The sequence below is a fragment of the Micromonospora sp. NPDC047793 genome (assembly GCF_040642635.1).
Taxonomy (GTDB): Bacteria; Actinomycetota; Actinomycetes; order Mycobacteriales; family Micromonosporaceae; genus Micromonospora.
Genome location: NZ_JBEYSG010000008.1, coordinates 170,807 through 284,442, shown reverse-complemented (window position 1 = coordinate 284,442; position 113,636 = coordinate 170,807). Strand labels below are relative to the sequence as shown.

The following is a 113,636-nucleotide window of genomic DNA, read 5'->3' as shown; positions in this document are numbered from 1 at the left end:
GTCGCATCGGCCGGCATCAGCTTATGCTCGCCCCTTGGACGCGGCGCAACCCATGTCCACGGGGGCATCACCAGCCAGGCAGTGCATTTCTAGAGATCCAAACAGGTAAATGCGGCTGCGATTCGGGCGGGACCGGGGAACGCCCCTCCGGTCGCACTACCGCACGCCTGGGAAACGCCGGCGACGGCGGTCGCCGGATCAGCACCGAGGAGGGCACGAAGGTGCGAGCACGGCAGCTCAGTCGCTGGACGGCCGGTCTGGTCGCGGTGGCGGCAGTCGGCACGACCACCGCCTGCGGTGGCGCTCAGGAAGCGACCACCGCGACAGCGTCCGAGCGACGCGGGACACCGACCGACGCGCAACGGGTGGCCGAGGAGAAGGCCGCCGAGAAGGCTGCGCTGGCGGCCTACACCGGCTATCTCACCGCCTCCCGTACGGCGAGCCGGCACAGCGACCCGCAGCACCCGGAGTTGACCCGCTTCCTCGGTGACCCGCTGCTGACCCGGGTCCGGCTGAGTCTGCGCAAGGCCCGCGACAACGATGCGGTCAGCGTCGGCACGATCCGCTCCGATCCGACGGTGATCTCGGTCAACCTGGACGCCGCACCACCCACCGTGGAGATTCAGGACTGCCTCGACGCGACCGGCTACCGGCTGGTCTACCGCTCCGACGGGAAGAAGACGGTGCCCGGGACCCGGGGCTCCCGGCACCTGGCCACCGCCACCGCGATGCGCTACCCCGACGGTCGCTGGCTGATCAGCGCCGGTGCCGCCCACCGGGACCAGCCGTGCTGACCGCGCGAGTCGGCAGGAGCCGCCGAACCCGGAAGTCCGTCGGGCTTACGCAGTCCCCTGGTCGGCTGGTCCGCCGCGCGCTGCTCGGCAGCGCCCTGGCCCTGCTGCTGACCACCGGGCCGGGGGTGCCGGCGCACGCCGACCCCGGTGCCGAGTGCCCGCCCGCCCAGCCGAACTGCAACGTCTGGGACGACGACCCCGGCACCCCCGGCAACGGTGGCAACAACGGCGGCGGCAACAACGGCGGCGGCAACAACGGCGGCGGCAACAACGGGGGCGGTGGCAGTGGCGTCTGCCAGTGGAACGGACGCACCATCCCCTGCTACGACGACGATCTGGGCTGGTTCAACAGCAACGACGGTTGCTACTACAAGCTCGCGGAGCCGCAGCCGGAGGCCGACGAGGGGTACCTGTGGTACACCCGCGCCTGCAACGGCGGTGACCTCGGCTCGGTGGAGACCGTCCAACTGCCGGAGGCGCCACCCGGCTTCGGGGCCCCGCCGGACCCGGAGGAGTTGGCCCGCCGGGCGTTCGCCTCGATCAGCCTCGTCGCTCCCCGGGCCAGGGTCGCCCCCCGTAAGAGCATCGGCCCCGGCCTGGTCGGCCTGCCGGTCTGGATGTGGGCGGAACGCGGCCCCAACCAGTTCGGCCCGCTGACCGCCTCCGCCTCGGACCGGGGCCTGACGGTGAACATCCGCGCCGAGGTCGACAGGGTCGTCTGGGACATGGGCAACGGCGTCGAGGTCACCTGCAAGGGCCCGGGTACCGCGTACGACCGGGGCGGCCGGCACGCCGGCCAGCAGTCCCCCGACTGCGGCTACCACAGCGGCTACCCGAGAGCCGACACGTACGAGGTGCAGGCGACGACGCACTGGAACGTCACGTGGCAAGGCGGCGACCGGAGCGGCACCATCCCCGGCGTCACCCGCACCACCGGTGTGGTCGAGATCCAGATCAACGAGCTTCAGGTGGTGACCCGATGAGCGTGGCGACCCGCAACGGCAACCCTTCGGTGGACGCGCCGGTCGCCCCACCCCGGGTGGTCCGGCAGCGCCGGGTACGCCCCGGCCTGCTCGGCCTGGCCGTCCTGCTGATCGCCCTCGGCGGGCTGGGTTCGGCCTTCGCGATCACCTCGGTCCGCGCCACGGGCAGTTACCTGGCCGTGGCGCAGACCGTCGAGGTGGGCAGCGTGATCGGCGCGGACGACCTGGTGGCCGTGCAGGTGGCCGGTGGACAGGGGCTCGACCCGGTGCCGTCCGGCCGGCTCGCCGAGGTGATCGGGATGCGGGCCGCCGTCTCGCTCGCCCCGGGGACGCTGCTGACCATGGCCCAGCTCACCGACGACCCGCTGCTCGGCCCCGGGCAGCAGCAGCTCGCCCTCGGGCTGCGCGCGGCCCAGGTCCCCGCGCCGAAGCTCCGTCCCGGCGATCAGGTCCTGCTGGTGAGCACCCCGAACAACGATGGCAACAGCAGCGGCGGCTCGTCGTCGAGCGCCACCCGGTTCACCGCCACCGTCACCGACGCGGTCAGCACCGAGGGCCGGGACGAGGTCGTGGTCTATCTGGCACTCGCCGTTCGGGACGTACCGGCGGTGGTGGCGCTGGCCGCCCAGGATCGGATCGCGGTCGTGCTGACCAAGGCGGCCTGAGCATGGCGATCATCGCGCTGGTCTCGGCCAAGGGCTCGCCGGGGGTGACCACCACCGCGTTGGCCTGCGCGTTGAGCTGGCATCGACGGCTGGTGCTGGCCGAGTGCGACCCGGCCGGCGGCTCGGTGCTCGCCGGCTACCTCGGCGGTGCGCTCGACGGCCCCCGGGGCATCGGCGAACTGGCCGTCGGTGAGCTGCGCGACGGCAGCCTGGAGTCGACGTTCTGGTCGCAACTCGTCGACCTGGACGCACCCCGACGCGAGCGGCTGCTGCTGCCCGGCGTCGTCGACCCGGCCCAGGCCGGCAGCGTCATCCCGCTCTGGCAGCGGTTCGCCGACTACTTCGGCGGGCTGGAGCACGGCGACCCGCCGTACGACGTGCTGGTCGACTGTGGACGGCTGCACGTGGTCGGCACCCCGTGGCCGCTGCTGCGTGCCGCGTCGGTGGTGCTGGTGGTGAGCCGGGCACAACTGCCCGACCTCTCCGGCACCCGCGCGATGCTCCAGACCATCGAACGGGACTTCGCCGAACACCGGGTGCAGCCCGGCACGCTCCGGCTGCTGCTGGTCGGGGGTGGCCACGGCAAGACCGAGGTCAGCAAGGCGTTGCACACACCGGTCATCGCCCGGTTGCCGCACGATCCGCGTACCGCCGAGGTGCTCAGCCTGGGCGGCACCGTCCGGGCGTCCCGGCCGCTGCTGCGCGCGGCCCGGGGCCTCGAGGTGCCGGTCGGCGCGCTGCTGGAGCGGCGACGGGCCCGGTTGGCGTGGCCGGTGCCCCAGGGGGTGCCGGATGCGATTTGAGCCGGTCTCGTCGGACCCCCGCCGGTTACCACCCGGCGCCACCTCGATCGCGCCCCCGCTGCCGCCGGTCAACGGGCGGCAGCATCCGCCGACGCCACCGCCCGTCGCGCCGACGGCACCCGAGCCACCGCCCCGGCCCCGGGTGGACTTCCAGGTCGTCCGCGAGTTGCGCCGGGAGCTGAGCGAGCGGCTCACCCGCTGGCAGCGCGGCCGGGAGTTCAGCGTCGACGAGGAGGACACCGAGCGGGCTCGGCTCGCGGTCGAACTGGTCGCCGAGTACGCCGACTCGGTGCGCCGGGCCGGTACGCCGATGGCCGCGGGCGAGGAGCGGCTGCTGCTCGACCAGGTCACCGCCGAGCTGGCCGGGCTCGGTCGGCTCCAGACGCTGCTCGTCGACGACAGCATCGAGGAGGTCCACATCCTCGGCTGCGACCAGGTACGCGTCACCCGGCACGGCGGCGGCGTGGACTGGACCGACCCGATCGCGGACAGCGACGACGAGCTGGTGGAGATCCTCCAGGCAGCCGCCCGCCGGGCCGGTGCCACCGAGCGGTCGCTCTCCACCTCGAAGCCCACCCTGGACCTTCAACTGCCCGACGGCAGCCGGTTGGCCGCCGTGTTCCTGGTCAGCCACCGCCCGTACGCGGTCATCCGCAAGCACAACACGCTCGACGTGACCCTGGACGACCTGGCCGGGGCGCGGGGTGACCTGGACGAGATGGTCGACCCGCTGCTGCGGGACTTCCTCCGCGCGTCCATGCGCGCCGGACTGAACATCATGGTCGCCGGGCTGGCCGGTGCCGGTAAGACCACGGTCATCCGAGCGCTGATGAGCGAGATCCCGCAGGACGAGCCGTACGTGCTGCTGGAGGAGAGCCGGGAGTTGCTACCGGCCCGGCGCGGTCAGCGGCACCGTGCGGTGATGAGCTTCGAGGCGCGGGAGGGGCACGGCGAACGCGGGCCGGACGGCCGCCCGGCGGGCGAGGTGAGCATCGCCGACCTGATCCCGGTCTCGCTCCGGATGGGTGTGCTGCGGATCATCGTCGGCGAGGTGCGGTCCCGGGAGATCGTGCCGATGCTCCAGGCGATGACCACCAGCCGGGGGTCGATGTGCACGATCCACGCGCGTACCCCCGCTGGGGTGAGCGAGCGGATCATCGAGTTGGCGCTGGCGCACGGCCGCGAGATGACCGTCGACCAGGCCCGCCGGATGGCCGGCAACGCCCTCGACCTCATCGTCTATGTCAACGTGGAGGACGAGACCGGGATCGGTGGCCGCAAGCACCGGTTCGTGTCGCACGTCGAGGAGGTGCTCGGCGTCGGCGAGAGCAGCCGCATCACCACCACCCAGGTGTTCGGACCGGGCCCGGACGGCCGGGCCGTCCCCCGGCACCTGCCGGAACGGGTCCGCGGCCAACTGCTGCGGGTGGGCTACGACGCCCGGCTGCTCAGCCGCTGGATCGAGGCCGGCCAGGGCGCGTGGCGACGCCCCAAGCAGACCCGACTCGGGCGGCGGTGACCCGTGCTCGACAACATCCAACTCATCGCGGTGGTCTCCGGGGCGGCCTGTGTGGCCGGGCTGGTGCTCACGGTCGTCGCGCTGGTCGGCACGCGTCGCCCGCCCGGCCCGGCACCCGGCGCGGGCCCGGGACTCAGCCGGCTGTGGCGTGGCTCCGGCACCACGCTGCGCGAACAGCAGACCCATCAGGCGTTGCTGATCGGCGCGGTGGTCGCGGGCGCGCTGGCCTTCCTGGTGACCGGGCTACCGGTGGTCGGGCTGCTGGTCGCCGTGGCGGTGCCCGGTACGCCGTGGCTCTTCTCGGTCGGCCGGGCGGAACGGCGGGCGATCGCGCGGATCGAGGCGGTCGGCGAGTGGACCCGCCGCCTCAAGGACGTCTCCTCCACCGGGCAGGGTCTCCAGCAGGCGATCATCGGCACCGTCGGCACCGCACCGGAGGAGATCCAGGAGGAGATACGCCTGCTCGCCGCCCGGCTCCAGGCCGGGTGGCTGGCCCGCTCCGCCCTGCTGGCGTTCGCCGACGACATCGGCGACCCGGTCTGCGACCAGGTGGTGGCGGCGCTCATCCTGCACCTCACCGACCGGGGCGAACGCCTCGGCGACGTCCTCGGCTCGATCGCCGCGGCGGCGTCCGCCGAGGTCGCCACCAGACGCGAGATCGAGGCCAAGCGCACCCAACCCCGGTTCGCGGTCCGCTTCCTGACCGGGATGACCCTGGCCACCATCGGGTACGGGCTACTCAACCGCGAATACGTGCAGCCGTACGACACGCCGTTCGGCCAGGTGGTGATGGCGGTGCTCGGCGCTGCCTTCGTCGGCCTGCTGGCCTGGGTGCGCTCGATGAGTCAGCCGCCCCGACCGGCCCGCTTCCTGCCCGCCCCCGATCCCCGGGAGGTGGTGGCGTGAACCTGCACCTCACCATCGCGGTGCTCAGCGGTGCCGTGGTCGGGCTGGGCGTGTACCTGATCGTGCGCGAGCTGGTGCCGGCGACCCCGGCGCTCGGTCCGGCGCTGCGCCGACTGCACCAGCCGCCGGGCGCGACCCGGCTCGGTCCGGCCGACCGCCGGCTGGACTGGCTGACCGGGCTGGCCCGCTGGCTGCGCCCGCCGCACCGGCAACTGGCCCTGCTCGACCGCACCCCCGAGCAGTACGCCCTCTCCATGCTGCTGTCCGCGTTGATCGGGCTCGCCGCACCGGCCCTGCTCGGCTTCACGCTGTTGGCCGTGGGCGTCTCGCTGCCGCTGACCGTACCGGTGCTGGGCAGCCTCGGTCTGGCAGTGCTCTGCGCGCTGGTCGCGCACCGGTCGATGATCGCCCGCGCGGAGGCGGCCCGGGACGAGTTCCGGCAGGCGGTCTGTACCTACCTGGATCTGGTCGCGTTGCAGCTCTCCGCCGCGCATGGCCCGGTGCAGTCGTTGGAGCGGGCCGCCGCCATCTGTGAGGGCTGGGTCTTCGACCGGATCTCCGAGGCACTGCGCATGGCCCAGATGCAGATGCACTCGCCCTGGGACGAACTCCGCGGCCTCTCCGACCGGATCGGCATCCCCGAGCTGGGCGACGTCGGCGCGATCATGCGCTCGTCCGGCAGCGAGGGCGCCCAGGTGCACGAGACCCTGCGCAGCCGCGCCGACTCGCTGCGCGACCAGATCCGCACCGACAACCTGGCCCGGGCCGAGGGGGTGACCAGCCGGCTCGACATTCCCGGCGCGCTGCTGGTCTTCGTCCTGCTCGGCTTCGCCATCTATCCCTTCCTCGCCCGCCTTTAGCACTCGACCTCAACCGAAGGAGCCCCCGATGTCCGTCCTCACCGAACTGAACGCCGCGCTGGGCGTGCGGCTGACCCACGTACAGACCGCGCTGCGGGCGCGGCTTGTGTACCTGCGGGGGGACCGTGGCGACAGCCCCGTACCGACCGCCGTGATCATCTTCGGCCTGGTGACGGTGGCGTTGGCGGTCACGGCAGCGGCCCTGACCGCCGCCAACAACTGGATGGGCCGCATCCCCGGGCCGCCGGCACCGTGACGATGCGCCGCCGCCGCTACGCCGGGTGCCGGATGGTCACGGCCATCCGGCACCCTCGGCTGCCCGGTGACGGCGAACGCGGCGGCAACCCGGTGGAGCTGGCGGTGGCGCTACCGGCGATCCTGATCCTGCTGTTCGGCTCGATCCAGGTGGCCGCCGTCTTTGTCGCCAGGTCCACCGCGCTCAACGCGGCACAGAGCGGAGTCAACGCACAGCGGCTTCACCAGGCTCCGGCCGGGGCCGGCGAGGAACGCGCCGCGCGCTTCCTCACCCAGGCCGGTGGCTGGCTGGTCGACTGGGACGAACCAGGGCCGAGCTGCGTCACCTCGGCCACCGACGTGACGTGCACGGTGACCGGCCGCTCTCTGTCGGTGGTGCCGGGAGTCAGCTTCTCCATCGAAGAGACCGCACACGGGACGGCGGAACGATGGACCGCACCATGAGCCGGGGCTCGGTCTCGATCGAGGTGGCCGTCCTGGCACCCGCGTTCCTGGCCATGATGGTGCTGGCCGGAGTCGCCGGGCGTACCGCGGTGGCCAGCGAGGCACTGGAGGCGGCGGCACACGACGCCGCCCGCGCGGCCTCCATCTCCCGCGACGCCCGCACCGCCCGCACCGAGGCCCTCGACGCGGTCCGCAGCCAGCTCGACTGGAGGGGGTTGGCCTGCTCCGGCGAGCCGCAGGTGACCTTCAGCGGATCGGTCGACGGACGGTCCACCACCTTCGGTCAAGCCTTCAGCAGCTCCGTCGGGCAGGACGCCACGGTCACCGTGCAGATCGCTTGTACCGTCTCCTACCAGGACATCAGGATCTCCGTCCTGAGGATGCCGAGCGGAAACCGGGTCACCGCCTCGTTCACCTCGCCGTTGGACCGTTACCGGAGCCGGGGATGACGGCCGGGCGCGGGGACGCCGGGCGGGTGAGCATCTTCCTCGCCGTGGCGATGATCGGCGTGCTCGGCATCATCGGCATGGCGTTCGACGGCGCCGGTCAGCTCCGCACACTGCAACGCGCCGAGAACCTGGCCGCCGAGGCGGCCCGGACCGGTGGCCAGGCCATCGACCGGGCGACCGCCATCGAGGGCGGCCCGAAGCGCATCGACCAGACCGAGGCCCGCGCGGCCGTCGCGGACTACCTCGCCGCCGCCGGGGCCACCGGCCACGACGTGACCTTCCCGGTGGTCGACGGCGAGACCGTCATCCGGGTACGGGTGTCCGTCACCTACCGCCGGGCGATGCTCGGCCTCTTCGGCTTCTCCAACACCGTCACCGTCTCCGGTGAGGCGACCGCGCGGGCGCTGACCGGGGCTCCCTAGGGAAGGAAGGTAGCCATGGCCGCATCGGGTGGCACCGCCGTACGGCGGGTCGGTCGGGTGCTGACCGGATTCGGCGCACTGGTGGTGCTGATCGGCCTGCTGGTCGGCGGTCCGATCGCGTTGTTGGCGTTCGCCGGCAACCCTCTGCCGGACCACGTGCCCACACTCGCGGAGATCGGCACCACGCTGACCAGCCGGGACGACGGGCAACTCTTCCTGCGGGCGTTGGCGATCGTCGGCTGGTTCGGCTGGGCCAGCTTCGCGCTGTCGGTGCTCGTGGAGTTGGGCGCGCAGTCGCTGCGCCGCCCGGCGCCCCGGCTGCCCGGGATGGGTCGGCAGCAGCGGGCGGCGGCGGCCCTGGTCGGCTCGGTCGCGTTGATCATCGCCGCCAGCCCGGCGGCCACGGCCGCCACCACGGCCTACACCGCCCCCGCCTACTCGGCGCCGGCGGCGGCCACCGCGACGCTCGCCGGGCCGCCCACGGCGTACGAGCCGGTGTCCTCGGGGACGGAACGCGCGACCGCCGACGCGCCGGTATACAAGGTGGCGAAGGGCGACTACCTCGGCAAGGTCGCCGACCGTTACCTGGACGACTTCGAGGACTACCGGGAGTTGGCCGCGCTCAACAAGCTGCGGGACCCGGACCGGATCCGCCCCGGCCAACTGATCACGCTGCCGGCGAATGCGGACGACCAGGGTGCCCGGCCGCACGCGACCGGCCGGCTGGTCGGTGCGCAGGCCCGTCCCGCTCCCGAGCAGTCGCGTCCGACGCCGTCGAAGCCGACGCCGTCGAAGCCGGATGTGGAGCAGCCGGAGTCCGCCGCGCCCACGCCGCCCTCTCCCGCCGCCACGCCGCAGGGACGGCCGGCACCGCACGACGAGGCACCGGAGGGGCATCCGCCGGTGGTGACGGTGGGCGCGGCACGGGCCGGTGAACCGGACCGGGTGAACCGTCCGCTCGCCATCTCGGCGGTGCTCGCCGTGGCCAGCATCGTGGGGGCCCAGATCGGCGCGGTGCTCGGCCTACGGCGTCGCCCGGTGCCGGTGGCCGCCACCCGGCAGCCGGTCCGGAGCGGTCCGCCCGCCGAGCTGCCGGTCGGCCGTCACCGCAAGGACTGACCGGGGCCGTCGCCTCACGGCAGCCGGGCCTCCACCCGGCCCGCGACCACCCGGGTCGGCAGGGTCTGCTGGTCGTTGCCGGACGGGCCGTGCACCACCTCGCCGCCGTTGAGGCGGAAGGTGCTGCCGTGCCACGGACACACCACGCAGGCGTGGCCGTCGATCTCGGTGACCTCGCCCTCGCCGAGCGGGCCGCTCTGGTGCGGGCAGCGTTCGAGCATCACCGTGACGTCGTCGCCATGCCGATAGAGGATCACCGAGACGTCGTCCACCTTGCGGGTCACCAGTTGCCGCTGCGGCAGCGTGGCCATCTCGGCGACCGAGTGCCAACCGTCGCTGATCAGGTGCAGGTCGGAGACGCTCACGTTGACCTGGGCACCCTGCTTGTACGCCAGGTGTCCCCCCAGGTACGCGCCGGCACCGGCGGCACCGAGCCCGAGCCAGCCGAGGGTCCGGCCGAGTTGGTGGCGGCCGGAGAACCGCGCGGCCACCGAGCCGGAGTAGAGGACCAGCGCGACGGTGTTCGAGGCGGCGTGCACCAGGCCGACCCGACGCTGGTCACGGGAGAGCGCGGCCCAGTCGTTGAGCCCGGCGACGGCCGCCGGCAACGCGCTCACCGTGCCGATGGTGGTGAGCGTGGTGGCGGCTCGATGCTGGCCCGGCAGCAGGTCCAGGATCGCCGCACTGACCCACGAGCCCACCGGCACCTGCACCATCGCCGGGTGCAGCGGATGACCCAGCCAGACACCGTGCAGCAGGTCCCGGACCCGCTGCCCGCGCAGGGTGCCCTGCACCGCTCGCTGCAACCGGTCACCGAACCGGTCCAGCCCGGACGCTTGCTCGATCTTCGTCAACAACGCTCGCACCCGTACCGACTTCCCGCCGTACGCGGTCGCAAACCGGTCGTCGGGGACGAACCGTCAGCGACCGTGTCACGCCGTCTCCGACGGACCCCCGCGATCATGGAGTTGTGGCGGACTCTTTGCCCTTCTTGTGGGCTATCGGGAGTGCCACAACTCCATGATCGACGTCAGGGCCGGCTATCGACGTGAGGGCGGAGTGTGGGTCAGTTGCGGTTGATGGTGAAGGTGGACGTGGTGTTGCGGATGTCCTGCCAGTTGTCGCTCAGCCGCAGGTTGGTGAAGGTGACCGAGCCGACTGCCGGGCCCTGACCCGCCTCGGGCATCTCGTTGACCCAGATCCCGAAGCCCGACTTGGCGTCGAAGGCGTCACCGCTGCGCCGGGCACCGCTGATCGACACGTTTGTGAAGACCGTGTCGGTGATCGGGTTCTCCGGTTGACTGCCGGTGTACTTGGTCTGGAACATGATGCCGGAGTAGGTCGGGTCGACGATGTCCACGTCGCTGACGCGGATGCCCCGGAACTCCTTGGACGCGGAGAACACCCAGATCGCCGGGAAGGTCTGCGCACCCCAGAAATGACCACCGGCCCGGACCAACGAGATGTTCTCGAAACGGGTCGGTGGGCTGGACCCGAATCCGACGAACGGATATCCGAAGTCCAGTGAACTGATGGTGATGCCCGAGTACGTCAGCATGTCCGCGATGTAGAGGTTGCGGAACACGTTGTCGTAGCCGCCGTACACGGCGATCCCGGCCGCCCGCCAGGTCAACGTGGCGGTCAGGTTCTCGAACACGTTGCCGTGGTTGCCGGTCGACGCGCCCTGGTCGGTCGCGGAGAAGAGCGCGAAGGCGTCGTCGCCGTTGGACCTGCCCTCCGAGTTGCTGACCAGGTTGTCGGTGCTGCCGTTGGTCAGGTTCACCGCGTCGGCGAAGGTGTTCCGGAAGCGGCTGTCGGTGATCTTCAGGCCGCTGACGCTCACCCCCCAGTACGCGCAGACCGTGTGCTCGACCCAGACGTTGTCCAGGGTGAGGTCGTCGACGTCCTTGAGTTCACCCCAGACCTTGCCGGGCCCGTCCTGCCGGACCGTGTAGTTGCCGAAGAACGCCAGGTGGGAGAAGGTCGACCCGCTGGCGCTCGGCTCCACCCGGAACCCGGCGTCGGTGTTCTGCTGCGACGACGGCGTCTGGAACCGGGTGAACCACATGCCGGCGCCGACCACCTTCACCGCCTTGCCGTACACCTGGAACTTCTGGGCGGTCTCGTACGTGCCGGCGGGCAGGTAGACACCGACCAGGTTGCCGGTGGTGTCCATCCGGACCGCGTCCAACGCGCTCTGCACGTCGGCGTGGCTGAACCCGTTCGGCACCCGGTACCGCGCCGGGTCCGGGTTCTCCCGGGGAGTCACCTGCTCCAGGTCGACGAAGTCGACGGCGTACGTGGTGGTGTTCGCCGGGTCCTTCTGCAACCGGATCCGGCTGCCGGCCGGGATGGTGGAGTTGAGCAGCACGTTCGCCTCGTCGTAGAGGTGCCGGGGCGGGCCCGCGCTCGGCGAGTCGCTCGGGCTGGCCTCGGCGCCGTACAGCCAGATGTGCTTCGAGGTGAGGCTGATCGGCTTGTGCAGCACCCCGTTGACATAGATGTTCAACGTCGAGGTGATCCCGCCTCCGTTCGGGGCGTCCGGGATGGAGAAGCGGGTGACCAGGGCGTTGGCCGGCGCCTTGGTGGTCCACTCGACGTACGCGCCGGTGGTGTTGAGGGTCACCGCCCGCCGGCCGGACGCCTCTCCGGCCAGGTCGCCGATGGTCCGGTTCGGCCCGATCACCTGGGCTCCGCCGCCGACCGAGCCCTCCTCGGCCTCGTAGTGGTCGTACGGCAGGTTGGCGCCGCGTCCCACGAACAGCGGACGTTCGCTGGTGTTGTTGGCCCGCTTCACCGGCAGTTCGTTGGCGTCGGCGGCGATCACCACCCGGACGGTGTACCGGCCGTTGGCCGCCGTCCAGGTGCCCAGGTCGACCGGGCTCGCCGTGACACCCGCGCCGATGCCGCCGCCCGTCGATCCGGTGAGCGTCCGCACCGCCGTGCCGGCGTCGTTCAGCACGGTCAGCGTGATGCCGTGCGACCCGCTCGCCGAGGCGACGGTGCCCTGGTTGCGCAGGGTCACCGAGAAGCGGACGGTGGCACCCGCGCCGGGTGTACCCGGTGACCAGGTGACCGCCGAGGCGACCAGGTCGGAGCTGGCCACCGGGCCGACCGTCAGCCGGGTCGGGTTCGTGTACGCGTTGTTGCCCTCGTTCTGCTCGATGATCGTGTTCGCCGGGTCGACCGTGGCGCTGAGCTGGTAACTGCCCGCGTTCCGGGCCGAGACGGTGGTCGAAACGCTCGTCGACGCACCGGCGGCGAGCGCGCCGACGGCCGCCTGGCCCACCTTCGTCCCGTCCAGGGCGAAGTCGACCGTGGTCGCGCCGGCGGCCAGGGTGCCCGCGTTGCGGACGGTGGCGGTCAGCGTGAGCTGATCGGTCTCCACCGGGTTGGCCGGGGCGGAGGTCACCGTGGTGACGGTGAGGTCCGGGTTCGGTGCCGGGGTGCCGATCACCTGGAGTTCGGCGACCTGCCCGTTCGACGACCCGGTGTTGGCGGTGAAGGAGAGTCGCACGTCGGCGGCGGTCGCCGAGACCGGGATGGTGACCGTGTTGCTGCCCGCCGGGCTGAACGAGTAGGTCGCCGAGCCGACCAGCGTGCTGAAGCCGGAGGCGGACTGCTCCCGGCCGAGCACCGAGAAGGTCTGGGTGCGCGGACCCCACGCCGGGTCCGGGTTCAGCTTCACCACGATCGCGCTGACGCTGGCGTTGGCGCCGAGCGCGACCGTCAACGTGCCCGGGTACGCGCCCGGCGCCCCCTCCCAGTAGGTGGTGACGTCGCCGTCGACGGCGTTGGCCGCGGCGAAGACGTGCACCATCGACGAGGCGGTGGCCGGCTTGCCGGCGGCCAGGTCGGTGCCGCCGGGCGTGCTGCCGGTACGGGTGACGGTGTTGCTGTTCGCGGAGACGTTGCCCGCCGCGTCCCTGGCCCGTACCACGTACGACACCGTGGCACTCGCCGGCTGCGTGTCCGAGAACGCCAACGTCGTACCCGACACACTCGCCCGCAACGCACCGTTGGCATACACGTCGTACCCGGTCACCCCGACGTTGTCCGTCGACGCCGACCACGTCAACCGCACCTGCCCACTGCCCGGCTCGGTGAACGCCAGGTTCGTCGGCGCGGTGGGTGCCTGGGTGTCGCCGGAACTGCCGGTACGGGTGACGGTGTTGCTGTTCGCCGAGACGTTGCCCGCCGCGTCCCTGGCCCGTACCACGTACGACACCGTGGCACTCGCCGGCTGCGTGTCCGAGAACGCCAACGTCGTACCCGACACACTCGCCCGCAACGCACCGTTGGCATACACGTCGTACCCGGTCACCCCGACGTTGTCCGTCGACGCCGACCACGTCAACCGCACCTGCCCACTGCCCGGCTCGGTGAACGCCAGGTTCGTCGGCGCGGACGGCGGCTGGGTGTCACCGGTGGCCGGGCCGTACACCTCGATCTCGGCCAGTTGCCCCGCCGACCAGCCGGTGTTCGCGGTGACCAGCAACCGGACGTAGCGGGTGGCGGCCGAGCCGACGGTGATGCTCACCGTGTTGCCGCTGGCCGGGTTGAAGGCGTACCCGGTGGAGGCGACCAGGGTGGTGAAGTTCGTACCGGTGGTGCTGCCCTGCACGGTCGCCGTCTGAGTGCGCGCGCCCCACCCGGCGGGCAGTTTGAGCACCAGCCGGTCGACGGTGACCGTGGCGCCCAGGTCCACCTGGATCCACTGCGGGAGGGCGTTGTTCGGGCTCTCCCAGTAGCTGCTCTGGTTGCCGTCGTTGGCGTTGCCGGCGACGTAGACGTCGGCGTGGCCGCTGGCGGACATGCTCCGACCGGCCGCCAGGTTGGCCGACGAGGCCACTGCGCCGTACACCTCCAACTCGGCGAGTTGCGCGGCGGACCAGCCGGTGTTCGCGGTGATCGCGATCCGCACGTACCGGGTGGTGGTGGCCGGGAAGTCGAGGGTGACCGTGTTGCCACCGGCCGGGCTGAAGGTGCGGCCGGCCGAACCGACGATCGTGGCGAAGGCGCTGCCGGTGGTGCTGCCCTGCACCGACAGCGTCTGGGTGCGGGACTCCCAGCCGGCCGGCAGTTTCAGTTTGACCTGGTCGACGGAGTGGGCGGAGCCCAGGTCGACCTGCACCCACTGCGGGAGGGCACCACCGCTCTCCCAGTAGGTGCCGGCGTTGCCGTCGGTGACGTTGGCCGCGACGAACGAGCCGTTGACGCTGCTGGCGGTGGCCGGACGGCCGGCGGCCAGGTTGGGCCCACCGGCTGCGGCGGCCGGCGGTGCGGGGGCCGCGGTGAGGACGAGGCCGACCGCGACGAGCACGGCGGACAGCCGGGTACGGAGTCTGGACATGGGGGATCGACACCTTCTTCCGGGGATGTGGAGAGGCGTTACCGGGTGGCGCTCTTACGGCGTGGGTGGGCCCCGCCTCGGCGTGCGGGGCCCACCCACGGGTCAGGTGGCGTGGACCTCGAACTCGGCGATCTGCGCCGCCGGCCAGCCGGTGTTGCCGGTGACGCTGAGCCGGACGAACCGGCGGTCACCGGTGGAGAGGCTGATCGACACGCTGTTGCCGGTGGCCGGGTCGAAGGTGCGGCCCGCCGAGGCGGCGAGCGTGGTCCAGGTGGTGCCGTCGGTGGAACCGAGCACCGACACCGTCTGGGTACGCGTCTGCCAGGCCGGTGACGGTGGCAGCCTGAGCACCACCCGACCCACCGGACGGGCGGTGCCGAGGTCGACGGTGAGCGTCTGCGGGAACGCGTTGTTGGCGCTCTCCCAGTACGTGCCCGCGTTGCCGTCCACCGCGTTACCCGCCGCGTACACGTCGACGTGGCTGGTCGCCACTACCGGCCGTCCCTGGGCCAGGTTGCCGGTCGGTGGCGCGGTGGTGGGCGGTGGGGTGGTCGGCGGCGGGGTGCTGCCGCCGTACACCTCGAACTCGGCGATCTGCGCCGCCGGCCAGCCGGTGTTGCCGGTGACGCTGAGCCGGACGAACCGGCGGTCACCGGAAGGCAGACCGATCGACACGTTGTTGCCGGTGGCCGGGTCGAAGACCCGTCCCGCCGAGGCGGCGAGCGTGGTCCACGAGCTGCCGTCGATCGAGCCCGACACCGACAGCGTCTGCGTCCGCCGCTCCCAGCCGGCCGGCAGCCTGAGCACGACCCGGTCGACGGCACGGGCCGCGCCGAGATCGACGGTGAGCGTCTGCGGGAACGCGGTGCCGCCGCTCTCCCAGTACGTGCCCGCGTTGCCGTCGACCGCGTTGCCCGCCTGGTAGGTCTGATTGTGGCTGGACGCGACGACCGGCCGTCCCTGGGCCAGGTTCCCGCCCGGCGGCGGCGTGGTCGGGGGCGGCGTGGTGGGAGGTGGGGTGGTCGGCGGCGGCGTGGTCGGCGGTGGGGTGGTCGGTGGCGGGCTCGTCGGGCCGCCGCCCCACTGCGGTTCCGGCCACGGACCGCAGTACGGGTTGGCGGTGTACCAGCCGGAGTTGCCGGCACCCTGGCTGATCTGGAAGCCGCTGCCCACACAGTTGTGGATCGGGTTGGGCTGGGCGATGCCGGTGGCCCGTACGTTGGTGAAGGAGACCTGGCTGGGCGCCTGCACCTGGAGCGCGTACGTGCCGGTGCCGTCGATGCGGACGTTGGTGAAGCTGATGCCGCTGCTGACGCCCTCGATCCAGTGCAGCGCCGCATACGAGCTGTCCAGGATGTCGGTGTCGCTGACCTGGATCGACGCGCCCTGGAGCGGCTCGTTCAACGCGGAGAACCAGATCGCGCCGACCCCGAACCGCCAGTTGTAGTCGGAGTTGCCGTTCCGGATCAGCGTGTTGCGCGCCACGGTGATCGTGCCGGCCACCGCGGTCGCACCCTGCACTCCGGTGTACCGGTTCGCCACGTGGATGCCACCACCGTTGGTGACTGAGTCGGCGGTGACGTTGTCGGTGATCCGGATGTCCCGACCGCCGTACGTGACCAGGTGGTTGGCGAGAACGGTCACGCCGATGGTGTTGCGGGTGAAGGAGTTGCCCACGTTCGGCACGGTGTCCGCCCACATCGCCAGCGCGTCGTCACCGGTGTTGCGGACGAACGTGTTGGTGACCGTCGAGTTGGTGACTCCCCAGTGGAAGTTCACCCCGTCGGCGGTCTGGTCCAGGATCCGGCTGTTGCGGAGGGTGAAGTTGTCCATCGGCCCGTCCATCCACGCGCCGACCTTGGTGTGCTGGAGCCACAGGTTGTCCACCACCGAGTCCGACATCGCCCCACCGATGGCGTTGACCTGGTCGTCGTCGACGCGTTCCCGGATGTCACCGATGATGGCGAAGTCGCGCAGCACCACGTTGCGGCTGGGCCCGCCCGCCTCGTGCGGCCGGATCTCGCCCCGGTATCCGCCGCCGGAGACGTACTTGCCGTAGACGCCGGCGGCCCGCTTCCGGTCGGTGGGGTGTCGGCCGCCGAGCACCGAGTGCCACGGCCCCGCCCCGCGCAGGGTCACCCCGTCGACCACCACGTGGTCCCAGAGCGTGAAGGTGCCCGGCGGGATCCAGACCGTACGCCCCTGGGCCTTCCCGGCGTCGACGGCGGCCTGGAAGCGGGCGGTGGAGTCGGTCGCGCCGGTCGGGTCGGCACCGAAGTCGGTGACCACGTCGAGCACGTTCGCCGGCTTGGTGATCGGCGCGGCGACCAGCTCGAAGTCGGCCAGGTCGATGGTGAACGTCGGGGACTGCGCGGTCGACGAGACCTGGAGCCTGATCTTCGTACCGGTCGGGTAGGTGGTGCCGAAGAGCGTCCGTGCCTCGTCGTAGAAGTGGTGCGGGTTGACGTCACCGGGGTTGTTGTTGAACGGGTAACCGCCGTAGTACCAGCCGTACTTCGAGGTCACCGGCACCGGCTTGACCAGGCTGCCGTTGGCCCGCAGGTCGATCGTGGCGTCCCGGCCGGTGCCGGCGGCGTTGTCGGGGAGGCTGTAGCGGAACGTCACCGCGTTCGCGGGTGCGGTGAGAGTGAACTCGACGTACTCCCCGACCGCGTCGAGGGTGACCGCCTCCCGGCCGCTGGCCTCCGACGGCAAGGTGCCGTAACGGCGGTCCGGGCCGATCCGGGTGCCGGTGTGCGCGGCGTACTCGGCCTCGTGCTCGACGAACGCGACGGTGGCGCCCCGACCGACGATGTCGAACGGGCTGAGCCCGGCGGCGCGTGCCGGGGTCGCGGTCCCGGCGAGGGTGACGACCGAGATCGAGGCGGCGGCGAGGGCGGTGCCGGTGAGGGCGGCCAGCGTGGTGCGGAGCCGGTGGCCGGGTGGATGGGGGTGGTGCGGGACGGTGTGGTCGGCCATGAGCGGCGCTCTCCCTTTCCTCAGGTGGCCAGGTCCCCCGTGGTGATGGTGCCGGTGCTGCCGTCACCTCCTCGTCGGTTCCGGACGCGCCCGGTGCCGGCGGCGGGACGGAGCCGCCGACACCGGGCGCGGAACTAGGCGGATTCGGGTGCGGTCCGCAGCCAGACGGCGGTGTCCGGCGGCAGCAGGTCGTCGTCGAGCGGCCCGCTGGCGAGCAGCCGACCGGTGTGCGGCGGTAGCGGTACCGCCACCGTGGAGAGGTTCACCGCGCAGGCGAAACCGGGGTCCCGCCGGAACGCCAGCACCCCGTCCGGGGCGGGCAGCCAGGCCATCGGCCCGTCGCCGAGCGCCGGTTCGGCGCGGCGGACGGCGATGGCGGCCCGGTACAGCTCCAACATCGACCGGTCGTCACCGGCCTGCGCGTCGGCGGTGCGGTCCTTCCAGTCGGCCGGTTGCGGCAGCCACGGCGTGGCCTGCGCACCGTCCGGACCGAAGCCGAACGGCGGCGACTCCCCCGACCACGGCAGGGGTACGCGGCACCCGTCCCGACCCGGGTCGATCCGCCCGGACCGCTCCCACATCGGGTCCTGGCGCAGCTCGTACGGGATGTCCTCGACCTCCCAGAGACCCAGTTCCTCGCCCTGGTAGACGTAGGCGGCACCCGGTAGCGACAGGGACAGCAGCGCGGCGGCGCGGGCCCGCCGGGTGCCCAGTTCCAGGTCGGTCGGGATGCCCTCGCGTTTGGCGGCGAAGCTGAACGTGGTGTCCGCCCGGCCGTACCGGGTGACGTGCCGGGTGACGTCGTGGTTGGAGAGGACCCAGGTGGCCGGCGCGCCGACCGGCGCGTGGGCGTGCAGCGTGCCGTCGATGCTCTCCCGCAGCGCGGCGGCGTCCCAGGCGCAGCCGAGGAAGTCGAAGTTGAAGGCCGCGTGCAGTTCGTCGGGCCGCAGGTAGGCGGCGAACCGCTGCCGGTCGGGCAGCCACACCTCCCCGATCAACGCCCGCTCCCCCGGGTACGCGTCCGCGATCCGTCGCCAGTCCCGGTATATCTCGTGCACCCCGTCGAGGTCGTGGAAGGGGTGCGGCCGGTCTGCCGTCACCTCGGGCAACGTGGCGTCCTTGACCAGCAGTCCGGCGGAGTCGATCCGGATGCCGTCCACTCCCCGGTCGAACCAGAAGCGCAGGACGTCCTCGAACTCGGCGCGGACCCGGGGGTGGTCCCAGTTGAAGTCCGGCTGCTCCGGAGCGAACAGGTGCAGGTACCAGTCACCGGGACGACCGTCCGGGTCTGTGGTCCGGGTCCAGGTGGGGCCGCCGAACTCGCCGACCCAGTCGGTGGGGCGCTGGTCACCGTCGGGGCCTCGTCCCGGGCGGAACCAGAACAGCTCCCGCTCGGGGGCGTCCGGCCCCCCGGCCAGCGCGGCCCGGAACCAGGGATGCGCGTCGGAGCAGTGGTTCGGCACCACGTCGACGATGGTCCGGATACCGACCGCGTGCGCCTCGGCGATCAACGCCTCCACCTCGCCCAGCGTGCCGAAGACCGGGTCGATGTCGCGGTAGTCGGCCACGTCGTAGCCGGCGTCGGCCATCGGCGAGGGATACCAGGGGCTGAACCAGATCGCGTCGACCCCGAGCGTGGCGAGGTAGCCCAGCCGGGAGCGGATGCCGGCCACGTCGCCGATGCCGTCACCGTTGCCGTCGGCGAAGCTCCGGGGGTACACCTGGTAGATCACCGCGCCTCGCCACCACGGACCGCTGTCTGCTGGGGACACGAGCACCTGCTTTCTGCGTTTGGGGGCTAGCCCTTGAGTCCGCCGGTGGTCAGGCCGGACATGATGTTCCGTTGGAAGATCAGGAAGATGACCACCGTCGGTATCGCGGCGATCACCGAGGCGGCGATCACCACGTTCATCGGCGTACCGCCGGCGAAGGCGTAGATGCCGACGCTGACCGTCCGGGTCTCCGGCGAGGGCATCACCAGCTTCGGCCAGAGGAAGTCCTTCCAGACCGCGGTCACCGCGAAGATCGAGACCACGCCGAGGATCGGGCGGGACATCGGCAGGACGATCGACCAGAGGGTGCGCAGCGGCGTCGCCCCGTCCATCAGGGCGGCCGACATCAGGTCCTCCGGGATCGAGTCGAAGAACCGCTTGAGCAGGAAGATGTTGAAGGCGTTGGCGACCAGCGGCAGCCAGATCGCGAACGGCGAGTCGAGCAGGCTGACGTTCAGGATCGGCAGGTCGATCACGGTCACGTACTGCGGGACGATCAGGACCATCGCCGGGATCATCAGCGTGGCCAGCATCAGGCCGAGGATCGCGGAGCCGAGCACCGGCCGCAGCTTCGACAGCGAGTACGCCGCGGCGGTGTCGAAGACGAGCTGGAACAGCACCGCGCCGGCCGCGTAGTAGAACGTGTTGAACAGCAGCTTGGCCAGGGCCAGGTGGTGCCACGCGTCGACGTAGTTGCGCCACTGCGGGTTCTGCGGGAACAGCGACGGCGGGGTCTGCGCGATCTCCTGACCGGACTTGAGCGCACCGGTGACCATCCAGTACAGCGGCCCGAGGAAGACCAGCGTGAAGCCGACGACCACGACGACGAGCAACGTCCAGTAGATCGCCCGGCCGGGGCCGCGCCGGAGCTGCGCCTGCGAGATGAGGGTACGGGTGCCGGAGTCCTGTGCCATGGCGTCGGTGTCCTAGTCCTGTTTCGCGGTCAGCCGCAGGTAGACGGCGGAGAAGCCGGCCAGCACGACGAGCATGATCACGCCGAGTGCGGCGGCACCGTTGAGGTCGTTCTGGAAGAACCCGTGCTGATAGATGAGGTACGCGACCGAGGTCGCCGAGTCCTCCGCGCCCGCGCCGTTGGCCAGGATCAGCGGCTCGATGAAGAGCTGCATGGTGGCGACGATCTGGAGCATCGCCAGCAGGGCGAGGATCAGCCGGGTCTGCGGGATGGTGACGTGCCGGATGCGTCGCCAGATCCCCGCGCCGTCGAGTTCGGCGGCCTCGTACAGCTCACCGGGGATGTTCTGCAGGGCGGCCAGATAGATCAGCACCGCGCTGCCCATGTTCATCCAGGTCGACGCGATGACCATGGCCGGCACGGTCATCTCCGGGGACTGCATCCACTGCGAGGTGGGCAGGCCCAGTCCCTTGAGGATCGCGTTGAACAGACCGGCGTCGCCGGGGTCGTACGCGTAGAACTTGAACAGGAACAGGGCCGAGGCGGGGGGCAGCATCACCGGCAGGTAGACCAGGATCCGCAGATATCCCCGGGCGTGCCGGAACTCGTTGAGCAGGATCGCCACGAAGAACGGCACCGCGTACCCGAGGACGAGCGCGAGACCGGTGAAGTAGAAGGTGTTCTGCCAGGCCGTGGCGAAGCTGGGGTCGTCGAGGATGCGCAGGTAGTTGTCCCAGCCGACCCAGGTGGTCTCGCCGCGCCGGGTGCGCTGGAAGCTCATCACCACGCCCCGGACCATCGGGTACCAGGAGAAGACCGCGAAGCAGAGCACCGCACCGATCAGGAACGCGTGCCCGGTGAGGTTGTCCCGGACCTTGCGGCCGAGGCTGGACCGAGGCGGCCCGGCCGGGGCCGGTGAGGGGGTTCGCCCCGGGGCTCGGGTGGCGGCCGGGGCAGCGGTGATCGCCAAGGCAACTCCTGGTGGGGTGGGACGACCTGGGTGGTACGGCGGTGGTGCGGGTGGGGGCCGGCGGGCCGGTCCCCACCCGTGCGGGTCAGCCCTGCGCGGCGAGGAGTTGGTTGACCTTCTCCTCGGCCGTCTTGAGCAGCGCGTCGATGTCGGCGTTGCGGTTGGTGAGCACCCCGGACATCGCGGCGTCCAGGACGGCGTAGATCGCCTGTGCGTTGCGCGGCTCGCCCTTGATCGGGACCGGGTTCGCCTCGAAGAGGGCGAAGTTCGCGGTGTCCACGTTCGCGTTCGCCTTCCGCAGGTCGAGTTCCTGCTTCTGGGCGTCGCTGCCGTTGCTGAACAGCAGCGGCTGCGGCAGACCGACCGGGTAGTTCTGCGGCTTGGCCCGGGCGTAGTCGAGCTGCCCCTTGCCCGGCGTCAGCTTCTGGTAAGCGATCCACTTGAGACCGGCTTCGACCTGCTCCGGGGTGAGGTCCTTCTTGAAGAAGTAACCCTCGCCGCCGCCGAGCGTGCCCGACGCCCTGCCGTCCTGGCCGGGCAGCGGTGCCATCGCCCAGTCCTCGAACTTGCCCTGGAACTGGCTGACGATCGCCTGGGTGGTGTCGGGTGCGCCGACGAACATGCCGACCTTGCCCGCACCGGCGTTGGTCAACAGGTCACCCCACTGGAGCAGCTGACGGTCGCCCATGCTGTCGTCGCCGTACCGCATGTCCTTGAGGTTCTGCAGGACCTGGCGGCCCTGCGGGCTGTTGAAGGCGGCCTTGCCGCCGTCCTCGGTCAGCACCTGGCCGCCCTGGGAGTAGAGCAACGCGGTGAAGTGCCAACCGCCGGTGTTGCCGGCGCTGTACTCGGCGTAGCCGGCGATCCCGCTGCCCAGCGCGGAGATCTTCCTGGCCGCCTCCCGGACCTCGCCCCATGTCTTCGGCGGGTTGTTCACGTCGAGCCCGGCCTGCTGGAACAGCACCTTGTTGTAGACCAGGCCCATCGAGTAGTTCTTCACCGGTACGGCGTAGAGCCTCCCCCCGTCGGTGAAGACCTCCTTGAGCGCCGGGTCGACGCTGTCCCAGGTCGGGACCGTCTCGGCGGTGGCGTACTCGGTGATGTCCATCGCCTGGCCGGAGTCGAGCACCTGCTGGAGATCGGTCATGTACCCGTAGAACACGTCGGTCACCGTGCCGCCGGCCAGGCGGGCGGTGAAGTCCGGCGGGTTGTTGCACTGCTCGCCGACGCTGACGCTCTTGACCACGATGTCGGGGTTCTGCCGCTGGAACTCGGCGACGTCCTCGTTCCAGTTCTGGAGCAGCTCCTTCTGCGCGCCGACCGGCTGGCAGTCGACGGTGATGGTGACCTTGCCGCTCGCGTCGTCGCTGGTGTCGCCGCTCTTGGTGGAGCACGCCGTGAGGCTGAGCCCGGCCACGAGCGCCAACGCCGCAGCCTTCCGGTACTGCGGTACGGACATCTGTCCATCCCTTCGGGAAAACGAAGTGTCGCCGTGAAGTTCGCTGAACCGCGGTGATCGCCACCGCCGCGATGCCTGCTGCTGATCGGTGTCCTGACCCCGTGTGACTGACCGGGGGCCGGGTGTGAGTGGAGTCACTGTAGCGAGGGCGACTCTTCTCAGCAAGGTTTCGATCTGATGATGAAATTTAGCGACACTATGCCGAGAGACAAAGACATGGGCCTCGCTCGGGATCACGACGAAGGCCGCCGACCGCGAGCAGCGGTCGGCGGCCTCTCGGGTCGCGCGGGATGGGGGTCAGCGAAGGGCAGGTGTCGGCCGGGACCGACGAACCGGGACGGCGGGCGGGATCAGCGGCCGGGCGCGGGCGCGGTCGACCCGCGCACCACCAGCTCCGGCTCGAAGAGCAGTTCGTCGGTGAACACGCCGCCACCCTCGATCTGGGTCACCAGCAGGTCCACGGCGGCCTGCCCCATGGTCTCGATCGGCTGGCGCACCGTGGTCAGCGGCGGGTCGGTGCAGGTCATGAACGCGGAGTCGTCGAAGCCGACCACCGAGACGTCACCCGGCACCGAGCGGCCGAGCCGACGGACCGCGCGGATCGCGCCCAGGGCCAGCACGTCGCTGGCACAGATCACCCCGGTCACGCCACGGTCGACCAGTTTGCTCGCGGCGACCCGGGCGCCCTCCATGGAGAAGCTGGACCGCGCGACGAACTCGGTGTCGTCGGCCCAGCCGGCGACCCGCCCCAGGGCGTCCAGCTTGCGTCGCGACGGCACGTGGTCCTCCGGGCCGAGCACCAGGCCGATCCGCTCGTGCCCGAGCGAGCGCAGGTGGCCGTACGCCTGCTCCACCGCCACCGCGTCGTCGGTGGAGACGCGGGGGAAGCCCAACTCGTCGACGCCGGCGTTGACCAGCACCACCGGCAGGCCCCGATCGGTCAGCCGGCGGTAGTGCTCGTGCGAGGCGTCGGCCAACGCGTACGAGCCACCGGCGAAGATGACCCCGGAGACCTGGTGGTCGAGGAGCATCTCCACGTACGCCGACTCGGAGACCCCGCCGATCGTCCGGGCACAGAGCGCGGGGGTGAACCCGCGTTGCGCCAACGAACCGGTGACCACCTCGGCGAGCGCCGGGAAGATCGGGTTCTGCAACTCGGGCAGCACCAGGCCCACCAGCCGGGCCCGTTCGCCACGCAGCTTGCTCGGGCGCTCGTAGCCGAGCACGTCCAGGGCGGTGAGCACCGCGGTCCGGGTCGCCTCGGCCACGCCACCGCGGCCGTTGAGCACCCGACTCACGGTGGCTTCGCTGACGCCCGCCTTGCGGGCCACCTCGGTCAACCGTTTCGTCACGGCCGCAATCCTACGTCCTGAGACTGCAAAAACAGAACAGCCACTTGTCGCGGACTGACGGGTGACGTCAGATCACGAACTCAGATCACGCAACGCCTCGGACACCGCACGGTGGAAGGTCGGGTACGCGTAGATCATGTGCCGGAGCTGCGCCACCGGCACCGCCGCGTGCACCGCCACCGCCAGACCGGAGAGGACCTCGCCGCCGGCCGGACCGGCCGAGGTGGCGCCGACCAGCACCCCCTGGTCGGCGTCGGCGACCACCTTGATGAACCCGGCCCCCTCGGTGCGGTGGATCCAGCCCCGGGTGGACGAGGCGAGTGGGGTGAAACCGACCTGCACGTTGACGCCGCGTTCCCGGGCCTGCTGCTCGGTGAGGCCGACCGCGCCGATCTCCGGGTCGGTGAAGGTCACCCGGGGCAGGGCCCGGTAGTCGGCGCGGGGCACCGACCCGGCCCCGCCGCTCGACCCGGTGGCCGCCAACGAGCCGGCCACGCCGACCGCGCCACCGACCACACTGGAGGTGCCACTCGGATCCGCGCCGCCGTCCGTCCGCCGCACGTGGTCGAGCAGGTCGGCGACCACGATGGACGCCTGGTACATGGCGATGTGGGTGAAGGCGCCCTCGCCGGTCACGTCGCCGACCGCCCAGATCCCGTCGGTCACGTGCAGCCGGTCGTCCACGGCCAGGTACCGCCGGCTCGCGTCGACACCCACCGTGTCCAGCCCCAACTCGTCGAGGTGGGCGCGGCGGCCGGTCACCACCAGCAGCCGTTCGGCGGTGAACTCCGCGCCGTCCGCGCCGTGCAGGGTGAACCCGTCCGGGCCGTGCGTGACCCGGGTCGCGCGTACCCCGGTGTGGATCTCGACCCCGTCGGCGCGCAGCGCGGCGGCGGCCACCTCGGACGCCTCCGGCTCCTCCACCGCGAGCACCCGGTCGAACGCCTCGACCACGGTGACGCGTACGCCGAAGCGGGCGAACACCTGGGACAACTCCAGGCCGATCGCCCCGCCGCCCAGCACCAGCACCGACTCGGGCAGCTCCTCGACCTCGACGGCCTCCCGGTTCGTCCAGTACGGCGTACCGGCCAACCCGTCGATCGGCGGCACCGACGGCGCGGTGCCGGTGCCCAGCACGATCCCGTGCCGGGCCTGGAAGACCTGGTCGCCGACGCGCACCCGCCCCGGTCCGTCGAGGCGGCCACTGCCCCGGACGAAGCGTCCGCCCTTGCCGGTGAACCGCTCCACGGCGGCCCGGTCGTCCCAGTCGTCGGTGGCCTCCTGGCGGATCCGTTGCGCCACCGGCGCCCAGTCCGGCCGGACCTCGGCGGTGCCGGCCAGCCCGTCGACCCGCCGCGCCTCGGCCAGCGCGTTCGCCGCCCGGATCATCATCTTGCTCGGGATGCAGCCCCAGTACGGGCACTCCCCACCCACCAGGTTCCGATCGATGCCGACCACGGTGAGACCGGCCTCGGCGAGTCGCCCGGCCACCTCCTCGCCGCCGACACCGAGCCCGAGCACGACCACGTCCACCACTTCCGGCTCCGCCATGCCGTCAGCATCGCGCACCGTCCGCCCGCCGACCACCCGGCCACGCGGACCGTCTCAGCGCAGCCAGACCGGATCGACCCCGCGCGCCGCCGTGGGCGGCGGGTAGTCCAGGCTCCGGCGGAGCGCCTCGGGCAGCCGCCACGGCTGGTGCACCGCCTTGCCGGACACCGCCGCCAGTTCCGGCACCCAGCGCCGCACGTACGCGCCCTCCGGGTCGTACCGTTCGGCCTGCCGGATCGGGTTGAACCCCCGGTACGGCCTGGTGTCGTTGCCGGTGCCGGCCACCCACTGCCAGTTGCCCGAGTTGTTGGCCACGTCCCCGTCGAGCAGCCACCGGAAGTAGAACGCCAGTCCGGCGCGCCAGTCCAGGCCGAGCGACTTGGTCAGGTAGCCGGCGGTGATCAGGCGGGCCCGGTTGTGCAGCCAGCCCTCCGCCCGCAACTGCCGCATCCCGGCGTCCACGATCGGTACGCCGGTGCGGCCCACCGTCCAGTCCGCGACCGCGCCGTCGTCGTACCGCCACTGCTCGGTGGCGCCACGCCGGTAGACCTTCCGGGAGATGTCCGGAAAGGCGGCGGTGACCTGGTAGTAGAAGTCCCGCCAACAGACCTGGCGGACGAAGGGCGACGCGGGGTCGCCGGCCCGGTTCGCCACGGTCAGCGGCGACACGCAGCCGAACCGCAGGTAGGGGCTGATCCGGGAGGTCGCGTCACCGGCCATGTCGTCGTGCCGGTCGCCGTACTCGGCCAGGTGCGGCATCCACCGGTCGAGGCGACTCCGCGCCTCCGTCTCGCCACCCACCGCCGCGTCCGGTGACTCGCCGTCGGGCAGCGCCGGCAGGCGGCCCACCGAAACCCCGCCCGGCAGCGACACCCGGGACGGCGCGGCCAGTTCGTCGCGCCACCGCTGCCCGCTCCAGGCCCGGTGGTACGGGCTGAACACCCGGTAGTGGTCGCCGCTGCTCGGCGTCGTGGCCCCCGGCTCCACCACCGTCAGACCCGGGAAGAAGCGCAGGTGCAACCGGTGCCGGTCGCACTCGGCGCGCAGCCGGTCGGCCCGCCGGGTGGCGTACCGGGAGACGTCGGCCGAGAGCGCCACCGCCTCGGCGCCCACCTCCCCGGCCAGCCGGACCGTCTCGGCCACCGGGTCGCCGTGCCGCAGCACCAGGTCGCCGCCGAGCCGCCGCAGCGCGTCGCGCAGGTCGGCGAGACTCTGGTGCAGGAAGCGGGTGCGGTTGGGCGACAGTCCGGCCAACGCCGGGTCCAGGACGTACAACGGCACCACCCGGTCGAAGGCGGCACAGGTCGTCGCCAGCGCAGGGTGGTCGTGCACCCGCAGGTCGCGGGTGAACAGCACGACGGCGGTACGCACGCTCACCGCAGCCGAGGCCCGGGCAGCTCGACCGGCGTGCCGGCCGGGGTGAGCAGGGCACGCGAGGCGACCGCCATCCGGCGTCGCCGGGGCACGGTGGCCCGCCGGACGAACACGTCGTAGTCCTGGGCGGCGACCTCGTCGAGGATCCCGCCGTACAGCGCGTACGCGGTGCGGATGCACGCCTGCGAGGCGGGGTCGAGCAGGAGCACTCCGGGTGCCGCGGCGGCGTAGTGGGTCTGGGCGCGATCCACCTCGTGCCGGATCAACTCGCGGACCGGTTCGGTGGCCCGTCCCGCCGCACGGCAGGCCAGCAGGTCCTCGTGGGTCAGGCCGAAGGCCGCCAGGTCCTCCTCCGGCAGGTACGTCCGCCCCCGGTCCAGGTCCTCGGCGACGTCCCGGACGAAGTTGGTGAGCTGGAACGCGAAGCCCAGTTGACGGGCCGGCTCCCGGGCCGCCGCCGGGGCGGAACTGCCCAGGATGGGCAGCATCATGGTGCCGATGACCGCCGCCGAGCCCTCCATGTAGTCCAGCAGGTGGGCGTAGGTGCGGTAGGAGGTCACGGTCAGGTCCATCGCCATGCTCTTGAGGAACGCGGCGAAGTCCTCCCGGTCCAGGTCGAACACGGCGATGGTGTGCAGCACCGCCGGGAGCAGCGGGTCGTCGACCTGCTCGCCGTGCAGTCCGGCGATGAACCGGCCGCCCCAGTCGTCCAGCCGGGCGGCACGCGCCGGCGGTGGCAGCTCCTCTGTCTGGTCGACGATCTCGTCCGCGTACCGAGTGAATCCATATAAGGCGTGCACATGACGCCGTTTCCATGCGGGTAGTAGCCGGGTGGCGAGATAGTAGGTACGCCCGTGGCGTTTGTGCAGCTCACGGCACCTCTCGTAGGCGGCACTGAGATCCGTCTCCACGAGCCCTCCTCGAAAATCGACGCACCAATCGACGCAACTTGAAACCTTAGGGTACGCTCAGCCGCATGGCCAGCGACCGACTTACCGGTAACCTGCTTCGCGTGGGGCCTGAGCAGCCGGTCGGGAACGACGATCCGATCCGGGCCGTTCTGGCCGCTTACACCCGGGATCTCGTCGCCGCCGTCGATGAGACCCTCACCGACTTCCTGAACGCCGAGGTCGACGCGCTTGCCGAAATCGACGCGGCGATGGGTGGTTTCGCCGCAACGGCACGTGACTACGTCCTCGTCGGCGGCAAGCGGGTCCGACCGACGTTCGCCTACTGGGGATGGCGCGGCGCGGTGGGCGGCGACGAACCGCTGGCCCCGGTGCTGCCCGCACTGGCCACCCTGGAACTGCTGCACACCTTCGCGCTGGTGCACGACGACGTGATGGACGCGTCCGCCACCCGTCGCGGCCGACCCACCGCACACATGGCGGTCGCCGCCCAGCACGCCGCCGCCGGCCGCAACGGCGACTCCGGCCGCTTCGGGGAGGCCGTCGCGGTGCTGATCGGCGACCTCTGCATGGTCTGGGCCGACCAGTTGCTCTCGCGCACCGTCCTGCCCCCGGACCGGCTGCTCGCGGTCCGCCGCGGGTACGACCGGATGCGGGTGGAGACGGTCGCCGGGCAGTACCTCGACATCCTCGGCGAGGCCGACCCGGCGAGCTGGTCGGTCGACCGGGCCCTGCGGGTGGCCCGCTACAAGACCGCCAGCTACACGGTCCAGCGTCCGCTGCTCTTCGGCGCCAGCCTGGCCGGCGTGACCGGCGACGGCCGCCTGACCGCGGCGTACACCGCCTACGGCCTCTGCGTCGGCGAGGCGTTCCAGCTCCGCGACGACCTGCTCGGCGTCTACGGCGACCCGGCCACCACCGGCAAGCCGGCCGGCGACGACCTGCGCACCGGCAAGCCGACCGCGCTGCTCGTGCTGGCGCGGGAGATGGCCACTCCGACGCAGTTGCGGGAACTGGACGGCACCGGCGACCCGGTCAGCACGCCCCAGGTCGCCCGGCTGGCTGAGGTGGTGGTGGACACCGGCGCGGTGGACCGGATCGAGCGGATGATCGACGAGCGGGTCGACCAGGCCCTGGCGGCGCTCGACACTGTCGCCGTGGACGAGACGGCACGGGTGGCGTTGGCCGGTCTCGCGACTGTGGCCACCCACCGGAGAGCATGATGGGGAGGTTCTCGGTGCGAACCGTGGACGGGCGTACGGATCAGGTCGTGGTCGTCGGAGCGGGCCTCGGTGGCCTGGCCTGCGCACTGCACCTGGCGGGCAGCGGGCGGCAGGTGACCCTGCTGGAACGTGAGCCGGTGCCGGGTGGACGGGCCGGACGGCTCAGCGTGGACGGCTACGAGTTCGACACCGGCCCCACCGTGCTCACCATGCCCGACCTGATCGCCGAGGCGCTCGGCGCGGTGGGCGAGGAGCTGTCCGACTGGGTCGACCTGATGCCGCTCGACCCGGCGTACCGCGCCTACTACCCGGACGGCTCCACGCTCGACGTGCTGACCGACACCGCCCGGATGGCGGCGGAGATCTCCCGGGTCTGCGGGCCCCGCGAGGCCGACGGCTACCTGCGGTTCGTCGACTTCGCACGGAACCTGTGGCGGTTGGAGCGGGCCGACTTCATCGAGCGCAACCTCGACGCCCCCACCGACCTGCTCACCGCCAACCTGCTCAAGCTGGTCGCCACCGGCGCCTTCCGGCGGCTCCAGACCAAGATCGACCAGTTCTTCCGCGACCCGCGTACCCGGCGCATCTTCTCCTTCCAGGCGATGTACGCCGGCCTCGCCCCGCACGACGCGCTGGCCATCTACGCGGTCATCGCGTACCTCGACTCGGTCGCCGGGGTCTTCTTCCCGCGCGGCGGCATCCACGCGGTCTCGCGCGGGCTGGCCGGCGCCGCCGAGAAGCACGGCGTCAAGATCCGGTACGGCACCACGGTGACCCGGGTGGAGACCGCCCACGGCCGGGCCACCGGCGTGCTGACCGCCGACGGCGAGTTCGTCCCCGCCGACGTGGTGGTCCTCAACCCCGACCTGCCGGTGGCCTACCGCGACCTGCTGCCGGCGACCCGGCAACGCCGCCTGACCTACTCGCCGTCCTGCGTCGTGCTGCACGTCGGCTCGACCCAGGGCTACCGGCGCATCGCGCACCACAACATCCACTTCGGGCGCTCCTGGAAGGGCACGTTCGACGAGGTCATCCGACGCGGTGAGCTGATGAGCGACCCGTCCCTGCTGGTCACCAACCCGAGCCGGACGGACCCGGCGGTCGCGCCTGCCGGACGGCACACCTACTACGTGCTCGCCCCGGTGCCGAACCTGGAGCGGGCACCCTTCGAGTGGCGCGGCGACCTCACCGCCCGCTACTCCGACCAGCTCGTCGCCACCCTTGAGGAACGCGGTTACGTCGGCTTCGGCGACGGCGTCGAGGTGCTCCGGGCGGTCACCCCGGCCGAGTGGGCGGAGCAGGGCATGGCCGCCGGCACGCCGTTCGCCGCCGCGCACACCCTGTTCCAGACCGGTCCGTTCCGCCCGTCGAACCTGCACCCGTCGCTGTCCAACGTGGTGTTCGTCGGCTCGGGCACGCAGCCCGGCGTCGGGGTTCCCATGGTGCTCATCTCGGGCAAGCTGGCCGCCGGTCGCATCACCGGCCGTGGCCGCTGAACGAAGGATGGCTCTGATGTCACTGTCGCGGGAAGCCCACCTGGTCGAGCTGGTCGACGATTCGGGCCGGCGGATCGGGTCGGCCACCGTGTCCGCCGCCCACCAGACCCCCGGTCAACTGCACCGTGCCTTCTCCGTGCTGCTCGTCTCGCCGGACGGCCGGATCCTCCTCCAGCGTCGGGCTGCGGCGAAGACACGGTTCCCGCTGCGCTGGGCCAACACGTGCTGTGGTCACCCGCAGCCCGGTGAGGACGTGGCCGAGTCCGCCAACCGCCGGCTACACGAGGAACTCGGCGTCGGCCCGGTGGTGCTGACCGAGGTCGGCGTGCACGTGTACCGCGCCGAGGACCCGTCCACGGGTCGGGTCGAAGTCGAGTACGACCACGTCCTGCGTGGCGAGTTCTCGCCGGACACACCACTGAGTCCCGAGCCTGCGGAGGTCGCCGAGCTGCGCTGGGTCGACCCTGCGGCACTGGCCGCCGAGCTCGACCGTGACCCCGACGCGTACGCGCCGTGGCTGGTCGGCGTGGTGGACCGTCTGCTCCACCCCTCGGCCCCGGCCGGCGACGGGCCGGAGCGGCCGGGTGGCCGATGAGGCACTGAGCGCGGGGGCGGTCGCCCGACGACTCGGCGTCGCGGTGACCACGCTGCGCACCTGGCACCAGCGCTACGGCCTCGGGCCCAGCGAGCACGTACCCGGACACCACCGCCGCTACACGACGGCCGACCTCGCCCGGCTGGAGGTCATGCGACGGCTCACCGGCGAGGGGCTCAGTCCGGCGGAGGCGGCGCGATGGGCCCGGCAGGCTCCCGCCACGGCGGCGGGTGGTGTCGCCCGGTCGAGGACCGCGCGGGACGGCGGAGGCAACACCATTCCGGTGGGCCGCGCCGGTCCGGCGGCGCGCGGCCTGGCGCGTGCCGCGATGCGGCTGGACGCGGTCGCGATCAACGAGGCGATCTCACGCAGCCTGGCCACCGAGGGTGTGATCGGCACCTGGGACAGGCTGCTGCGCCCGGTGCTCGCCGGCATCGGGCAACGGCACGCCGCGACAGACGTGTTGATCGAGGTGGAGCATCTGCTGTCGCGCTGTGTCTCGGCGGCGTTCGCCTTGGCGGCGGCCACCCGTCCCGTCCTCGGGCCGCCGCGCATCCTGCTGTCCTGCGCCGACGAGGAGCAGCACAGCCTGCCCCTGGAGGCGCTGGCCGCCGCGCTGGCCGAGGCCGGTGTCGCGCACCGGATGCTCGGCGCCCGGGTCCCGGTGAGGGCGCTGCTGGACGCGATCGACCGGACCGGACCGGCCGCCGTGGTGGTCTGGTCGCACACCCGGGCCACGGCCGATGCCACCCAGCTCAGCGCCTTGCTGACCGTTCCGCGTCGACCGCTGCTGGTCCTCGCGGCGGGACCGGGGTGGCGGGCCGAGAGCCTGCCGGCCGGGGTGGTCCGGCCGATCGACCTGACCGAAGCGGTCTCGCTCATCGTCGCCGTACGCGACTCGCTCGACCGTTCGGCCGCATCCTGAGAGAAATTTCGGGGCCTTTGCAGGCTTCCATAGGGGTTCACGGCATTAGGTCGGCACGGAAAGCGGTGGCGTCCTGACCCGGCGTTTGTCTACTCAAATCGGGTGAACTAGCGTCGGGCAGTCCGTCGAACCCGAACCCCTCTCGGGAGCGAACGATGCGTACCCGTGTCCTGCTCGCGTGTGTCACGAGCCTGGTCCTCCTGGTGACCGGCTGCGGCGGTGGCGGCGAGTCGCCCCAGGCGACCACCCCGTCCAGCCCTCCTCCGTCGGCCGCCCTGCCCCCGGAGCCCTCGCCGTCACCGACGCTGGCCCCGCCCAAGCCCCCACTGCGGGCCCTGCCGGCCAAGCTGCCGGCCGGGCTGGTCCGCACCACCGGGGCCGAGGGGGTGGCTCTCACCTTCGACGACGGACCCGATCCGACCTGGACGCCCAAGGTGCTCGACCGCCTGAAGAAGGCGGGCGTCACCGCCACCTTCTGTGTGGTCGGCGCCCAGGTCCGCAAGCATCCCGACCTGCTCCGGCGGATCGTCCGGGAGGGGCACCAGCTCTGCAACCACAGCTGGAACCACGACCTCGACCTCGCCCGGCGGCCGGTCGCCGAGATCCGCGCCGACCTGGTCCGGACGAACAAGGAGATCCGGCGGGCGGTACCCGACGCGGAGATCCCGTTCTACCGCCAGCCCGGCGGCCGGTGGACCGCCGAGGTGGTGCGGGTCGCCAAGAAGCTGGACATGCGGTCGCTGCACTGGACGGTGGACCCGCAGGACTGGGCCAAGCCGACCGCCGCCACGATCGAGAAGCGGGTGAAGCGCAGCGCCAAGCCCGGCGCGGTGGTGCTGCTGCACGACGGAGGCGGCAATCGGGCCGCCACGCTCGCCGCCTGCACCAGGGTGATCGCCGCCCTGAAGCGCGACCTCGGCATCACCAAGCTCGGATAGACCCGTTCTGAGCTGCACTTTTACGAGACGTTGCGGCGGTAGCCACACCGGTTTGGCCGACCGGTGAGACATCACGTATGCTTTCCAAGCCTCCGGCGGGGCCGGATGGGAGCAAGTCCGCTCACGTTGCGAATGTGCAATGATAGCGGGGCCGCCCTCATCGTCTAGCGGCCCAGGACGCCGCCCTTTCAAGGCGGTAGCACGGGTTCGAATCCCGTTGGGGGCACGGTTCGACTTCGGTCGAATGCAACACCAGCTAGGTCCTGTGGAGCAGTTGGAGTGCTCGCCGCCCTGTCAAGGCGGAGGTCGCGGGTTCAAGTCCCGTCAGGACCGCAAGCGCTGACGCCGCGCACCTCGCGCGGCGTTCTGCGTATCGGGGCATGTGACCCTCCCGACGGGGACCCGGTGGGACGGGTAGCATGAGCCGAGCACCACGGCCAGGTAGCTCAGTTGGTACGAGCGTCCGACTGAAAATCGGAAGGTCGGCGGTTCGACCCCGCCCCTGGCCACATAGCCTTTCGCCGGGCTACAGCAACGCCGACCAGCGGAAACGCCGGTCGGTGTTTTGCTTTCCCCGGTAACGCCGCTCAGCCGTCCTGGCGACGTTGTGCCAATCCGCTCTGGATGGCGTCCCACACGCTGCGCCCCGCCTGCAGGATGCTCTCCCCGGTCTGCTCGGCCAACTGCCGGGCCGCCGACGGCTCGGGTCCGTTCGACTCGGTGGTGCCCGCTCCGGAGGCCGCCATCCGCCGATGTCCGTGGCGGACCGGAATCGACCCGTAAGCGGATCTTCCGGCAGGTCTCGGCCTTGCGGGAAGCTGCGCACGCGGGCATGAGCCGGTATGGTCCGGGCCTATGGGACAGGGGATTACTGATCCGATCGACATCCGACAGGATCACGAGCGGTTCACGATCCACAGCGCCCTGGTCGTCCCGGCCGCCCCCGAGCAGGCCTACGCGGTGTTCACCAGCAGGCTCGCCGACTGGTGGGTGATGGAGTACACCTGGTCCGGCCCGGAGGCCCTGGCCGAGCTTGGCATGGAGCTGCAGGCCGGCGGCATGCTCTATGAGATCGGCCCCTACGGCTTCCGCAGCGACTGGGGCCGGGTGCTGACCTGGGATCCGCCCCGGCGGCTGGTGTTCACCTGGCAGATCGGGGCGGACCGCGCCCCGGTGCCCGATCCGGCGCAGGCCAGCGAGGTCGAGGTGCTGTTCACGCCGGAAGGCTCCGGCACCCTGGTCGAGGTCGCGCACCGGCACTTCGACCGGCACGGCCAGGCCGCGGAGGGCTACCGGCAGGCGCTGACCGCCGGCTGGCACGAGCTGCTGTCCCGGTACGCCACCACGGTGGTCCAGTCCGGCACCTGAACGGGCTGCCGTTGTCGCTCAGGCGGACCGGTGCCGCAGGGTGGCCACCGTCGAACCGGCGAGGGTCAGCAGGCACTCCGGCAGCAGCCCGTCGGCCACCGCCGCACCGAACAGGGCACGGGCGGTGTCCAGGTCCGAGTTGGCGTACGCGCTGACGAAACGGGCCACCCAGCGGGCGTCGTACTCGGCCTGGTCGATTTCGGGGAAGTCGAGCGCGCAGGCGCCGGGCGGCACCGGATCACCGACCATCGTCGCGGCCAGGCACCACGCCACGTCGTACGCCCCGACGAGGCCGGCCCGGTCCACCACCGCGTCGAATGTCCCGACCACACCGTCGGAGTCGCCGTCGAGCGCCGAACTGAGGATGGCGGAGGCGTCGTCGTACGTCTGCTGTGGCGAGTCGGTCACCCACCGCACGGTAGGGGGCCCGGTCAAGCGACCACCGATGGTGACTCTCCGTAATTAGGGAGGGCGACCTGCGGATAGACACGCCTCCACGGTCCCGCCGTGCGTCACGGCACGTTAGTCTGCGCAGCGGACCTTCGCCGTAGGAAGGACGACGATGCACATGTCACGCGGCTTGCGGGCGGCCATCATGGCCACCTGCGCCACCCTCCTGCTCGCCACCAGCGCGTGCGGGAACGACCAGACCGAGGAGGCGGGCGCCGACCAGGTGCGCCTCTACGGTACGGACGGCAACATGCTCAACTCGTACCCGGAAGAGTTGCAGGATCGCGCCAACCTCGTCGACGGCATGAAGGGCACCACTCCCCTGACTCCGCTGCCGGAGGACTTCAAGAACCGGCTCCGGTCCATGGACCCGGGGCTGAACGACTTCCTCTACGCCGCCGAGGCGTACGACGCGGTGGTGATCAGCGCGCTCGCGACGGAACTCGCCGGCAGCACCAACCCGGCGGCCATCGCCCGGCAGATCGTCGGCGTCACCAACGAGGGCACCCGCTGCGAGACCCCCGCCCAGTGCCTGCGGCTGGCCCGCGACGGCGACGACATCGAGTACCGCAGCGTGTCGATCACCCGCGCCGGGTTCACCGACGCCGGTGAGCCCGCCACCGCCAGTTACGCCACCCTGCACTTCGACAACCAGCAGCTCAACGACGCCAAGACGGAGTTCGTCGGCGCCGGGGACGAGTCGGCGGCGAGCACGAAGGCGCCGCCGCGTGGCAGCCAGCAGCCCAGCGGCGCGCCGCTCGTCCTCGGCGGTCTGCTGCCCAAGACCGGCGACCTGGCCCTGGCGTACCCGCCGATCGCAGCCGGTGTGGGCCTGGCGATCAAGGAGATCAACGCGGCCGGCGGTGTGCTCGACGAGGACGTGGTCTGGATCGACGGCGACGACGGCACGGACCCGACGGTCGCCAAGCGGACGGTCGCCAGCCACGTCGGTGCCGGGGTGCACGTGATCATCGGGGCCGGCGCCTCCGGTATCTCAGCCGCCGTCCTGCCGGACGTGGTGGCGGCCGGCCGCATCCTCTTCTCCCCGTCGAACACCGCCGCGTCGCTGACCGACGCGGAGGACAAGGGCCTCTACTTCCGTACCGCGCCGCCGGACAGCCTCCAGGGTCGGGCGTTGGCCGACGTGATCCTCCGCGACGGGCCGCAGAAGATCGCCATCGTGGCCCGTAAGGACGCCTACGGCGAGGGCCTCCAAGAGGCCGTCCGGGCCGAACTGGAGCGGGCCGGGTTCGGCGGCGACAAGGTGACGCTGCTCGGCTACGAGCCGGGCGAGGGTGCCGACGCCGCACCGATCAACTTCAGTGACGGTGCCAAGCAGATCAAGGATTTCGGTGCCGACGCCGTACTTCTCATCGGCTTCAGCGAGTCGGCCGCGGTGATCCGGGCGCTGGCGGACGCCGACGTGCCGCTGGCCGCGCTGGGCCGCTGACCGATCCGACAGCGACGGCCGCACCGGAGGGTTCCGGTGCGGCCGTCGTGGTCTCTGCGGTCGGTCTCAGCGACCGCGACGCCGGTCCAGGAAATCCGTCATCCGGCGGTACTTCTCGTCGTCCTCGAAGAGCACCGCCTGGCTGACCAGGTCCAGGTGCGGATGGGCGGCGGGCGGCGCGTCCACGGCGAGCTTGGTCAGCCGCAGCGCCAGCGCCGAGCCCTTCGCCATCTCGTCGATCAGCGCGTGGGCCGCCGGCAGCAACTCCTCCGGCCCCGCCACCACCCGGTTGACCAGTCCGATCCGGGACGCCTCCGCCGCGTCCACCCGGCGACCGGTGAACAGCAGTTCCTTGGCCCGAGCCTCACCGACCAACGCCGGCAGCCGGTGCGTCGCGCCGGCACCGGCCAGGATGCCGAGCCGCACCTCCGGCTGGCCGAAGACCGCCCGCTCGGTGCAGACCCGCAGATCGCAGGCGTACGCGAGCTCGGCGCCACCGCCCAGAGCAGGACCGTCGACGGCCGCCACGGTCGGCATCGGCAGCGCCCGGATCCGGGCGAAGGCGGCCGAGTTGATCGCGGCCAGCGCATCCAGGCGGCCCCGCTCGCGTAGCTGACCGATGTCCGCCCCACCGGCGAAGATCCCGTCGGTGCCGCCGGTCAGCAACAGCATCCGGGGACGGGCCTCCAGGTCGGCGCAGACCTCGTGCAGCGCGGCGATCAGGTCGGCGTCGATGGCGTTGCGCTTCTCCGGCCGGTCCAGTGTGACCACCAGCCGGTCCGGGCGTTCCTCGACCCGCAGCCCGCCGCTCATCGGACCGCGCCCGTCCGGCCGGCGGAAGCCGCGCCCGGCGTCCCCTCGCCCGTCTCAGGCCGCGCCGTGCCGTCCGTACGCACACCGTCGACCCAGTGATAGAAGCCCTGCCCCGACTTCTTGCCCAGCCGACCGGCCGCCACCATCTCGGTCAGCAGCGGTGGCGGCGCGAACCGGTCCCCGTACGCGGCCTGGAGGGTGCGGGCGATGTCGAGGCGTACGTCCAGACCCACCAGGTCGGTCAGCTCCAGTGGCCCGACCGGGTGCCGGTAGCCGAGCACCATCGCCTTGTCGATGTCGGCCGGGTCGGCCACCCCGTCGGCGACCATCCGGATCGCCTCCAGACCGAGGGCCACCCCGAGCCGGGAGGTGGCGAAGCCCGGCATGTCGCGTACCACCACGGGGTCCTTGCCCAGCCGGGTGGCGAGCGTGACGGCGGCGGCGGTGGTCTCCGGCGCGGTGGCCGCGCCGACCACGATCTCCAGCAGCGCCATCGCCCAGACCGGGTTGAAGAAGTGCAGCCCGCAGAAGCGCTCGGGCCGGCGCAGTCCCTGGGCCAGCTCGGCGATCGGGATGCTGGAGGTGTTGCTGCCCAGTAGGGCCGGGTGCAGCGCCTCCGCCTCGGCCAGCACGGCCCGCTTCAGGTCGAGCCGTTCCGGCACCGCCTCCACGATCACCTGTGGCTCCGCAGCCACCTCGGCCAGGCCCGCCCGCAGGGTGACGCGTTCCTGGTTCGCGGCGGCCTGCGCCACGGTCAACCTGCCGCGCCGGACGCCCCGGTCCCACAGCTCGGCGAGCCGGATCATTGCCTCCGCACCGCGTTCCCGGTCCACCTCGACCAGTTCCACCGTGTGGCCGGCGCCGGCCGCCACGTACGCGATGCCGAGGCCCATGGTGCCGGCACCCACCACCACGAATCGTTCAGTCATGGTGCCACCACCGCAGGGTGACGACGACACGCTCTCCGACGCCGTCGACGCGCGGGATCGCCGCCACGCCGCAACCGGCCCGTACGCTCCGCTCAGTCATGCTGCGACCCTATGCAGCACCGACCGGGCCCGATGCGTGGGGGCGGACGGGATCGGGTACAGACCGCCGACAGCCAAAGGGAAGGACGAACAGATGAGCCAGGCACCGGAGACCACGGGCGACTCGGGCACCCAGGAGACCGTCGAGACGCGCGGCGACGAGCGCATCGAGTTGCTGCGCGCCGACACCAACAACGACGGCCGTACCGACGTCTGGGTGGTCGACACCGACGGTGACGGCAAGGCCGACCTGTTCCAGTTCGACACCGACGGCGACGGCAAGGTGGACGTCACGATGGTCGACATCGACGAGGACGGTCAGCCCGACGAGGTCGTCGACGGCGACGGCGGCCTGCCGCCCGAGCAGCTCCCCCCGACCGTCCAGGTCTAAGCCTTCGGAGCAAGGAAGGGTCCCCTGCTAACGCCTACGGCATAGCAGGGGACCCTTCCTAACATCCGGCGGCGCCCAGGCGCTCAGCTCAGGGCGCCCAGGCGCTCAGCTCAGGCGGCCTTCGGCGCTCAGCTCAGGCGCAGGGTGGCGAGGTAGTACGGGGCGTCCCGGTCGTCCACGTCGGTCAGTCGCCATGCGGTGCCCCGGACCAGTTCGGCGAGTTCGGCCGGCGAGCAGACCAGGTAGTCGAACCAGGGCGTACCGAGTTCGCGGTAGCGCAGCCGTAGCCGGAGCTGCCCGCCGAGGCGGCCCCGTCGACGGTTGCGCTCGTGGTAGCCGCTGTGCAGCGGATCGGTGGTGCCGTACGGGTCGGTGCCGTGCGCGATCACCTGCGCCCCGGGGTTGGCCATCGCGGCCAGGGCCGCCAGGAAGGCGGGTGCGCGCTCCCGACCCTCGAACAGGCCCAGGTTGTTGCCGAGCAACAGGAACGTGTCGTAGCGCCGCCCGTCGGCGCAGTGCTCGTCGACCGTGCCGTGCACCAGATCGCGTACGCCCCGACGACGGCACACCGCGAGCGCGCCGGGCGAGACGTCCAGCCCGGTCACGGGTACGCCGCGCTCCTGCAACAGCAGCGCGATCCGGCCGCCGCCGACGCCGACGTCCAGTGTCGCGCCCCGCACCCGGTCCACGGCCCGGTGGTCGTGTGGTTGCCACTCCTGCGGCCCGGCCAGGTAGTGGGCGGCGGGCGCGCCGTTGACCAGCCCGTCGTCCCGTTCGATGATCTCGATGACCGGTCGGGGCAGCCGCCCGCCGGCCAGCGGCCGGGGACCGACCCCGGTCGCCACCGCCAGCGCGTCGCGCAGCAGTTCTCCGAAGACGTCACCGATCCGTGGTTCCCCCGTCACGTCCTTAACGCTAACGGGCTGCTCAGTCGCGCGCGACGCCCGTATCCTGGGCGGCGTGACCACGTTGGACCGCCTCTCGGCGGAGAAGTACATACTCCTCACGACCTTCCGCAAGGACGGCCGCGCGGTGCCGACCCCGGTCTGGGCGGTACGCGACGGCGACGCCCTGGCGGTGTGGTCCGCGGCGGATGCCGGCAAGGTGAAGCGGATCCGGCGCAGTGGGGATGTCACGGTGGCGCCGTGCGACGTGCGCGGTCGACCCCATGGCGAGGCGGTGCCCGCCCGGGCGAGCCTCTACGACCCCGGAGCGACCGATCGCATCCGGGGGCTGATCAAGCAGAAGTACCGAGTGATCGGGCGGCTGACGCTGCTCGGCAGCCGACTCCGCCGGGGCACCGGCGGCACGGTGGGGATCCGGGTCGAGCTGACCGGCTGAGGCCGGTACGCCGACCCGGCCGCCGGGTCCGGACATGTCGAAGGGCGACGGATTCGAGAATCCGTCGCCCTTCGTGGTGTCTCTGCTATCTACCAGCCGGTCAGTCCCCCTGACGCTGCTGCGGGATCTGCCCCTGCAACAGCGCCCTGACCTCGGACTCGCGATACCGGCGGTGGCCGCCCAGGGTCCGGATGGCGCTCAGCTTGCCGGCCTTCGCCCAGCGGGTCACCGTCTTCGGGTCGACACGGAACATCGACGCCACCTCGGCCGGTGTGAGTAGCGGCTCTGGTTCGTGCGTTCGCGATGCCATCGGTCACTCCTCCACATGTAGAGACATCGGCCGGGGTCCCGCCGGCCGACGCGTCTCCCATGGTCCGGCTAGTCCCCGATGTCCGACATGGGCCGAACGGCCGAACGTCCCTAGACGGACGGATGAACCATGCCCGATTTATGCGACTATTACACGCCAGAAAGTACCTTATTCGGACTCATAGTCACGGCTCGTGACGCAACAACTACGAGCACGCCTCATGTTGCAGCCCGAAATTTGGGCAAAAGCGGACTAGTTGCAGCGTTCTAGAAGTTGCACGGCCCGCCAGCGCGCAACGAGCTTGTCGTACGCCGCAGACGCCTCCTCGGCCTCGCCACGCGACAGTCCGGCGAGTCCCGTGGCGACGAGTTCCGCCGAGTCGTCCTCGGCGAGCGTCTCGTCGGAGAGCAACTCGACCAGACCCCCGTAGTCCAGCTCCACCACCGAGCGGGGGTGGAACTCCTCCAGCCACCGGGCGGCCTCCTCGACCGCCTCGGTGATGGGCGCCTCCCCCACCGACTTACGCAGCACCGACAGCGCACGCGACGACCGGCGGCGGGCCTTCGAGATCTCCGTCCGGAAGCGCAACGCACGACGCTCCGGTGCGGTCACGTGGTGACGCTCCTGCGGCTCGAAGAGCACGAACCAGCGCAGCGGCACCCCCCAGGTGGCGATCTGCTCGTGCACCCGGGGTACGCCGTGCTCCAGCACCCGGGCCCCGCTGCGCCAGTCCTCCACCACGGCCTTGGCCTGCCCGGCCAGCACCGGCGGCACGAACGCGTCGGCGAGCACCGCCGGCACCCCGTCCCGGGCGCTCAGCGCGGCCTCGGCCACCCGGATACGCAGGTTCCACGGGCACACCAGCAGCGTCTCGTCCGTCTCCAGCACGTACGCCTCGTCGGGCAGGTCGGGCAGCCGGGTCCAGCCGGCACCGAGCGCCTCGATCACCGAGGTCCGTTGCCGTACCGGTCCCTCCACCGGCGCCACCGCCCGCCCCTGCTCGACGTAGCGCCGCCAGTACGCCTGACGATCGCGATCGAAGGCGGTCAGCGGCTCGTACACGCGCAGGTATGAGGCGAAGAGCGACGGCACGGCGCGATCCTCCCACGAACGGCAAGCCGAGCGTTGCTCGGCGTCACCCGGCCGGTACCGCGTGGCGAGCCGAAACGGGGGTCCGGCGCCCTCGTCGCGCCCTACGGCGCGGGCGTCGGGACGCCCGGTGCGTACGCCCGCTGGGCGGGACGTGGACGCCCGGGAGGGGCCGGGGAGCGCCCGTCGATACTAGGCTCGCACCACCGGCAGCATCCCCGCCGGCTCGACCGAGGTCCGCGTCCCACAAGGACGCCCGCCGACACAGGAGCCAGTCATGGGCGTATTCGCCACTTCCGACGACCCGGGATCCACGGGCCACGAGCAGGTCGTGTTCTGCCAGGACAAGCAGACCGGCCTGAAGGCGATCATCGGGATCTACTCCACCGCGCTCGGCCCGGCGCTGGGTGGCACCCGCTTCTACCCGTACGCGAGCGAGGAGGCCGCCCTCGCCGACGTGCTCGACCTGTCCCGCGGCATGGCGTACAAGAACGCTCTCGCCGGGCTGGACCTGGGTGGCGGCAAGGCGGTCATCTGGGGTGACCCCGAGCAGATCAAGAGCGAGGCGCTGCTGCGCGCGTACGGCCGCTTCGTGGAGTCGCTGAGCGGGCGCTACTACACCGCCTGCGACGTCGGCACGTACGTGCCGGACATGGACGTCATCGCCCGCGAGACGCGGTACGTCACCGGCCGCAGTGTCGAGCACGGCGGTGCCGGCGATTCCTCGATCCTCACCGCCTGGGGCGTCTTCCAGGGCATGCGCGCGGCGGCCGAGCACGTCTGGGGGGTCCCCACGCTGCACGGCAGGCGGGTCGGTGTGGCCGGCCTGGGCAAGGTCGGCAAGTACCTGGTCGGTCACCTGCTGGAGGACGGCGCCGAGGTGGTGGCCACCGACGTGAGCCCCCGCGCGCTGGACTGGGCGCGGACCACCCACCCCGAGGTGACGCTCGTCGAGGACGCGTCCGCGCTGGCCGCCGCCGACATCGACGTGTACGCACCCTGCGCCCTGGGCGGCGCCCTGGACGACGACACGGTCGGCGCGCTGCGGGCGAAGGTGGTCGCCGGTGCGGCGAACAACCAGCTCGCCCACTCGGGCGTGGAGAAGCTGCTCGCCGACCGGGGCATCCTCTACGCGCCGGACTACGTGGTGAACGCCGGTGGTGTGATCCAGGTCGCGGACGAGATCGAGGGCTTCGACTTCGACCGCGCCAAGCTGCGGGCGACCCGCATCTTCGACACCACGCGGGAGATCCTCCGGCTCGCCGACACCGACGGTGTCCCGCCCGCCGTGGCGGCCGACCGGCTGGCGGAGCGGCGGATGGCCGACATCGGCCGGCTGCGCGCGATCCACCTGCGGTGACCTCGCCGAACGTTGAGGGCGGGCCGCGTTGCTCCCGCCCTCAACGGGCGCATCCGGCTAAACTGAAAATACGACGCGTTCATGGAGTTTTACCCCGTGTCAGGACCGTTCCCGGCATCGCTCCTTACCGGGTACAATGGGTGACGACCGGTTGACCGCCACGCGCGGCGGCGGTCAGCGGTAACCCGAGGTGCCGAACGGTGGCATCCCCATGTACCGTAAGAGCCACGAGAGATGCCTGACGTCATCGGGGCCCGCCTTCGGGCTGCCCCGCATTCTGTGCGAGGGGGTCGAGCCATGGGGCGCGGCCGTGCTAAGGCCAAGCAGACAAAGGTGGCCCGGGAGCTGAAGTATCACTCCCCGAACACCGACCTCGCCGCCTTGCAGCGAGAACTCGGCGGCAGCGGCAAGTCGGACCACCATTTCGACGACGACAAAGAGTACGTCGACGATGATGAGGACCACGCCGAGGACGACCCGGACACCTGGGTCCGTCCCACCCGCTGACCCCCGGTCACATCCGAGCACGCGGTAACTCCCCGCGTGCTCACGTATGTGCCCGGCACGCGGCGGCGTACCACCCGACGCTCAAGGGCCTGCCACGCCCGGAGGTAATCCGGGAACGTGGCGGGCCCTCGACTCCGGCCGGTCAGCGAGGCCGGTTGTTCCAGTTGTAGAACGTCGGGATGTTCTCGAAGTGGTTCCAGGCGCAGACCGCGCTCGCCCCGTCGCCGCCCGCCACCTCCGCTCGTAGCCGTCGTGCGGCCTCCGCCTCCTGGAGCAGTGCGGTGAGCCCGGCAGCGGCCTCCCGCACCCGGTCGGTGACCCGGTCGGCCTCGTTACCCGTCACCCGCTCGGGCTCCCGGTGACCTGTGGTCTCGGGCATGATCCAACACTCCCTCCAGTAGGCGGATCTTGCTGTTGCGGCAGTGCTCGGTCTCCGTACCGTCGAAACGGCCCAGCTCGAAGTAGCGGTTGGCCGCGTGGCCTCCGCCACAGAAACCGAAGTACGGGCAGGACGAGCGGCAGGCTTCCACCCCGCTCAGGAACTCACCGACCCAGCCCGTGCCGGCCGCACCGGCGAGAATCGAGTGCAACGGTGTGGCCAGGACGTTCCCGCTGCTGAAGTCGCCGTGGCGCGGATCGGTGAATCCGGCCAGCTCCGGTGAGAGCACGACCACCGCGCCGTCGTACGCCACGGTGGGGATCGGGTCGAGACTGGCCGGCAACAGGTCGTCCGCCGTGCCGTCCAGGACCGCGGCGGCGTACCGCAGCGACCACTCGACCTCCCGCAGGTGGATCCGTGGCTCGCGTCGCCAGGCCGCGACCAGCTCGGCCCAGAAACCGGTCACCGCGGCGGCGTCGTGAGCGTTGTCACGGGTGTTGACGCCCTCGGTCTCCTCGATGTTGACCCCGAGCACCTCGCACCCGAGGTCGAGGAAGTAGGCGTACAACTCCGCCGCCCGCTCCGGCGACGGGTCGTTCACCACGGCCAGCGCCGAGAACGGCAGGTCGTGCCGGCGCAGCGTCGCCACACCCCGCACGATCCGGTCGTACGCCGGATGACCGGCCCGGGTGACCCGGTCCCCGTTACGCGCCCGGGGCCCGTCCACGCTGACGCTGACCCGGATCCGGTGCGTCACGAAGAACTCGCACCACGCGTCGTCGATCAGCGTGGCGTTGGTCTGCACGTGGTGTTCCACCTCGGCGGCGAACGGCGCCATCAGCGCCGCCAGTCGCTCCCGGCCCGCCGCGAGCGGCTCCCCGCCGTGCCAGACCACCGAGAACCGCCCGGAGGCGGCCCACGGGTTCACCGAGGCGGCCACCGCCTCCGCCACCGCCACCGGCATCCGCCGGTCCGCCGCGCGCAACGGCAGATAGCAGTACGCGCAATCCAGATTGCAGAGGGTGGTGGGCTGCATCACGACGTACGACGGGACGCCGGCCAGACCCCGCATCCCCCGCAACGACCGTCCCCGTGCAGCCATCGCCCTCCTCACCGGTTGACGGCTACCGGGCACACCACGGCACTGGCGCACCCACAGCTTCCGAAGCAGCGCCTCAAAGGCGAAGCAGCCTCTAAGGCTAGGCCGCGACGGCCACTTGGGTGAACCCCTGACCAGGTGGTTGGACGATCGGTGTCAGATGATCAGCCGCGAGTGTGCTGTCCGATCATCTGCACCTCACCGGTGCCCTCGATGATCTCGCCGGCCTGCCACGCGTCCACCCCGCGACCGGTCAGCGTGGCCAGCGCGCGGTCGGCGTCCTCGGCCGAGACGATCGCGAACATGCCGACGCCCATGTTGAAGGTCGCCTCCATCTCCGGGTCGTCGATCCGCCCCTTGGACTGGATCAGGTCGAAGATCGGCTGCGGCTTCCAGGTGGAGCGGTTGACCACCGCGTCCACGTGCTCGGGCAGGATGCGCACCAGGTTGCCGGGGATGCCACCGCCGGTGACGTGGGCCAGCGACCGCACCTCCGCCTCGGCGATCAGCTTGAGGCAGTCCTGCGCGTAGATCTTGGTCGGGGTCAGCAGCTCCTCGCCGAGGGTGCGCTGCCGGCCGAAGTCGTCGATCACCACGTCCAGCCGCATCCGGCCGGCGCCCAGCAGCACGTGCCGGACCAGGGAGTAGCCGTTGGAGTGCAGGCCGGACGAGCGCATGGCGATCACCACGTCACCCACCTCGACCCGCTCCGGGCTGAGGAGTTCGCTCTCCTCCACCACGCCCACGCCGGTGGCCGAGATGTCGTACTCGTCGGGGCGCAGCACACCCGGGTGCTCGGCGGTCTCCCCACCGAGCAGCGCGCAGCCCGCGTACCGGCAACCGTCGGCGATACCGGCGCCGATCTCGGCGACCCGGTCCGGCACGACCTCACCGGTGGCGATGTAGTCCAGCAGGAACAGCGGCTCGGCGCCGCAGGCCACCAGGTCGTCGACGACCATCGCGACCAGGTCGATGCCGACCGTGTCGTGGATGTCCAGCTGCTGCGCGATCACCAGCTTGGTGCCGACGCCGTCCGTGGAGGAGGCCAGGATCGGGTTCTTGTACTTCGTGGTGTCCAGCCGGAACAGGCCGGCGAAGCCGCCGAGGTCGCCCATCACCTCCGGCCGTCGGGTCTGCTTGACCTTGGACTTGAGCAGCTCGACCGCGCGGTCGCCCGCCTCGATCGACACGCCGGCGTCCGCGTACGAGACCGAACGTTTGCGAGCGGGGCGGCCGGTGCCGGCCGTCCAGGACTGACGGTCGCCGCCGCCGGTCGGGCTGCTTCCTGCGCCGCTGCGCTCGGACACGTGCGTCACGGTTCTCCCCTTAGTGGTTCTCGGCGGCCGCGTCGGCGGTGACCGGCGCCGCAGCCGGATGGTGCTACGGGCGGTGTGTGGTCGCCGACATCGTCACGTCGGTGCGGGGCGTCGTGCCGGCCTGCTCACCGGTGTCGACGTCGTCGTCGACGCGGTTCGCGACCCGGCGGCTGATCCCTTCGAGCACGTGCTTGCCGATCAGGTTCCCGACGGGCAACTCGATCGGGTACTCCCCGTCGAAGCAGGCCCGGCACAGCCGGGTCTTCGGCTGCTCGGTCGCGGCGATCAGACCGGGCAGCGAGACGTAGCCCAACGTGTCAGCGCCGATGGAACGCCGGATGCCCTCGTTGTCGAGGCCGTTGGCGAGCAGCTCGGCGCGGGTGGCGAAGTCGATGCCGTAGAAACAGGGCCAGGAGACCGGCGGTGAGGAGATGCGGACGTGCACCTCCACCGCGCCGGCCTCGCGGAGCATCCGGACGATCGCGCGCTGGGTGTTACCCCGCACGATCGAGTCGTCGACCACGACCAAGCGCTTGCCGCGTACGTTCTCGCGCAGCGGGTTGAGCTTGAGTCGGATGCCGAGTTGACGCAGGGTCTGCGACGGCTGGATGAAGGTACGCCCGACGTACGGGTTCTTCATCAGGCCGGCGCCGTAGGTGATGCCGGACTCCTCGGCGTAGCCGATGGCGGCCGGCGTGCCCGACTCGGGCACCGGGATGACCATGTCCGCCTCGACCGGGTGCTCCTTGGCCAACTGGCGGCCGATCTGCACCCGTGCCGAGTGCACGTTGCGCCCGGCGATGGTGGCGTCCGGGCGGGCGATGTAGACGTACTCGAAGAGACAGCCCTTGGGCTCGGGCGCGGCGAACCGGTTGGAGCGCAGCCCCTCGGCGTCGATCGCGATCAACTCACCGGGCTCGACCTCGCGGACCACGCTCGCGCCGACGATGTCCAGCGCCGCCGTCTCGCTGGCCACCACCCAGCCCCGCTCCAGGCGGCCGAGCACCAGCGGACGCACGCCGTGCGGGTCCCGGGCGGCGTACAGCGTGGTCTCGTCCATGAAGGCGAAGCTGAACGCGCCCCGCAACTGCGGCAGCACCTCCAGCGCGGCGGCCTCGACGGAGAGATCCGGGCGACTGGCCAGCAGCATGGTGACCAGCGAGGTGTCGTTGGTCGAGCCGTCGGTGCCCAGGCCACGCTCGGCGACCTCACGCTGGAGATCGGCGGTGTTGACCAGGTTGCCGTTGTGCGCCAGCGCGATCGTGGTGCCCGAGCTGGTGGCCCGGATGGTCGGCTGGGCGTTCTCCCAGGTCGAGGCACCGGTGGTCGAGTATCGGGTGTGGCCGATGGCAACGTGCCCGCGCAGGCTCGCCAACGTCGGCTCGTCGAAGACCTGGGCGACCAGGCCGAGATCCTTGTAAACCACCACGCCGGAGCCGTCGCTGACCGCTATCCCGGCCGCTTCCTGCCCACGGTGCTGCAACGCGTACAGCCCGAAGTAGGTCAGGTTGGCGACCTCTTCCCCCGGCGCCCAGACACCGAAGACGCCACACGCGTCCTGGGGGCCTGGCCGTTGGGGATCAAGGTCGTGGCTCAGCCGGCCGTCGCCTCGGGGCACCTGCCGCTCCCTCTTGCTGGTCTGGACTGGCCTGTCGGAGCCACCGGGGCCGCTCCGCGCTGCATCGGCCGGAACCACACTGTCGTCGCCTGACAGTGTACGCGAATCCATGTCGCCACATACAGTCACACTGATGCGGCGTAGTGTCATCGCGCCACACGCGTCACTCCAGTTCGAGCGGCAGGTACGCGGACAGATCCGCTCGCGCGCCACTCGCCCGTACGCGACCCTCCGTGACGGCCCGCTCCCAGTCGAGCCGTCCGGTGGCGAGAAGGACCCATGTCTGCGGATCCATCTCCACCGTGTTCGGCGGAGTACCGCGGGTGTGTCGTGGCCCCGGAACGCACTGAACTGCACCGTAAGGTGGGACACGCACCTCCACCGATCGGCCGGGGGCACGCTCCGCGAGGGTGGCCAGCAGGGCCCTGACCGCCGCACGAAGCACCGGCCGTTCGGGCGCGCGCCCCTCGTCGAGCGCCGACAGCACTGCGGCCACCGCAGCGGACTTAATGTACGGAGAGGACACGACGGGACGATACGGCGCGGTCGCCCGGCGCGTCACGATGGCCCTGGGTCGCGCCGATCCGACCCGACAAGGCATAGTTGCCGACGGCGTATTCGTACCGTGATGTTCCTTCGGCCGGCGCTCGCCGGTACGAGGAGGTCAGTCCGGAAGGCGGTGGACGTGTCAACACACCGACGAGCCTGGCAAAAGCGGGCCGGTGTGGTCGTGGCGCTGATTGTCGGTGCCCTGCTCGCCGTCCCCGCCACACCCGCACTCGCCGCGAACCCGGACGTCCAGATCACCAACCTGCCGAACGGCACTCTCCAGTCCGGACAGCAGACGTCGATGACGTTCCGCGTCACGAACAACAACGGCGTGTCAATGCCGTTCAGCATCTCCGTCGGTACCTTCAACGGGCTGAGCTGCCAGGGCGAGTGCAACATCCCCGCGCGCGAGATCGGGGCCAACGCAGACGAGTCGGTCACGGTCACCCTGGTCGCGGGCGACGTGGCGGCCGGTCAGGAGCGTTCCGGGAAGGTACGGGTCTCCGCCCGCGCCATCACTGGCGAGCAAGGTGGCGACGAGCGCGACATGACGGTGCGCGGGCCCAACCCCGCGCCCACCTCCCAGGCACCGCAGACGGTGCGCTCCATCGCGGGCAAGGTCGTGGCGCGCTCCGGTGACGGGGTGCCGAACGCGTACGTGCTGCTGGTGGACAGCGCCGGCCGTCAGCGGGACACCACCAGCGACGGCAACGGCAACTTCCGCTTCACCGGCAACAGCGGCAACCCGATCGCGCCCGGCCGGGTCGATATCGGCGCGAGCAAGGACGACATCCGGGCCACGGTGAGCTTCACCGCCAACGCCGGCCAGCAGATCACCGGGCGACGGATCACCCTCGCCATCGAGACCTCGGCCAGCCCGAGCGCCACCCCCTCGGAGAGTGTGTCGGCGGAGCCGACCGAGGACCCGTTCGCGGACGACGCCACCGACGAGACGGACGCGCCTCCCGGCGACGCTCCCGCCGCCCAGGCCCCGGCCGGCAACGAGAGCTCCGGCGGCTTCGGCAACTGGCTGCTGATCCTGCTCGGCGGGCTCTTCGTGGCGATCGGTGTCGGCACGATCGTGCTGCTCTGGATGAAGCGCAAGGAGAACGAGGACCCCGATCCCGACGGTGAGCCCGTCGCCGGGGCACCGGCCGGTGCGGTTCCCGCAGCCCGTGGCTCGTTCGCCGGGGCGGACGACCAGACCCGGGTGGTGAACCGGGTCGGCTCCGCTCCAGATCCGACCATGGTGGGCGGTCCGGGCCTGGCCAACGCGCCGACGATGATGCACCAGCCGGTGGTCGACGACGTCCCGCCGGACCCGTACGGTGCGCCTCCGCAGCCGTACGGCGCGGCGGGCGGTTCGGGGCAGCAGGCATGGTCGGGCGGTTACGGCGACGAGCAGGGCGGCGGCTACGGCGGCGGTCCGGGCTACGGCAACGCCCCGTCCTCCGGTGGCGGCTACGGCAACGCACCCTCCTCGGGCGGGGGCTACGGCACCAGCCCGTCCTCGGGTGGCGGCTACGGCAGTCGTGACTACGGCGCGGGCGGCAGTGGGTCGGAGTACCCGCCGGCCGGTGCCGGTGGTGCCGCCGGCTACGGCGAGCGGTACGACGAGCCGACCGGCCGCTACCAGGGCGACGACACCCGTTACCCGGCGCCTGCCGACCCGTACGCGACCGGCGTCTACCAGCCGGAGGGCGGCCAGGGTTACGGCCAGCCCGAGCCTGGTGGCTACGGTCGCGGCGAGCCCGGTGGTGCCGGCTACGGCCAGGGCGAGCCCGGTGGCTACGGCCAGGGCGGCGACGCCACCCGAGGCTACGGCCAGGGCGACCCGACCGGCGGTTACGGCCAGGGCGGGCCCGGCGGCTACGGCCAGGGCGGCGGTGACGCCCCCCGGGGCTACGGCCAGGAAGACCCGACCGGCGGTTACGGCCAGGGCGGCGACGCCACCCGTGGCTACGGCCGGGGTGAGCCGACCGGCGGCTACGGTCACGGCGCGGAGCCGACCGGCGGCTACGGCCAGGGCGCCGGTTACGGCCAGGAACCACCGCAGCAGCGCGGCGGCTACGACAACTACAACGAGCCCACCGGTTACGCCCCGGGTGGCTACGGCCAGGGCGGCGGCTACGGCCAGGAACCACCGCAGCAGCGCGGCGGCTACGACAACGCCTACGAGCAGGGCGGCTACGGCCAGGGCGGCGGCTACGGCCAGGAACCGCCACGCCAGCGCGGTGGCTACGACAACGACTACGAGCAGCAGCAACAGGGTGGCGGCTACCACAGCGATCCGGCGCAGAGCGGTCGCGGTCGGCCGGACGGCCCGGGACAGGAGCGGGGCGGTCGCCGGCTGGACTGGATGGACGACTGACCACCCGGACCTCGTATCCCGCTGACGCGGAGGCACCGACGAGAAAGAGCCGTGGACCTTCCGGTCCACGGCTCTTCGTCGATGGTGGATCGGTCACGTGTCCGCAGTGATCGGTCGGAACGGTCAGGCGGCGGAGTAGACGCCCTGCCGCAGGAGCGGGACCACATCGGAGGCGTCGACCCGTACCGCGACCTCGACATCGTCGGGGAAACCGGCCTCGATCAGCTCGCGACCGGACACGCAACCCCGGACCGCCGCAGGCACATCCGGCGTGCTGGCCAGCGAGGCGAGTGCCATTGCCGCCTCCACCGACAGACCACCCGGCACTCCGGAGATGGCGTCCAGTACGCAGGCCGCACCGAGCTGGTCCTCCACCGCCGGCCTGAGCGAGCCGTCCGGCCACTGCTCACCGGCGGCGACCACGCCGATCGGATCGGTGGTCGAGCCGTACCCCTGGCGCAGCAGCCAACTCCCGACGGCGCGGGCGTTACGCAGGTTGGCCGCCACCACCGGCAGGCCGGTGGCGCTGGCGGCGGCGCTGATGGCCGATCCGTTCGGGGAGGGCAGCACCAGTTCGGCGACGAAGGGTGCCCGGCTCAACGCGGCAGGCGACAGCGACCACGGATGTTGCGCGGTCTGCCGCCGACCGGTCGCGACCACCGCACCGATCCGCTGTGCGTAGTCGGCGGCCTGGGCGCCCCAGGGGAACGGGTGCACGCGCATCCCCCGGCCGACGGCAACCTCGACGGTGGTGGTGAACGACAACACGTCCACCACCACCAGTGCCGCGCAGACCCGGCCGAGTTCGGCCGCTCCCGCGAGGCCCCAGTCGAACCGGGCTCCCGATCCGGGTTGGGCGAAGACGGCCGAGGCCACCGCCTCAGCGCTCGTCGGATGCGGCAGGCTGCTCAGTGGCACCGGGCTGCGGAGCTTCGGCGCCGGCCTGGTCGACCGGCGCGTTCCCGGCCGTCGAGGTCTCACCGGCGGCGTTAGCCCGGACCGGCGGCGTCGCCCGCTCGGCCGGCCGCTCGGCCACCGACTCGTCCTCGTCCTCGGCACCCGCCGTCGTCGGCTCCTCGGATGCGACGACCGGGCTGTCGGTCGCCGGCACCTCGTCCGCCACCGCCGCCTCGTCCACCACGTCGGCGGTCTCCGGCGTCGCGTCGGCGCTCGGAGCCGCCTCGGCGACCGGAGCCGCCTCGGCGGCGTCGGCGGTCGGGGCGACGTCGGCCTGGGCCGACGTCCCGACGGCCTCCGGCGCGGTCACCTCGAACGGCTGCACGCCCCCGAAAAGCTTGGGCAGGGTGCCGGTGTGCGCCTCGCGCAGCTCGTCCAGCTCGACCCGGAACTGGCCGTGCACCTCGAGTGCGGCGGCGGTGGAGTCGGTGACCCCGATCAGCTCCCACGGCACACCGTGCTCGGCGCAGAGCGCGGTGAACGCCTTCTCGTGCCCGCGCGGCACCGAGACCAGCACCCGACCGGCGGACTCGCTGAACAGGAAGACGAACGGCATCGAGCCGCCCTCGAACCGTTCCGGCACCGCGATCCGCGCGCCGACGTTGTGGCGCAGGCAGGACTCCACCAGGCTCTGCGCGAGACCACCGTCGGAGAGGTCGTGCGCGGAGCTGAGGTGACCGACCCGGGAAGCGGCGGCCAGCAGCCCGGCGAGCTGCTTCTCGCGCGTCAGGTCGACCTGCGGGGGTACGCCGCCGAGGTGCTCGTGGGTGACCCAGGCCCACTCCGAGCCGGAGAGCTCGACGTGCGTCTCGCCGAGCAGGAAGAGCTGGTCGTGTTCGTTGGTGGGGTGCGCGACGAAGCCGGACGCCACCCGTTCGGCCACGTTCTCCAGCACACCGAGCACGCCGACGACCGGAGTCGGGTGGATTGCCGCCGCACCGGTCTGGTTGTAGAAGCTGACGTTGCCGCCGGTGACCGGGATGCCCAGTTCGGCGCAACCGTCCGCCAGACCGCGTACGGCCTCGGCGAACTGCCACATCACGCCCGGGTCCTCCGGCGAACCGAAGTTCAGGCAGTCGGTGACCGCGATCGGCGTCGCACCGGTGACCGCGACGTTGCGGAACGCCTCGGCCAGCGCCAGCTTGGCGCCGTGGTACGGGTCGAGCCGGGCGTACCGGCCGTTCCCGTCGACCGAGAGAGCCACGCCCAGGCCGGTCTGCTCGTCGATCCGGATCACGCCCGAGTCCTCCGGCTGGGCGAGCACGGTGTTGCCCAGCACGTAGCGGTCGTACTGCTCGGTGACCCAGGTCTTGTCGGCCAGATTCGGCGAGGCGATCATGCGCAGCAGGGTCTCGCGCAGCGCGTCCGGGTCGGTCGGCCGGGGCAGCGTCTCGGCCCGGTCGGCCTGGAGCAGGATCAGGTCGGCCGGCTCCCGCATCGGGCGGGCGTAGACCGGGCCGTCGTCCACCAGCGACCCCGGCGGCACGTCGACCACCAGGTGGTCCCGCCAGGTGATCAGCAGCCGGCCGGGCTGGCCGTCCTGCTGCGGCGCGGTGACCTCGCCGATGGCGGTGGCCAGGACGCCCCACTTCTCGCAGGTCTTGAGCACGGCGTCGAGCTTGTCCGGCTCGACGACCAGGAGCATCCGCTCCTGCGACTCGCTGGCGAGGATCTCGTGCGGCTCCATCGACGGCTCGCGCAGCGGCACCCGCTCCAGCCAGACCCGCATGCCGGTGCCGGCCGCCGCGGCGGTCTCGGTGAGCGCGCAGGTCAGCCCGGCGCCACCGAGGTCCTGGATGCCGGCGACGAGCTGGGCGTCGTACAGCTCCAGGCACGCCTCGATCAGCAGCTTCTCGATGAACGGGTCACCGACCTGCACCGACGGGCGGCGCTTCTCGCTGCCCTCGGTGAAGGTGGCGCTGGCCAGCACGGAGACACCGCCGATGCCGTCCCGGCCGGTCTTGGCGCCCATCAGCACCACGACGTTGCCGGGGCCGACGGCGGCCTTGTTCTGCAGGCGACTGACCGGCAGGACGCCGAGGCAGAGCGCGTTGACCAGCGGGTTGCCCTGGTAGCAGGGGTCGAAGACGACCTCGCCGCCGATGTTGGGCAGACCGAGGCAGTTGCCGTACCCGCCGACTCCGGCCACCACGCCGGGCAGCACCCGGGCGGTGTCGGGGTGGTCGGCGGCACCGAAGCGCAGCGGGTCCATCACCGCCACCGGGCGGGCACCCATGGCCAGGATGTCGCGGACGATGCCACCGACGCCGGTGGCGGCACCCTGGTACGGCTCGACGAAGCTGGGGTGGTTGTGCGACTCGACCTTGAAGGTCACCGCCAGCTCGTCGGAGATCTGCACCACACCGGCGTTCTCCCCGATGCCGGCCAGCAGCCGGTCGCTGGGCGGGGCCTTCTCGCCGAACTGGCGCAGGTGCACCTTGCTCGACTTGTAGGAGCAGTGCTCGCTCCACATGATCGAGTACATCGCCAGCTCGGACTGGGTCGGCCGGCGGCCCAGGATGTGCCGGATCCGGTCGTACTCGTCGTCGCGGAGCCCGAGCTCGGCGTAGGGCTGGAGCTCGTCCGGGCTGCCGTCGGCGGCCGGGACGGTGTCCACCCCGCCGGTCCAGTCGGTGGCCTCCTGCGCGGCGGCGTGCCGGGGCGGGGCGACCGGGGAGGCGGCGGCAGCCGGGTTCGGCTGGACCGGCGCGGCCGGGTATGCCTCCGGGGTCTCCCGTACCGGGTCCGGATGCGTGGTCATGACATCTCCTCGTTGCGCTCGCCGCCGGGGAGGCGGTTGAGCTGACCGTTGATCCCGCAGCCGACGGTCACGCCGGCGCCCCCACCAGGTGCTTGAGCACCGAGGTGAAGAAGCCGAGGCCGTCGAGGGAGGGGCCGGTGAGGGCCTCCACCGCGTGCTCGGGATGCGGCATGATGCCGACCACATTGCCGGCGGGGTTGGTGATCGCGGCGATGTCGCGCTGCGACCCGTTCGGGTTGCCGCCGAGGTACCGGGCCACCACCCGACCCTCGGCCTCCAGCGCGTCGAGCGTCGCCGGGTCGGCGACGTAGCAACCCTCGCCGTTCTTGACCGGGATCAGCACCTCCTGGCCGGGCTGGAACGCGTTCGTCCAGGCCGTGCCGGTCGCCTCGATCCGCAGGACCTGGTCCCGGTTGCGGAAGTGCAGGTGCTGGTTGCGGGTGAGCGCGCCGGGCAGCAGGTGCGCCTCGCAGAGGATCTGGAAGCCGTTGCAGATGCCGAGCACCGGCAGACCACCGGCTGCGGCGTCGACGATCTTCTCCATCACCGGGGCGAACCGGGCGATGGCGCCGCACCGCAGGTAGTCACCGTAGGAGAAGCCGCCGGGCAGGACGACCGCGTCCACCCCGTGCAGCTCGGCGTCCCCGTGCCAGAGGCGGACCGGCTCCGCGCCGGCGATCCGGACGGCCCGGGCCGCGTCCCCGTCGTCGAGCGAGCCGGGGAACGTCACCACACCGACCCGGGCGGTCACGAGCGGGCGTCCGCGGCTTCGTCGGCCTCGACCAGGTGGACGGTGAAGTCCTCGATGACCGGGTTGGCGAGCAACTTGTCGGCGATCTCCCGGGCCCGGTCCAGGTCCGGTTCACCGGTGAAGTCGATCTCGATCCGCCTGCCGATCCGTACCGAGGCGACGTCGTTGACGCCGAGCCGGGGCAGCGCGTTTGCGACGGCCTGGCCCTGAGGATCGAGGATCTCGGGCTTGAGCATGACGTCGACGACGACGCGAGGCACTGGGCACTCCTGACTGTGTACGCAGTTGGGTGCCGACCCACAACGGGCGAGCGCAGCCAGCCTACCTGGCAGATACGGCGCCAGACGCACCGGCCGGACGCGGTCCCGGCGGTGTCCGACCGTTCCCGCGTGGGGCCTTCGGGACCGATACGGGTTCGTTGCAGTCTCGATACGGGTTCGTTGCCGGACGGCCCGGTCCGGGCAGGTTTCACCCCCCTCCAGGCGGTCGACGGGCCCTGATCGGCCCGATCCGGCCCCCCTTCCCCGACGCCAGCGAATCCGACTGTTACATCCGGCTGTTTCGATGAACCTCTTGTGAAACACCTCACCGGGCCCTACGGTACATCGTCAGACGTCGATTAACTGTCGTCGCGGTGGCGGTTCACCCCCTCCCGCCAGCGCAGATCGACTCGGTCAACCCGGGTCGCCACACCCCGAAGGAGCCCTACCGATGCGCATCCGATCCCTGATCGTGGCCTTCGCCACAGCCATGGTCGGCGTCGTCGGCGCCAGTTCCGGCGCCGTCGCCTCCCCCGTCAGCCCGTACATCATCGGCGGCAGCACCGTCTCCTCCGCGCCGTGGGCGGCAGCGGTGTTCAGCAACGGCTCGTTCACCTGCTCCGGCACGATCATCGCGCCCCAGTGGGTGCTCACCGCCCAGCACTGCATCGGCAGCAACATGTCCGTCCGGGTGGGCAGCGTGTACCTCTCCTCCGGCGGCGTCACCCGCACGGTCAGCGCCACCTACGGCCGCTACGACCTGGCCCTGATGCGGCTCTCCAGCACGGTGAGCACCAGCTACGTCACGCTGGCCAGCAGCAACCCGCCGGTCAACTCCACCAACTCGATCTACGGCTGGGGCCGGACCTGCTACAGCGGCTGCGCGGCCTCCCCCCAGCTCAAGACCGCGTCGGTCCGGGTGACCAGCACCGGCGTCACCGACGCGTACGGCGGGCAGGCGATCCGGAGCACCCGGATCAACGGCAACGCCTGGCGGGGCGACTCGGGCGGTCCGCAGTTCTACAACGGCGCGCAGGTCGGCGTCGCCTCGACGGCCGACGGGGTGAACATCCAGAACTACGGCAGTGTCGCGTTCAACCGTGCCTGGATCACCTCCGTGGCCGGTGTCTGACGGTTAGCGCCCGGTCGGCGCGGATGGTGGGCTGCGCGCCCGCCGTCCGCGCCGCGTCGTTTTGCAGCATCCGTTCAGGTGAACAACCCTCGCGTTGGCGACCCGCACCGACTGCCAGCATCAGAAACGTGCTGGTCGTGACGACGGACCAACTTCCCGGCTACGAGATCCGCCAGATCCTCGGCGAAGTGGTCTCCTCCATGGCCAGGACCCGCAACCCCTACCGCGAGGGGGTGAAGAACCTGCGCGGTGGCGCGTACGACCCGTCCGCACCGGACAACCTCACCCGCTGGCGTACCGACTCGGTGGCGCGGCTCGGGGAGGAGGCCCGACGGCTCGGCGCGAACGCGGTCGTGGGGATGCGGTTCGACAGCCGCGACTGCGGCGAGATGTGGATGGAGATCTGCGCCTACGGCACCGCCGTGATCGTGGCACCGAAGATGCCCGACGTGATGCCGCCGGACCAGCCCCTCGTGGCGGCCGAGACCGCCCAGGACCCGTCCTTCGCCGAGACCCCGGGCGGCATCGCCGAGCCTGCCAGCGCTCCCAACCTCAGCTCCGCCGCCGAAACCCCCACCCGCGACTGACACCCATCCACCCCACCCACCCACCCCACCGCCCTGAGTCGGCCGGTGGCGTTGATCAAGAAGTTTGGGTCCTCCGGAGCACTCCTGGGCGACCCAAACTTCTTGATCAACGCCTGCGTCGGCGGGTAGGGGGGAGGGGGTTAGAGGATTGGTGGGGGGGTGTAGGTGGCGGCGTGTGGGTGGGACTGGACGATCTTGGAGATCCGGGTGGTCACCGCCTGGATCTGGGCGGGGGCGGCGCCGACGAAGGCGGCCCGGTCGGCGACCAGGGCGTCGATCTCGGCGCGGGTGAGGCCCAGCCGGGGGTCGGCGGCGAGGCGGTCGAAGAGGTCGTTGTCGGGCGCACCCTGCTCACGCATGGCGAGCGCCACGGCCACCGCGTGCTCCTTGATCGCCTCGTGGGCGGTCTCCCGGCCCACGCCCCGACGCACCGCCGCCACCAGGATCTTGGTGGTGGCCAGGAATGGAAGGAAACGCTCCAACTCCCGGTTGATCACCGCCGGGTACGCGCCGAACTCGTCGAGCACGGTGAGGAACGTCTGGAACAGCCCGTCGGCGGCGAAGAAGGCGTCCGGCAGGGCCACCCGGCGGACCACGGAGCAGGAGACGTCCCCCTCGTTCCACTGGTCGCCGGCCAGCTCGCCGACCATCGACAGGTACCCCCGGATGATCACGGCGAAGCCGTTGACCCGCTCCGACGAACGGGTGTTCATCTTGTGCGGCATCGCGCTGGAACCCACCTGGCCCGGCTTGAAGCCCTCGGTGGCCAACTCCTGCCCGACCATCAGCCGGATCGTGGTGGCCAGCGAGGAGGGTGCGGCGGCCACCTGCGCCAGCGCGGCGATCACGGCCATGTCGATCGACCGGGGGTAGACCTGCCCGACGCTGTCCAGCACCCGCTGGAAGCCGAGGTGCTCGGCGACCCGCCGCTCCAGCTCGGCCACCTTCTCGGCGTCGCCGTCGAAGAGGTCCAACTGGTCGGCGGCGGTACCCACCGGCCCCTTGATCCCGCGCAGCGGGTACCAGGAGATCAGGTCCTCCAGTCGCTCGTACGCGATGATCAGTTCCTCGGCGGCCGACGCGAAGCGCTTGCCCAGCGTGGTGGCCTGCGCCGCGACGTTGTGCGAGCGCCCGGCCATCACCACGTCCGCGTACTCGTGGGCGTGCCAGGCGAGCCGGGCCAACGTCGCCACCACCCGGTCCCGGATCAGCTCCAGCGAGCGACGCACCTGGAGCTGCTCGACGTTCTCGGTGAGGTCCCGCGAGGTCATCCCCTTGTGCACGTGCTCGTACCCGGCGAGCGCGCTGAACTCCTCGATGCGGGCCTTCACGTCGTGCCGGGTGACCCGCTCCCGGGCCGCGATCGAGTCGAGGTCGACGTCGTCGAGCACCCGCTCGTACGCCTCGACCACCCCGTCGGGCACCGGCACGCCGAGGTCCCGCTGGGCTTGGAGCACGGCCAGCCAGAGGCGACGTTCCAGCCGGATCTTCTCCTCCGGCGACCAGAGGGCGACCAGCTCGGGCGAGGCGTACCGGTTGGCGAGCACGTTCGGGATCGTCGTCACCCCGCCATTCTCCCGATGCCGCCGCCGCCCGCCCCGACCGGGTACGGCCGACAACCCGGAGGTCAGCGTTCCAGGATCGCCGTCACGCCCTGGCCGCCGGCCGCGCAGATCGAGATGAGTCCCCGGCCGCTGCCCTTCTCGGCGAGGAGCTTGGCCAGGGTGGCCACGATCCGGCCGCCGGTGGCCGCGAACGGGTGCCCGGCGGCCAGCGAGGAGCCGTGCACGTTGAGCTTGTCGGTGTCGATGGTGCCGAGCGGGGCGTCCAGACCGAGCCGGTCCTTGCAGAACTCCGGCGACTCCCACGCGGCCAGGGTGGCCAGCACCTGCGAGGCGAACGCCTCGTGGATCTCGTAGTAGTCGAAGTCCTGGAGGGTGAGCCCGGCCCGGGCCAGCATCCGGGGCACCGCGTACGCGGGGGCCATCAGCAGGCCCTCGTCGCCGTGCACGAAGTCCACCGCCGCCGTCTCCGACCAGGTGAACCAGGCCAGCACCGGCAGTTGGTGTGCGGCTGCCCACTCCTCGCTGGCCAGCAGCACGGTGGAGGCGCCGTCGGTGAGCGGCGAGGAGTTGCCGGCGGTCATGGTGGCCCGCTCGGCGTCCGGGCCCTTGGCGCCGAAGACCGGCCGCAGCGTGCCGAGCTTCTCCAGCGTGGTGTCGGCGCGGAGGTTTCCGTCGCGGGTGAGCCCCAGGTAGGGGGTCATCAGGTCGTCGAAGAACCCCTTGTCGTACGCGGCGGCGAGCCGCTGGTGCGAGCGCAGCGCCAGCTCGTCCTGGGCCTGCCGGTCGATGTTCCAGCGCAGCGCGGTCTGCGCGGCGTGCTCGCCCATGGAGAGCCCGGTACGCGGCTCGGCGTTGCGGGGGACCTCCGGCTGGAACGGCTGGGCCGGGCGCAGCTTGGCGGCGATCCGCAGCCGCTCGCCCAGCGTCCGGGCCGAGTTGAGCCGGAGCAGCGTGCGCCGCATGTCCTCGTTGACGGCGAGCGGGGCGTCGGAGGTGGTGTCGACACCGCCGGCGATGCCGACGTCGAGCTGACCGAGGGCGATCTTGTTGGCGACCAGGATCGCGGCCTCCAGGCCGGTGCCGCAGGCCTGCTGGATGTCGTACGCCGGGGTGCGCGGGTCGAGCTTCGAACCGAGCACCACCTCGCGGGTCAGGTTGAAGTCCTTGGCGTGTTTGAGCACGGCTCCGGCGACCACCTCGCCGACGCGCTGCCCGGCCAGGCCGAAGCGGGCGACCAGCCCGTCCAGGGCGGCGCCGAGCATGTCACTGTTCGAGGCGCTGGCGTACCGCGAGTTCGAGCGGGCGAAGGGGATCCGGTTGCCGCCGATGACCGCGACCCGTCGAACCTTCTGCACGATCCGCCTCCTCAGGAGTGTTGCCGTACCTTACCCGCCAGTAGGCTACGCCTATGACCGACAGGTACGCGAGTTTTGTCCAGTCGAGCGCCGGTCGAGCGCTGGTCAAGCGCCTCGGACTACCCGATCCGCCACGACTTCGCCGACATGCGCCGGGTGAGCCGATCCTCCCCGGGCCGGTCCTGCTCGGCACCTCCACCGGGGGCCGGCTCGCCGAGCCGGTCGGCAGGATCCTGACCGGCGCCGGGCTCGCCCTGCGCGATCCGGCCACCGCCGCACCGGACCCCACCTCCGGCCGTACGCCGACCAGCTCCGCCCTGGTCTACGACGCCACCGGCATCACCGACTCGACCGGGCTGCGGCAACTGCACGACTTCTTCCACCCGCAGGCCCGGGCGGTGCAGCCCAGCGGCCGGGTGATCGTGTTGGGCACCCCGCCCGCCGAGTGCGACACGCCGCGTGAGGCGACCGCCCAGCGGGCCCTGGAGGGGCTGACCCGCAGCATCGGCAAGGAGTTCGGCCGGGGCATCACCGCCCAACTGGTCCACGTCACGCGGCAGGCCGACGAGAGCACCTGGACCAGCCTGGACGCGACCCTGCGGTTCCTGCTCTCCGGCCGCTCGGCGTACGTGTCGGGGCAGGTGATCCGGGTCGGTGCCGGCCGGGCGAGCGCACCGGTGGACTGGGACCGCCCGCTGGACGGGCAGGTGGTGCTGGTCACCGGCGCGGCCCGGGGCATCGGCGCGGCACTGGCCCGGGTGCTGGCCCGGGACGGGGCGACGGTGGTGGCGCTGGACGTGCCGGCCGCCGGGGACGCGCTGGCCGGCGTCGCCAACGAGATCGGCGGCAGCGCCGTACAGCTCGACCTGACCGCCGCCGACGCGCCGGCCCGGCTCGCCGACCACCTGGCCGAACGACACGGCCGGGTGGACGTGGTGGTGCACAACGCCGGCATCACCCGCGACAAGACCCTGGGCCGGATGGACGCCGACCGCTGGGACCAGGTCATCGACGTCAACCTGTCCAGCCAGGAACGCATCAACGACGTGCTGCTGGACCGGGTGATCCCGGACGGCGGGCGGATCGTCGGCGTCTCCTCGATCGCCGGGATCGCCGGCAACCGGGGCCAGACCAACTACGCCACCAGCAAGGCCGGTGTTATCGGGCTGGTCGACGCACTGGCCCCGGCACTGCGTGACCGGGGGATCAGCGTGAACGCCGTCGCGCCCGGCTTCATCGAGACCCGGCTCACCGCCCGTGTCCCGCTGGTGTTGCGTGAAGCGGGCCGCCGGATGAACAGCCTCTCCCAGGGTGGGCTGCCGGTGGACGTCGCGGAGACCATCGGCTGGCTGGCCTGGCCCGCCTCGGGCGCGGTCAGCGGCAACGTGGTCCGGGTGTGCGGCCAGAGCCTGCTGGGGGCGTGATGGCCACGCAACGGGAGCGGGTGACCCTGTCCGCACTGCCGGCGGCCGGGCCGTTGTACCGGCAGGCCCTGCTGAGCGCGGTGCCGGGGCGCGGCGGGCGGCGGACGGACGAGGTGCCGGCGGTGGAGTTGGCCGTCGACCGGGTGGCCGTGGATCCGGACCGGTTGGCCGACTACGACCGGGTGTGCGGTTTCCGGCTCGCCGACCGGTTGCCGGCGACCTTCCCGCACGTGGTGGGCTTCCCGCTGGCGCTGCGCCTGATCAGCGCACCGGACTTCCCGATCCCGTTGACCGGGGTGGTGCACGTGGCGAACCGGATCACCGTGCACCGCCCGGTCACCGTGGCCGACCGGCTGGACTTCACCACGTGGGCGGAGCACCTGCGCCCGCACGACCGGGGGCGCCAGGTCGACGTGGTCCTCGTCGGGTCGGTCGACGGCGAGGAGGTGTGGCGCGGCGTCTCGACGTACCTGGGCCTGCAGCGCACTTCGGGTGGCGGCGAACGGCGCGACCCGGGTGACCGTCCCGCGCCGCCGGCCGCGTCCGCGCGGTGGCGGGTCGAGCCCCGGGTGGGTACGGACTACGCGCGGGTCTCCGGCGATCACAACCCGATCCACACCTCGCGGCTGGGCGCGAAGCTGTTCGGCTTCCCCCGGCCGATCGCGCACGGGATGTGGAGCAAGGCCCGCTGCCTGGCGGCGGTGGAGAACCGGCTGCCCGAGGCGTACACGGTCGACGTGGCGTTCAAGCTGCCGGTGCCGTTGCCGAGCACGGTGGCGTTCAGCGCCACGGCGGCCCTGGCCGGGTGGGACGTCGCGCTGCACGACCAGCGAGGTCGACCGCATCTGGTGGGCACGATTCGCTGAGGTGAGGGTCGGGCACTTGCCCGGCCCTCCTTTTCGCGCTAAGTTGTTCTCACATAGAGATGTTCTCAGAGTGAGAGTGATTGAGCGTGAACGAGCAGGACTTCCTCGCCTCCTACGACCCACGGGCCTACCCGGCCGTGGCGGTCACCGCCGACGTGGTCGCGCTGACCATCCGGGACGACGCGCTGCACCTGCTGCTGATCCGCCGCGCCGAGCCGCCGTACGCCGGACACTGGGCGCTGCCCGGCGGCTTCGTCCGCCCGGACGAGGACCCGGCCACCGCCGCCCGGCGGGAGCTGGCCGAGGAGACCGGGCTCGGCGGGGAGCGGCTGCGTCGCGTCCACATGGAGCAGCTCGCGAGCTACGGCGCACCCGAGCGCGACCCCCGGATGCGGGTCGTCTCCATCGCCCACCTCGCCTTCGCCCCCGACCTGCCCGACGCCACCGCCGGCACCGACGCCGACGAGGCCGGCTGGGTGCCGGTCGCCGAGCTGCCCGGCCGGGAACTCGCCTTCGACCACCGCCGGATCGTCGACGACGGGCTGGAGCGGGCCCGCTCCAAGCTGGAGTACACGCCGCTGGCCACCCGCTTCCTCGCGCCCGAGTTCACCATCGGCGAGCTGCGCACCGTCTACGAGACGGTCTGGGGCCACCCGCTGCACGCCGGCAACTTCCACCGCAAGGTGCTCTCCGTGCCCGGCTTCGTGGAGAGCACCGGCGCCAACACCGAACGCGGCGGCAGCCGGGGCGGCCCGCGCGCCCGCCTCTACCGGGCCGGCGACGCCCGGCTGCTGCGGCCCGCCCGGGAGGAGACGGTGCGATGAGGACCGACGAGGCGATCCGCCTGGTCACCGCTGCCCGCGACGACCACGACCTGTTCGGCGCCGACGCACCGGACCGCCGCTACCGGGAACTGGTCACCGCCCTGCACCCCGACCGGCTGGACCGGACCACCCCGGGTGTCCGCGCCGAGGCCACCGAGGCGTTCGTCCGGGTCACCACCCGCTGGCGCGCCCGCCGGGTCACCGTCCTGCGCGGCTACCACTGCGGCGCACCGGCGTACTCGGGTGACCTCGCCGACCTCTACGACGTCGGCGGGGACCGGCTGCTCAAACTGCCCCGCGAGGTCGGCGACAACGACCTGATGATCCGTGAGCAGCGCGCGTTGCGCCGACTCGCCGACCACGGCGACCCCCGCTGGCTGCCGTACGTGCCCCGGCTGGTCGACACGTTCGCGCACCGGGACCCCGCCACCGGGGCGGAACGCCAGGTCACCGTCCTCGCCACCGCACCCGGCCTGCGCAGCCTGGTCGACGTGCGGCAGGCGTACCCGGACGGGTTGGACGCCCGCGACGTGGCCTGGATGTGGCGACGGCTGCTGGTGGCGCTCGGCCTGGCCCACCGGGCCGGCGTCGTGCACGGCGCGGTGCTGCCGCCGCACGTGCTGATCGAGCCGGACGCGCACGGCGTGGTGCTGGTCGACTGGTGCTTCGCCACCGAGCCCGGCGGCGTCGTGCCCGCGCTGGTCCCGGACCACCAGGAGTGGTACCCGGCCGAGGTCACCGGGCGTCGCCCCTGCGGGCCGGGCACCGACATCGACATGGCCACCCGGTGCATGACCTGGCTGATGGGGCACCGGGCCCCGCACGAGCTGCTCGCCTTCGCGGCGGGCTGCCGACAGCGATCGCTGTCGGGCCGCCCCGACGACGCCTGGCGACTGCTCGGCGAACTCGACGAGGTGCTGCACCGGCTCTACGGGCCGCGCACCTTCCGACCCTTCACCCTCACCCCCTAAGGAGGCTGCCATGGGCAGCGGAATGTGGTCCACCGACGTGTACACCGCCGCCGACCGGTACCGCCGGGCCACCGGCAAGAGCGCGTTCTCGTACAGCGACAGCGGAGCCAAGGTGGTGCACCCGCAACTGGACCCCCGTGGCGCGACGCGGGAGAGCCGTGACTCGGCCGAGCACCCGCGGTCGACCCCGGTCACGGTGCTGTTCGACGTGACCGGCTCGATGGGGCACGTGCCCCGCACCCTCCAGGCCAAGCTGCCGCAACTGCTGGGACTGCTGCTGCGCCAGGGGTACGCCCGCGACCCGCAGATCATGTTCGGCGCGATCGGCGACGCCACCTGCGACCGGGTGCCGTTGCAGATCGGCCAGTTCGAGTCCGACAACCGGATGGACGAGGACCTCGGGCGGATCGTGCTGGAGGGCGGCGGTGGCGGCCAGATGATGGAGTCCTACGAACTGGCGCTCTACTACATGGCCCGACGGACGGTCACCGACAGCTGGGAGAAGCGGGGCCGACGCGGCTACCTCTTCATCATCGGCGACGAGCTGGCGTACCCGTCGGTCAAGGCCGCCGAGGTGGCCCGCCTGATCGGCGACGACCCGCGCGAGGACGTGCCGGTGCGGCAGATCGTCGACGAGGTGACCCGCCGCTGGGACACGTACTACCTGCTCCCGGCCGGCAGCCACTACTCGGGCAACCGCAAGGTGCTCGACTTCTGGCGCGGCCTGCTCGGCCAGAACGCCCTGGAGCTGGACGACCTCGACGCGGTCTGCGAGACGATCGCGCTCACCGTCGGCCTCGGCGAGCAGGCCATCGACCTCGACACCGGCCTGCGGGACCTGGACCGGACCGGCTCGACGGCCACCCGCACGGTGTCGAAGGCGCTGGCCCGGCTGAACGGCGCGCGCCGCGCCGAGGTGGCCGAGCTGCCGGCCACCCGCACCACCGGCGGCGGGGTCGTCCGGCTGTGAACGAGCCGATGACCGTCACGCGCCCGGGTGTCCCGGCACCCGGGCGCGGCCCGGCAGGCGGGTTGGCCAGCGGGCCGGCGGATGGTCCGGCGGGCCGGTTCACCGGGGGCTCGGCCGGCGGGGCGGGTCCGGAGCACGCGATCGTGGTCGACCTCGGGTACGGCGACGCCGGCAAGGGCACGGTCGTGGACTGGCTCTGCGCCACCCGGCCGGTGCACACCGTGGTCCGGTTCAACGGGGGTGCGCAGGCGGCGCACAACGTCGTCCGGCCCGACGGCCGACACCACACCTTCGCGCAGTTCGGTGCCGGCACCTTCCACCCCGGCGTACGCACCCACCTGTCCCGGCACGTCGTGGTGGACCCGCTGGCGCTCGCCGCCGAGGCCGACCACCTCGCCGCCGTCGGGGTGCCCGACGCGTTCGACCGGTTGACCGTGGACGGGGCGGCGCTGCTGGCCACCCCGTACCACCGGGCCGCCAACCGGGCCCGGGAGACAGCCCGGGGAGCCGACCGGCACGGTTCCTGCGGGCAGGGGGTGGGCGAGACCGTCGCGTACGGGCTCGCCCACCCCGACGAGGCACCCCGGGTCGCCGACTGCCGCGACCCGGAGGTGCTGCGCCGACGGTTGACCGCACTCCGGGACCGGCTCACCGCCGAACTCGGGCCGCTGGATGCCCCACCGGTCGCGGACTGCCTGCCGGCGTACCGGGCCTTCGCCGAACGGGTGGCGATCGTCGACGGCTCCTGGCTGGCCGGGGCGCTACGGGCCGGGCCGTGCGTGTTCGAGGGCGCCCAGGGGGTGCTGCTGGACGAGTGGCACGGCTTCCACCCGTACACCACGTGGAGCACCACCACCTTCGCCAACGCCGAGACTCTGCTGGCCGAGGCCGGGCAGGGCGGATCGGCGCTGCGGATCGGGGTGCTGCGGACCGTCACCACCCGGCACGGTCCAGGACCGCTGGTCACCGAGGACCCGTCGCTGCCGCTGACCGACCCGCACAACGCGACGAACCCCTGGCAGGGCCGCTTCCGGTTCGGTCACTTCGACGCCGTCGCGCACGCGTACGCCCTGGCGGTCGCGGGCGGGGTGGACGGCCTGGCGCTGACCCACCTGGATCTCACCGAACGTGATCTCGACCTGCGCATCTGCCGCCGCTACGACGGCCTGGACCGGCTGCTCCCGGGCCCGGCCGGCGACCTCGACCGGCAGGCCGCGCTCACCGCCCGCCTGCTGCGGGCACGCCCGCTCTACGACGCCGGTCCGGCAAACTGGCCCGAGATGATCGGCGAGGCGCTCGGCGCTCCGGTGCTCCTCACCTCGCACGGACCCACCTCTGCCGAGAAGCACGTTCGTAAGGAAGGGCACCTTATTAACGCCTGGTGTAGAGGAAGGGCCCCTTCCTAACAGTCCGTGCCCTGAGCATGGAGACATGGAGGCCGCGCTCGACCTGCTCCGACAGACACTCACCTCACCCTGGGTGTACCTGCTGATCTTCGGGCTCACCGCCGTCGACGCGTTCTTCCCGCTGGTGCCCTCCGAGGCGGCGGTCATCAGCGTCACCGTGCTCGCCACCGGCGGCGAGCCGAACCTGGCACTGATCGTCGTGGCGGCCACGCTCGGCGCGACCGTCGGAGACCACATCTCGTACGGGATCGGACGCGGAGGTGGGTCGCGCCGGCTCGACCACTCACCGGTGGACAGCCGGCGCCGGGCCGGTTCGGAATGGGCCAGGCGGGCGGTCGACCGGCGCGGCGGCGTCATCCTCATCGCCGCCCGTTACGTCCCGGGCGGGCGGACGGCGGTCACCCTGGCCATGGGCGCCGTCCGTTACCCGCTGCGCCGGTTCTTCCTCTTCGACCTGATCGGCTGCGCCTCGTGGGCGGTGTACTGCGTCCTGCTCGGCATCTTCGGCGGACTCGCCTTCGAACAGCACCCGCTGCACGGCATCCTGGCTGGCATCGGGCTCTCGGTCTCGGTGACGCTGCTGGTGGAGCTGATCCGCTGGCTCCGGCACCGGGCGCACCGGCGGGCGGCGAGCGGTGCGGACGGCGGCTGTTAACAGGGGACCCCGCTACTACCGCAGGCGTTAATAAGGTGCCCTTCCTTACACCTCGGGCGGGTGCCAGCTCACGCCGCGCAGGAGTTGCCCGGCCCCCAGCCAGGCGGCGTTCATCATCCGGGTCGCGGTCTTCTCCGGGTCGGCGTCAGGGTGGTCCGCGAGCCAGTCACCCAGCGACTCAGTCGCCCCGACCAGGGCGTACGCGACGACTTCCAACTCGGTCTCGGCAGCGGTACGTCCCTCGGCCCGCAGCGCGTGGTCCAGCATCCCGGCGACCACCTCGACCATCCTGGCCCGCATCTGGGCCAGTTCCCGGGCGAACGGCTGCTCGGCGCGGGCCTGCCGGTAGAGCACCGACCAACCGTCCCGGTGTGCGCCGACGAAGCCGAAGAACGCCCGCAGGCCACGCCAGAGTCGTTCGTCGGCGGGCAGGTCGGGGACGGCCGCCCCGGCGATGGCCTCCATCATCCGGGTGCCCTCGCGGTGCAGGCAGGCGACGAAGAGTTCTTCCTTGGTGCCGAGGTACGCGTAGACCATGGGCTTGGAGATGCCGGCGTCCTCGGCGATCTCGTCCATGCTGGCGCCGTGGTAGCCGCGCCGGGAGAAGACCCGCACGGCGGCGTCGAGCATCTGCTGCTCGCGTACGGCCCGGGGGAGGCGCTTGAAGGCGGGTGTCGCGGACACCTTGCGAGCATACCTACTGGTGCGTAGGGTTACGCCTGAGTAACCACTGTTCGAGAGGTGCGTTCCATGACTGACTTCGACCCGGCCAACTTCGCCAACATGGGCCCGAAGGAGTTCGCCCAGCTCGTCAAGAGCACCCCGGATAGCAAGCTCGCCGAGATCATGTCGGGCGACCTGCGCGGAAAGATCCTCGGCGAGGTCTTCCGGCGACTGCCGCAGATCTTCCGCGCGGACCGGGCCGGTTCCACCAACGCGGTGATCCACTGGAACATCACCGGCGCCCCCGACGGCGGCACCGACACGTACGAGGTGGTCATCGCCGACGGCACCTGCACGGTCAACGAGACCCCGCAGCACGAGCCGCGACTGGCCCTGACGCTGGGCCCGGTCGAGTTCCTGAAGATCGTCTCGGGTGGCGCCAACCCGGTCATGATGTTCATGACCGGCAAGCTCAAGGCAAAGGGTGACCTGGGGCTGGCCGCCAACATCGCCAACCTCTTCGACATCCCCAAGGCCTGAGATGGTCGAATTCTCGCTCGACCTGAACGAGGAACAGCGGGATCTGCGCGACTGGGTGCACGGCTTCGCCAGCGAGGTCGTGCGCCCGGCCGCCGCCGAGTGGGACGCCCGGGAGGAGACTCCCTGGCCGGTCATCGGCGAGGCGGCCAAGGTCGGCCTCTACGGCTTCGAGTTCCTCGCCACCTGCTGGGCCGACCCCACCGGGCTCTCGCTGCCGATCGCCAGCGAGGAGCTGTTCTGGGGAGACGCCGGCATCGGGCTGAGCATCTTCGGCACCTCGCTCGCGGTCGCCGCGATCTATGGCAGCGGCACACCCGACCAGCTCGTCGAGTGGGTGCCGCAGTGCTTCGGTGACGTCGACTCGCCGGCGGTCGCCGCGTTCTGCTCCTCCGAGCCGGAAGCCGGTTCGGACGTCTCCGCGATGCGGACCCGGGCCGAGTACGACGAGGCGACCGACGAGTGGGTGCTGCGCGGCCAGAAGGCGTACGCCACCAACGGTGGGATAGCCGCCGTGCACGTGGTGACCGCCTCGATCGACCCGGAACTGGGCTCGCGAGGTCAGGCCGCGTTCGTCGTACCGCCCGGCACCGCCGGCCTCTCCGCCACCCGCAAGCTGCGCAAACTCGGCCTACGGGCATCTCACACAGCGGATGTCTTCCTCGACGACGTGCGGGTGCCCGGCCGGTGCCTGCTCGGCGGCCGGGAGGCGCTGGAGGAGCGGCTGGCCCGGGCCCGGTCCGGGCAACGCGCCTCCGGCCAGGCCGCGATGCGGACGTTCGAGCTGTCCCGACCCACCGTCGGCGCCCAGGCGCTCGGCGTGGCGCGGGCCGCCTACGAGTACGCCCTGGACTACGCCCGGGAACGGGTCCAGTTCGGCCGCCCGATCATCACCAACCAGGCGGTCGCCTTCGCGCTCGCCGACATGAAGACCGAGATCGACGCCGCCCGGCTGCTGGTCTGGCGGGCCTCCTGGATGGGCCGGAACAACCGGCCGTTCACGGCGGGCGAGGGGTCGATGTCCAAGCTCAAGGCCGGCGAGGTGGCGGTGGCGGTCACCGAGAAGGCGGTCCAGTTGCTCGGCGGGGCCGGCTTCCTCCGTGACCACCCGGTCGAGCGGTGGTACCGCGACGCCAAGATCTACACCATCTTCGAGGGCACCTCCGAGATCCAGCGCCTGGTCATCTCCCGGGCGATCTCCGGGATGCAGATCCGCTGACGTCCGGCCGTCCGACACGGACGGCACCCGGCCGGTGCTCCCTACGTGAGCGCCGGCCGGTTCCACGTGGGCGAACCACGCCGCCAGCAGGCAAGATCGGAAGGGTGGGCATCGGGCTGCGGAAGGAGAACTCCGGGCATGGGACTGCCGTTCGTCGTCACCACGTTGACCCGGCGGGGCCTGCTCACTCCGGGCCGGCCGATCCGGGTGGCCGCCCAACTCCACGCGCTGCGTACCTGGGGTTGGAGTCTTGCCGGTGAACTACGTCAGGCGGCGGCCCGCGATCCGGACCGGATCGCGATCGTCGACGAGCACGGCACCGAACTGACCTACGCCGACCTGCTCGACCGCTCGATGCGGCTGGCTCGCGCGTTGCGCGCCGGTGTCGGTGTGCAGGCCGGCGACCGGGTCGCCGTGCTCTGCCGCAACCATGCCGGACTCGTCGAGTCGATCGTCGCCGCCACCCTGCTCGGCGCGGACGCCGTACTGGTCAACACCGGTCTCTCCGCCGCGCAGTTGGCCACCGTGGCGCAGGAGCAACGCATCCGGGTGCTGGTGCACGACGACGAGTTCACCGAGCGCACCCTCGGGCTCCCCGCCGACCTGCACCGCCTCGACGAACGGGCCCGCGAGGACCTGATCGTCACCGCTCTCGCCGGTGAGCTGCACCCACCCGACCGTGACGGCCGGATCATCGTGCTCACCTCCGGCACCACCGGGACGCCCAAGGGCGCCCGCCGGCCCATCCCCAACGGTTTCGGTCCGTTGGTGTCCATCATCGACCGCATCCCGATGCACGTCCGGGACCGCGTCCTCATCGCCGCGCCGGTCTTCCACACCTGGGGGTACGCCGCCCTCCAGGTCTGCTTCGCGTTGCGGGCCACGATCGTGCTGCACCGACGGTTCGACCCGGCCACCACCCTGGACGCCCTGGTCCGGCACCGCTGCCAGGCCCTGTTCGCGGTGCCGGTGATGCTGCAACGGTTGATGGAGGTGCCGGCGCCGGATCCCCGTCCGCCGCTCTCCGTGGTGGCCGTCAGCGGATCGGCGCTGCCCGGCGGTCTCCCGGCAGCCTTCATGGACACCTACGGCGACGTGCTCTACAACCTGTACGGCTCGACCGAGGCGTCCTGGGCCTCCATCGCCACCCCCGTCGACCTGCGTACCGCGCCCACCACCGCCGGACGGCCACCGCACGGGACCCGGCTCGCGATCGTCGACGACGATGGCGAGCCGGTGCCCAGCGGCCGGGTCGGCCGGATCCTGGTCGGCAACGACATGCTCTTCGAGGGCTACACCTCGGGCGCCGACCGGGAACGCCACGACGGCCTGCTGGACACCGGCGACCTGGGCCGGATCAACGCCGACGGACTGCTTTTCGTCGACGGCCGAGCCGACGACATGATCGTCTCCGGTGGGGAGAACGTCTTCCCGGCCGAGGTGGAACAACTCCTCGCCCACCTCCCACAGGTACGCGAGGCCGCCGTCATCGGTGTCCGCGACGCGGAGTACGGCCAGCGGCTCACCGCGTTCCTCGCGCTGCACCCCGGCGAGACGCTCGACGCCGAGGCGGTCCGCGAGTACGTGCGGCACTACCTCGCCCGGTTCTCCGTCCCCCGCGACGTCGTCTTCGTCAAGTACCTGCCCCGCAACGCCACCGGCAAGGTGCTCACCCGGGAACTACGCCGCTACTACGGCTGACCGCTCCCGCAGCGTCAGCTGGCCAAACGGCCGGCATCGAGCAACTTTGGCACCTTAAGTTCGATAGGTCTGAATGTTCATGGGATTCTCATTCGTCTCGTCCCGTTGACCACATCCCATCGCCCTCTGTCTAATTGGCGACAGCGATGAGTCCGTCCACAGTTGACTACGGGGGAGGAACGACGAATGGCATCCACGAGCCGTGACGAGGAGGCCGACCAGGGAGAGAGGGCACGGGAACATCTGCATCCTGTGCACGCCACCTATCTCACCACTGCGATGGCGCTCCTGACCGTGCTGCTGTTGGCGGTTCTCGGCGGTTGCAGCAAGACCGACGGTACGGCCATCGCCGGGATCGCGGCGGTAGGAACGATCATGACGGCCGCGTTCGGCGTCGCCGCCGTGTATGCCCGCCGACCGTCCGGCCCCCGGTCCGGCAGCCGTCGTGACGACACGCCGGGGCGATGACCGGCAGCACCCCGCCTGGACGGATGGCAGAACACGTGTATCCGAGATGCTGGATGTAAGGAGGGGTCCCCTGCTAACGCCTACGGCATAGCAGGGGACCCCTCCTTACACGACAGCTCAGCGTTCGCTGACACGACCTATCGCGGCGGCGACTCCGCTGACCCGGTCGGCGAGCAGGCCGAGCGCGCCCACCGCGCGGTCGACCGGATCGTCGCCACCCCCGCCCAGTGCCTTCGAGCGCTGGAAGGCGTCCTTCACCTCGACCCACCGGGCGGCCTGTTCCGGGGTGAGCCGGCCACGCAGCTCGGCGAGCTTGAGCAGGTTCGCCTCCGCACCCGCCGCGAGCGTCTGCGCCTCGCCCAGGTAGTGGTCGTCGATCACCGCCTCCAGCTCCTCGTCGGTGAGCACCGGCACGATCCGCTCGGCGAGCTTGTTCATGTTCCGGTAGGAGCCCTGGAGCTGGAACTGCGGCTCGGTGCGGGCGTCGTCGGACTGGGCGGCCGAGGCGATGTACGCCTGGTTGTTGGCCAGCACCACCTGCTGCACCCGCAGCATCTTGCGCAGCACCGACACCATTTGTTCCAGCTCCACCGGCTGGTACGGGTGGGAGAGCTGGTCGGCACGGACCGAGTCGTCCCCGCGTGCCATCCGGACCAGCAGCTCCAGGTCGCCCCGGTCCCGCCCGGAGAGCGGTGCCAGCACCGGGTTGGCGGTGAGCGCGTTCTCGATGTAGCTGAGCGCGAACGCCTCCTCCCGCCCGGAGAGCACGTCACCGAGGTTCCACACGTCGGCCCGGTTGGCGAGCATGTCCGGGATCCGGAACCGCTTCCCCGACTCGGTGTACGGGTTACCGGCCATGCAGACCGCGAACCGCTTGCCGCGCAGGTCGTACGTGCGGGTGCGGCCCTCCCAGACACCCTCCATCCGGCGCTGCCCGTCACAGAGCGAGATGAACTTCTGCAACAGCTCCGGGTTGGTGTGCTGGATGTCGTCCAGGTAGAGCAGCACGTTGTTGCCCAGCTCCAGGGCGAAGGAGATCTTCTCGACCTCCTGCCGGGCGGTGGCGTCGGGCGCCTCGGCCGGGTCCAGCGAGGTGACCTTGGTGCCCAGGGCCGGCCCGTTGACCTTGACGAAGACCAGTCCGAGTCGGCTGGCGACGTACTCCATCAGGGTCGTCTTGCCGTACCCGGGCGGTGAGATCAGCAGCAGCAGGCCGGACTGGTCGACCCGCTTGCCGTCGCCGGTGGCACCGAGCTGCCGGGCCAGGTTGTCGCCGATCAGCGGCAGGTACACCTCGTCGAGCAGCCGGTTGCGGACGAAGGCGTTCATCACCTTCGGCCGGTACTCCTCCAGCCGCAGGCGGTCCCGCTCGGCGTCCACCAGGGCGTTGCGTCGCCGCTGGTAGTCCCGGTACGCGGGGACCAGGTCGGTGCGGAACGTCCGGGTCCGGGCCAGCATCTCGTCCAGCCGTACGTCGAGCGTGGAGCCGTCGATGCGGGGGTGCGCGCCGAGCAGCCCGCCGACCGTCTCGGTCATCGTCGCCGTGCTGTCCTGCCGGGCCGGCTCCGCACCGCACAGCTCGACGGCGACCGCCTCCGGCAGGTCGTACCCGGACAGGTTGCCGTCGTCGGTGGCCAGGAACGCGGTCAGCCACGCCTCCACCAGCTGGTGACGGCCGGCGAGGTCGTCACCGAGGGCACGCAGGTCGTCGTCGAACTCGCGGGACGACCGCGACTGCGGGCCGCCGAGTGCCCGGCGGAACCGGTCCAGCAGAGCCCGCGCCCCGCCACCGGTGACGAACCGCACCGGCGGTGAGGACAGTTCCTCGAACAGGTACTCGCCGGCCACCGCCGTCCCAGCGGGCGGCACCGGGAGTCCGGCGGACCGCAGGAACGTCTCGGCCGCCTCGGCGAGCTGCGCGCCGAGCCGGTCGGCGGCGTCCTCCCCCTCGGGACGGCCGAACCGCTGCCGGGCGCGGGCCAGCGAGGCGGCCCGGGCGGTCCAGGCGGACCGGGTCGGTTCGTCGGTGCCGTACCGCCAGAACAACTGCGCGGCGGCCCGGTCGGCCGGCGGGTAACGCAGCAGCCCGGCACCGGCGTGCAGGCGCAGCAGCACCCGCAGGATCTCGGCGGCGTCGTGGTCGTGCACGCCGCGCTCGTACCCCTCGTCGTAACGGGTCTCGGCGATCCGCCGCACCAGGTCCCGCAGCCCGTTCGCGTCCACCGCCGCGGTGTGCAGCGCGTCCAGGGTGAGCCCGTCACGACCCGCCTCGGCGGCGGCCAGGATCGCCGTGGCCAGGTACTCGGCCCGGTACACCTGCGCCGACTCGGAGACCAGCAGCTGGTCCCAGAACCGCCGGGTCTGCTGGAACTCCTCGTCGCGCACCGGTGCGCGGTAGTCGGTGCCGGTCACCGCCACCACCATGCGGCCCTCGGCCGGCACGACCGCCACGTCCACCGGTTGCGTGTTCACCGCGAAGCGGTGCCGGCCCAGCCGGATCGTCTCGCCGCCGTCGGCGTACAGGTCGAGGCGGTCGCGCAGACCGCGACCGGACTCCTGGCGAGCGGCCCGGATCCGGCCGTCCAGCTCCTCGGCCCGCACCGCGTCGCCGAGGGTACGCAGTTCCTCCACCACCGAGCGGAGCTTGCCCACCATCGGGTCGGCCGCGAAGTAGGTGTTGATCTCGTCCAGTGAGCCGAGCGTGCCGGCCCGCCGCTGCACGCTGACCAGGATCCGCTCGGCCGACCCGACCAGCCGGTCGGCCCGCCGGGACCGCTCGTCCAGCAGGGCCTGCTTGCGCGCCGAGAACGCCTCGTAGATGTCGGTACGCCGGGTCGACAGCTCGGTGAGGAAGTCGTCGAACTCGCCGAACCGGGACTCCAGCTCCTCCACGCGCAGCAGCAGCCGGCCGAGTTGCTCGTCGCAGCGTTCGGCGGTGTCCGCCGCCGCCAGCGCCCCGGTCACCGCCTGCCCGAGCAGGGCGAACTCGGCGGCGAAACCGGCCCGGCCCTCCACCGCGGCCAGTTCCTGGCGTCGCTTGTCGAGCACTGCCCGGGCCCGGTTGACCGCGCCCAGCACCTCACCGACCCGGCCCAGGATGCCGGTCCGTACGGTCGCGTCGGCGATGTCCAGCCCGCCGACGACGTCGGTGATGGTCTGCAGGCCGTCGGTACGGGCGGCCAGCTCGTCGCGGACGGTGCCGGCCTCGGCCACGGTGCCGATCTCGGCGGCCCGCGCGGCGAGTCGATCCACCTCCTGCTGGTAGCCGGTGAACGCCTCGTCACGGCGGAGGAACTCGACCGCGCGTCGACCGGCGACCGACAGTTCCTCGTCCAGCCGGGCGGCCAGCTCGTCGATCCGGTCGTGGTCGACGTACCGCAGTTCGCGCAACGACTCCAGGTGTCCGCGCGCCCGACGCAACCCACCGAGCTGGGTGACCCAGTCGTCGGCGGTCAGCGGCGCCTCGCCCCGGGCCCGGCGGGCCAGCGAGGCGATCTGCTCGGCGCTCTCGTCCAGCTCGGCGCGGGCCTGCTCGGTGAGCGTACGGACCTTCTCGTGCTCCTCCAGCACGGAGCTGGCGGTACGCCGCAGACCGCTCAGCGGGGTGGCCAGGTCACCCAGCTCGTCCTCGCCGAGCCAGTGGAAGTGGTCGGTGATCCGGGCACAGGCCGCGATCAGCGCCTCGTACACCCCGGCGGTGGCGCTGCCCTGCACCATCCGCGCCGCCGAGAGGCAGTCCGAGATGCCGCGTACCAGGTCGGCGTTGCCGATCCGCTCCAGCGGACCGGTGCCGGCCGGCTGCGCCGCCGCGTACGCGTCGGAGACGTACGGCGTCTGCCAGATCTGCATCGGGTGGACCCGGGTCGGCTCCTCGGAGACGGCCCGGAACACCACGAGCGTGCCGTCGTCGAAGAGGGAGAAGCCGTGGCACGGGATCGGCGCGGCCACCTCCTTGCGGATCGCGTTGTACGGCAGCAGCAGCGAGCGCCCCTCGGCCCGGGCGTGGAAGACGTAGAGCACGTCCTCACCGTTCGGCGAGCGCACCACCCGCTCGAACTCCAGGTCGGCGACCTCGGTGTCGAAGGTGCGGGTGACGCCGGTCGCCAGGTGGTACCCGCCCGGGAAGATGATGCCGTGGTCCTCGGGCAGCCGCTGGCAGGCCACCCCGATGCCGTCGAGGCGGACCACCTCCCGGGTGAGCGTGTTGAAGACCAGGTGCCGCCACTGTGTCTCCTTGTACGGCAGGATCCGCAGCAGGATCAGCGGACCCACCCGGGCCCACTGCACGTCGGCGTCGGCCAGGCTCTGCAACGGCTCGTCCACCGGCTCGCTGTAGATGCCCTCGCCGACCTCGGTGTTGTTCTCCACCTTGACGGTCAGCGTGCCGCCCACCGTCTCGACGAAGACCTCGCCGTCGATGTCGATGTGCGGGTGCCGGCCGAGGACGTGGTCCTGCCGGGTCGTCTCGATCCACTCGAAGTCGTGGCTCGGCGGGAAGACGTGGTCCCGCTCTCCCCGGCTGTCCAGGTACTCCGGGATGCCGTCCACGCCGACCTGCCAGCGCAGCACCCGGATGTCCTCGGTACGCGGCCCGGTCTGGAACACCGCCAGCAGCCGGGCGTCGACGCGGCGCAGTTGCAGCAGGCGCGCCTGCCGGTAGTAGCGGTACAGCTCGCCGAAGTCCCGGACGAACTGCGGGTGCCGCAGCAGGCCGGGCAGTTCGTCCTGACCGGCCTCGTCGAACCGGAAGGCGACCTCCTCCGATTCACCCTCGCGCTGTTCGCGGGTGAATCGGTGCAGCGAGAAGACGTCGTCGACGGTCGTCTCCGGCTTCAGGCCGATGAAGACGTTGTAGCCGAACAGCATCAGCCCGCCGACCGGGACGAGGTCCCGGGGCACGCAGTTGTGCTCCGTACGGATCCGCTCGGTGCTCAGCAGCCGCAGCTCGGTGCTGCCGAAGACCTCCAGCCGGCGGGCGTTGAGCGACTCGGCCCGCCGGGCCAACTCGGCGGCCTGCCCGGCGAGGCGCTTGCGCAGCACCTCGTAGCTGCCGTCGTCCAGCCCGGGCCGGGTACCGCCGTCCGACACGACCTCGGCCGGATCGGGTCCGTCGCCGGACCGGCCCGCCGGGGCCGGCCCGGCGGCACCGGGCATACGCCCGGTGGTCGCCGGACCGGCGGTCGGCTCACTCACCGGCGGGCTGCCGCGAACCGGTGAGGGCGGCGACCGGGGTGTCCGCCACACCCAGGCGCTGCGCGGCCTTCAGCAGCTCCTGGAGCTTGCCCTTGTCGGCACCGCCGGAGCGCATCTGCTGCGCCAGGAACGCCGACAGCGTGAGGTTCTGCACGTCGGCGGTGTTCAGCGAGCCGATCATCCGGGTCAGGTCGTCGGTGAAGCTGGCTTTGCCGTCCAGCCACGGTTGGGCGAGGTTCTTCGCCACGTCCGAGTGGGCCACGAAGCTGTCCACGCTCTTGCCGAACGAGATCGAGCTGAGCAGCCGGTCGAAGAAGACACTGTCCCCACCGACGATGTCGATGTTCGCCTTCTCCAGACCGGTGGAGACCAGGGCGGCCTGTGCCTCGGCGACCTGCCGCTGGGTGTCCAGCCCGGCGAGCCGGACCTCCTTCTCCAGTTCCAGGCGCAACCGGTACTCCTCGTGCTCGCGGGTCGCGTCGTCCAGCGCGGCCATCGCGGCGGCCTTCTCGGTGAGACCCTCGGCCTCGCCCTTCAGCTTCTCGCGCACCGCGTCGGCGACGAGCAGTGCCTTCTCCCGCTCCACCGCGACCTCGGCCCGACCGACCTTCTCGATGGCCTCGGCACTGCGCTCCTTGACCTGTACCTCGGCCAGGCCGGCCGCTGCGGTCTCGGCCTGGACTCCCTCGGCCAGCCGGATCTTCGCCCGGGCGTCCAGTTCTGCGGCCTGCTGCCGGGCCTCGGCCAGCACCAGTTCCTCGCGGGCCTTGTACTTCGCCGCCGCCTCGGCGGCCTCCGCCGCCTTGATGTCCTTGACCAGGCTCTCCTGCGCCTCGGCCTCGGCCTGGATGACCACCGCCTGGCGGGTCCGCTCGGCCTCCTCGACCACGCGCAGCCGCTTGATGTTCTCCTCCTGCTCGGCCACGGTCTTCTCCACCGCGATCCGCTCCCGGACGACCTCGGCGATGGCCCGCTTCTCGGCCTCCACCTCCTTGTCCTTGGCGATCGTGCTCAGCTCGGTCTCCCGCTCCCGGCCGATCACCTCCAGCATGCGGTCCTTCTCGATCCGCTCGGTCTCGATGGCGATGACCCGCTCGCGGTTCTTCTCCGCGACCGCGATCTCCCGCGCCCGGTTCTCGTGCTGGACGCCCAACTGCTCGTCGGTACGGATGTTCGCCGTCTCGGCCCGCAGCCGCTCCTCGGCGCGTACCCGGGTGGTCTCGGCCTGCTCGCGGGCCCGCACGGTCTCGATCTCGCGCTGCTGCTTGGCCTCGGCGTCGGCCTGCCGCCGCTCCAGTTCGAGGATCGCCTCCTTGGCGTCCACGTTCTGGCGGGTGATCTCCTTCTCCTCGCTGCGCCGGAACTCGTTCGTCCGGACGTGCTCCTGCGTGGTCAGCTCGGTGATCTTCCGGATGCCCTGGGCGTCGAGGATGTTCTTCGGGTCGAGCTGCGACATCGGCGTCTGCTCGAGGAAGTCGATCGCCGCGTCCTCCAGGCTGTAGCCGTTGAGGTCGGTGCCGATGACCCGGATGATCTGGTCGCGGAACTCGTCACGCTTGGTGTAGAGGTCGACGAAGTCGAGCTGCTTGCCGACGGTCTTCAGCGCCTCGGAGAACTTCGCGTTGAACAGCTCCTGGAGCGTCTCCCGGTCGCTGGCCCGCGCGGTGCCGATCGCCTGCGCCACCTTGATGACGTCCTCGTTCGTCTTGTTCACCCGGACGAAGAAGGTGATCCGGATGTCGGCCCGGATGTTGTCGCGGCAGATCAGACCCTCGTTGCCGGTCCGTTCGATGTCGATCGTCTTGACCGAGATGTCCATGATCTCGGCCTTGTGCAGCACCGGCATCACCACCGCGCCGGTGAAGGTCACGTCGACCCGCCGGATCTTGGAGATGATCAGCGCCTTGCCCTGCTCGACCTTGCGGAACAGCCGACTGACCATGAACACCACGCCGAGCGCGACGAGCAGGACGACGGCGAGGAGTACACCGATTCCGGTGGTGATCACTTCCATGGTTGGGCGCGCGGACGGCGGCAGCCGGCGACGGGGCCGGGGCGGGGCGCCGCGCATCCTCCTTTCGAGGGGATACGTCAGGGGCAGCGTGGCGGGCGGGCCGGACGAAGGGGGTTCGCACCGACCGCCTCGGGCGAGGTCGGGGTGATCCGCGCGGAAGCGGACTCACCAGGGGCGATTACTCGGGGGCATGTCTCAGGGGGTCGAAGGTGGGCCCGGCGGGCATCACCCAGAAGAACTCACCCTCGGTGTCGTAGTCGTAGATCAACGCGGAAGTGCCGGCCGTCATCTTCTCGTCGCCCGGCTGCCGGACCTGCACCACGGCCGACGAGCCGTCCGCCGCCGTCACCTCGGCCTGACCGAAGTCGGCGGTGACCGTACCGGTCCGCACCACACAGAGGCGGCCGACGAAGGTGTTACGGCTGGCGTCCGAATCGGTCGGGAAGAGGCGTCCCAACGGCACCGCGACCAGCCGGGTCACCGCGTACGCGCAGAACGCGGCGGCCAGCAGCACGCCGATCGAGACCGCGATCCGGGTGCCGGCGCCGAGCCCGATGCCGTCGAGCAGCGCGGTACCGGCCAGGCTGACGAACCAGGCCACCGCGACGAGCAGGGAGAAGATGATCGCACTGGGTACGCCGCCGAGCCCGAGACCGGCGAGGAACGTACCCGGTCCGCCGTCGACGTCCAGGTCGTCGCCCAGATCCAGCACCCCGGTCAGCACCAGCAGCCAGTAGCCGACGACGACCACGAGCAGGAAGCTGAACAGCACGGTGGGGAAACTGAGTGCCGTGCCGAGAAAGCCGGTCACCTTGTCCTCCTCCCCCGCACCCGGCGGCCCGAGCAGGCCACCGGCACGATGATCGTGACACGGGATGTCAACCGCATGGTCAGGGCCGATCGGCCGGTCCACCCGGTCTGACCGGCCAAGATCAGCCCAGGTTGGCCGTCACGAGAGCGTCCAGCGTCGCCGCACGGACCTGCGGCGTGTCCCCGGTCACGGAAACGAACAGGGTACGCCCGTCGGGAAGCCACGCCGACAGGTACGCCGTCGAGGTCGCCACGTCGTCCGTGGCCAGCACCTGCGCCGCAGTCGCCACGGTGACCTCGCGGGATACCCCGGGGAGCCCCAGCGCCGCCTCGAAGTCGAAGACCGCGACCACCCGGATCACCGGGCCGTCCCCCTCGTACGCCACCCGGTCGCCGGTCGGCACCGCCTGCGGACGCGCCATCCGCAGCACCGCCTCGGCGGGGTCGGCCGGCCGCAGATAGGCCGGCAGGCCACGTAGTTCGGGCACGGCCGGACTGGCGGGCGCCGCGGCCGGCGACGCTGGTGCCGGTCGACCGGCCGTCACCACGGTGAAGACCCCCAGGCCGACCACCGTGCAGAGCGCCAACGCCACGGCGACGGCCTGGGCCCGGCGACGACGACGCAGGCGGGCCCGCACCGCCGGGAGCGGATCCGGACCCGACATACCCCCGCCGGGCCCGCCGTCCCAGACCTCCCGAAGAGCAGCCCGGACGTCGGTCATCGCGCCACCTCCCGATCGACTCCGGTCATGCCGTCACATCCCGATCGGCTCCGGCCTCTGGGAACGGCTCCGGTCATCGCGCGGCCTCGGGGAACGGCGCCGGTCATCGCACGACCTCCGGGAGGGCTCCGGCACGGCCGGCCGGCAGTCCCGGGCGGATCGCGTCGAGCGCCCGGCGCCGCAGGGACCGGACGGCCGCCGGACGTCGCCCGACAGCCTCGGCGATCGCTGCGTCGTCGAGATCGTCGAGGTACGCCAGGACGAGCACCGCCCGTTGCACGGGTGGCAGCCCGGCCAGCAGTCGACGCAGCAGGCCACCGTCCTCGACGCGTTCGGACCCGAGGTCGGCCACGCGATCGGGCCCACTGTCGGCCACGCGATCGGGCCCACTGTCGGCCACGCGATCGGATCCGCTCTCGGCGACACGGCCGGGTTCGCTCTGGCGGCCGGACCTGCCGTCGGCGACCGGCGGAGACGCCGGCGGAGTGGGCCGGAGCAGGCGGACCAGCGTCCGGAGCCGACCGGTGTGCAGCCGGATCATCTCGACTTTCGCGTACTCGACCGGGTTGCCGTCGGCGAGCACGCGATGCCACACCCCGGCCACCCGGACGTAGGTCTCCTGGAGAAGATCCTCCGCCCGGTCCGGGTCTGCGGCGACCGCACGCGCGTACCGGCGCAGCACCGGCGCGGAGCGGTGGACGAACGTCTCGAACTCGTCGGCTGCCATCCCGCCTCCCTCCCTAGTGCGGTGTCCAGAAACGTTCACCGGGCCGCGCCGCGACACCGCCAACGTTCCTGGACACCGCACTAGCCACTAATACGCTGCGGGGAGGTGATTGCGTTGCGGCCCGTCGACCACAACCGCCGACCGTTCGGTCAGCGACGTCCGGCGCGGCGGATCGCCGGCCGAACCGGATCAGCACCATCAGGGCAGCCGGACAGCCGACCCGCCGGTCGACACCGGGCCGGTCGACAATCGCCAGGGTCGGGCGAGCCATCGGACTGGGCGACACCGTCAGGGCGCAGGCGACACCGGATTGGGTGACGTCGCCGGGGCAGGGACAGGCCGCCGGACTGGCCGGGGCCGCTTCGGAGGGCTCAGGCGGGGAGCGTGATCCTGCCGTCGATCGCGGACGAAGCGATGTCGCCACGGTGGTGCGACCCGGCCAGCGTGATGCCGCGTACCAGTTCGTAGGCGGCGTCGCGCGCGGCGGCCAGGTCGGGGCCGGTGGCCGTACCGCAGAGGACCCGGCCGCCGGCGGAGAGCAGGGCACCGTCGGCGGCCCGGCGGGCGGTGCCGGCGTGGATGACGCCCGGGCGGTCCGCGCCGGTGATCACGTCACCGGTACGCGGCGGGGCCGGATAGCCCTCGGCGGCGACCACCACGGTCACCGCCGCGCCGTCGTGCCAGCGCAGCGGCGGGTGCTCGGCCAGCGTGCCGGTGGCGGCGGCGTGCAGCAGACCGGCCAGCGGCGTCTCCAGCAGGGCGAGCACCACCTGGGTCTCCGGGTCGCCGAAGCGGGCGTTGAACTCGATCACCCGGGGACCGTCGGCGGTGATCGCCAGCCCGACGTAGAGCAGGCCGGCGAAGGGCGTGCCCCGACGACGCATCTCGACCAGCGTGGGGTGCACGACGTCCCGCATCACGTCATCGACCAGGTCGGACGGCGCCCAGGGCAGCGGCGCGTACGCACCCATGCCGCCGGTGTTCGGGCCGCTGTCACCGTCACCGACCCGCTTGAAGTCCTGCGCCGGCAGCAGCGGCACGGCGGCCTCGCCGTCGGTCACCACGAACAGCGAGACCTCCGGGCCGGCCAGGTACTCCTCGACGACCACCCGACCGCACTCGGCGGCGTGCCGCAGCGCGGCGTCGCGGTCCTCGGTCACCACCACGCCCTTGCCGGCGGCGAGCCCGTCGTTCTTCACCACGTACGGCGGCCCGAACTCGTCCAGGGCAGCGGCCGTACCCGCCTCGTCGGTGCAGGTGTGGGCGCGGGCCGTGGGCACACCGGCGGCCGTCATCACGTCCTTGGCGAACGTCTTGGAGCCTTCCAGCTGCGCCGCCTCGGCCGACGGGCCGAACACCGCGATGCCCTTGGCCCGCAGCGCGTCGGCGACTCCGGCGACCAGCGGCGCCTCCGGCCCGATCACGACCAGGTCGGCGGCCACCTCGACCGCGAGTGCCGCCACGGCTTCGGGATCGGTCGCCACGACCTCCCGCAGCTCGGCAACGCCCGCGATGCCGGGATTGCCCGGTGCCGCGATCACCTGCTCAACGGTCGGATCCTCGGCGAGCCGCAGCGCAAGCGCGTGCTCCCGTCCACCACTACCCAGCAACAGAACACGCACAGCCGGCATCCTACCCACCACCCTCCTCGACCCTGTTGATCAAGAAGTTCGCGTCTCAATTCCGGCGTGTAGACGCCCAAACTTCTTGATCAACGAGGTGGGCGGGGCAGTGCGGGCGGGGCAGGGCGGGCCGCGTGAGGCTGGGGCGGCGGGGTTAGTGGGGGGTGCGGAGGGCTTGTTTGACGGTTTGCGGGATGTAGTCGGGGTGGAGGGTGTCGGACCAGGTGAAACGGAGGATGCGCCAGCCGGCGTTGACCAGACGGTTCTGTCGCATCCGGTCCGCGTAGATCGCCTGCGGTCCGTCGTGCGGCCCTCTGCCGTCCGCCTCGGCGATCAGGCGGGCCCGGCGCCAGCCCAGGTCACCGACGCCCAGGAGCCAGCCGTCCTCGTCTCGAACCTCGACCTGGAGCACGTCCGGCGGGACACCGCCGTCGACGCACCGCAGCCGGGCACGCGTCTCCAACGGTGACTGGGCCCGGCCGTCCGTCTCGGTGAGGTGCCGCCGGGCGGCGACCGCACCGCGCCGTCCGGCGATCAGAGCGGGGATCGACGCCAGGTCCGCCTCGGTGAGCAGCCGCTTGTTGAGGGCCGAGTCCAGGACGCAGACCGCCGGGTACCGGTCTGCGCGCAGGATGACGTCGGCGACGGTACGCACAGCCGTGGTGACCGGCACACCGGCCAGCACCTCGACATCCTCTGAACCCAGGGTCAACTGGTGTACGACGATTTCCGGATCCGTACGCCGCTGCGGGCGCGGGCACTGCACCGGCACCGAGACGTGGATCTCGGACGCGGCACGCAGCCCGGCGATCCCGTGCATCTCGGCGGCGGTCCCCAGCACGGCCACCGCCTCCGGCCCCAGACTGTCCACCGCCGCCCGGATCCGGGCCCGTCGTAGCGCCAACGGGTCAGGTTCGGTGGACGGCGTGAAGCGCCCCCGGGCCAGCCTGACCCAACGCCCCGACCGGACCAGGTGGCGGATCTGCCCCCGAGTGAACCCCGCCGACAGCGCCTGTTCCACCGTCACCACACCGCTTCGCGCCCCGAGTCCCGTCTCCCCCATCCCCCCACCCCACCGCCCGCAGCCCCACTTTTCCACCCCTGTGGATAACCCGCCGCCCCCTGTGGACAACCTCCGCCGCCTGCGGAGTTGATCAAGGGATTTGGGTCACCCGGGACCTCCCACCGTGACCAAAACTTCTTGATCAACGCGGAGAGGGGGGTGGGGAGGAGGGGTTAGGGGAGGAGGGGGTGGCGGGTTACGTTTTCCTCGCGGCCGGGGCCTACGCCCACGACGCTGACGCGGGTGTTGCAGAGCTGCTCGATGCGGGCGATGTAGCGCCGGGCGTTCTCGGGGAGGTCGTCCTCGGTCCGCGCCTTGGTGATGTCCTCCCACCAGCCTTCGTGCTCTTCGTAGATCGGCGTGGCGTGGTGGAAGTCGGTCTGGGTCATCGGCATGTCGTCGACGCGCTTGCCGTTGATCTCGTAGCCGACGCAGATCGGCACGGTGGCCAGCCCGGTGAGGACGTCCAGCTTCGTGACGACCAGGTCGGTGACGCCGTTGAGGCGGCACGAGTACCGGGCCACCACCGCGTCGAACCAGCCGCAGCGGCGCTCCCGGCCGGTGGTGGTGCCGTACTCGTGGCCGACCTTGCGCAGGTGCGCGCCGTTCTCGTCGAAGAGCTCGGTCGGGAACGGACCCGAACCGACCCGGGTGGTGTACGCCTTGCTCACCGCGATCACCTTCGTGATCGCGGTCGGCGGGATGCCCGCGCCCACGCACGCGCCACCGGCCGTCGGGTTCGACGAGGTGACGAAGGGGTACGTGCCGTGGTCCATGTCGAGCATGGTGGCCTGGGCACCTTCGAGGAGCACGGTGTCGCCACGGTCCAGCGCGTCCCAAAGCATCGCGCGGGTCTCCGCGATGTACGGCCGCAGCCGCTCCGCGTACTCCAGGTACTCCTCGATGGTGGCGTCGACGTCCCCCGCCTTGCGGTTGTAGACCTTGAACAGCACCTGGTTCTTCTCGCGCAGCGCGAGTTCCAGCTTCTTGCGGAAGATGCCCGGGTCGAGCAGGTCCTGCACCCGGATGCCCATCCGGGCCACCTTGTCGCCGTACGCGGGGCCGATGCCCCGGCCGGTGGTGCCGATGCGGGAGCTGCCCAGGTAGCGCTCGACCACCCGGTCCAGCGCCCGGTGGTGCGGCATGATCAGGTGCGCGTCGCCGGAGATGCGCAGCCGGGAGACGTCCACGCCGCGCTCGGCGAGCCCGTCGATCTCGTTCAGCAGCACCTTCGGGTCGACCACCACGCCGTTGCCGATGACGATCACGGCGTTCGGGGAGAGCGCACCCGAGGGCATGAGGTGCAGCGCGTACTTCTGGCCGTCAGGGGTGATCACGGTGTGCCCGGCGTTGTTGCCGCCGGAGTAGCGCACGACGTAGTCGACCCGCTCACCCAGTTGGTCGGTAACCTTGCCCTTGCCCTCGTCACCCCACTGAGCGCCGATGAGCACGATCGCTGGCATCTCTTCGCCTCCAGAAGGCTCGGGTGCCAGATGGCGACCGTGTCAGCGAGCCCGGGGTGTCAGGTTAACAAGTAGTGACGGCACGACCGGCAGGGGTCGCGCCGAGAGGCAGGAGGGGCCTACCCGTGTACGACGTGGTGCTGCTCACCCTCGGCTCGGAGCGGGACGCTCCCGGGGCCGGTTGTGGCAGCGGCGGTGCCTGTTGCGGCGGAACGCCCGAGGCCGCCCCGGACCGGCCGGAACGCTGCGAGACGCCGCGCGTACCGGTGCTGGCCTGCGCAGACGCGCTGACCGCCCGAGGCGCACGGGTCGAGACGGTGACCGCCCGATCGGACACGGAGATCGACGAGGTGCTGGCCCGACTGGACGCACCGCCTCGGCCGGACGGGCTCACCTGGCCCGACCCGGACTCCAAGGTCCGCCTCGTGCTGGCAGTGGCTGGTGACGCACAGTTGCGGGCCGTGATACGCCGGTTGGTCCGGCGGTACGCCCCGCCGCCGAGTCGTCGTCCGGCCGACCTGGCCGACGGCCGGACCGTGCCGGACCTGCCGCCCGTCGGCGTACTGCCGCTGGATCCGGCCCGCAGCACCACGCACCGGGACCTCGCCGCGCAGCTCGGCCTGCCCCGTGATCCGGCGGCGGTGGCCGCCGCCGTACTCGACGGCACGCCCCGCCGACTGGACCTGCTGCGCAACGACGGCGGCTCGGTGACCCTGGACGGCGCGCTGCTCGGTGCCGCCGCCGAGGACGGGCGCCCGTTGCACTGGCGTGGTCGGGTGGAGGTGGACGACGCGGTGCTCTCCCACGGCGACGACCCGCTGCTGGCCTGCGCGATCGGCAACGCCGCCGGGTACGCCCGGCTCGACGACGTCACCCTGCTCGCCGCGCCCGACCCGACGGACGGGCTGGTCGAGGTCGCGGTGGCGGTCCCGGTGGTGACCCGGTCACGGCTGGGTCGCCGACGGGTACGCCTGGAGGTACGTCGGGCCCGGGGCCGGGCGGTGTCCGTGCTGCCCCGGGACGAGGCTGCGCTGCCGTATCTGGACGACGGCGTGGAGGGGCAGTTGACCCGTAAGCGGTCCTGGTGGACCGAGTCGGGTGCCTGGGCGGTCTGGGCGGTCTGACCCCCACCCCGCGTCGGCGGCCGAGGTCGGCCGGTGGGCCTATCCTCGGCAGAGGGAATGGGGGAGGAACCGTGGTGGACGAGAACGCCGACCGGGCGCACGTGCCCGGCCAGCAAGGGGCGCCGGAACGGGACATCGAACCACTCTGGCCGCCGGACCAGGTCGAGGGCTTCGGCACGCCCGCATGGGCGACGCCACCGACGCCTCCCGCCGCGCCGCCCGTTCCCCCGGACCGCTCGGCCTACCCGGTGCCGCCGACCGCCGGTCCGCCGGGTCACCTGCCGTCGACCGGTCAGCCGGCCGGTCCGCCATCGCCCGCCGACTACCCGTCACTGACCGCCGGTGGGCCCAATGGTGTCGGCGGCGAGTCAGGTCCGCCGCCGGGATGGGCGCCGACACCACCGCCCGTGGTCGGCGAGCAGGCGAACGTGCCACCGCCCGTGGTCGGCGGGCGGGCGAACGTGCCTCCACCCGTGGTCGGCGGGCGCGCGAGTGTGCCACCGCCCACCGGCTGGGCACCCGTACCGCCGCAGCCGGAGCACGGCCGGGTCGACCTGGACCTGCCGTTCACCCTCGACCGGCCGACCTCGCTCGCGCCTCCGCACGAGCGCACGTCCGGCACCGCGGGCCCGCCGCCGGACGCGACGGCCGACCACGGTCCGCGTGCCGACGCCGACCTGCGGCCCGCCGCCGACATCGGCTCGCCTGCGGACGACGGTGGGCCGGACCTGGACGGCGGGACCGAGGCGGGGACTGCGGAGACCTCGACGGGCGGCGGCGACCGTCCGCTCGGCGACGCCCCGCCGCCGCCCCGGCCGTCGACGGAGTCGCCCTGGGCTCAACCTCCGCAGCGCCCGACCGCCAACCTGCCGGAGGGCAGCGACCCGGCCCAGACCACCGACGGCCCGCCGCGTCCCGGTTGGGCCCCCGGTATGCAGCCGCCTCCGCCGGTGCCGTCGGCCGTCGGAACCAGTCGGCCGGTGCCGCCGCAGGCCGGGACGTACCCCGTGCCCGCACCGCAGCACGGCACCCCGGTACCGCCGCCGCACCGTGACGCGTTCCCGTTGCCGCACGTCGGTCCGTTCCCCGAGCACCAGGGCGCGGTCGTGCCGCCGGTGCCGCAGCACGGCGTCCCGATACCACCGCCCCAGTCCGGCCCGTTCCCGCCACAGCCCGATGCGGTGCCGTCCCCACCCGGCGCGGCATCGCCGCAACCCGGGGCAGTCCCGACCCAGCCCGGGGTAGCGCCGACCCAGCCCGGCGCGGTGCCGCCGTATCCGGACGGCTCGTCGTACCCGGCGCCGCATCAGGCGGAGTCGCCGCCCGGACCGTTCCCGCCGCAGCCGGCCTGGAACCCGGCACCCTGGCAGCAGGGCGCGCCGACGACGACGTCCCCGACGCCGCAACTGCCCTACCCGGGCGCGACCCCGACGCCCGTCGGCTACCCCGATCCGGCCTGGAACCCGGCTGAGCCGGGCGTCCCGCCCACCGCCGAGGACTTCGCCCGGCGGCGGCAGGTCCGCCCGGCCGACCCGGTCGCCACCATGGGCGTACGGGCGGTGGTGAACCGGACCGGCCTGGTGAAGCTGCCACCCGGCCGGCAGGAGCTGGAACTCAAGCGGGACATCGAGACGGTCCGCCGCAACTTCGGCGGGCTCCGGCAGGTGACCGTGGTCAACCCGAAGGGCGGGGCGGGCAAGACCGTCGCCATCCTGCTGCTCGCGATGACCTTCGGCCAGAAGCGCGGCGGGTACGTCCTGGCCTGGGACAACAACGAGACCCAGGGCACCCTCGGCATGCGCGCGCAGCAGGACTTCCACTCGCGTACGGTCCGGGATCTGCTGCGTGACCTGGGGCAGTTCCACGGTGCCCACGGGCGGGTCGGTGACCTGTCGCAGTACGTCCGCTCGCAGGGCGAGGGGATGTTCGACGTCCTCGCCTCCGACGAGTCGGCCACCGGCGGCGAGATGCTCACCGCCTCGGCTTTCGGCGAGATCCGTGAGGTGGTCAGCCGCTTCTACAAGCTGATCTTCGTGGACACCGGCAACAACGTCCGGGCCCAGAACTGGCAGGCCGCGATGGACGCCACCGACCAACTGGTGGTCACCATGTCGGCCCGTAACGACTCGGCCGAGACCGCTGCCCGGATGCTCGACCACCTGGAGCAGAGCGGTCGGCAACGGCTGGTCCGGCAGGCGGTCACGGTGGTCTCCATGCCGCCGTCGCGCAAGGAGATCGACCTGCCCGCGATCCAGGAGCACTTCGCCGCGCGTACCCGGGGCGTGTTGCTGGCACCGTACGAGCGGCTCATCGACACCGGAGAGCCGATCCGGTACGCCCAACTCTCGGCGGCGACCCGGGACGCCTGGCTCAAGATCGCCGCCTCGGTCGCCGAGGGACTCTAGACCCCGACCGCGTCACGTCGGGCCGCCGGCCCGGGGAGCGTCTCCCCCGAGTCGGCGGCTCGACGGGCGCTCAGTTGCTGGCCAGCGCGTCGGCGGCGGCCGGGTCGCAGTCACGGAGGAACTGGGCACAGCGGGCCGCCTCGTCCGCCTCACCGATCGCGTCGGCGGCGCGGGACAGCACATAGAGGCAACGCAGGAAGCCCCGGTTCGGCTCGTGCGACCAGGGCACCGGCCCGTGCCCCTTCCAGCCGCTGCGGCGCAGCTGGTCCAGTCCCCGGTGGTAGCCGGTGCGGGCGTACGCGTACGCGGCGACGACCTGGCCCTCGGCGAGGGCGCGGGCGGCCAACGCCGCCCAGGCGGCGCTGTGCGTCGGGAACCGGCCGGCCACCGCGGCCAACGCCTCGTCGCCGCCGTCCTGCTCGGCCGTGGCCAGCGTGGCGTCGGCCTCGTCGTGTGCGGGCAGGAGCGTGGCCGGGGGCTCCGGCAAGAGGTTCTGCATCGTCCCATTCAACCCGCTTCCGGCCATGGCCCGCGAGGGGGTCCGGCGAGCCGGCTGGCTGAACGGCCGAGAGGTCCGTCACGCCTGCGGCCCATGCCGCCGCCCGGTCCTTTCCACTACAACTAAAAGACCGGAGCCTCCCCAGGAACCGGAGTTGCGGGAGCTCGGCCAGGCCGCCGGGCTCCCGCCACCTTTCCCAGCCGGTCGGGGTCAGCTCGGGCACGGTTGCGGCAACCGGGCAGGATGGCCGGGTGCCGACCCCACCCCCCGCGGACGTCATCGAGCCGCACACCTGGTTGAACGAGATCCAGACCCGGGCCGAACTCGATCAACGGCTCGCCGACGGAACCCTGGTCGGGCTGACCGTCCAGGGGCTCCGGCTGGACCTGGACCCGGTCCCCGACCTCAGCGACATCGAGGTCGCCGGAGCCCTCTTCGTCGGCTGCCGCTTCGCCTCCCGGCAGGTCGGCGCGGACCTGGTCCGGCGCGGCGCGAACGTGGTGCCGCCCTTCTCCGGGCTGCCGTACCCGACCCAGCCACCGCACCTCTACACCCCCGAGGAACTGGCCGCCGGCTTCACCGAGGGCGGCTTCGAGGCGATGTACGACAGCCGCGTGTACGCGCACTTCCGCGCGCACGGCGGGGCACTCCCCGACGTACGCGAAGCGCTCGGCCAGCGGTTGCACGACCACGGCGTGGACAACGCGCTGGCCGACGCCACCCGGGCCTGGCTGGCCACGCACGGACCGCAGTCCGTCGTCGGGGTGATGGGCGGGCACGCCGTACGCCGAGGCAGCGCGCCGTACCGGACGGCCGCCGTGCTGGGCTGGGAGCTGGCGCGGGCCCACCGCCTGGTGGTGACCGGCGGCGGCCCGGGTGTGATGGAGGCCGCCAACCTGGGCGCGTACCTGTCGACCCGGTCGGCCGAGGACCTCACCGCCGCCATCGACCTGCTCGCCGCCGCACCCGACTTCACCGACCACGACCGCTACACGGCGGCGGCGCTGCGGGTGCGGGAGCTGTTCGGCCGCTCGGTCACGCCACCACCGGAGGACGACGGCGAGCCGGCCGTCGCGTACCGGGCCGACTCCGCCGCGCTGACCACCGGCGACCTGGACTGGGCCAACTGTGGCGGGCTGGCGGTGCCGACCTGGCTCTACGGCCACGAACCGGCGAACCTGTTCGCCGGCCGGATCGCCAAGTACTTCTCCAACGCCATCCGCGAGGACACCATCCTGCGGCTGGCCCGGGGCGGGATCGTCTTCGCACCCGGCCGCGCGGGCACGGTGCAGGAGGTGTTCCAGGCGGCCACGAAGACCTACTACGGCACGGACGGGGCCAGCGGGGCGTACGTGTTCCTGGACCGCGAGTACTGGACCTCGGAACTGCCGGTGGAGTCACTGCTGAAGCCCCTGCTGTCCACGTCGCCGTTCGGCGACCTCTCCGGCACCGTGCACCTCACCGACGACGTGCACGAGGCGGTCCGTCTGCTCCTCCGACCGTCGGCGGAGAAAGCTCCGTTCTCGGTGTAAGGAAGGGACCCCTGCTATACACCAGGCGTTAGTAGGGGACCCCTCCTTGCACGAAGCCCAGAAACGCGACGGCGGCCGGCCCCGTGGGAGGAACCGGCCGCCGTCGGCGGCGACGTCAGGACGTCACTTGGTCATCGTGGTACCGGTCGAGCGCAGGTGCTCGCAGGCCTCCGCGACCCGGGCGGCCATGCCGGTCTCGGCGGCCTTGCCCCACACCCGGGGGTCGTACAGCTTCTTGTTGCCGACCTCGCCGTCGACCTTGAGCACGCCGTCGTAGTTGCGGAACATGTGGTCCGCCACCGGCCGGGAGAAGGTGTACTGCGTGTCGGTGTCGATGTTCATCTTCACCACGCCGTAGTCCAGCGCCTCGCGGATCTCGGACAGCAGCGAGCCGGATCCACCGTGGAAGACCAGGCTGAGCGGCTTGTCCTTGCCGTACTTGGCGCCGACGGCGTCCTGGATCTGCTTGAGCACCTCGGGCCGCAGCTTGACGTTGCCCGGCTTGTAGACGCCGTGCACGTTGCCGAAGGTCAGGGCGGCCATGTAGCGGCCCTTCTCGCCCAGGCCCAGCGACTCGACCATGGCGAGTCCGTCCTCGACCGTGGTGTAGAGCTTGTCGTTGATGGCGTTCTCGACGCCGTCCTCTTCACCGCCGACGACGCCGACCTCGATCTCCAGGACGATCTTGCCCTTGGCGGCCTCGGCGAGAAGCTGCTCGGCGATCTCCAGGTTCTCCGCGACCGGCACGGCCGAGCCGTCCCACATGTGCGACTGGAACAGCGGCTCCTGGCCGTTCTTGACCCGCTCCTGCGAGATGGCCATGAGCGGCCGGACGAACTTGTCCAGCTTGTCCTTCGGGCAGTGGTCGGTGTGCAGCGCGATGTTGACCGGGTACTTCTTGGCCACCTCGTGCGCGTACGCGGCGAACGCCACCGCGCCGGTGACCATGTCCTTCACCGACGGGCCGGAGAGGTACTCGGCGCCACCGGTGGAGACCTGGATGATGCCGTCGCTCTCCGCGTCGGCGAAGCCCTTGAGCGCCGCGTTGAGCGTCTGGGACGACGTCACGTTGATCGCCGGGTACGCGTACCGGCCGGCCTTGGCGCGGTCCAGCATCTCGGCGTAAGCCTCGGGGGAAGCGATGGGCATGTCGAACGCTCCTTACTTGCCGCTGACGGCCGTGCGGCCGCCGCTCTTCGTGCGCCGGCCGTTCGGCCGCCTGTCGACGGTCGGCCGGGCAGCCGCGCGAAACTCCGTTGGCGGTCGGCCGGATGGCCGCCTGATCGCCATTGGTGCGCCGGACCGCGCTGTCCTACGCGGGCAGTATCCCGTAGCTGGACCAGCCCGGCACAACCGGCCCGGCGCCGGACGGCTCACCGACGGTCCGCACGGTCCGGCACCACGACGCTGATCAGCCAGGTCGCCACCGCCATCACGATGGCTCCCCAGAAGGCGGCCCAGAAGCCGTCCACGTGGAACGGCAGGTCGAGGGTGCCGGCGATCCAGTCCGTCAGCAGGAACAACAGCGCGTTGACCACCAGCGCGAACAGGCCGAGGGTCAGCAGGTAGAAGACGCAGCCCACCACTTTGATCAACGGCTTGAGCACCGCGTTGATCACCCCGAAGATCAACGCCACGATCAACAGGGTGAACACGGTGTCGTAGCCGGTGCGCCCGGTCACCTCGACCCCCGGCACGATCAGCGTGGTGATCCACAGTGCGACGGCGGTCGTCACCAGCCGGATGAGGAAGCCCACGGGACCATCCTGGCATCGGGGCGGCCCGCCGGTGGGCCGATTCGCCCGACTCGGCCGTACCCCGGGTGCGCTCTTCGCCCCGCCGGGTGGCGTGCCGGTTCCCAGCGCGACACCGGCACAGCCCGTACCGTGGAGCGGTACCGTCCACCGACATCCCGGAGGCACCGAATGGGCCAGCCCGGCGAGGACTTCGCCCCCGGCGACCACCTCAGCGCTGACGAACGCGACCTGGAGGCCGAGCCGGCCGACGCGGTCGAGCAGGCCACGGTGGTCAACCCCGCCGAGGTCGAGGACGAACCGCACCGCGGCCTGGAGGTCGCCGACTGGGACGCCATGGAGCAGGCCCGCGTAGTAGCCCCTGACGAAGACGACTACCGCTGACCTCCCAGCTCCTCTCCCTCCGCCCCCTCCCCGCACGCCCCCCAGGAGCAGCACGCACCTCCCCCGGCTCTCCCCGGAGCAGCACGCCCTCCCCTCGGCCTCCGACGGCGCATGCGCACGTCAGGTTTCCGGGGAGCCCCACCCGCGCAGGGATCAAGCCTGACCGCCCGGAGCGGGTGGGGCTCCCCGGAAACCCACCCCGAGTGAGCCCGCGAAACCCCCACCGCAACCATCCCCGCAAAAACCCGCAGACGCAAGATCGACCAACCTGGCACGATGAGCCGCGTGCTGCTCACCCTGACCACCACGCACCACCCCGCGACCGACCTGGGCCATCTCCTGGTCAAGCACCCCGACCGCACGCACACCTTCGACGTGCCCGTCGGCACCGCGCACGTCTTCTATCCCGAGGCCGGGGAGCGGCGCTGCACCGCCGCGCTGCTGCTCGACGTCGACCCGGCGAAGCTCGCCGCGCAGGGCCGGGGTCGGGGCCGCCACTCGGCCACCACGCCGGAGACCTTCACCCTCGGGCGGTACGTCAACGACCGGCAGTACGCCGCGTCCAGCCTGCTCGCCTCGGCGCTGTCGCGGGTGTTCCGGTCGGCGTTGCGCGGCGAGTCGCGGGACCGCCCGGAGTTGGCGGGTACGGCCATCCCGCTGGAGGTACGGGTGCCGGTGCTGCGCTGCCGGGGCGGCGCCGACGTGGCCGTACGCCTCTTCACTCCGCTCGGTTGGGCCGTCACCGCGACCGCCGTCCCGCTCGACGAGGCGTACCCGGAGTGGGGCGACAGCCGGTACGTCGATCTGACCCTCACCGGCACGCTGCGGGTGGCCGACGCGCTCAACCACCTGTACGTCCTGCTGCCCGTGCTGGACGACGCGAAGCACTACTGGGTGGCGCCGGACGAGGTCGACAAGCTGTTGCGGGCGGGCGCGGGTTGGCTCGGTGACCACCCGGAGCGTGCGCTGATCGCCCGCCGCTACCTGGCGCACCGGCGGGCGCTGGCCGGTGCGGCGTTGGAGCGCCTGGCCGCCCAGCGGCCCGTCGACGAGCCGACGGCGGACGACGACGTGGACGAGGTGCCGGCCCGCGCGGGCGGGGCCCGGGCGTCGCTGGCCGCGCGCCGCCGGACGGCGGTGCACGCCGCGCTGGTGGCTGCCGGTGCGCATCGGGTGCTGGACCTGGGCTGTGGCGGGGGCACGTTGCTGGCGACGCTGATCGGGGACCGGCGGTTCACCGAGATCGTCGGCACCGACGTCTCCGCCCAGGCGCTCGCGTCGGCCGCCCGGCGGCTGCGGCTGGACCGGTTGCCCGAGCGTCAGCGCGACCGGGTGACGCTGCGGCAGTCCGCGTTGACCTATCGGGACGACCGGTTGCGCGGGTACGACGCGGCGGTGCTGATGGAGGTGGTCGAGCACGTCGATCCGCCTCGGCTGCCGGCGCTGGAGGACAGCGTGTTCGGGTACGCCCGACCGACGACGGTCGTGGTGACCACGCCGAACGTCGAGCACAACGTGCGGTACGAGGGGCTGACGCCGGGTGCCTTCCGGCATCCCGACCACCGGTTCGAGTGGTCCCGCGCCGAGTTCGCCGACTGGGTGCGCCGAGTCTGCGCGACGTACGGCTACACGGCCGCCTCGTCCGGCGTCGGCGACGACGACCCGGAGGTGGGCGCTCCCACCCAGCTCGCCGTGTTCACCCGGATCTGAGCGTTCACCCGGATCTGAAAGTTAATAGGGGGCCCTTGCTCTACCGGAGGCGTTAACAAGGTGCCCTTCCTTATTCCAAGGAGCGATCATGAGCGTCCTGGACATCCCCGAGCTGGCGCTGGTGGCGTTGGTCGGAGTCTCGGGCTCCGGCAAGTCGACGTTCGCCGGCCGGCACTTCGCGCCCAGCCAGGTGCTCTCCTCGGACGCGTTCCGGGCGATGGTCGCCGACGACGAGAACGACCAGTCCGCCTCCGCCGACGCCTTCGACGCGCTGCACTACGTGGCCGCCAAGCGGCTGCGTGCCGGTCGACTCACCGTGGTCGACGCCACCAACCTCCAGCCGCACGCCCGCGCCGGCCTGGTCCGCGTCGCCCGGGAGCACGACGTGCTGCCGGTGGCGATCGTGCTGGACGTGCCGGAGGCGCTGGCCTGGGAGCGTACGGAGGCGCGCAGCGACCGCACCTTGGGTCGGCAGGTGCTCGCCCGGATGTCACGCGACCTGCGTCGCAGCTACGGCCAGTTGGCCCGGGAGGGCTTCCGCAAGGTGCACGTCCTGCGCGGCACCGACGAGATCGACCGCGCCGAGATCCGGTACGAGCGGATGTTCAACGACCGCCGGGAGCTGACCGGGCCGTTCGACATCGTCGGTGACGTGCACGGCTGCCGGGCGGAACTGGAGACGTTGCTGCTCCGGCTGGGCTGGCGGCTGCACCACGACGAGGCGGGTCGCCCGGTGGACGCGACCCACCCGTCGGGGCGTACCGCCGTGTTCGTCGGTGACCTGGTGGACCGCGGCCCGGACTCGCCCGGGGTGCTCCGCCTGGTGATGGGGATGGTCGCGGCCGGGCACGCGCTCTGCGTACCCGGCAACCACGAGCAGAAGCTGCTGCGCAAGCTGCGCGGGCGCAACGTGAAGGTGGCGCACGGCCTGGCCGAGACGCTGGACCAGTTGGCGGCCGAGCCTGCCGAGTTCACCGCCGAGGTGGCCACCTTCGTCGACGGGCTGGTCAGCCACTACCTGCTCGACGGCGGCCGGCTGGTGGTCGCGCACGCCGGGCTCAAGGAGGAGTACCAGGGCCGCGCCTCCGGCCGGGTACGCGCCTTCGCGCTGTACGGCGAGACGACCGGCGAGACCGACGAGTACGGCCTGCCGGTGCGCTACCCGTGGGCCCGCGAGTACCGGGGTGCGGCCACCGTCGTCTACGGCCACACCCCCACCCCCGAGCCCGAGTGGATCAACAACACCATCTGCGTCGACACCGGGTGCGTCTTCGGTGGGCGGCTGACCGCGCTGCGCTACCCGGAACGCGAGCTGGTCTCGGTGCCGGCGGAACGCGAGTGGTACGCCCCGGTGCGCCCGCTCGTCGCCGCTCCGTCCCGCCCCGACGAGGTGCTGGAGCTGACCGACGTGGCCGGGCGGCGGCACGTGGAGCACACGTACGGCTCGTTGACGGTGCCGGCGGAGAACGCCGCCGCCGCGTTGGAGGTGATGAGCCGCTTCGCGGTCGACCCGCGCCGGCTGGTCTGGTTGCCGCCGACCATGGCGCCCTGCTCGACGTCCCGCGTCGACGGCTACCTGGAACACCCGACGGAGGCGTTCGCCGACTACCGGGCGGCCGGGGTGGACCGGGTGGTCTGCGAGGAGAAGCACATGGGCTCCCGCGCGGTGGTGCTGGTCTGCCGGGAGCCGAACGGTGGCCCGTTCGGACCGGGCGGCGGGGTGGTCCACACCCGCACCGGACGGCCGTTCTTCGGCGAACCGCTCGACACCGAACTGCTCGACCGGGTCCGCGCGGCGGTGACCGCCGCCGGGCTCTGGGCAGAGATGGAGACCGACTGGCTGTTGCTCGACTGTGAACTGCTGCCCTGGTCGGCGAAGGCCGGTGGCCTCATCCGGGAGCAGTACGCCGGGGTCGGTGCCGCCGGCCGGGCGGCCCTGCCGGCGGCACTGGACTCGCTGGACGCCGCCGCCGCGCGCGGGCTGGACGTGACCGCGCTGCGCGACCGGACCGCCCGTCGCCGGGACGACGTGCTCGCCTACACGTCCGCCTACCGGGCGTACGTGGGACCCACGGACGGGTTACGCGGGGTGACGTTGGCCCCGTTCGCGGTGCTGGCCGGCGGTTCCGCCGGGTACGCCGACCGCGACCACGGCTGGCACCTGGCCCAGGCCGACCGGCTCTGCGCGGCGGACCCGGAGTTCTTCACGCCGACCCGACGCCAGGTGGTCGACCTCGGCGACCCGGACGCGGTACAGGCCGCGACCCACTGGTGGCTGGAGCTGACCGGGGCCGGCGGCGAGGGCATGGTGGTCAAGCCGTACGCCGGTCCGGCGGCCCGCAGCGAACGGGGCTCGCTGCTCCAGCCGGGCATCAAGTGCCGGGGACGGGAGTACCTGCGGATCATCTACGGTCCCGGCTACACCGAGCCGGAGGAGTTGGCCGCGCTGCGCAAGCGCTCCCTGGGACGCAAACGCGGGATGGCGCTGCGTGAGCACGGGCTGGGACTGGCCGCGGTGGACGCGTTGGTCGACGGTGCCCCGCTGTGGCGTCGGCACGAGTTGGTCTTCGCGATCCTGGCCTGCGAGTCCGAGCCGGTGGACCCCCGTCTCTGACGCCAACCGGGCATTGCTCGCGATCCCGGTAGCCTGGGCGGCCGTGGCGGGCGCCGCTCCGGCGACCGGGCGAGCGAGGCAGGAGACGGATTCTTCATGGCATTGGGCGAACGGGTAGGCCATGTCCTACGCGGTGGGGCCATCGGGGTGGCGGAAGCCGTGCCAGGGGTCAGCGGTGGCACCATCGCGCTGGTCACCGGGGTGTACGAACGGCTGATCGTGTCCGCCGGTCACGTGGTGAACGCCGTCCGGTACGCGACGTCGGACGTACCGCGTGGACGTGGCTGGACGCGGGCGGGACACCAGATGCGGCAGGCCCACTGGGACGTGGTGATCCCGTTGATGATCGGGATGGTGCCCGGCCTGCTGCTCGCCGCGAAGCTGCTGGAGCCGTTACTGACCGGCTACCCCGAGCACACCCGTGGCCTCTTCCTCGGCCTGGTGCTCGCCTCGGTGCTGGTGCCGGTCTCGATGGTCGGCAAGCCATGGCGCGCCCGAGAGGTGGTGGCCCTGGTGGTCGCCGTGGCGGTCACGTTCACGCTCACCGGCCTACCGCAGGCCACCCTCGAACCGCACCCGCTGATCCTGCTGATCGTGGCGGCGTTCGCGGTCTGCGCGCTGGTGATGCCCGGTGTCTCCGGATCGTTCCTGCTGCTCACCGTCGGTCTCTACGAACCGACCATCGCCGCCGTCAACGACCGGGACTTCGGCTATCTGGCAATCTTCGCCGCAGGCATGGTCATCGGCCTGGCGCTCTTCGTCAAGCTGCTGCAGTGGCTGCTGGACAAGCACCGTCGGATGACTCTGGCGGTGATGTCCGGCGCCCTGATCGGCAGCCTGCGCTCGCTCTGGCCATGGCAGTCCGAGGACCGGACCCTGCAGGCGCCCGGTGACGGCATCCTGCCCATCACCGCGCTGTTCCTGCTGGGCCTCGCCGTGGTCCTGGCCATGGTGGTAGCCGAGCGACGCCGGGTGAACCGGGCCGCCCGCGCGCTCACCGAGGCGTACGACGACGAGCCGACGCAGGTGCGCTGACGTCCACCGCTTGGTGGCTGCCCGGCTGGGCGGCCACCAAGCGGTTCCGGTTCAGCGAGCCTTCTTGGTGGCCCGCTTCCGCGGCGGAGTCAGCAGGTCGGCGATCGTCGCGATCGCACTCGGCACCAGCCGGTAGTAGGCCCACACACCACGCTTCTCCCGCTCCAGCAAGCCGGCCTCGGTGAGGATACGCAGGTGGTGGCTGACGGTCGGCTGCGAGAGACCGAGCGGTGCGGTCAAATCGCACACGCACGCCTCGCCCTCGGGCGCCGACTGGATCAGGCTGAGCAGCCGCAGCCGGGCGGGGTCGGCAAGGGCCTTGAGGACCCCTGCCAGCCGCTCGGCGTCGGCACGTTCGATCGGCTCGCCGGCAAGCGGCGAGATCTGAGGCATAGTCATTTCGGCCAACGCAGTTCCCACGTATTCCATCCTTCCACCAGCAGCATCGATCCGGCTGCATATCAGCAGATCCGAATCGGCAGACTTTTACGCCACAAGGCCGAGGTCAGCCAACGTATAGGCCGCCCGATAGGGCAATCCGGCGGCTCGCACCGCGTCGCCGGCACCACGATCAACGATAACCGCCACCCCCACCACGTCGGCCCCGGCCTCGCGAAGGGCCTCGACGGCGGTCATCACACTTCCGCCGGTGGTGGAGGTGTCCTCCACCGCCAGCACCCGACGTCCGGTCACGTCGGGGCCTTCGATTCGGCGTTGCAACCCGTGCGCCTTGCCCGCTTTCCGCACCACGAACGCGTCCAACGGACGGCCGGTCGCGTGCAGCATCGACATGGCGATCGGGTCGGCGCCCAATGTCAGGCCACCGACCGCGTCGTACGACCAGTCGGCGGTCAACTCCCGCATCACCCGACCGACCAAGGGGGCCGCCCGGTTATGGAGCGTGATGCGACGCAGATCGACGTACCAGTCGGCCTCCTGCCCGGAGGAGAGCACTACCCGGCCATGGACCACAGCCAGGTCGGAGATGAATTTACGCAGGTCGTCGTGGTCCCCCATGGCGATAGAGGGTACTGCGCAAGTCTGTGTGCCGGGTGGACGGGCCACCCTGGGCAACCCTTCCGGGGGACAGATGAGTGGCGATGTCCGACTACGCTACGTTGACCTGCGGTTCGGATCGAGTGATGCCGCACCCGTCGCCGCCGTACCGGTCGACGACGTGTCGCGGTCAACCGCGATCGCGGCCGATGCGTCCACGGGTGTCACGGGCGACCCGGTCCAGCAACCCGCGCGGGGCGTGCCGCAGACCGGCGACAGCCAGCTTGTACTTCCACGATGGAACGCTGACCAACTTGCCTTTTCGCAGGTCACGCAAGGCTTCTTCGACCACGGCGGACGCGTTGAGCCACAACCACTCGGGAGTTTTCGACATGTCGATGCCGGCTCGCTGGTGGAATTCGGTCCGCGTGTAGCCGGGACAGAGCGCCATCACGCGGACGCCGAAGGGGCGGGCGGACTGGCCGACGGACTCACTGAAGTTCGTGACCCACGCCTTGCTGGCGGAGTACGTCGATCCCGGCATGATCGCACCGAAACCCGCGACGGAAGAGACATTAATCACTGCCCCATCCCGCCGTTCGGTCATCGTGAGCAGCGCAGCGAGTGTCAAACGCATCACCGCGTGCACGTTGAGCCGGAGCAGGCGGGTCTCGTCGTCGAGGCTCGACCTGAGGAACGGTTTGTTCAGACTGATGCCGGCGTTGTTGACCAGAAGCCCGATCGGCGGTGCGGCGGCGAGCCGTCGCTCCACCTCGGCACAGCCGTCGTCGGTGGACAGGTCGGCCGGCAGGATCTCGGTCTCGACGCCGTACCGGCCGGTCAGCTCGGCGGCCTGCGCCGCCAGTCGGTCACCGTCCCGGGCGACCAGCACCAGGTGCCATCCGTCGGCGGCGAGCCGGTCGGCGAAGGCCGCCCCGATTCCCGCGCTCGCCCCGGTGATCAACGCCCATCGCTCGGTGCTCGGCTGGTCGGGCGTCACGGGTCTGTTCACCTCGGTGGGTACGGGGACGACGGCGGCGCCCCGGGCGGCGGATAGGTCTGGTGCGGCGCGACCGGCGGCGGGTACGCGGACGGCGGGTGGTGCGGCGGGTGGGGGTGGTGCGGGGGCACCGGGTGGCGACGGAACCAGGCGTTGGCGGACGGCATCGCCAGCAGTACGGCTACCACAAGGTAACCGAGCACCTGCCCGACCGAAAGGGTGGTAGTGACCGGAATCCACCACGACGGGTAGGCGTCCGCCACCAGAGCGACGAGTTCGGCGGCGGCCTGGTCGTCGCCGAAGTCCAGGGGCGTGGCGCGTTGGATCAGCAGGGCCCCGATGCCGCAGCAACCGAGGAGCGCCCCGAGACCGGCGACCACCCACGTGGACACCCGTGCGGCGGGTCGCCGGCCGGCCAGGCCCACCGCGAGGCCGGCGAGGAGCAGGGCCGCGAGCACGCTCAGCACGGCCGCTCCCACCACCACACCCCGCAGCAGGGTCACCATCGCGTCGACCTGGGCGGAGTCGGCCGACGTGCCGACGGCCGCCGCACGGAACCGGGACACCGTGCCGCCGACGGCACTCAGGCCGGTCACGGCGTACCCGAACGCACCCACCGCCATCACGACCAGCACCACCACGGCCGTCACGACCACGGCCGGCCGGCGGGGCGGCGCCTGTTCGGGGTACGACACGACGAGTCCCTCCGGTAGGTGTTCGGGTTGCAACCTACTCGGAGGGACCGTCGCAGTCGCGCCTAACTCACCGGCGGTCGGTTCGACCGATCAGTTCGGCCGGTCGGTCGGCGGCTGGTCGCCGGGCTGGCCCGGACCGCCGTACTGGGGAGGCTGTCCACCCGGACCGTCGCCCGGCCCGCCGGCGGGCGGCTGACCCGGAGTGGGCGGGTAGCCCGGCTCGGCCGACTGCGGCGAGGTGCCCGGGTAGCCCGGCTCGCCGGACTGCGGCGAGGTGCCCGGGTAGCCCGGTGCCTGCGGGTAGCCGGGCTGGCTCGGGTAGCTGCCGCCGGGCATCGGCGGCTCCCACTGCTGGGTCGGCTTGCGGAAGAACTCGTTCGCCTTCGGCAGTGCCAGCAGGATCAGCGCGGCCAGGAGCGCGAGCAGGCTGATCACACCGAGCAGGAGGCTGACCGGGGTGACCCAGCCGGGCAGCGCCTCCTCCAGCCGGCGCTGGACCTCCTCGGTGCTCGGCATGTCGCCGCTGGTCTCGGCACCGGGCGTGGTGAGGCCGCCGGCCAGCCCGCTGAGCAGACTGAAACCGGTGCAGCAGAGCATGATGCCGCCGACCACCCAGGTGGCGATCCGGGCGCCGTTCTTGCCACGCAGGTTCAGCAGGCCCAGGCCGAACAGCGCGAGCGCCACGACGAGAAGGAAGATTGCGGTGGCGACGCCGAGGACGACGGTGAAGTCGCCGAGGCTCTCCGCTCCTTCGACCGTGGAATCGCGGTACGCCTCGTCCATCACCTCACGGACGGTGCCGATCGTGGCCAGCGACACGACCACACTGATCAGTTGGCAGATCGCGAAGAGCAACAGCAAGTAGGTGGATATCGTCACCACACCCGGCCGCTGCCGGGCCGGGGTGTTTTTCGGGTCGACCATCTTTCTCCCTCCCTGGAACGCGACTCACCGTATCGGCAACAGGCCAACCCGGCACGACACGACGCCGTCTGGACGGCGCGTCCTCCTCCGCAACGCCAGGATCGGCGCTGAGCAGGTGAGCGGACGCACCAGCCGCCCGGCTCGGGAGCGGTGTACCCAGATCCGCCCTCGGTGATGTCGGCGCGGGTCGCTGTCGAGCCGAACCGGTGTCGCTCTCACGATCCGCGTCCCTGCGGGTGCACCGTCACGTCGCCCTCATCCAGCCGGCGGCCCAGCGCGACCTCCCAGCCCGCCTCGCCGTACGCCTCGAAGGTGAGCCGCGCCCCGCCCGGTGCCCGGTAGTCGTGGTACCGCATCGTCCCGGTCGGGGGGAGCCCGGTCAGCCCGGTCGCGGTGTACCGGGCCTGGCCGGACTCGTGCCAGTCGTACCGTCGCCCGGCGACATCGACCGCCGGGACACCGACGGTCCGCACCCTTCCCGGCTGTGGCTCCCAGAGCACCAGCGCGAACTCCGGGCTCTCGGCGACCGACAGGCGAGGACGCCCGCTGTCGTCGTCGAGCAGGTGCTCGGCCCAACTCCACTCGCCCTCGACCAGCCGGATCGATCCGCGTACCCGGTACGACAGGTCACCGATCTCGACGATGTCACCGACCTCGATGCGACGCGGGTCCGTCGACGGCCCGGCCGCGACGCGCCGACCGGGCGCGGTCGTCGGCCGGCCCCGCCGCCGCGCCACGAGCACGACGACGGCCAGCCCGGCCAGCAGACACCCGAGCGCGATCACCAGGTACGCCGTCACGTCGTCCACCCGTCACCTCCCCAGGTATTTCGGTGACGACGGTAGCCGTGACCGGCGCGGGTTAAGCCGTCGCCGGTCGACTATCGTCCGTTCCCGCCCGGATCCGGGGCCGATCGGTCGCCCTGGCCGGTTTCACCCGGGTCATCGTCCGACGGCGGTGGTTGCTCACCCGACGACGCAGGTGGTTCGCCTGCCGGTGCGGGCTGCCCAGTCGGCACGGGATAACCGGGCGGGACGGGATAACCGGGCGGCACGGGCATGGGGTAGCCGGGCGGCACGGGGTAGCCGGGCGGCACGGGGTAGCCGGGCGGCACCGGGTAGCCGGGCGGCAGCGGAAAGCTGGGAGGCACGACGTAGCCGGTCGGGACGGGACCGCCGAACGGCGCGGGATGGCCGGGCGGGACCGGATAGCCCGGCGGCAGCGGATAGCCGGGGGCGGGGTAGTAGGGCGTCGGGAGTGGGTAGCCGGCGAGGTAGGCGTTCGGGATGTCGCCTCCGGCGGTCAGCGGCCCGGCCGGCTCGGGCTTCGGCACGAACCAGCGGTTGGCCGGCGGAATCGCCAACATCAGCACGACCACCGCGGTGAGGGTCACCACCGTCAGGACGCCGAGACCGGCCAGCGGGAAGAACACCGTCTCGAAGAGGCGCGGCTCGCCGTACAGCGCCTCGAAGAAGTCCGACTCCTGCCAGAAGTCGTCCGGTGGTGGGCCTTCCTCCATCTCGACCGCCCCGGACGCCGCGAACGCGATGAACGGAACGAAGAAGAAACCGGCGCACGCCTGGAAGAAGCAGAGCAGCAGTTCGGCACCACCGGCCGCGAAGACCATGACCCGGGCGACGTTGCTGCCCCGGCGGACGCCGACCGCGGTCAGCGCCATCCAGAGCCCCAGGGCAAGGGCGGGGATGCCGAGGACCAGCGACATGGTCACGCTGCTGACCCGCTCGGCGCGTACCTCGTCGGGGTCGGCGTCGGGCACCTGGCGCGCCGCCCGGTCGATCGCGGCGTCCCACTGGAACGCCTCGACGACCACCAGCGCGACGAGTCCGAACAGGATCAGCGCGATCGTGAGCTGCAACCAGAAGGCCACGGTGACGGTGCCGGGGCGGGGTGGTCGAGGCGGGGGTACGGCGGCCGGATCTTCGGCGGTCGCGGTCATGGCACGGAGCGTAGGAGGATCAGACAAGATCCGGCAGCACCGATCGGACGGAGCCGACCGGCCGTCGGATCACGAATCGTCGAGTCGTCGGGCGGCGTACTCGCCGACCGTGGTGCGGTCCAGCACGCACCCGACGGCGGTGTCCACCTCCGCCGGATCGGAACGCAGCCTGTTCCAGGCCGTCCGCCCGGCCGCCGCGTCGAGCTGTTCGAGCAGCGTGGCGGCGTACACCCGGGCTGCCGGAGAGCCGGTGGTGAGCAGGCGGTCGAGCTGCCCGCGTACCTCGTCGGGGTGGTCGGCCGCGATCGCCGCGACGCGCTGGTATGCCTCGGTCTCCGGCAGCGTCGCGCCCGCGATCCCGACCCCGCCGAAGGCGACGCGGCCGGCGGCGGCCAGGGCCGCGACGGCAGCGGTCAGCTCCGGGTCCTTCCTGCGCCCGATCCCGAACATGTCTCCATCCTCACCCGGACGGCCCGCCGCCGCCCGCCGAGACGGGGGCGGCGGGGATCTCCGGCATCGTGGGTACGGGTCAGGCGGTGCTCACCGACAGGCCGTCCTTGGCGTCGGCGAGCTCCACCCGCACCGTGTCGCCGTCGCGGATCTGGCCGGCGAGCAGCGCCTTGGCGAGCTGGTCGCCGATCGCCGACTGGACCAGTCGGCGCAGCGGCCGGGCGCCGTAGATCGGGTCGTACCCGTGCTCGGCCAACCAGCCCCGCGCCGCGTCGGTGACGTCCAGCGAGAGCCGGCGGTCGGCCAGCCGTTTGCGCAGGCGGGCCAACTGGATGTCCACGATGGAGCGCAGGTCGTCGCCCCGGAGTGCGGCGAAGACCACGATGTCGTCGAGCCGGTTGAGGAACTCCGGCTTGAAGTGCGACCGGACCACCGCGAGGACGCCCTCCCGGCGCTGCTCCTCGGCGAGCGTCAGATCACTGATCACCGCCGACCCGAGGTTCGAGGTGAGGATCAGGATCGCGTTGCGGAAGTCGACGGTACGACCCTGACCGTCGGTGAGCCGGCCGTCGTCGAGCACCTGGAGCAGGATGTCGAAGACGTCCGGGTGGGCCTTCTCCACCTCGTCGAGGAGGATCACCGAGTACGGCCGACGACGCACCGCCTCGGTCAGCTGGCCGCCCTCCTCGTAGCCGACGTAGCCGGGCGGAGCGCCGACCAGCCGGGCCACCGAGTGCTTCTCGCCGTACTCGCTCATGTCGATGCGGACCATCGCCCGCTCGTCGTCGAAGAGGAACTCGGCGAGCGCCTTCGCCAGCTCGGTCTTGCCCACCCCGGTCGGGCCGAGGAAGAGGAAGCTGCCGGTCGGGCGGTCCGGGTCGGCGACACCGGCACGGGCACGGCGTACCGCGTCGGAGACCGCGCCCACCGCCTCGGCCTGGCCGACGACCCGCTCGCGCAGCGACTCCTCCATCCGGAGCAGCTTGGCGGTCTCGCCCTCCAGCAGGCGGCCGGCGGGGATGCCGGTCCAGGAGGCGACGACCGCCGCGATGTCGTCCGCGCCGACCTCCTCCTTGAGCATCGCGCCCGCGGACTGCAACCGGGCCAGTTCCTCCTCGGCCTTCGTCAGCTCGGTCTGGAGCGCCGGGATGCGGCCGTAGCGCAGCTCGGCGGCGCGTTCCAACTCGCCGTCGCGCTCGGCCCGCTCCGCCTCACCACCCAACCGCTCCAACTCCTCCTTGGCGGTGGAGAGCTTGGTGATGTGGCTCTTCTCCAGGTGCCAGCGCTCGGAGAGCACGGTGAGCTGCTCACGCTTGTCGGCCAGTTCCTTGCGCAGCCGTTCCAGGCGTACGGCGGAGGCGGCGTCCGGCTCCTTGGCCAGCGCCATCTCCTCGATCTCCAGCCGGCGTACCGCCCGCTCGATCTCGTCCACCTCGACCGGCCGGGAGTCGATCTCCATCCGGAGCCGGGACGCCGACTCGTCGACCAGGTCGATCGCCTTGTCCGGCAGGAAGCGGTCGGTGATGTACCGGTCGGAGAGCGCGGCGGCGGCGACCAGGGCGGCGTCGGTGATGCGTACGCCGTGGTGGACCTCGTAGCGCTCCTTGAGCCCCCGCAGGATGCCGATGGTGTCCTCGACGGTGGGTTCGCCGACCAGCACCGGCTGGAAGCGCCGCTCCAGGGCCGGGTCCTTCTCGATGTGCTCGCGGTACTCGTCCAGCGTGGTCGCGCCGACCATGCGCAGCTCGCCCCGGGCCAGCATCGGCTTGAGCATGTTGCCGGCGTCCATCGAGCCCTCGCCCTTGCCCGCGCCGACCACCGTGTGCAGTTCGTCGAGGAACGTGATGACCTGGCCGTCGGAGTTCTTGATCTCCTCCAGGACGGACTTGAGGCGCTCCTCGAACTGACCCCGGTACTGCGCACCGGCGACCATCGCACCGAGGTCGAGCGAGACGAGCTTCTTGTCCCGCAGCGACTCGGGCACGTCACCGGCGACGATCCGCTGGGCCAGGCCCTCGACGATGGCGGTCTTGCCGACACCGGGCTCGCCGATCAGCACCGGGTTGTTCTTGGTACGCCGGGACAGCACCTGGATCACCCGGCGGATCTCGGAGTCCCGCCCGATCACCGGGTCGATCTTGCCGTCCCGCGCGCTCGCGGTCAGGTCGACGCCGTACTTGGCCAACGCCTGGTAGGTCTGCTCCGGGTCGGCCGTGGTGACCCGACGGTCCCCACCGCGCACGGTCGGGAACGCGGCGACCAGCGTCTCCTCGGTGGCGCCGGCCGACGTGAGCGCACCGGAGACGGCACCGCCGACCCGGGCCAGCCCGGCCAGCAGGTGTTCGGTGGAGGTGTACTCGTCGCCGAGCGGCCGGGCGATCTGCTCGGCGGCACCGATGGCGTTGACGAACTCGCGGGCCAGGGTGGGCTCCGCGATGCTGGAGCCGCGCGCGGCGGGCAGCGCGTCGACCGCACGCTGGGCGGCCCGGCGCAGCTCGGCGGGGTCGGCCCCGACGGCGCGCAGCAGGCCGGCAGCGGTCGAGCCCTCGGTGTCCAGCAGCGACAGCAGCAGGTGCCACGGCTCCACGGTGGCGTGCCCGCGCTGGTTGGCCAGGGCGACGGCACCGGTGATGGTCTCGCGGCTCTTGGTGGTGAGGCGTTCGGTGTTCATGGGCTCCCCTGGATCGGTGTGTCCACTGGTACCGACAGAACCAGAGTTGAGCCTATTCCACTCAACCTCAGAGGTGTGACATCCGACACTCCTTCGTGCGGTGGACACCGGGCGCTGCTCACGTCCTGATCCTCCGCCACTGGTCAACGTGTGCCGGGAGCCCTGTCGAGCTGAACCGCCTGTGCTGTCAACGCGGCAGACGGGCCGCACAGGGGCAGTCAGGTGAGTGGCCGCCCGGCACGAAGCTGCCGAGCAGAGCCCAGCTCTGCAAGGAGTACGGCGTCTCGGACACCGTCGTCGGCAAGGCCATGATGATCCTGCGCGCGACCGGACTCACCGAGACTCTGGAGCGGATCACTCCGTCTCGATGGTCACCGCAGTCCAGACCTGGTCGCCGATGAAGCCCGTGCCGAGCAGGACGCCCTCAGGCCCTGTGGCGAAGGCCGTGCCGTCGGGGAGTATCCGCAGGTGATGTCTGTCGGTCAGCGGCCAGGGCAGGTCTACGTACTGGCCACCGACCAGCGCGCCCGCACCTCGCGGGCTGACCACCGCCACCACTCCGTCGCTCAGCGGGACGGCCTGCCCCGTCCCCGGATGCCCCTCGGCAGGCACCCTCTCCCAGGCGGGACCATGCCGCCACACCGCCGGAAACCCGGTGCGATCGGGCCGCTCGCCGACCAGCCACAGCTCACTCTGTACGCGCACCACCCGGAGCACACCCACTGCACCGTCGAACTCCACCGGGGTCGGCCGCCAACTCCGTCCCTCGTCGAGGGAGAGCGCCGCGTACGTTCGGCCGTCGTCGTCCACTCCGGCTGCCACCACCGGACCACGGTGCTCCCCGTCCGGACCCAAGATCCGCCAGTCACTCTCCAACACCGATTGCACCACCGGCAGCTTCGGCTGGACCGGCAGCGGGCGGAGCGTGCGTCCCGTCCAGCGGCCCACCTTTCCCGAACTCTCGATGAGCTGGAAGCGTCCCTGGGCCGCCTGCCACTCCCGGGGCGGGGCCTCACCGGGGGTGTGTCGGAAGGTGTCTCCGCGATCGGTGGACGTCCACCATCCGTGTGGCGAAGCGTGCAGGACCAGGATCCCTTCGGCGGTGTAGAGCTGCTGGACGTCGCCGTCCCGCTGCTGGGTGGTGTCCGGCTGCGGGTGGCGCAGTTGCTGCCAGGAGCGGCCACCGTCCCGGGTCGACCAGAGCAGGGCCGGGCAGTCCGGAGCGGTCGTCTGGTCGTCGCAGGAGGCGAAGAGGGCGTAGCCGTTCTCGGCGTCGACGAACTCGATCTGCGGCGGGGCGTACCGCTGCGGGACGGCCAAGCGGGTGGTGCGGGTCTCCGCGACCGGCGCGGGGGTGGCGGTGACCTGCGGCGGTTCGGGGGCGCTGCGCCGGATGTCGCCGATCGAGCATCCCGCCAGCAGCGTGAACAGCGGGAGAACTGCCAGGCAACGAGTTCGTCGGGCGGTCATACGGCCTCCGTCGCGAGAGTAGCCTGAGCCCGTGCGAGCACGCGTCGAGCAGACCGCTCAACCGGGCACCGGCGTACGCCACGACATGATGACGGAACTCGGCCGCTCGTTGGGGGCACCCTCCCGCCGCCGGGACGCCCTCGGCGCGTCCCGGTCGTCCGCCGTACGCGCAGCGGTCGCCTGAGCCTCGGATGCACGACTTCACCACCCTGCTGATCCAGGTCGGCGCGCTGTTGTTCCTGCTCGGGCTACTCGGCCGGCTCGGCCGGCGGATCGGGCTCTCCCCGATCCCGCTGTACCTGCTGGCCGGTCTGGTCCTCGGTCACGGCGGCGTGCTGGAGCTGCACGCCAGCGAGGAGTTCTTCGCGATCGGTGCGGAGATCGGCGTGATCCTGCTGCTGCTGATGCTCGGCCTGGAGTACTCCGCCGACGAACTGGTCGGCAACCTGCGGGCGGCGGCACCGGCAGGGGTGCTCGACGCGGTGCTCAACGCGCTGCCGGGTGCCGCGTTCGCGCTGCTGCTGGGGTGGGGCTGGGTGGCGGCGGTGGTGCTCGGCGGGATCACCTGGATCTCGTCCTCCGGTGTGATCGCCAAGATCCTGTCGGACCTGGGCCGGCTCGGGAACCGGGAGACGCCGGTGGTCCTGTCGGTCCTGGTGGTCGAGGACCTCGCGATGGCGTTCTATCTGCCGCTGGTGACCGCGCTGCTGGCCGGGGTCGGGCTGGTCAAGGGTGGGGTCGCTCTCGGCGTCGCCGTCCTGACGGTGGTCGTCGTGCTGGTGGTGGCACTCCGCTACGGCGATCTCGTCTCCCGGGCCATGTCCGCCGACCACCCCGAGTCGCTGCTGCTGGGCGTACTCGGTCTGACCCTGCTGGTCGCGGGCGTCGCCGCGAAACTCCAGGTGTCGGCGGCGGTCGGTGCCTTCCTGGTCGGCATCGCGCTCTCCGGGCCGGTGGCCCACCACGCCACCGAACTGCTGACGCCCCTGCGCGACCTCTTCGCCGCCGTCTTCTTCGTCTTCTTCGGGCTCGCCACCGACCCTCGGCACATCCCGCCGGTGCTGCTGCCCGCGGTACTGCTCGCCCTGGTCACCATGGCGACCAAGACGGCGACCGGTTACCTGGCCGCGAGGCGGGTCGGCATCACCGAACCGGGACGCTGGCGGGCCGGACTGACCCTGACACCCCGGGGGGAGTTCTCCATCGTCATCGCCGGCCTCGCGGTGAGCGCCGGCAGTGTTTCGCCGAAGCTGGCCGCCCTGGCCGCCACGTACGTATTGATCACCGTGGTGACCGGGCCTGTGCTGGCCCGACTGCCCGACGCCACCTGGTTCAGGCGCTGGTCGCGACAACGGGCGGCGACGCAGCAGGCCGGGTAGGCAGCGCCGGATCGACCGTGACCGGTGACGGCACAGGGACTGAAAGTGATCGTCGGCCGTCCGGACCACCCCGGCCAGGCAACCGATGCCGAATTGCTTTCCGTAGGGGCTACCCGTACTCACGGGTACCGCGTTACCGTTTCGCCCCAGCAGCCGGGGTTCGCGGGGGGCGGACGCCTCGGTGCCGACGCGAGCGGAAGGTTGGCCGGTGAGCGTGCAGGAATCAACGTTCCACGGCTTCGCCAACCCCGTCGACCCGAGTCCGGCGGAGTTGCGATCGTGGGCGTACCAGCCCGACTCGGTGCCGTTGACGTCCATGCCACCCGACTGGGACCTGCTCGTCTCCGGCGACCGCCTGATCATGACGTTGTTCGACCTGGCGATGGACGCGCACTGCCCGGCCCGCCGGTTCGCGCTGCACTGCCTCTACATCTATGCCGCCGACGGGATCCGGACGAACTTCCGGGCCCACCCGAAGCGTCGCTTCCGCAAGCTCGTCGACCAGGCCGAGCGCAACGGCGACGAGATGATGCGCACCTGGTCGCACAACAGCCGGGTGCTGCTGTCCCGACCGGAGCTGTTCGTGTACCGCGAGTGGTGCGAAGGCGGGTTGGTGCGCGAGGGGCGGCGGCTTTAGCTGCTTGCTGTGGGGGGTGCGGCCCTACCGTTGCTGTGGGGGTGTGGCCTACCGTGCCCGGCTCCGGGCGGTCAGGCTTGATCCCTGCGCCGGGCACGGTAGGGCCACACCTGATGCCGTCGCCTGCCGACCTCGTGAGGGGTGACGTATCTCGGGGGGCGGGGCGGGGGTGCCCACCTGCGGTAGGCGAGGTGCCGTTACCTGCGGTGGAACGGGAACGGGAACGGGCCGGGAGCCCCCGTGGCTCCCGGCCCGTACGTTGTGGCCCCTCAGCGGGGCGGGCCGCCGTGCTCGCGGCGGTGCTGGTCGGTCCGTACCCGACCGGCGCCGTGACCGGCTCGGCCCTGACCTGGGCCGGCGGACCGACCGCCCGACGGGGCGGGTCCGGTGGACCGGCCGCTCCGGCCGCTGAACCGGCCGCTGCGGATCTGATCGGCGAACCGCCCCTTGGTGATCCGGTCGAAGCGCCGTTGGACGTTCTCGGCCAACCGGTCGAGCCGGCGTTCCGCCTGCTCGGCCACCTGCTTCGCCTCGTCCGTCATGGCTCCCCCTGCCAGCGCCGAAGTCCGGATTGAGTTGTTTGGACCTGATTTCAGGGTAACGGAGACGGGCCGGGGACGGGGCGGAATCCGCAGGGTGCGGACCGCGAACGCGATGCCGCCCCGACGCAGACACGAGACGGCCCCGGCACGGTTGTCACCGCACCGGGGCCGTCTCGATCGTCAGCGGCCGGGGCTGCGTCGGGGACGCCAGACCACCAGGGCCGTGGAGGTCTGGTTGGTCGGCACCAGGTCGCGCCCGGGGAAGCGGGCCAGCGACTCCAGCTCGGCCAACCGGCGGTACGCGGCCTCCAGCTCGGCCTCCAACTGGGCGACCCGCTGCTGTGCCTGCTCGAACAGCCGCTCCAAGCCGATGATCCGCTTGATCCCGGCCAGATTGACACCGTCGTCCTGGCTGAGCCGCTGCACCTCGCGCAGCAGGACCACGTCCCGCACGCTGTAGCGGCGACCGCCACCGGCCGCCCGTCCGGCCTGCACCAGGCCGAGCCGGTCGTACTGGCGCAACGTCTGCGGGTGCATCCCCGCCATCCGCGCCGCGACCGAGATCATGAGCACCTTGGCTTCATAGGTGGGGTCATCCGAACCGACGAACCCGTCCATCCCGTTCACCTCCGCACCGCTACACCCATCATCCGCTCCGACGCACCCGCGCGTCGAGATGTTCTCGCGCCGCCGGCGGGGTCTGTGCGGCGAACGTCTCCAGGGCCGCGCGTGCCTCGTCGGAGACCCGGGCCGGCACCACCACGTCGAGTGTGACGAGAAGGTCCCCGGTCTGCCCGTCCCGGCGGCTCACGCCCTTGCCCCGGGCCCGCAGGATCCGCCCGCTCGGCGTACCTCCGGGCACCCGCAGGGTCACCGCGCCGTCGAGCGTCGGCACCCGCAGGTCGGTGCCGAGCACCGCCTCGGTGAAGGTGATCGGCACGGTCAGCGTGAGGTCGTCACCGGAGCGCCCGAACAGCTCGTCCGGACGCACCTTGACGTGCACGAACAGGTCCCCCGCCGGGCCGCCGCGCTCGCCCGGCTCGCCCCGGCCCGCCAGCCGGATCCGCTGCCCGTCGGCCACTCCGGCCGGAAAACGGACGTTGAGCGTACGGGCCTTGGTGACGCCGCCCGTGCCCTGGCACTCCGGGCACTTCTCGTCGACCACGGTCCCGGCGCCCTGGCAGTTGCGGCAGGGCTCGGCGAGGCTGAACGCACCCTGGTTGCGGTGGTTCACCCCGGCGCCGTGGCAGACCTGGCAGGTCCTCGGCACCGTGCCCGGCTTCGCACCGTTGCCGTGACAGGTGTCGCAGACTCCCGGTGCCCGCAGGGTCAGCGGCAGCGTGACCCCTCGGACGGCGTCGTCGAAGTCGAGCGCCACCTCGGTCTCGATGTCGCGACCACGGGCCGGGCCGGTGGCACCGCCACCACCCGCGCCGCCCGAGAAGATCGAGCTGAACAGGTCCGAGATGCCGCCACCGGCGAACCGGCCACCACCGGCCGACTGCGCGTTGCCGAACAGGTCGGAGACGTCGAACGGCATGCCGCCGGGCTGGCCACCCTGGCGGGCACCGCGCCGGAAGGCGCCCGAGCCGAACAGCGAGCGCATCTCGTCGTACTCGCGGCGCTTGGCGTCGTCACCGAGCACCGCGTACGCCTCGGAGACCGACTTGAAGCGCTCCTCGGCCTTGGGGTCGCCGGGGTTGTGGTCCGGGTGCGACTCGCGGGCGAGCTTCCGGTACACCTTCTTGATCTCGTCAGCGGAGGCGGTCTTCGCCACGCCCAGGACCGCGTAGTAGTCCTTCTCGATCCAGTCCTTGGAACTCAACCGTCCACCTCCTCCCCACCTCCGGCTCCGGGCCGTCCCGCCCACCGGAGTTCGGCGGGTGGGACGGCCCGGTCACCGTCGTGCACTATTCCGGGTCGGCGACCGCGACCATCGCGGGTCGCAACAGCCGCTCACCGATCTGGTAGCCCCGACGCATCACCTGCACGCAGGTGGGTTCGGTGACGTCGGCCGAGGTCTGGTGCGCCACGGCCTCGTGCAGCGTCGGGTCGAACGGGTCACCCTGCTCGCCGAACTGGGTCAGCCCGAACTTGCCGAGCGCGGTGGTGAGTTGCTCGGCCACCGAACCGAACGGACCGACCAGGTCGCCGTGTTCCCGGGCCCGGTCCAGGTCGTCCAGGATCGGCAGCAGCGCGGCCAGCACCGAGCCGGTCGCCTGCTCGGTGACCAGAGCACGGTCCCGCTCGACCCGCTTGCGGTAGTTGGCGTACTCGGCGGTGACCCGTTGCAGGTCCCGAGTGCGCTCCTCCAGGTCGGCGCGGAGCGCCTCCACCTCGGCGCCGAGCCCGCGACCGGCCGCCTCGGACGGTTTTCCGACCGGCTTGGCCGGGGAGTCCACCACGGGCGGGCCCTCGGTGGTCGGCTCGCTCAGCGCCTCGGTCTCGACCTCGATCGCGTCGACCACGACCTCGGCGTCCTCGACCAGCCCCTCGGCCGACGTGTCGGAGCCGGCGTCCGCCGCCGTCCCCTCCGGCTCGTGACTCTGGCTGATCTTGCGGTTGTTACGGATGACGACACGCGGCGTCTCGCCGGTGGTCGGCTCGGACGCCGAGCCACCCGGCGCCGACCCGGTGCTGCCCGGGTCGGCGGCTCGTGGCTTCTCCGTCATGCGACTACCTCATCCCTCTGCCCGTGGAGATCGG

Annotated in this window: 103 protein-coding genes and 3 tRNA genes; 51 read left to right on the top strand and 55 right to left on the bottom strand. The window is 71.8% G+C overall.

What is annotated here, in order from left to right; all coding sequences use genetic code 11:
* Positions 1 to 221 precede the first annotated feature (221 nt).
* The 12 genes from ABZ738_RS18700 to ABZ738_RS18645 all read left to right on the top strand — a co-directional run bounded on the left by ABZ738_RS18700 (position 222) and on the right by ABZ738_RS18645 (position 9,219).
* The gene (locus ABZ738_RS18700; RefSeq protein ID WP_176092278.1) at positions 222 to 794 is read left to right on the top strand and encodes a hypothetical protein; all 573 of its coding nucleotides are present in this window, start codon (positions 222 to 224) and stop codon (positions 792 to 794) included.
* A gap of 95 nt (positions 795 to 889) precedes the next feature.
* Positions 890 to 1,777 (top strand): hypothetical protein, encoded by an 888-nt coding sequence (locus ABZ738_RS18695; protein WP_357214765.1) that lies wholly within the window; start codon positions 890 to 892, stop codon positions 1,775 to 1,777.
* Complete coding sequence (locus ABZ738_RS18690) at positions 1,774 to 2,442, top strand: SAF domain-containing protein (RefSeq protein ID WP_131056960.1); 669 nt, start codon at positions 1,774 to 1,776, stop codon at positions 2,440 to 2,442. The genes ABZ738_RS18695 and ABZ738_RS18690 overlap by 4 nt, the downstream gene beginning before the upstream one ends.
* Positions 2,443 to 2,444: 2 nt before the next feature.
* Positions 2,445 to 3,245, top strand: a complete 801-nt coding sequence (locus ABZ738_RS18685) for a ParA family protein (RefSeq protein WP_131056961.1) — start codon at positions 2,445 to 2,447, stop codon at positions 3,243 to 3,245.
* A complete protein-coding gene (locus tag ABZ738_RS18680; RefSeq protein WP_357214627.1) occupies positions 3,235 to 4,764 on the top strand; it encodes a CpaF/VirB11 family protein in 1,530 nt (509 codons plus the stop codon). Before ABZ738_RS18685 ends, ABZ738_RS18680 begins: the two co-directional genes overlap by 11 nt.
* 3 nt (positions 4,765 to 4,767) lie before the next feature.
* Positions 4,768 to 5,670 (top strand): type II secretion system F family protein, encoded by a 903-nt coding sequence (locus ABZ738_RS18675; RefSeq protein WP_131057675.1) that lies wholly within the window; start codon positions 4,768 to 4,770, stop codon positions 5,668 to 5,670.
* Entirely contained in the window at positions 5,667 to 6,530 is an 864-nt protein-coding gene (locus ABZ738_RS18670) for a type II secretion system F family protein (RefSeq protein ID WP_176092276.1), read from the top strand. Before ABZ738_RS18675 ends, ABZ738_RS18670 begins: the two co-directional genes overlap by 4 nt.
* Positions 6,531 to 6,558: 28 nt before the next feature.
* Positions 6,559 to 6,786: a hypothetical protein gene (locus tag ABZ738_RS18665; RefSeq protein WP_131054672.1), complete on the top strand. Its 228-nt coding sequence runs from the start codon at positions 6,559 to 6,561 to the stop codon at positions 6,784 to 6,786.
* Positions 6,787 to 6,818: 32 nt separating this feature from the next.
* Positions 6,819 to 7,229 (top strand): TadE family protein, encoded by a 411-nt coding sequence (locus ABZ738_RS18660; RefSeq protein ID WP_131054671.1) that lies wholly within the window; start codon positions 6,819 to 6,821, stop codon positions 7,227 to 7,229.
* The gene (locus ABZ738_RS18655) at positions 7,214 to 7,678 is read left to right on the top strand and encodes a TadE/TadG family type IV pilus assembly protein (protein WP_131054670.1); all 465 of its coding nucleotides are present in this window, start codon (positions 7,214 to 7,216) and stop codon (positions 7,676 to 7,678) included. The genes ABZ738_RS18660 and ABZ738_RS18655 overlap by 16 nt, the downstream gene beginning before the upstream one ends.
* Positions 7,675 to 8,100, top strand: coding sequence for a pilus assembly protein TadG-related protein (locus ABZ738_RS18650; protein ID WP_131054669.1), 426 nt, complete (start codon positions 7,675 to 7,677; stop codon positions 8,098 to 8,100). Before ABZ738_RS18655 ends, ABZ738_RS18650 begins: the two co-directional genes overlap by 4 nt.
* Positions 8,101 to 8,115: 15 nt before the next feature.
* A complete protein-coding gene (locus tag ABZ738_RS18645; protein ID WP_131054668.1) occupies positions 8,116 to 9,219 on the top strand; it encodes a LysM domain-containing protein in 1,104 nt (367 codons plus the stop codon).
* A 14-nt stretch (positions 9,220 to 9,233) separates the two neighbouring features.
* Here the strand turns inward: ABZ738_RS18645 and ABZ738_RS18640 are convergent, their stop codons facing one another.
* The 11 genes from ABZ738_RS18640 to ABZ738_RS18590 all read right to left on the bottom strand — a co-directional run bounded on the left by ABZ738_RS18640 (position 9,234) and on the right by ABZ738_RS18590 (position 27,853).
* Positions 9,234 to 10,085: a Rieske (2Fe-2S) protein gene (locus ABZ738_RS18640; protein WP_357214619.1), complete on the bottom strand. Its 852-nt coding sequence runs from the start codon at positions 10,083 to 10,085 to the stop codon at positions 9,234 to 9,236.
* 200 nt (positions 10,086 to 10,285) lie between these two features.
* Positions 10,286 to 14,572 carry a discoidin domain-containing protein gene (locus tag ABZ738_RS18635; RefSeq protein ID WP_357214616.1) on the bottom strand — a complete coding sequence of 1,429 codons (4,287 nt, stop codon included), beginning with the start codon at positions 14,570 to 14,572 and terminating at the stop codon, positions 10,286 to 10,288.
* 102 nt (positions 14,573 to 14,674) lie between these two features.
* Positions 14,675 to 17,551, bottom strand: a complete 2,877-nt coding sequence (locus tag ABZ738_RS18630; RefSeq protein ID WP_357214613.1) for a discoidin domain-containing protein — start codon at positions 17,549 to 17,551, stop codon at positions 14,675 to 14,677.
* Positions 17,552 to 17,685: 134 nt separating this feature from the next.
* Complete coding sequence (locus ABZ738_RS18625) at positions 17,686 to 19,323, bottom strand: glycoside hydrolase family 13 protein (protein WP_131051443.1); 1,638 nt, start codon at positions 19,321 to 19,323, stop codon at positions 17,686 to 17,688.
* 26 nt (positions 19,324 to 19,349) lie between these two features.
* Entirely contained in the window at positions 19,350 to 20,237 is an 888-nt protein-coding gene (locus ABZ738_RS18620) for a carbohydrate ABC transporter permease (protein ID WP_131051442.1), read from the bottom strand.
* A 12-nt stretch (positions 20,238 to 20,249) separates the two neighbouring features.
* A complete protein-coding gene (locus ABZ738_RS18615) occupies positions 20,250 to 21,206 on the bottom strand; it encodes a sugar ABC transporter permease (protein WP_131051441.1) in 957 nt (318 codons plus the stop codon).
* Between the two features lie 85 nt (positions 21,207 to 21,291).
* On the bottom strand, positions 21,292 to 22,665 hold the full coding sequence (locus tag ABZ738_RS18610) for an extracellular solute-binding protein (RefSeq protein WP_131051440.1): 1,374 nt from the start codon (positions 22,663 to 22,665) through the stop codon (positions 21,292 to 21,294).
* A gap of 350 nt (positions 22,666 to 23,015) precedes the next feature.
* Positions 23,016 to 24,017, bottom strand: coding sequence for a LacI family DNA-binding transcriptional regulator (locus ABZ738_RS18605; protein ID WP_176092270.1), 1,002 nt, complete (start codon positions 24,015 to 24,017; stop codon positions 23,016 to 23,018).
* Between the two features lie 72 nt (positions 24,018 to 24,089).
* Positions 24,090 to 25,568 (bottom strand): NAD(P)/FAD-dependent oxidoreductase, encoded by a 1,479-nt coding sequence (locus ABZ738_RS18600; RefSeq protein WP_131051438.1) that lies wholly within the window; start codon positions 25,566 to 25,568, stop codon positions 24,090 to 24,092.
* 54 nt (positions 25,569 to 25,622) lie between these two features.
* Positions 25,623 to 26,945: a deoxyribodipyrimidine photo-lyase gene (locus ABZ738_RS18595; RefSeq protein ID WP_176092269.1), complete on the bottom strand. Its 1,323-nt coding sequence runs from the start codon at positions 26,943 to 26,945 to the stop codon at positions 25,623 to 25,625.
* Entirely contained in the window at positions 26,942 to 27,853 is a 912-nt protein-coding gene (locus tag ABZ738_RS18590) for a phytoene/squalene synthase family protein (RefSeq protein WP_131051436.1), read from the bottom strand. The genes ABZ738_RS18595 and ABZ738_RS18590 overlap by 4 nt, the downstream gene beginning before the upstream one ends.
* 65 nt (positions 27,854 to 27,918) lie before the next feature.
* Between ABZ738_RS18590 and ABZ738_RS18585 the strand changes: the two genes are divergently transcribed.
* From ABZ738_RS18585 to ABZ738_RS18550, 8 genes are all read left to right on the top strand, one after another.
* Positions 27,919 to 29,073, top strand: coding sequence for a polyprenyl synthetase family protein (locus ABZ738_RS18585; RefSeq protein WP_131051435.1), 1,155 nt, complete (start codon positions 27,919 to 27,921; stop codon positions 29,071 to 29,073).
* Between the two features lie 14 nt (positions 29,074 to 29,087).
* Positions 29,088 to 30,569 (top strand): phytoene desaturase family protein, encoded by a 1,482-nt coding sequence (gene crtI / locus ABZ738_RS18580; RefSeq protein WP_201272276.1) that lies wholly within the window; start codon positions 29,088 to 29,090, stop codon positions 30,567 to 30,569.
* 16 nt (positions 30,570 to 30,585) lie between these two features.
* Entirely contained in the window at positions 30,586 to 31,164 is a 579-nt protein-coding gene (gene idi, locus ABZ738_RS18575) for an isopentenyl-diphosphate Delta-isomerase (protein WP_131051433.1), read from the top strand.
* Complete coding sequence (locus ABZ738_RS18570; RefSeq protein WP_131051432.1) at positions 31,154 to 32,089, top strand: MerR family transcriptional regulator; 936 nt, start codon at positions 31,154 to 31,156, stop codon at positions 32,087 to 32,089. The genes idi and ABZ738_RS18570 overlap by 11 nt, the downstream gene beginning before the upstream one ends.
* Positions 32,090 to 32,244: 155 nt before the next feature.
* A complete protein-coding gene (locus ABZ738_RS18565) occupies positions 32,245 to 33,027 on the top strand; it encodes a polysaccharide deacetylase family protein (RefSeq protein ID WP_131051431.1) in 783 nt (260 codons plus the stop codon).
* 153 nt (positions 33,028 to 33,180) lie between these two features.
* A tRNA-Glu gene (locus tag ABZ738_RS18560) sits at positions 33,181 to 33,253 on the top strand.
* Between the two features lie 33 nt (positions 33,254 to 33,286).
* Positions 33,287 to 33,360, top strand: a tRNA-Asp gene (locus tag ABZ738_RS18555).
* A gap of 102 nt (positions 33,361 to 33,462) precedes the next feature.
* Positions 33,463 to 33,536: transfer RNA gene (locus ABZ738_RS18550), tRNA-Phe, on the top strand.
* 78 nt (positions 33,537 to 33,614) lie between these two features.
* Here the strand turns inward: ABZ738_RS18550 and ABZ738_RS18545 are convergent.
* On the bottom strand, positions 33,615 to 33,773 hold the full coding sequence (locus ABZ738_RS18545; RefSeq protein WP_357214603.1) for a hypothetical protein: 159 nt from the start codon (positions 33,771 to 33,773) through the stop codon (positions 33,615 to 33,617).
* A 109-nt stretch (positions 33,774 to 33,882) separates the two neighbouring features.
* Between ABZ738_RS18545 and ABZ738_RS18540 the strand changes: the two genes are divergently transcribed.
* Entirely contained in the window at positions 33,883 to 34,395 is a 513-nt protein-coding gene (locus tag ABZ738_RS18540) for an SRPBCC family protein (protein WP_131051429.1), read from the top strand.
* 18 nt (positions 34,396 to 34,413) lie between these two features.
* Here the strand turns inward: ABZ738_RS18540 and ABZ738_RS18535 are convergent, their stop codons facing one another.
* On the bottom strand, positions 34,414 to 34,803 hold the full coding sequence (locus ABZ738_RS18535; protein ID WP_131051428.1) for a hypothetical protein: 390 nt from the start codon (positions 34,801 to 34,803) through the stop codon (positions 34,414 to 34,416).
* Positions 34,804 to 34,957: 154 nt separating this feature from the next.
* Here ABZ738_RS18535 and ABZ738_RS18530 point away from each other — a divergent pair, with 154 nt between their 5' ends.
* Positions 34,958 to 36,295 carry an ABC transporter substrate-binding protein gene (locus tag ABZ738_RS18530; protein ID WP_131051427.1) on the top strand — a complete coding sequence of 446 codons (1,338 nt, stop codon included), beginning with the start codon at positions 34,958 to 34,960 and terminating at the stop codon, positions 36,293 to 36,295.
* A gap of 66 nt (positions 36,296 to 36,361) precedes the next feature.
* Here ABZ738_RS18530 and ABZ738_RS18525 read toward each other — a convergent pair whose 3' ends face one another.
* Positions 36,362 to 37,108: an enoyl-CoA hydratase/isomerase family protein gene (locus ABZ738_RS18525; protein ID WP_131051426.1), complete on the bottom strand. Its 747-nt coding sequence runs from the start codon at positions 37,106 to 37,108 to the stop codon at positions 36,362 to 36,364.
* The gene (locus ABZ738_RS18520) at positions 37,105 to 38,037 is read right to left on the bottom strand and encodes a 3-hydroxyacyl-CoA dehydrogenase family protein (protein WP_131051425.1); all 933 of its coding nucleotides are present in this window, start codon (positions 38,035 to 38,037) and stop codon (positions 37,105 to 37,107) included. The genes ABZ738_RS18525 and ABZ738_RS18520 overlap by 4 nt, the downstream gene beginning before the upstream one ends.
* A gap of 193 nt (positions 38,038 to 38,230) precedes the next feature.
* Here ABZ738_RS18520 and ABZ738_RS18515 point away from each other — a divergent pair, with 193 nt between their 5' ends.
* Positions 38,231 to 38,527 carry a hypothetical protein gene (locus tag ABZ738_RS18515; RefSeq protein ID WP_131051424.1) on the top strand — a complete coding sequence of 99 codons (297 nt, stop codon included), beginning with the start codon at positions 38,231 to 38,233 and terminating at the stop codon, positions 38,525 to 38,527.
* A gap of 128 nt (positions 38,528 to 38,655) precedes the next feature.
* On the opposite strand, the gene ABZ738_RS18510 is transcribed toward ABZ738_RS18515, so the two are convergent.
* Positions 38,656 to 39,432, bottom strand: coding sequence for a class I SAM-dependent methyltransferase (locus ABZ738_RS18510; RefSeq protein ID WP_357214597.1), 777 nt, complete (start codon positions 39,430 to 39,432; stop codon positions 38,656 to 38,658).
* Positions 39,433 to 39,487: 55 nt separating this feature from the next.
* Between ABZ738_RS18510 and ABZ738_RS18505 the strand changes: the two genes are divergently transcribed.
* Complete coding sequence (locus ABZ738_RS18505; RefSeq protein ID WP_117229983.1) at positions 39,488 to 39,868, top strand: PPOX class F420-dependent oxidoreductase; 381 nt, start codon at positions 39,488 to 39,490, stop codon at positions 39,866 to 39,868.
* Between the two features lie 100 nt (positions 39,869 to 39,968).
* On the opposite strand, the gene ABZ738_RS18500 is transcribed toward ABZ738_RS18505, so the two are convergent.
* Positions 39,969 to 40,178 (bottom strand): BldC family transcriptional regulator, encoded by a 210-nt coding sequence (locus ABZ738_RS18500; protein ID WP_007073996.1) that lies wholly within the window; start codon positions 40,176 to 40,178, stop codon positions 39,969 to 39,971.
* Positions 40,179 to 40,430: 252 nt separating this feature from the next.
* On the bottom strand, positions 40,431 to 41,270 hold the full coding sequence (locus ABZ738_RS18495; protein WP_357214595.1) for a hypothetical protein: 840 nt from the start codon (positions 41,268 to 41,270) through the stop codon (positions 40,431 to 40,433).
* A 274-nt stretch (positions 41,271 to 41,544) separates the two neighbouring features.
* Between ABZ738_RS18495 and ABZ738_RS18490 the strand changes: the two genes are divergently transcribed.
* Both ABZ738_RS18490 and ABZ738_RS18485 read left to right on the top strand, forming a co-directional pair.
* The gene (locus ABZ738_RS18490; RefSeq protein ID WP_131051421.1) at positions 41,545 to 42,627 is read left to right on the top strand and encodes a Glu/Leu/Phe/Val dehydrogenase dimerization domain-containing protein; all 1,083 of its coding nucleotides are present in this window, start codon (positions 41,545 to 41,547) and stop codon (positions 42,625 to 42,627) included.
* Positions 42,628 to 42,924: 297 nt separating this feature from the next.
* A complete protein-coding gene (locus ABZ738_RS18485) occupies positions 42,925 to 43,134 on the top strand; it encodes a DUF3073 domain-containing protein (protein WP_131051420.1) in 210 nt (69 codons plus the stop codon).
* Between the two features lie 142 nt (positions 43,135 to 43,276).
* Here ABZ738_RS18485 and amcA read toward each other — a convergent pair whose 3' ends face one another.
* The 5 genes from amcA to ABZ738_RS18460 form a co-directional block, all read right to left on the bottom strand.
* The gene (gene amcA / locus ABZ738_RS18480; protein WP_131051419.1) at positions 43,277 to 43,513 is read right to left on the bottom strand and encodes a multiple cyclophane-containing RiPP AmcA; all 237 of its coding nucleotides are present in this window, start codon (positions 43,511 to 43,513) and stop codon (positions 43,277 to 43,279) included.
* A complete protein-coding gene (gene amcB / locus ABZ738_RS18475) occupies positions 43,467 to 44,585 on the bottom strand; it encodes a cyclophane-forming radical SAM peptide maturase AmcB (protein WP_343232748.1) in 1,119 nt (372 codons plus the stop codon). The genes amcA and amcB overlap by 47 nt, the downstream gene beginning before the upstream one ends.
* 191 nt (positions 44,586 to 44,776) lie before the next feature.
* Positions 44,777 to 45,928: a phosphoribosylformylglycinamidine cyclo-ligase gene (gene purM, locus ABZ738_RS18470; RefSeq protein WP_131051417.1), complete on the bottom strand. Its 1,152-nt coding sequence runs from the start codon at positions 45,926 to 45,928 to the stop codon at positions 44,777 to 44,779.
* 64 nt (positions 45,929 to 45,992) lie between these two features.
* Positions 45,993 to 47,546 carry an amidophosphoribosyltransferase gene (purF, locus tag ABZ738_RS18465; RefSeq protein WP_236145569.1) on the bottom strand — a complete coding sequence of 518 codons (1,554 nt, stop codon included), beginning with the start codon at positions 47,544 to 47,546 and terminating at the stop codon, positions 45,993 to 45,995.
* A 163-nt stretch (positions 47,547 to 47,709) separates the two neighbouring features.
* Entirely contained in the window at positions 47,710 to 48,072 is a 363-nt protein-coding gene (locus ABZ738_RS18460; protein ID WP_357214589.1) for a sterol carrier family protein, read from the bottom strand.
* 204 nt (positions 48,073 to 48,276) lie between these two features.
* Between ABZ738_RS18460 and ABZ738_RS18455 the strand changes: the two genes are divergently transcribed.
* Positions 48,277 to 50,466, top strand: a complete 2,190-nt coding sequence (locus tag ABZ738_RS18455) for a carboxypeptidase-like regulatory domain-containing protein (RefSeq protein WP_357214586.1) — start codon at positions 48,277 to 48,279, stop codon at positions 50,464 to 50,466.
* Between the two features lie 123 nt (positions 50,467 to 50,589).
* On the opposite strand, the gene ABZ738_RS18450 is transcribed toward ABZ738_RS18455, so the two are convergent.
* The 4 genes from ABZ738_RS18450 to purS all read right to left on the bottom strand — a co-directional run bounded on the left by ABZ738_RS18450 (position 50,590) and on the right by purS (position 55,195).
* Positions 50,590 to 51,342, bottom strand: a complete 753-nt coding sequence (locus ABZ738_RS18450) for a 2-phosphosulfolactate phosphatase (RefSeq protein WP_357214761.1) — start codon at positions 51,340 to 51,342, stop codon at positions 50,590 to 50,592.
* A 4-nt stretch (positions 51,343 to 51,346) separates the two neighbouring features.
* Positions 51,347 to 54,184 carry a phosphoribosylformylglycinamidine synthase subunit PurL gene (purL, locus tag ABZ738_RS18445; RefSeq protein WP_357214583.1) on the bottom strand — a complete coding sequence of 946 codons (2,838 nt, stop codon included), beginning with the start codon at positions 54,182 to 54,184 and terminating at the stop codon, positions 51,347 to 51,349.
* A 67-nt stretch (positions 54,185 to 54,251) separates the two neighbouring features.
* Entirely contained in the window at positions 54,252 to 54,935 is a 684-nt protein-coding gene (gene purQ, locus ABZ738_RS18440; protein WP_131051413.1) for a phosphoribosylformylglycinamidine synthase subunit PurQ, read from the bottom strand.
* Positions 54,932 to 55,195: a phosphoribosylformylglycinamidine synthase subunit PurS gene (purS, locus tag ABZ738_RS18435; protein ID WP_131051412.1), complete on the bottom strand. Its 264-nt coding sequence runs from the start codon at positions 55,193 to 55,195 to the stop codon at positions 54,932 to 54,934. Before purS ends, purQ begins: the two co-directional genes overlap by 4 nt.
* 451 nt (positions 55,196 to 55,646) lie before the next feature.
* On the opposite strand from purS, the gene ABZ738_RS18430 reads away from it, so the two are divergent.
* Positions 55,647 to 56,327: a DUF1986 domain-containing protein gene (locus ABZ738_RS18430; RefSeq protein WP_131051411.1), complete on the top strand. Its 681-nt coding sequence runs from the start codon at positions 55,647 to 55,649 to the stop codon at positions 56,325 to 56,327.
* Between the two features lie 23 nt (positions 56,328 to 56,350).
* Entirely contained in the window at positions 56,351 to 56,914 is a 564-nt protein-coding gene (locus tag ABZ738_RS18425; protein WP_357214579.1) for a YbjQ family protein, read from the top strand.
* A 140-nt stretch (positions 56,915 to 57,054) separates the two neighbouring features.
* Here the strand turns inward: ABZ738_RS18425 and purB are convergent, their stop codons facing one another.
* Positions 57,055 to 58,479, bottom strand: a complete 1,425-nt coding sequence (purB, locus tag ABZ738_RS18420) for an adenylosuccinate lyase (protein WP_131056418.1) — start codon at positions 58,477 to 58,479, stop codon at positions 57,055 to 57,057.
* Between the two features lie 62 nt (positions 58,480 to 58,541).
* Positions 58,542 to 59,834 (bottom strand): acetyl-CoA C-acetyltransferase, encoded by a 1,293-nt coding sequence (locus ABZ738_RS18415; RefSeq protein ID WP_131056420.1) that lies wholly within the window; start codon positions 59,832 to 59,834, stop codon positions 58,542 to 58,544.
* Between the two features lie 53 nt (positions 59,835 to 59,887).
* Here ABZ738_RS18415 and ABZ738_RS18410 point away from each other — a divergent pair, with 53 nt between their 5' ends.
* The 7 genes from ABZ738_RS18410 (at position 59,888) to ABZ738_RS18380 (ending at position 66,950) form a co-directional block, all read left to right on the top strand.
* Positions 59,888 to 61,258, top strand: a complete 1,371-nt coding sequence (locus ABZ738_RS18410) for a 3-oxoacyl-ACP reductase (RefSeq protein WP_357214575.1) — start codon at positions 59,888 to 59,890, stop codon at positions 61,256 to 61,258.
* Positions 61,258 to 62,124: a MaoC/PaaZ C-terminal domain-containing protein gene (locus ABZ738_RS18405; protein ID WP_176095609.1), complete on the top strand. Its 867-nt coding sequence runs from the start codon at positions 61,258 to 61,260 to the stop codon at positions 62,122 to 62,124. Before ABZ738_RS18410 ends, ABZ738_RS18405 begins: the two co-directional genes overlap by 1 nt.
* Before the next feature lie 80 nt (positions 62,125 to 62,204).
* On the top strand, positions 62,205 to 62,948 hold the full coding sequence (locus tag ABZ738_RS18400; RefSeq protein WP_357214572.1) for an NUDIX domain-containing protein: 744 nt from the start codon (positions 62,205 to 62,207) through the stop codon (positions 62,946 to 62,948).
* On the top strand, positions 62,945 to 63,919 hold the full coding sequence (locus ABZ738_RS18395) for a serine/threonine protein kinase (RefSeq protein WP_357214569.1): 975 nt from the start codon (positions 62,945 to 62,947) through the stop codon (positions 63,917 to 63,919). Before ABZ738_RS18400 ends, ABZ738_RS18395 begins: the two co-directional genes overlap by 4 nt.
* A 10-nt stretch (positions 63,920 to 63,929) precedes the next feature.
* Positions 63,930 to 64,889, top strand: coding sequence for a hypothetical protein (locus ABZ738_RS18390; protein ID WP_131057759.1), 960 nt, complete (start codon positions 63,930 to 63,932; stop codon positions 64,887 to 64,889).
* Between the two features lie 140 nt (positions 64,890 to 65,029).
* Positions 65,030 to 66,295: an adenylosuccinate synthetase gene (locus tag ABZ738_RS18385; protein ID WP_254877015.1), complete on the top strand. Its 1,266-nt coding sequence runs from the start codon at positions 65,030 to 65,032 to the stop codon at positions 66,293 to 66,295.
* Positions 66,296 to 66,320: 25 nt separating this feature from the next.
* A complete protein-coding gene (locus tag ABZ738_RS18380; protein ID WP_131054697.1) occupies positions 66,321 to 66,950 on the top strand; it encodes a DedA family protein in 630 nt (209 codons plus the stop codon).
* Positions 66,951 to 66,995: 45 nt separating this feature from the next.
* Here the strand turns inward: ABZ738_RS18380 and ABZ738_RS18375 are convergent, their stop codons facing one another.
* Complete coding sequence (locus tag ABZ738_RS18375; RefSeq protein ID WP_176092258.1) at positions 66,996 to 67,634, bottom strand: TetR/AcrR family transcriptional regulator; 639 nt, start codon at positions 67,632 to 67,634, stop codon at positions 66,996 to 66,998.
* 66 nt (positions 67,635 to 67,700) lie between these two features.
* Between ABZ738_RS18375 and ABZ738_RS18370 the strand changes: the two genes are divergently transcribed.
* The 4 genes from ABZ738_RS18370 to ABZ738_RS18355 all read left to right on the top strand — a co-directional run bounded on the left by ABZ738_RS18370 (position 67,701) and on the right by ABZ738_RS18355 (position 71,538).
* Positions 67,701 to 68,153: an SCP2 sterol-binding domain-containing protein gene (locus ABZ738_RS18370; protein WP_131054696.1), complete on the top strand. Its 453-nt coding sequence runs from the start codon at positions 67,701 to 67,703 to the stop codon at positions 68,151 to 68,153.
* A 1-nt stretch (position 68,154) separates the two neighbouring features.
* On the top strand, positions 68,155 to 69,369 hold the full coding sequence (locus tag ABZ738_RS18365; protein WP_357214564.1) for an acyl-CoA dehydrogenase family protein: 1,215 nt from the start codon (positions 68,155 to 68,157) through the stop codon (positions 69,367 to 69,369).
* Between the two features lie 138 nt (positions 69,370 to 69,507).
* The gene (locus tag ABZ738_RS18360) at positions 69,508 to 71,070 is read left to right on the top strand and encodes an AMP-binding protein (RefSeq protein ID WP_131054694.1); all 1,563 of its coding nucleotides are present in this window, start codon (positions 69,508 to 69,510) and stop codon (positions 71,068 to 71,070) included.
* A 186-nt stretch (positions 71,071 to 71,256) separates the two neighbouring features.
* Entirely contained in the window at positions 71,257 to 71,538 is a 282-nt protein-coding gene (locus ABZ738_RS18355) for a hypothetical protein (protein ID WP_131054693.1), read from the top strand.
* A 117-nt stretch (positions 71,539 to 71,655) separates the two neighbouring features.
* On the opposite strand, the gene ABZ738_RS18350 is transcribed toward ABZ738_RS18355, so the two are convergent.
* The 8 genes from ABZ738_RS18350 to ABZ738_RS18315 form a co-directional block, all read right to left on the bottom strand.
* Complete coding sequence (locus tag ABZ738_RS18350) at positions 71,656 to 76,731, bottom strand: DNA repair ATPase (RefSeq protein ID WP_357214560.1); 5,076 nt, start codon at positions 76,729 to 76,731, stop codon at positions 71,656 to 71,658.
* Complete coding sequence (locus ABZ738_RS18345) at positions 76,724 to 78,745, bottom strand: flotillin family protein (RefSeq protein WP_131054611.1); 2,022 nt, start codon at positions 78,743 to 78,745, stop codon at positions 76,724 to 76,726. Before ABZ738_RS18345 ends, ABZ738_RS18350 begins: the two co-directional genes overlap by 8 nt.
* A 178-nt stretch (positions 78,746 to 78,923) precedes the next feature.
* Entirely contained in the window at positions 78,924 to 79,556 is a 633-nt protein-coding gene (locus ABZ738_RS18340) for an OB-fold-containig protein (RefSeq protein ID WP_176092255.1), read from the bottom strand.
* A 121-nt stretch (positions 79,557 to 79,677) separates the two neighbouring features.
* A complete protein-coding gene (locus ABZ738_RS18335; protein ID WP_131054613.1) occupies positions 79,678 to 80,277 on the bottom strand; it encodes a hypothetical protein in 600 nt (199 codons plus the stop codon).
* A 103-nt stretch (positions 80,278 to 80,380) separates the two neighbouring features.
* The gene (locus ABZ738_RS18330; protein ID WP_131054614.1) at positions 80,381 to 81,004 is read right to left on the bottom strand and encodes a sigma factor-like helix-turn-helix DNA-binding protein; all 624 of its coding nucleotides are present in this window, start codon (positions 81,002 to 81,004) and stop codon (positions 80,381 to 80,383) included.
* Positions 81,005 to 81,375: 371 nt separating this feature from the next.
* Positions 81,376 to 82,626: a phosphoribosylamine--glycine ligase gene (gene purD, locus ABZ738_RS18325; protein WP_176092252.1), complete on the bottom strand. Its 1,251-nt coding sequence runs from the start codon at positions 82,624 to 82,626 to the stop codon at positions 81,376 to 81,378.
* 154 nt (positions 82,627 to 82,780) lie between these two features.
* Positions 82,781 to 83,689 carry a type IV toxin-antitoxin system AbiEi family antitoxin domain-containing protein gene (locus ABZ738_RS18320; protein ID WP_176092251.1) on the bottom strand — a complete coding sequence of 303 codons (909 nt, stop codon included), beginning with the start codon at positions 83,687 to 83,689 and terminating at the stop codon, positions 82,781 to 82,783.
* A 173-nt stretch (positions 83,690 to 83,862) separates the two neighbouring features.
* On the bottom strand, positions 83,863 to 85,152 hold the full coding sequence (locus tag ABZ738_RS18315; RefSeq protein WP_131056071.1) for an adenylosuccinate synthase: 1,290 nt from the start codon (positions 85,150 to 85,152) through the stop codon (positions 83,863 to 83,865).
* Between the two features lie 125 nt (positions 85,153 to 85,277).
* Here ABZ738_RS18315 and ABZ738_RS18310 point away from each other — a divergent pair, with 125 nt between their 5' ends.
* Positions 85,278 to 86,276 carry a hypothetical protein gene (locus ABZ738_RS18310; RefSeq protein ID WP_357214553.1) on the top strand — a complete coding sequence of 333 codons (999 nt, stop codon included), beginning with the start codon at positions 85,278 to 85,280 and terminating at the stop codon, positions 86,274 to 86,276.
* 71 nt (positions 86,277 to 86,347) lie between these two features.
* Positions 86,348 to 88,681: a chromosome partitioning protein gene (locus ABZ738_RS18305; protein WP_357214551.1), complete on the top strand. Its 2,334-nt coding sequence runs from the start codon at positions 86,348 to 86,350 to the stop codon at positions 88,679 to 88,681.
* A gap of 70 nt (positions 88,682 to 88,751) precedes the next feature.
* On the opposite strand, the gene ABZ738_RS18300 is transcribed toward ABZ738_RS18305, so the two are convergent.
* A complete protein-coding gene (locus ABZ738_RS18300) occupies positions 88,752 to 89,180 on the bottom strand; it encodes a DUF3151 domain-containing protein (protein ID WP_176092247.1) in 429 nt (142 codons plus the stop codon).
* Between the two features lie 251 nt (positions 89,181 to 89,431).
* On the opposite strand from ABZ738_RS18300, the gene ABZ738_RS18295 reads away from it, so the two are divergent.
* Positions 89,432 to 90,712 (top strand): hypothetical protein, encoded by a 1,281-nt coding sequence (locus tag ABZ738_RS18295; RefSeq protein WP_176092246.1) that lies wholly within the window; start codon positions 89,432 to 89,434, stop codon positions 90,710 to 90,712.
* A gap of 123 nt (positions 90,713 to 90,835) precedes the next feature.
* Here the strand turns inward: ABZ738_RS18295 and fbaA are convergent, their stop codons facing one another.
* A complete protein-coding gene (gene fbaA, locus ABZ738_RS18290) occupies positions 90,836 to 91,861 on the bottom strand; it encodes a class II fructose-bisphosphate aldolase (protein ID WP_131055184.1) in 1,026 nt (341 codons plus the stop codon).
* Positions 91,862 to 92,085: 224 nt separating this feature from the next.
* A complete protein-coding gene (locus ABZ738_RS18285) occupies positions 92,086 to 92,469 on the bottom strand; it encodes a phage holin family protein (protein ID WP_131055186.1) in 384 nt (127 codons plus the stop codon).
* Positions 92,470 to 92,637: 168 nt separating this feature from the next.
* Between ABZ738_RS18285 and ABZ738_RS18280 the strand changes: the two genes are divergently transcribed.
* From ABZ738_RS18280 to ABZ738_RS18265, 4 genes are all read left to right on the top strand, one after another.
* Entirely contained in the window at positions 92,638 to 92,850 is a 213-nt protein-coding gene (locus tag ABZ738_RS18280; RefSeq protein ID WP_176092245.1) for a hypothetical protein, read from the top strand.
* A 285-nt stretch (positions 92,851 to 93,135) separates the two neighbouring features.
* Positions 93,136 to 94,560 carry a 3' terminal RNA ribose 2'-O-methyltransferase Hen1 gene (locus tag ABZ738_RS18275; protein ID WP_357214757.1) on the top strand — a complete coding sequence of 475 codons (1,425 nt, stop codon included), beginning with the start codon at positions 93,136 to 93,138 and terminating at the stop codon, positions 94,558 to 94,560.
* 88 nt (positions 94,561 to 94,648) lie between these two features.
* Positions 94,649 to 97,174 (top strand): polynucleotide kinase-phosphatase, encoded by a 2,526-nt coding sequence (locus tag ABZ738_RS18270; RefSeq protein ID WP_357214544.1) that lies wholly within the window; start codon positions 94,649 to 94,651, stop codon positions 97,172 to 97,174.
* 96 nt (positions 97,175 to 97,270) lie between these two features.
* On the top strand, positions 97,271 to 98,209 hold the full coding sequence (locus ABZ738_RS18265; RefSeq protein WP_176092243.1) for a DUF368 domain-containing protein: 939 nt from the start codon (positions 97,271 to 97,273) through the stop codon (positions 98,207 to 98,209).
* Positions 98,210 to 98,260: 51 nt separating this feature from the next.
* On the opposite strand, the gene ABZ738_RS18260 is transcribed toward ABZ738_RS18265, so the two are convergent.
* From ABZ738_RS18260 to clpB, 9 genes are all read right to left on the bottom strand, one after another.
* Positions 98,261 to 98,638, bottom strand: coding sequence for a metalloregulator ArsR/SmtB family transcription factor (locus ABZ738_RS18260; protein WP_007454255.1), 378 nt, complete (start codon positions 98,636 to 98,638; stop codon positions 98,261 to 98,263).
* A 57-nt stretch (positions 98,639 to 98,695) separates the two neighbouring features.
* Entirely contained in the window at positions 98,696 to 99,226 is a 531-nt protein-coding gene (locus ABZ738_RS18255) for an orotate phosphoribosyltransferase (protein ID WP_131055681.1), read from the bottom strand.
* 169 nt (positions 99,227 to 99,395) lie between these two features.
* Positions 99,396 to 100,205 carry an SDR family oxidoreductase gene (locus tag ABZ738_RS18250; RefSeq protein ID WP_357214540.1) on the bottom strand — a complete coding sequence of 270 codons (810 nt, stop codon included), beginning with the start codon at positions 100,203 to 100,205 and terminating at the stop codon, positions 99,396 to 99,398.
* An 8-nt stretch (positions 100,206 to 100,213) separates the two neighbouring features.
* Positions 100,214 to 100,900 (bottom strand): hypothetical protein, encoded by a 687-nt coding sequence (locus ABZ738_RS18245; protein ID WP_131055685.1) that lies wholly within the window; start codon positions 100,898 to 100,900, stop codon positions 100,214 to 100,216.
* A gap of 90 nt (positions 100,901 to 100,990) precedes the next feature.
* The gene (locus ABZ738_RS18240) at positions 100,991 to 101,824 is read right to left on the bottom strand and encodes a hypothetical protein (RefSeq protein WP_131055687.1); all 834 of its coding nucleotides are present in this window, start codon (positions 101,822 to 101,824) and stop codon (positions 100,991 to 100,993) included.
* Between the two features lie 215 nt (positions 101,825 to 102,039).
* A complete protein-coding gene (locus ABZ738_RS18235) occupies positions 102,040 to 102,633 on the bottom strand; it encodes a DUF4178 domain-containing protein (RefSeq protein ID WP_176092242.1) in 594 nt (197 codons plus the stop codon).
* 71 nt (positions 102,634 to 102,704) lie between these two features.
* A complete protein-coding gene (locus tag ABZ738_RS18230) occupies positions 102,705 to 103,781 on the bottom strand; it encodes a hypothetical protein (protein WP_357214535.1) in 1,077 nt (358 codons plus the stop codon).
* A 69-nt stretch (positions 103,782 to 103,850) separates the two neighbouring features.
* Positions 103,851 to 104,231 carry a hypothetical protein gene (locus ABZ738_RS18225; protein WP_357214532.1) on the bottom strand — a complete coding sequence of 127 codons (381 nt, stop codon included), beginning with the start codon at positions 104,229 to 104,231 and terminating at the stop codon, positions 103,851 to 103,853.
* A 79-nt stretch (positions 104,232 to 104,310) separates the two neighbouring features.
* On the bottom strand, positions 104,311 to 106,902 hold the full coding sequence (clpB, locus tag ABZ738_RS18220; protein WP_176092240.1) for an ATP-dependent chaperone ClpB: 2,592 nt from the start codon (positions 106,900 to 106,902) through the stop codon (positions 104,311 to 104,313).
* A gap of 95 nt (positions 106,903 to 106,997) precedes the next feature.
* Between clpB and ABZ738_RS18215 the strand changes: the two genes are divergently transcribed.
* Positions 106,998 to 107,303 (top strand): GntR family transcriptional regulator, encoded by a 306-nt coding sequence (locus ABZ738_RS18215; RefSeq protein ID WP_236145908.1) that lies wholly within the window; start codon positions 106,998 to 107,000, stop codon positions 107,301 to 107,303.
* On the opposite strand, the gene ABZ738_RS18210 is transcribed toward ABZ738_RS18215, so the two are convergent.
* The gene (locus tag ABZ738_RS18210) at positions 107,257 to 108,372 is read right to left on the bottom strand and encodes a hypothetical protein (protein WP_131055113.1); all 1,116 of its coding nucleotides are present in this window, start codon (positions 108,370 to 108,372) and stop codon (positions 107,257 to 107,259) included. The genes ABZ738_RS18215 and ABZ738_RS18210 overlap by 47 nt on opposite strands.
* Positions 108,373 to 108,403: 31 nt before the next feature.
* Between ABZ738_RS18210 and ABZ738_RS18205 the strand changes: the two genes are divergently transcribed.
* The 3 genes from ABZ738_RS18205 (at position 108,404) to ABZ738_RS18195 (ending at position 110,388) form a co-directional block, all read left to right on the top strand.
* Complete coding sequence (locus ABZ738_RS18205) at positions 108,404 to 108,556, top strand: hypothetical protein (RefSeq protein ID WP_236145907.1); 153 nt, start codon at positions 108,404 to 108,406, stop codon at positions 108,554 to 108,556.
* A 7-nt stretch (positions 108,557 to 108,563) separates the two neighbouring features.
* A complete protein-coding gene (locus tag ABZ738_RS18200; protein WP_131055111.1) occupies positions 108,564 to 109,751 on the top strand; it encodes a cation:proton antiporter in 1,188 nt (395 codons plus the stop codon).
* A gap of 208 nt (positions 109,752 to 109,959) precedes the next feature.
* Entirely contained in the window at positions 109,960 to 110,388 is a 429-nt protein-coding gene (locus ABZ738_RS18195) for a hypothetical protein (RefSeq protein ID WP_131055109.1), read from the top strand.
* A gap of 269 nt (positions 110,389 to 110,657) precedes the next feature.
* On the opposite strand, the gene ABZ738_RS18190 is transcribed toward ABZ738_RS18195, so the two are convergent.
* The 4 genes from ABZ738_RS18190 to grpE all read right to left on the bottom strand — a co-directional run bounded on the left by ABZ738_RS18190 (position 110,658) and on the right by grpE (position 113,602).
* Complete coding sequence (locus ABZ738_RS18190; RefSeq protein WP_131055107.1) at positions 110,658 to 110,930, bottom strand: hypothetical protein; 273 nt, start codon at positions 110,928 to 110,930, stop codon at positions 110,658 to 110,660.
* A gap of 180 nt (positions 110,931 to 111,110) precedes the next feature.
* Positions 111,111 to 111,548, bottom strand: a complete 438-nt coding sequence (locus ABZ738_RS18185; protein ID WP_131055105.1) for a MerR family transcriptional regulator — start codon at positions 111,546 to 111,548, stop codon at positions 111,111 to 111,113.
* 28 nt (positions 111,549 to 111,576) lie between these two features.
* On the bottom strand, positions 111,577 to 112,755 hold the full coding sequence (gene dnaJ / locus ABZ738_RS18180; RefSeq protein ID WP_131055104.1) for a molecular chaperone DnaJ: 1,179 nt from the start codon (positions 112,753 to 112,755) through the stop codon (positions 111,577 to 111,579).
* Between the two features lie 85 nt (positions 112,756 to 112,840).
* Entirely contained in the window at positions 112,841 to 113,602 is a 762-nt protein-coding gene (gene grpE / locus ABZ738_RS18175) for a nucleotide exchange factor GrpE (protein WP_131055102.1), read from the bottom strand.
* Positions 113,603 to 113,636 lie beyond the last annotated feature (34 nt).

What these genes read in the sequence shown, in the direction of transcription:
- ABZ738_RS18300 (WP_176092247.1), bottom strand. Translation starts at nt 89,180, where the DNA reads ATGCAGAACCTCTTGCCGGAGCCCCCGGCCACGCTCCTGCCCGCACAC.
- ABZ738_RS18515 (WP_131051424.1), top strand. Translation starts at nt 38,231, where the DNA reads ATGAGCCAGGCACCGGAGACCACGGGCGACTCGGGCACCCAGGAGACC.
- ABZ738_RS18650 (WP_131054669.1), top strand. Translation starts at nt 7,675, where the DNA reads ATGACGGCCGGGCGCGGGGACGCCGGGCGGGTGAGCATCTTCCTCGCC.
- ABZ738_RS18335 (WP_131054613.1), bottom strand. Translation starts at nt 80,277, where the DNA reads ATGACCGACGTCCGGGCTGCTCTTCGGGAGGTCTGGGACGGCGGGCCC.
- ABZ738_RS18485 (WP_131051420.1), top strand. Translation starts at nt 42,925, where the DNA reads ATGGGGCGCGGCCGTGCTAAGGCCAAGCAGACAAAGGTGGCCCGGGAG.
- ABZ738_RS18240 (WP_131055687.1), bottom strand. Translation starts at nt 101,824, where the DNA reads ATGGTCGACCCGAAAAACACCCCGGCCCGGCAGCGGCCGGGTGTGGTG.
- ABZ738_RS18660 (WP_131054671.1), top strand. Translation starts at nt 6,819, where the DNA reads ATGGTCACGGCCATCCGGCACCCTCGGCTGCCCGGTGACGGCGAACGC.
- ABZ738_RS18610 (WP_131051440.1), bottom strand. Translation starts at nt 22,665, where the DNA reads ATGTCCGTACCGCAGTACCGGAAGGCTGCGGCGTTGGCGCTCGTGGCC.
- ABZ738_RS18210 (WP_131055113.1), bottom strand. Translation starts at nt 108,372, where the DNA reads ATGACCGCCCGACGAACTCGTTGCCTGGCAGTTCTCCCGCTGTTCACG.
- ABZ738_RS18360 (WP_131054694.1), top strand. Translation starts at nt 69,508, where the DNA reads ATGGGACTGCCGTTCGTCGTCACCACGTTGACCCGGCGGGGCCTGCTC.
- ABZ738_RS18185 (WP_131055105.1), bottom strand. Translation starts at nt 111,548, where the DNA reads ATGGACGGGTTCGTCGGTTCGGATGACCCCACCTATGAAGCCAAGGTG.
- grpE (WP_131055102.1), bottom strand. Translation starts at nt 113,602, where the DNA reads ATGACGGAGAAGCCACGAGCCGCCGACCCGGGCAGCACCGGGTCGGCG.
- ABZ738_RS18395 (WP_357214569.1), top strand. Translation starts at nt 62,945, where the DNA reads ATGAGGACCGACGAGGCGATCCGCCTGGTCACCGCTGCCCGCGACGAC.
- ABZ738_RS18585 (WP_131051435.1), top strand. Translation starts at nt 27,919, where the DNA reads ATGGCCAGCGACCGACTTACCGGTAACCTGCTTCGCGTGGGGCCTGAG.
- ABZ738_RS18330 (WP_131054614.1), bottom strand. Translation starts at nt 81,004, where the DNA reads ATGGCAGCCGACGAGTTCGAGACGTTCGTCCACCGCTCCGCGCCGGTG.
- clpB (WP_176092240.1), bottom strand. Translation starts at nt 106,902, where the DNA reads ATGAACACCGAACGCCTCACCACCAAGAGCCGCGAGACCATCACCGGT.
- ABZ738_RS18230 (WP_357214535.1), bottom strand. Translation starts at nt 103,781, where the DNA reads ATGACCGCGACCGCCGAAGATCCGGCCGCCGTACCCCCGCCTCGACCA.
- ABZ738_RS18430 (WP_131051411.1), top strand. Translation starts at nt 55,647, where the DNA reads ATGCGCATCCGATCCCTGATCGTGGCCTTCGCCACAGCCATGGTCGGC.
- ABZ738_RS18690 (WP_131056960.1), top strand. Translation starts at nt 1,774, where the DNA reads ATGAGCGTGGCGACCCGCAACGGCAACCCTTCGGTGGACGCGCCGGTC.
- ABZ738_RS18635 (WP_357214616.1), bottom strand. Translation starts at nt 14,572, where the DNA reads ATGTCCAGACTCCGTACCCGGCTGTCCGCCGTGCTCGTCGCGGTCGGC.
- ABZ738_RS18520 (WP_131051425.1), bottom strand. Translation starts at nt 38,037, where the DNA reads ATGACTGAACGATTCGTGGTGGTGGGTGCCGGCACCATGGGCCTCGGC.
- ABZ738_RS18380 (WP_131054697.1), top strand. Translation starts at nt 66,321, where the DNA reads ATGGAGGCCGCGCTCGACCTGCTCCGACAGACACTCACCTCACCCTGG.
- ABZ738_RS18620 (WP_131051442.1), bottom strand. Translation starts at nt 20,237, where the DNA reads ATGGCACAGGACTCCGGCACCCGTACCCTCATCTCGCAGGCGCAGCTC.
- amcA (WP_131051419.1), bottom strand. Translation starts at nt 43,513, where the DNA reads ATGCCCGAGACCACAGGTCACCGGGAGCCCGAGCGGGTGACGGGTAAC.
- ABZ738_RS18365 (WP_357214564.1), top strand. Translation starts at nt 68,155, where the DNA reads ATGGTCGAATTCTCGCTCGACCTGAACGAGGAACAGCGGGATCTGCGC.
- ABZ738_RS18545 (WP_357214603.1), bottom strand. Translation starts at nt 33,773, where the DNA reads ATGGCGGCCTCCGGAGCGGGCACCACCGAGTCGAACGGACCCGAGCCG.
- ABZ738_RS18600 (WP_131051438.1), bottom strand. Translation starts at nt 25,568, where the DNA reads ATGGCGGAGCCGGAAGTGGTGGACGTGGTCGTGCTCGGGCTCGGTGTC.
- ABZ738_RS18390 (WP_131057759.1), top strand. Translation starts at nt 63,930, where the DNA reads ATGGGCAGCGGAATGTGGTCCACCGACGTGTACACCGCCGCCGACCGG.
- ABZ738_RS18530 (WP_131051427.1), top strand. Translation starts at nt 34,958, where the DNA reads ATGCACATGTCACGCGGCTTGCGGGCGGCCATCATGGCCACCTGCGCC.
- ABZ738_RS18265 (WP_176092243.1), top strand. Translation starts at nt 97,271, where the DNA reads ATGGCATTGGGCGAACGGGTAGGCCATGTCCTACGCGGTGGGGCCATC.
- ABZ738_RS18665 (WP_131054672.1), top strand. Translation starts at nt 6,559, where the DNA reads ATGTCCGTCCTCACCGAACTGAACGCCGCGCTGGGCGTGCGGCTGACC.
- ABZ738_RS18500 (WP_007073996.1), bottom strand. Translation starts at nt 40,178, where the DNA reads ATGGCATCGCGAACGCACGAACCAGAGCCGCTACTCACACCGGCCGAG.
- ABZ738_RS18490 (WP_131051421.1), top strand. Translation starts at nt 41,545, where the DNA reads ATGGGCGTATTCGCCACTTCCGACGACCCGGGATCCACGGGCCACGAG.
- ABZ738_RS18280 (WP_176092245.1), top strand. Translation starts at nt 92,638, where the DNA reads ATGGGCCAGCCCGGCGAGGACTTCGCCCCCGGCGACCACCTCAGCGCT.
- ABZ738_RS18630 (WP_357214613.1), bottom strand. Translation starts at nt 17,551, where the DNA reads ATGGCCGACCACACCGTCCCGCACCACCCCCATCCACCCGGCCACCGG.
- purL (WP_357214583.1), bottom strand. Translation starts at nt 54,184, where the DNA reads ATGACCACGCATCCGGACCCGGTACGGGAGACCCCGGAGGCATACCCG.
- ABZ738_RS18320 (WP_176092251.1), bottom strand. Translation starts at nt 83,689, where the DNA reads ATGGGGGAGACGGGACTCGGGGCGCGAAGCGGTGTGGTGACGGTGGAA.
- ABZ738_RS18345 (WP_131054611.1), bottom strand. Translation starts at nt 78,745, where the DNA reads ATGGAAGTGATCACCACCGGAATCGGTGTACTCCTCGCCGTCGTCCTG.
- ABZ738_RS18655 (WP_131054670.1), top strand. Translation starts at nt 7,214, where the DNA reads ATGGACCGCACCATGAGCCGGGGCTCGGTCTCGATCGAGGTGGCCGTC.
- ABZ738_RS18540 (WP_131051429.1), top strand. Translation starts at nt 33,883, where the DNA reads ATGGGACAGGGGATTACTGATCCGATCGACATCCGACAGGATCACGAG.
- ABZ738_RS18645 (WP_131054668.1), top strand. Translation starts at nt 8,116, where the DNA reads ATGGCCGCATCGGGTGGCACCGCCGTACGGCGGGTCGGTCGGGTGCTG.
- ABZ738_RS18270 (WP_357214544.1), top strand. Translation starts at nt 94,649, where the DNA reads ATGAGCGTCCTGGACATCCCCGAGCTGGCGCTGGTGGCGTTGGTCGGA.
- ABZ738_RS18410 (WP_357214575.1), top strand. Translation starts at nt 59,888, where the DNA reads ATGACCGACAGGTACGCGAGTTTTGTCCAGTCGAGCGCCGGTCGAGCG.
- ABZ738_RS18685 (WP_131056961.1), top strand. Translation starts at nt 2,445, where the DNA reads ATGGCGATCATCGCGCTGGTCTCGGCCAAGGGCTCGCCGGGGGTGACC.
- ABZ738_RS18425 (WP_357214579.1), top strand. Translation starts at nt 56,351, where the DNA reads ATGGTGGGCTGCGCGCCCGCCGTCCGCGCCGCGTCGTTTTGCAGCATC.
- ABZ738_RS18525 (WP_131051426.1), bottom strand. Translation starts at nt 37,108, where the DNA reads ATGAGCGGCGGGCTGCGGGTCGAGGAACGCCCGGACCGGCTGGTGGTC.
- ABZ738_RS18190 (WP_131055107.1), bottom strand. Translation starts at nt 110,930, where the DNA reads ATGACGGACGAGGCGAAGCAGGTGGCCGAGCAGGCGGAACGCCGGCTC.
- ABZ738_RS18565 (WP_131051431.1), top strand. Translation starts at nt 32,245, where the DNA reads ATGCGTACCCGTGTCCTGCTCGCGTGTGTCACGAGCCTGGTCCTCCTG.
- ABZ738_RS18680 (WP_357214627.1), top strand. Translation starts at nt 3,235, where the DNA reads ATGCGATTTGAGCCGGTCTCGTCGGACCCCCGCCGGTTACCACCCGGC.
- fbaA (WP_131055184.1), bottom strand. Translation starts at nt 91,861, where the DNA reads ATGCCCATCGCTTCCCCCGAGGCTTACGCCGAGATGCTGGACCGCGCC.
- amcB (WP_343232748.1), bottom strand. Translation starts at nt 44,585, where the DNA reads ATGCGGGGTCTGGCCGGCGTCCCGTCGTACGTCGTGATGCAGCCCACC.
- ABZ738_RS18405 (WP_176095609.1), top strand. Translation starts at nt 61,258, where the DNA reads ATGGCCACGCAACGGGAGCGGGTGACCCTGTCCGCACTGCCGGCGGCC.
- ABZ738_RS18370 (WP_131054696.1), top strand. Translation starts at nt 67,701, where the DNA reads ATGACTGACTTCGACCCGGCCAACTTCGCCAACATGGGCCCGAAGGAG.
- ABZ738_RS18315 (WP_131056071.1), bottom strand. Translation starts at nt 85,152, where the DNA reads ATGCCAGCGATCGTGCTCATCGGCGCTCAGTGGGGTGACGAGGGCAAG.
- ABZ738_RS18355 (WP_131054693.1), top strand. Translation starts at nt 71,257, where the DNA reads ATGGCATCCACGAGCCGTGACGAGGAGGCCGACCAGGGAGAGAGGGCA.
- ABZ738_RS18225 (WP_357214532.1), bottom strand. Translation starts at nt 104,231, where the DNA reads ATGTTCGGGATCGGGCGCAGGAAGGACCCGGAGCTGACCGCTGCCGTC.
- ABZ738_RS18255 (WP_131055681.1), bottom strand. Translation starts at nt 99,226, where the DNA reads ATGGGGGACCACGACGACCTGCGTAAATTCATCTCCGACCTGGCTGTG.
- ABZ738_RS18200 (WP_131055111.1), top strand. Translation starts at nt 108,564, where the DNA reads ATGCACGACTTCACCACCCTGCTGATCCAGGTCGGCGCGCTGTTGTTC.
- idi (WP_131051433.1), top strand. Translation starts at nt 30,586, where the DNA reads ATGTCACTGTCGCGGGAAGCCCACCTGGTCGAGCTGGTCGACGATTCG.
- ABZ738_RS18260 (WP_007454255.1), bottom strand. Translation starts at nt 98,638, where the DNA reads ATGGAATACGTGGGAACTGCGTTGGCCGAAATGACTATGCCTCAGATC.